This is a genomic window from Arthrobacter sp. SPG23, assembly GCF_000876655.1.
Taxonomy (GTDB): domain Bacteria; phylum Actinomycetota; class Actinomycetes; order Actinomycetales; family Micrococcaceae; genus Arthrobacter.
The window spans coordinates 112,010-213,106 of record NZ_JYCN01000014.1 but is presented as its reverse complement, the minus strand read 5'-3'; the positions used below and the strand labels follow the sequence as shown (position 1 = coordinate 213,106).

At 66.5% G+C, this 101,097-nt stretch carries 96 protein-coding genes, 1 rRNA gene and 1 pseudogene (1 of these 98 running past the window's edge); 22 read left to right on the top strand and 76 right to left on the bottom strand.

From position 1 onward, the window contains the following. The 5 genes from TV39_RS07740 to TV39_RS07720 form a co-directional block, all read right to left on the bottom strand. A 16S ribosomal RNA gene (locus TV39_RS07740) occupies nucleotides 1-247 on the bottom strand; the annotation flags it as partial. 511 nt (nucleotides 248-758) lie between these two features. Next, complete coding sequence (gene tyrS / locus TV39_RS07735; RefSeq protein ID WP_043480242.1) at nucleotides 759-2,072, bottom strand: tyrosine--tRNA ligase; 1,314 nt, start codon at nucleotides 2,070-2,072, stop codon at nucleotides 759-761. A 100-nt stretch (nucleotides 2,073-2,172) separates the two neighbouring features. Further along, nucleotides 2,173-4,401, bottom strand: coding sequence for a HelD family protein (locus TV39_RS07730; protein ID WP_043480240.1), 2,229 nt, complete (start codon nucleotides 4,399-4,401; stop codon nucleotides 2,173-2,175). Between the two features lie 162 nt (nucleotides 4,402-4,563). After that, entirely contained in the window at nucleotides 4,564-5,121 is a 558-nt protein-coding gene (locus TV39_RS07725) for an adenine phosphoribosyltransferase (protein ID WP_043480238.1), read from the bottom strand. Nucleotides 5,122-5,201: 80 nt separating this feature from the next. Then, on the bottom strand, nucleotides 5,202-5,855 hold the full coding sequence (locus tag TV39_RS07720; protein WP_043480236.1) for a DNA-3-methyladenine glycosylase: 654 nt from the start codon (nucleotides 5,853-5,855) through the stop codon (nucleotides 5,202-5,204). A gap of 94 nt (nucleotides 5,856-5,949) precedes the next feature. Here TV39_RS07720 and TV39_RS07715 point away from each other — a divergent pair, with 94 nt between their 5' ends. Then, a complete protein-coding gene (locus TV39_RS07715; RefSeq protein WP_043480235.1) occupies nucleotides 5,950-7,464 on the top strand; it encodes an AlkA N-terminal domain-containing protein in 1,515 nt (504 codons plus the stop codon). A 45-nt stretch (nucleotides 7,465-7,509) separates the two neighbouring features. Next, nucleotides 7,510-8,004, top strand: coding sequence for a methylated-DNA--[protein]-cysteine S-methyltransferase (locus TV39_RS07710; RefSeq protein ID WP_043480232.1), 495 nt, complete (start codon nucleotides 7,510-7,512; stop codon nucleotides 8,002-8,004). Between the two features lie 15 nt (nucleotides 8,005-8,019). On the opposite strand, the gene TV39_RS07705 is transcribed toward TV39_RS07710, so the two are convergent. The 10 genes from TV39_RS07705 to argC form a co-directional block, all read right to left on the bottom strand. Then, a complete protein-coding gene (locus tag TV39_RS07705) occupies nucleotides 8,020-8,757 on the bottom strand; it encodes a maleylpyruvate isomerase family mycothiol-dependent enzyme (protein ID WP_043480230.1) in 738 nt (245 codons plus the stop codon). Nucleotides 8,758-8,794: 37 nt separating this feature from the next. Continuing rightward, complete coding sequence (locus TV39_RS07700; RefSeq protein ID WP_043480228.1) at nucleotides 8,795-9,328, bottom strand: pyridoxine/pyridoxamine 5'-phosphate oxidase; 534 nt, start codon at nucleotides 9,326-9,328, stop codon at nucleotides 8,795-8,797. Nucleotides 9,329-9,456: 128 nt separating this feature from the next. Next, nucleotides 9,457-10,884, bottom strand: a complete 1,428-nt coding sequence (argH, locus tag TV39_RS07695) for an argininosuccinate lyase (RefSeq protein ID WP_043480226.1) — start codon at nucleotides 10,882-10,884, stop codon at nucleotides 9,457-9,459. Nucleotides 10,885-10,889: 5 nt separating this feature from the next. Then, nucleotides 10,890-12,095: an argininosuccinate synthase gene (locus tag TV39_RS07690; protein ID WP_043480224.1), complete on the bottom strand. Its 1,206-nt coding sequence runs from the start codon at nucleotides 12,093-12,095 to the stop codon at nucleotides 10,890-10,892. A 12-nt stretch (nucleotides 12,096-12,107) separates the two neighbouring features. Continuing rightward, nucleotides 12,108-12,671 carry an arginine repressor gene (locus tag TV39_RS07685; protein WP_043480222.1) on the bottom strand — a complete coding sequence of 188 codons (564 nt, stop codon included), beginning with the start codon at nucleotides 12,669-12,671 and terminating at the stop codon, nucleotides 12,108-12,110. Beyond that, nucleotides 12,671-13,678 (bottom strand): ornithine carbamoyltransferase, encoded by a 1,008-nt coding sequence (argF, locus tag TV39_RS07680; RefSeq protein WP_043480220.1) that lies wholly within the window; start codon nucleotides 13,676-13,678, stop codon nucleotides 12,671-12,673. Before argF ends, TV39_RS07685 begins: the two co-directional genes overlap by 1 nt. Next, on the bottom strand, nucleotides 13,675-15,012 hold the full coding sequence (locus TV39_RS07675) for an acetylornithine transaminase (RefSeq protein ID WP_200890975.1): 1,338 nt from the start codon (nucleotides 15,010-15,012) through the stop codon (nucleotides 13,675-13,677). Before TV39_RS07675 ends, argF begins: the two co-directional genes overlap by 4 nt. Then, nucleotides 15,009-15,956 carry an acetylglutamate kinase gene (gene argB, locus TV39_RS07670; protein ID WP_043480218.1) on the bottom strand — a complete coding sequence of 316 codons (948 nt, stop codon included), beginning with the start codon at nucleotides 15,954-15,956 and terminating at the stop codon, nucleotides 15,009-15,011. The genes TV39_RS07675 and argB overlap by 4 nt, the downstream gene beginning before the upstream one ends. A 32-nt stretch (nucleotides 15,957-15,988) precedes the next feature. Next, complete coding sequence (gene argJ, locus TV39_RS07665) at nucleotides 15,989-17,155, bottom strand: bifunctional glutamate N-acetyltransferase/amino-acid acetyltransferase ArgJ (protein ID WP_043480216.1); 1,167 nt, start codon at nucleotides 17,153-17,155, stop codon at nucleotides 15,989-15,991. Beyond that, nucleotides 17,152-18,183 (bottom strand): N-acetyl-gamma-glutamyl-phosphate reductase, encoded by a 1,032-nt coding sequence (argC, locus tag TV39_RS07660; protein WP_043480214.1) that lies wholly within the window; start codon nucleotides 18,181-18,183, stop codon nucleotides 17,152-17,154. The genes argJ and argC overlap by 4 nt, the downstream gene beginning before the upstream one ends. Nucleotides 18,184-18,350: 167 nt before the next feature. Here argC and TV39_RS07655 point away from each other — a divergent pair, with 167 nt between their 5' ends. From TV39_RS07655 to TV39_RS07640, 4 genes are all read left to right on the top strand, one after another. After that, nucleotides 18,351-19,439, top strand: a complete 1,089-nt coding sequence (locus TV39_RS07655; RefSeq protein ID WP_043480212.1) for a fatty acid desaturase family protein — start codon at nucleotides 18,351-18,353, stop codon at nucleotides 19,437-19,439. 132 nt (nucleotides 19,440-19,571) lie between these two features. Then, nucleotides 19,572-20,537: a quinone oxidoreductase family protein gene (locus tag TV39_RS07650; RefSeq protein ID WP_043480210.1), complete on the top strand. Its 966-nt coding sequence runs from the start codon at nucleotides 19,572-19,574 to the stop codon at nucleotides 20,535-20,537. 220 nt (nucleotides 20,538-20,757) lie between these two features. Beyond that, complete coding sequence (locus tag TV39_RS07645) at nucleotides 20,758-24,702, top strand: Pls/PosA family non-ribosomal peptide synthetase (RefSeq protein ID WP_235347305.1); 3,945 nt, start codon at nucleotides 20,758-20,760, stop codon at nucleotides 24,700-24,702. 51 nt (nucleotides 24,703-24,753) lie between these two features. Continuing rightward, nucleotides 24,754-26,121, top strand: a complete 1,368-nt coding sequence (locus TV39_RS07640; RefSeq protein ID WP_043480208.1) for a M1 family metallopeptidase — start codon at nucleotides 24,754-24,756, stop codon at nucleotides 26,119-26,121. A gap of 44 nt (nucleotides 26,122-26,165) precedes the next feature. Here TV39_RS07640 and TV39_RS07635 read toward each other — a convergent pair whose 3' ends face one another. The 3 genes from TV39_RS07635 to pheS are packed head-to-tail and all read right to left on the bottom strand — an operon-like array spanning nucleotide 26,166 to nucleotide 30,502. Then, a complete protein-coding gene (locus TV39_RS07635) occupies nucleotides 26,166-26,846 on the bottom strand; it encodes a 4'-phosphopantetheinyl transferase family protein (protein ID WP_043480206.1) in 681 nt (226 codons plus the stop codon). Nucleotides 26,847-26,894: 48 nt separating this feature from the next. After that, nucleotides 26,895-29,438 (bottom strand): phenylalanine--tRNA ligase subunit beta, encoded by a 2,544-nt coding sequence (gene pheT / locus TV39_RS07630; protein ID WP_043480204.1) that lies wholly within the window; start codon nucleotides 29,436-29,438, stop codon nucleotides 26,895-26,897. 2 nt (nucleotides 29,439-29,440) lie between these two features. Beyond that, nucleotides 29,441-30,502 carry a phenylalanine--tRNA ligase subunit alpha gene (gene pheS / locus TV39_RS07625; RefSeq protein WP_043480202.1) on the bottom strand — a complete coding sequence of 354 codons (1,062 nt, stop codon included), beginning with the start codon at nucleotides 30,500-30,502 and terminating at the stop codon, nucleotides 29,441-29,443. Between the two features lie 284 nt (nucleotides 30,503-30,786). Between pheS and TV39_RS07620 the strand changes: the two genes are divergently transcribed. After that, a complete protein-coding gene (locus tag TV39_RS07620) occupies nucleotides 30,787-31,275 on the top strand; it encodes an eCIS core domain-containing protein (protein WP_052500521.1) in 489 nt (162 codons plus the stop codon). A gap of 1 nt (nucleotide 31,276) precedes the next feature. Beyond that, nucleotides 31,277-31,912 carry an SIMPL domain-containing protein gene (locus TV39_RS07615; RefSeq protein ID WP_082049557.1) on the top strand — a complete coding sequence of 212 codons (636 nt, stop codon included), beginning with the start codon at nucleotides 31,277-31,279 and terminating at the stop codon, nucleotides 31,910-31,912. 4 nt (nucleotides 31,913-31,916) lie between these two features. Here the strand turns inward: TV39_RS07615 and pcp are convergent, their stop codons facing one another. After that, on the bottom strand, nucleotides 31,917-32,591 hold the full coding sequence (gene pcp / locus TV39_RS07610) for a pyroglutamyl-peptidase I (RefSeq protein WP_043480200.1): 675 nt from the start codon (nucleotides 32,589-32,591) through the stop codon (nucleotides 31,917-31,919). An 84-nt stretch (nucleotides 32,592-32,675) separates the two neighbouring features. Here pcp and TV39_RS07605 point away from each other — a divergent pair, with 84 nt between their 5' ends. Beyond that, entirely contained in the window at nucleotides 32,676-33,791 is a 1,116-nt protein-coding gene (locus TV39_RS07605; RefSeq protein WP_043480289.1) for an Rv2578c family radical SAM protein, read from the top strand. A 19-nt stretch (nucleotides 33,792-33,810) separates the two neighbouring features. On the opposite strand, the gene TV39_RS07600 is transcribed toward TV39_RS07605, so the two are convergent. Beyond that, on the bottom strand, nucleotides 33,811-34,251 hold the full coding sequence (locus TV39_RS07600) for a (deoxy)nucleoside triphosphate pyrophosphohydrolase (RefSeq protein WP_043480198.1): 441 nt from the start codon (nucleotides 34,249-34,251) through the stop codon (nucleotides 33,811-33,813). A gap of 176 nt (nucleotides 34,252-34,427) precedes the next feature. Here TV39_RS07600 and TV39_RS07595 point away from each other — a divergent pair, with 176 nt between their 5' ends. Further along, nucleotides 34,428-35,639: an MFS transporter gene (locus TV39_RS07595; protein WP_043480197.1), complete on the top strand. Its 1,212-nt coding sequence runs from the start codon at nucleotides 34,428-34,430 to the stop codon at nucleotides 35,637-35,639. Between the two features lie 63 nt (nucleotides 35,640-35,702). Here the strand turns inward: TV39_RS07595 and TV39_RS07590 are convergent, their stop codons facing one another. Continuing rightward, nucleotides 35,703-36,620, bottom strand: coding sequence for a cation diffusion facilitator family transporter (locus TV39_RS07590; protein WP_043480195.1), 918 nt, complete (start codon nucleotides 36,618-36,620; stop codon nucleotides 35,703-35,705). Between the two features lie 242 nt (nucleotides 36,621-36,862). On the opposite strand from TV39_RS07590, the gene TV39_RS07585 reads away from it, so the two are divergent. Next, the gene (locus TV39_RS07585) at nucleotides 36,863-37,129 is read left to right on the top strand and encodes a GlsB/YeaQ/YmgE family stress response membrane protein (RefSeq protein ID WP_043480193.1); all 267 of its coding nucleotides are present in this window, start codon (nucleotides 36,863-36,865) and stop codon (nucleotides 37,127-37,129) included. A 94-nt stretch (nucleotides 37,130-37,223) separates the two neighbouring features. Here the strand turns inward: TV39_RS07585 and TV39_RS07580 are convergent, their stop codons facing one another. From TV39_RS07580 to infC, 4 genes are all read right to left on the bottom strand, one after another. Then, nucleotides 37,224-38,120, bottom strand: a complete 897-nt coding sequence (locus TV39_RS07580) for a TrmH family RNA methyltransferase (protein WP_043480191.1) — start codon at nucleotides 38,118-38,120, stop codon at nucleotides 37,224-37,226. 53 nt (nucleotides 38,121-38,173) lie between these two features. Next, entirely contained in the window at nucleotides 38,174-38,647 is a 474-nt protein-coding gene (gene rplT / locus TV39_RS07575) for a 50S ribosomal protein L20 (RefSeq protein ID WP_043480189.1), read from the bottom strand. A 119-nt stretch (nucleotides 38,648-38,766) separates the two neighbouring features. After that, the gene (gene rpmI / locus TV39_RS07570; protein ID WP_009358635.1) at nucleotides 38,767-38,961 is read right to left on the bottom strand and encodes a 50S ribosomal protein L35; all 195 of its coding nucleotides are present in this window, start codon (nucleotides 38,959-38,961) and stop codon (nucleotides 38,767-38,769) included. A gap of 116 nt (nucleotides 38,962-39,077) precedes the next feature. Then, a complete protein-coding gene (gene infC, locus TV39_RS07565) occupies nucleotides 39,078-40,232 on the bottom strand; it encodes a translation initiation factor IF-3 (protein WP_268747742.1) in 1,155 nt (384 codons plus the stop codon). Between the two features lie 287 nt (nucleotides 40,233-40,519). On the opposite strand from infC, the gene TV39_RS07560 reads away from it, so the two are divergent. Continuing rightward, nucleotides 40,520-40,918 carry a DUF1844 domain-containing protein gene (locus TV39_RS07560; protein ID WP_043480185.1) on the top strand — a complete coding sequence of 133 codons (399 nt, stop codon included), beginning with the start codon at nucleotides 40,520-40,522 and terminating at the stop codon, nucleotides 40,916-40,918. A 79-nt stretch (nucleotides 40,919-40,997) separates the two neighbouring features. Here the strand turns inward: TV39_RS07560 and TV39_RS07555 are convergent, their stop codons facing one another. The 8 genes from TV39_RS07555 to TV39_RS22350 form a co-directional block, all read right to left on the bottom strand. Then, on the bottom strand, nucleotides 40,998-42,308 hold the full coding sequence (locus TV39_RS07555) for an MFS transporter (protein WP_043480183.1): 1,311 nt from the start codon (nucleotides 42,306-42,308) through the stop codon (nucleotides 40,998-41,000). A gap of 58 nt (nucleotides 42,309-42,366) precedes the next feature. Then, on the bottom strand, nucleotides 42,367-43,266 hold the full coding sequence (locus TV39_RS07550; RefSeq protein WP_043480180.1) for an SseB family protein: 900 nt from the start codon (nucleotides 43,264-43,266) through the stop codon (nucleotides 42,367-42,369). Between the two features lie 13 nt (nucleotides 43,267-43,279). After that, nucleotides 43,280-44,026: a bifunctional 1-(5-phosphoribosyl)-5-((5-phosphoribosylamino)methylideneamino)imidazole-4-carboxamide isomerase/phosphoribosylanthranilate isomerase PriA gene (priA, locus tag TV39_RS07545; RefSeq protein WP_043480179.1), complete on the bottom strand. Its 747-nt coding sequence runs from the start codon at nucleotides 44,024-44,026 to the stop codon at nucleotides 43,280-43,282. A gap of 54 nt (nucleotides 44,027-44,080) precedes the next feature. After that, complete coding sequence (locus TV39_RS22355; RefSeq protein WP_200890974.1) at nucleotides 44,081-44,239, bottom strand: hypothetical protein; 159 nt, start codon at nucleotides 44,237-44,239, stop codon at nucleotides 44,081-44,083. After that, nucleotides 44,240-45,001, bottom strand: a complete 762-nt coding sequence (hisH, locus tag TV39_RS07540) for an imidazole glycerol phosphate synthase subunit HisH (protein WP_043480177.1) — start codon at nucleotides 44,999-45,001, stop codon at nucleotides 44,240-44,242. Further along, the gene (gene hisB / locus TV39_RS07535) at nucleotides 44,998-45,624 is read right to left on the bottom strand and encodes an imidazoleglycerol-phosphate dehydratase HisB (RefSeq protein ID WP_028271935.1); all 627 of its coding nucleotides are present in this window, start codon (nucleotides 45,622-45,624) and stop codon (nucleotides 44,998-45,000) included. Before hisB ends, hisH begins: the two co-directional genes overlap by 4 nt. Before the next feature lie 91 nt (nucleotides 45,625-45,715). Continuing rightward, the gene (locus TV39_RS07530; protein ID WP_043480175.1) at nucleotides 45,716-46,834 is read right to left on the bottom strand and encodes a histidinol-phosphate transaminase; all 1,119 of its coding nucleotides are present in this window, start codon (nucleotides 46,832-46,834) and stop codon (nucleotides 45,716-45,718) included. A 77-nt stretch (nucleotides 46,835-46,911) separates the two neighbouring features. After that, nucleotides 46,912-47,262, bottom strand: coding sequence for a LysM peptidoglycan-binding domain-containing protein (locus tag TV39_RS22350; RefSeq protein WP_043480287.1), 351 nt, complete (start codon nucleotides 47,260-47,262; stop codon nucleotides 46,912-46,914). Between the two features lie 475 nt (nucleotides 47,263-47,737). Between TV39_RS22350 and lexA the strand changes: the two genes are divergently transcribed. Continuing rightward, nucleotides 47,738-48,487 carry a transcriptional repressor LexA gene (lexA, locus tag TV39_RS07520; RefSeq protein ID WP_043480173.1) on the top strand — a complete coding sequence of 250 codons (750 nt, stop codon included), beginning with the start codon at nucleotides 47,738-47,740 and terminating at the stop codon, nucleotides 48,485-48,487. A 72-nt stretch (nucleotides 48,488-48,559) separates the two neighbouring features. Here lexA and TV39_RS07515 read toward each other — a convergent pair whose 3' ends face one another. Beyond that, nucleotides 48,560-50,632, bottom strand: coding sequence for an ATP-dependent DNA helicase (locus tag TV39_RS07515; RefSeq protein ID WP_043480171.1), 2,073 nt, complete (start codon nucleotides 50,630-50,632; stop codon nucleotides 48,560-48,562). Further along, nucleotides 50,625-52,193 carry a GTPase HflX gene (gene hflX / locus TV39_RS07510; RefSeq protein WP_043480169.1) on the bottom strand — a complete coding sequence of 523 codons (1,569 nt, stop codon included), beginning with the start codon at nucleotides 52,191-52,193 and terminating at the stop codon, nucleotides 50,625-50,627. The genes TV39_RS07515 and hflX overlap by 8 nt, the downstream gene beginning before the upstream one ends. Nucleotides 52,194-52,640: 447 nt before the next feature. On the opposite strand from hflX, the gene TV39_RS07505 reads away from it, so the two are divergent. Next, nucleotides 52,641-53,255: a class I SAM-dependent methyltransferase gene (locus TV39_RS07505; protein WP_043480167.1), complete on the top strand. Its 615-nt coding sequence runs from the start codon at nucleotides 52,641-52,643 to the stop codon at nucleotides 53,253-53,255. Here TV39_RS07505 and dapF read toward each other — a convergent pair. The 6 genes from dapF to TV39_RS07475 form a co-directional block, all read right to left on the bottom strand. Next, the gene (gene dapF, locus TV39_RS07500; protein WP_043480165.1) at nucleotides 53,236-54,180 is read right to left on the bottom strand and encodes a diaminopimelate epimerase; all 945 of its coding nucleotides are present in this window, start codon (nucleotides 54,178-54,180) and stop codon (nucleotides 53,236-53,238) included. The genes TV39_RS07505 and dapF overlap by 20 nt on opposite strands. A 100-nt stretch (nucleotides 54,181-54,280) precedes the next feature. Beyond that, on the bottom strand, nucleotides 54,281-55,237 hold the full coding sequence (gene miaA, locus TV39_RS07495) for a tRNA (adenosine(37)-N6)-dimethylallyltransferase MiaA (RefSeq protein WP_043480163.1): 957 nt from the start codon (nucleotides 55,235-55,237) through the stop codon (nucleotides 54,281-54,283). A gap of 3 nt (nucleotides 55,238-55,240) precedes the next feature. Next, complete coding sequence (gene miaB / locus TV39_RS07490) at nucleotides 55,241-56,809, bottom strand: tRNA (N6-isopentenyl adenosine(37)-C2)-methylthiotransferase MiaB (protein WP_082049551.1); 1,569 nt, start codon at nucleotides 56,807-56,809, stop codon at nucleotides 55,241-55,243. 17 nt (nucleotides 56,810-56,826) lie between these two features. Further along, nucleotides 56,827-57,372 (bottom strand): regulatory protein RecX, encoded by a 546-nt coding sequence (locus TV39_RS07485; protein ID WP_043480161.1) that lies wholly within the window; start codon nucleotides 57,370-57,372, stop codon nucleotides 56,827-56,829. 28 nt (nucleotides 57,373-57,400) lie between these two features. Next, nucleotides 57,401-58,456 (bottom strand): recombinase RecA, encoded by a 1,056-nt coding sequence (recA, locus tag TV39_RS07480; RefSeq protein ID WP_043480159.1) that lies wholly within the window; start codon nucleotides 58,454-58,456, stop codon nucleotides 57,401-57,403. 190 nt (nucleotides 58,457-58,646) lie between these two features. Then, nucleotides 58,647-58,871: a DUF3046 domain-containing protein gene (locus tag TV39_RS07475; protein WP_043480156.1), complete on the bottom strand. Its 225-nt coding sequence runs from the start codon at nucleotides 58,869-58,871 to the stop codon at nucleotides 58,647-58,649. Nucleotides 58,872-58,912: 41 nt separating this feature from the next. Here TV39_RS07475 and TV39_RS07470 point away from each other — a divergent pair, with 41 nt between their 5' ends. Beyond that, the gene (locus TV39_RS07470) at nucleotides 58,913-59,422 is read left to right on the top strand and encodes a MarR family winged helix-turn-helix transcriptional regulator (protein ID WP_043480282.1); all 510 of its coding nucleotides are present in this window, start codon (nucleotides 58,913-58,915) and stop codon (nucleotides 59,420-59,422) included. Nucleotides 59,423-59,553: 131 nt separating this feature from the next. Here TV39_RS07470 and TV39_RS07465 read toward each other — a convergent pair whose 3' ends face one another. From TV39_RS07465 to TV39_RS07435, 7 genes are all read right to left on the bottom strand, one after another. Beyond that, a complete protein-coding gene (locus TV39_RS07465; protein ID WP_043429615.1) occupies nucleotides 59,554-59,997 on the bottom strand; it encodes a helix-turn-helix domain-containing protein in 444 nt (147 codons plus the stop codon). A 140-nt stretch (nucleotides 59,998-60,137) separates the two neighbouring features. Beyond that, nucleotides 60,138-60,632 carry a CinA family protein gene (locus tag TV39_RS07460; RefSeq protein WP_043480154.1) on the bottom strand — a complete coding sequence of 165 codons (495 nt, stop codon included), beginning with the start codon at nucleotides 60,630-60,632 and terminating at the stop codon, nucleotides 60,138-60,140. Continuing rightward, nucleotides 60,629-61,270, bottom strand: a complete 642-nt coding sequence (pgsA, locus tag TV39_RS07455; RefSeq protein WP_043480152.1) for a CDP-diacylglycerol--glycerol-3-phosphate 3-phosphatidyltransferase — start codon at nucleotides 61,268-61,270, stop codon at nucleotides 60,629-60,631. The genes TV39_RS07460 and pgsA overlap by 4 nt, the downstream gene beginning before the upstream one ends. A gap of 9 nt (nucleotides 61,271-61,279) precedes the next feature. Then, nucleotides 61,280-64,219 carry an FtsK/SpoIIIE family DNA translocase gene (locus TV39_RS07450; RefSeq protein ID WP_043480280.1) on the bottom strand — a complete coding sequence of 980 codons (2,940 nt, stop codon included), beginning with the start codon at nucleotides 64,217-64,219 and terminating at the stop codon, nucleotides 61,280-61,282. A gap of 196 nt (nucleotides 64,220-64,415) precedes the next feature. Then, entirely contained in the window at nucleotides 64,416-66,107 is a 1,692-nt protein-coding gene (locus TV39_RS07445; RefSeq protein ID WP_011691314.1) for a ribonuclease J, read from the bottom strand. Nucleotides 66,108-66,149: 42 nt separating this feature from the next. Continuing rightward, nucleotides 66,150-67,058 carry a 4-hydroxy-tetrahydrodipicolinate synthase gene (gene dapA / locus TV39_RS07440; RefSeq protein WP_043480150.1) on the bottom strand — a complete coding sequence of 303 codons (909 nt, stop codon included), beginning with the start codon at nucleotides 67,056-67,058 and terminating at the stop codon, nucleotides 66,150-66,152. Between the two features lie 78 nt (nucleotides 67,059-67,136). Beyond that, nucleotides 67,137-67,553: a hypothetical protein gene (locus TV39_RS07435; RefSeq protein ID WP_235347303.1), complete on the bottom strand. Its 417-nt coding sequence runs from the start codon at nucleotides 67,551-67,553 to the stop codon at nucleotides 67,137-67,139. Between the two features lie 68 nt (nucleotides 67,554-67,621). Between TV39_RS07435 and TV39_RS07430 the strand changes: the two genes are divergently transcribed. Next, entirely contained in the window at nucleotides 67,622-68,857 is a 1,236-nt protein-coding gene (locus TV39_RS07430) for a heparan-alpha-glucosaminide N-acetyltransferase domain-containing protein (protein WP_043480146.1), read from the top strand. Here the strand turns inward: TV39_RS07430 and TV39_RS07425 are convergent. The 9 genes from TV39_RS07425 to TV39_RS07385 form a co-directional block, all read right to left on the bottom strand. Continuing rightward, nucleotides 68,854-69,336 (bottom strand): hypothetical protein, encoded by a 483-nt coding sequence (locus TV39_RS07425; RefSeq protein ID WP_043480144.1) that lies wholly within the window; start codon nucleotides 69,334-69,336, stop codon nucleotides 68,854-68,856. The two genes, TV39_RS07430 and TV39_RS07425, sit on opposite strands and share 4 nt — an antisense overlap. A gap of 5 nt (nucleotides 69,337-69,341) precedes the next feature. Continuing rightward, nucleotides 69,342-70,100 (bottom strand): 4-hydroxy-tetrahydrodipicolinate reductase, encoded by a 759-nt coding sequence (gene dapB, locus TV39_RS07420; RefSeq protein ID WP_043480142.1) that lies wholly within the window; start codon nucleotides 70,098-70,100, stop codon nucleotides 69,342-69,344. Nucleotides 70,101-70,194: 94 nt separating this feature from the next. Beyond that, nucleotides 70,195-70,662, bottom strand: a complete 468-nt coding sequence (locus TV39_RS07415; protein WP_043480140.1) for a molybdenum cofactor biosynthesis protein MoaE — start codon at nucleotides 70,660-70,662, stop codon at nucleotides 70,195-70,197. Further along, nucleotides 70,652-71,176 carry a MogA/MoaB family molybdenum cofactor biosynthesis protein gene (locus TV39_RS07410; RefSeq protein ID WP_043480138.1) on the bottom strand — a complete coding sequence of 175 codons (525 nt, stop codon included), beginning with the start codon at nucleotides 71,174-71,176 and terminating at the stop codon, nucleotides 70,652-70,654. The genes TV39_RS07415 and TV39_RS07410 overlap by 11 nt, the downstream gene beginning before the upstream one ends. Beyond that, entirely contained in the window at nucleotides 71,173-71,667 is a 495-nt protein-coding gene (moaC, locus tag TV39_RS07405) for a cyclic pyranopterin monophosphate synthase MoaC (RefSeq protein WP_043480137.1), read from the bottom strand. The genes TV39_RS07410 and moaC overlap by 4 nt, the downstream gene beginning before the upstream one ends. After that, a complete protein-coding gene (locus TV39_RS07400) occupies nucleotides 71,655-72,884 on the bottom strand; it encodes a molybdopterin molybdotransferase MoeA (RefSeq protein ID WP_043480136.1) in 1,230 nt (409 codons plus the stop codon). The genes moaC and TV39_RS07400 overlap by 13 nt, the downstream gene beginning before the upstream one ends. 103 nt (nucleotides 72,885-72,987) lie before the next feature. After that, entirely contained in the window at nucleotides 72,988-74,418 is a 1,431-nt protein-coding gene (locus TV39_RS07395; RefSeq protein ID WP_082049562.1) for a molybdopterin-dependent oxidoreductase, read from the bottom strand. Nucleotides 74,419-74,605: 187 nt separating this feature from the next. After that, a complete protein-coding gene (locus TV39_RS07390; protein ID WP_043480135.1) occupies nucleotides 74,606-75,850 on the bottom strand; it encodes a sensor histidine kinase in 1,245 nt (414 codons plus the stop codon). Next, nucleotides 75,837-76,580, bottom strand: coding sequence for a response regulator transcription factor (locus tag TV39_RS07385; protein WP_043480134.1), 744 nt, complete (start codon nucleotides 76,578-76,580; stop codon nucleotides 75,837-75,839). Before TV39_RS07385 ends, TV39_RS07390 begins: the two co-directional genes overlap by 14 nt. 132 nt (nucleotides 76,581-76,712) lie before the next feature. Between TV39_RS07385 and moaA the strand changes: the two genes are divergently transcribed. Both moaA and TV39_RS07375 read left to right on the top strand, forming a co-directional pair. Then, nucleotides 76,713-77,843: a GTP 3',8-cyclase MoaA gene (gene moaA, locus TV39_RS07380; RefSeq protein WP_200890973.1), complete on the top strand. Its 1,131-nt coding sequence runs from the start codon at nucleotides 76,713-76,715 to the stop codon at nucleotides 77,841-77,843. Nucleotides 77,844-77,847: 4 nt separating this feature from the next. Beyond that, nucleotides 77,848-78,114: a MoaD/ThiS family protein gene (locus tag TV39_RS07375; protein WP_043480132.1), complete on the top strand. Its 267-nt coding sequence runs from the start codon at nucleotides 77,848-77,850 to the stop codon at nucleotides 78,112-78,114. A 258-nt stretch (nucleotides 78,115-78,372) separates the two neighbouring features. Here the strand turns inward: TV39_RS07375 and TV39_RS07370 are convergent, their stop codons facing one another. From TV39_RS07370 to TV39_RS07340, 7 genes are all read right to left on the bottom strand, one after another. Further along, nucleotides 78,373-78,834, bottom strand: coding sequence for a DUF1579 family protein (locus tag TV39_RS07370; protein WP_043480130.1), 462 nt, complete (start codon nucleotides 78,832-78,834; stop codon nucleotides 78,373-78,375). An 85-nt stretch (nucleotides 78,835-78,919) separates the two neighbouring features. Next, nucleotides 78,920-80,263, bottom strand: coding sequence for a M16 family metallopeptidase (locus TV39_RS07365; RefSeq protein ID WP_043480128.1), 1,344 nt, complete (start codon nucleotides 80,261-80,263; stop codon nucleotides 78,920-78,922). Nucleotides 80,264-80,431: 168 nt separating this feature from the next. Further along, nucleotides 80,432-82,672, bottom strand: coding sequence for a polyribonucleotide nucleotidyltransferase (locus tag TV39_RS07360; RefSeq protein WP_043480126.1), 2,241 nt, complete (start codon nucleotides 82,670-82,672; stop codon nucleotides 80,432-80,434). A 246-nt stretch (nucleotides 82,673-82,918) separates the two neighbouring features. After that, complete coding sequence (gene rpsO, locus TV39_RS07355) at nucleotides 82,919-83,188, bottom strand: 30S ribosomal protein S15 (protein ID WP_011691294.1); 270 nt, start codon at nucleotides 83,186-83,188, stop codon at nucleotides 82,919-82,921. A gap of 208 nt (nucleotides 83,189-83,396) precedes the next feature. Then, a complete protein-coding gene (kynU, locus tag TV39_RS07350) occupies nucleotides 83,397-84,641 on the bottom strand; it encodes a kynureninase (RefSeq protein WP_043480124.1) in 1,245 nt (414 codons plus the stop codon). Next, entirely contained in the window at nucleotides 84,638-85,492 is an 855-nt protein-coding gene (gene kynA / locus TV39_RS07345; protein WP_043480115.1) for a tryptophan 2,3-dioxygenase, read from the bottom strand. Before kynA ends, kynU begins: the two co-directional genes overlap by 4 nt. 29 nt (nucleotides 85,493-85,521) lie before the next feature. Then, nucleotides 85,522-86,505, bottom strand: coding sequence for a bifunctional riboflavin kinase/FAD synthetase (locus TV39_RS07340; protein ID WP_043480113.1), 984 nt, complete (start codon nucleotides 86,503-86,505; stop codon nucleotides 85,522-85,524). Nucleotides 86,506-86,737: 232 nt separating this feature from the next. Between TV39_RS07340 and TV39_RS22715 the strand changes: the two genes are divergently transcribed. Then, a complete protein-coding gene (locus TV39_RS22715) occupies nucleotides 86,738-87,559 on the top strand; it encodes a DUF937 domain-containing protein (RefSeq protein WP_043480111.1) in 822 nt (273 codons plus the stop codon). 18 nt (nucleotides 87,560-87,577) lie between these two features. On the opposite strand, the gene TV39_RS07330 is transcribed toward TV39_RS22715, so the two are convergent. From TV39_RS07330 to truB, 5 genes and pseudogenes are all read right to left on the bottom strand, one after another. Continuing rightward, nucleotides 87,578-88,171: an adenylate kinase gene (locus TV39_RS07330; RefSeq protein ID WP_043480109.1), complete on the bottom strand. Its 594-nt coding sequence runs from the start codon at nucleotides 88,169-88,171 to the stop codon at nucleotides 87,578-87,580. A gap of 261 nt (nucleotides 88,172-88,432) precedes the next feature. Beyond that, nucleotides 88,433-90,228: pseudogene (locus TV39_RS22830) on the bottom strand (DUF222 domain-containing protein). Between the two features lie 53 nt (nucleotides 90,229-90,281). After that, on the bottom strand, nucleotides 90,282-90,737 hold the full coding sequence (locus TV39_RS07320; RefSeq protein ID WP_144406347.1) for a hypothetical protein: 456 nt from the start codon (nucleotides 90,735-90,737) through the stop codon (nucleotides 90,282-90,284). 18 nt (nucleotides 90,738-90,755) lie between these two features. After that, on the bottom strand, nucleotides 90,756-91,109 hold the full coding sequence (locus TV39_RS07315) for a hypothetical protein (protein ID WP_043480105.1): 354 nt from the start codon (nucleotides 91,107-91,109) through the stop codon (nucleotides 90,756-90,758). Between the two features lies 1 nt (nucleotide 91,110). Then, on the bottom strand, nucleotides 91,111-92,031 hold the full coding sequence (truB, locus tag TV39_RS07310; protein WP_082049549.1) for a tRNA pseudouridine(55) synthase TruB: 921 nt from the start codon (nucleotides 92,029-92,031) through the stop codon (nucleotides 91,111-91,113). A 157-nt stretch (nucleotides 92,032-92,188) separates the two neighbouring features. Between truB and TV39_RS07305 the strand changes: the two genes are divergently transcribed. Then, nucleotides 92,189-93,364, top strand: coding sequence for a pyridoxal phosphate-dependent aminotransferase (locus TV39_RS07305; RefSeq protein ID WP_200890972.1), 1,176 nt, complete (start codon nucleotides 92,189-92,191; stop codon nucleotides 93,362-93,364). Nucleotides 93,365-93,515: 151 nt separating this feature from the next. Further along, the gene (locus TV39_RS07300; protein WP_043480100.1) at nucleotides 93,516-93,725 is read left to right on the top strand and encodes a hypothetical protein; all 210 of its coding nucleotides are present in this window, start codon (nucleotides 93,516-93,518) and stop codon (nucleotides 93,723-93,725) included. A 32-nt stretch (nucleotides 93,726-93,757) separates the two neighbouring features. Here TV39_RS07300 and TV39_RS07295 read toward each other — a convergent pair whose 3' ends face one another. The 3 genes from TV39_RS07295 to TV39_RS07285 all read right to left on the bottom strand — a co-directional run bounded on the left by TV39_RS07295 (nucleotide 93,758) and on the right by TV39_RS07285 (nucleotide 95,206). Next, nucleotides 93,758-94,096, bottom strand: coding sequence for a CU044_2847 family protein (locus TV39_RS07295; protein WP_043480098.1), 339 nt, complete (start codon nucleotides 94,094-94,096; stop codon nucleotides 93,758-93,760). A 65-nt stretch (nucleotides 94,097-94,161) separates the two neighbouring features. Next, nucleotides 94,162-94,635: a thioredoxin gene (trxA, locus tag TV39_RS07290; protein WP_043480095.1), complete on the bottom strand. Its 474-nt coding sequence runs from the start codon at nucleotides 94,633-94,635 to the stop codon at nucleotides 94,162-94,164. Nucleotides 94,636-94,720: 85 nt separating this feature from the next. After that, nucleotides 94,721-95,206: a nucleoside deaminase gene (locus TV39_RS07285; protein WP_043480093.1), complete on the bottom strand. Its 486-nt coding sequence runs from the start codon at nucleotides 95,204-95,206 to the stop codon at nucleotides 94,721-94,723. Nucleotides 95,207-95,391: 185 nt separating this feature from the next. Here TV39_RS07285 and TV39_RS07280 point away from each other — a divergent pair, with 185 nt between their 5' ends. After that, nucleotides 95,392-96,504, top strand: a complete 1,113-nt coding sequence (locus TV39_RS07280; RefSeq protein ID WP_043480275.1) for a ScyD/ScyE family protein — start codon at nucleotides 95,392-95,394, stop codon at nucleotides 96,502-96,504. A gap of 67 nt (nucleotides 96,505-96,571) precedes the next feature. Here TV39_RS07280 and rbfA read toward each other — a convergent pair whose 3' ends face one another. The 4 genes from rbfA to nusA form a co-directional block, all read right to left on the bottom strand. Further along, a complete protein-coding gene (gene rbfA / locus TV39_RS07275; RefSeq protein ID WP_011691278.1) occupies nucleotides 96,572-97,081 on the bottom strand; it encodes a 30S ribosome-binding factor RbfA in 510 nt (169 codons plus the stop codon). 243 nt (nucleotides 97,082-97,324) lie between these two features. Next, a complete protein-coding gene (gene infB, locus TV39_RS07270; RefSeq protein ID WP_043480091.1) occupies nucleotides 97,325-100,231 on the bottom strand; it encodes a translation initiation factor IF-2 in 2,907 nt (968 codons plus the stop codon). 152 nt (nucleotides 100,232-100,383) lie between these two features. After that, nucleotides 100,384-100,776: a YlxR family protein gene (locus tag TV39_RS07265; RefSeq protein ID WP_043480089.1), complete on the bottom strand. Its 393-nt coding sequence runs from the start codon at nucleotides 100,774-100,776 to the stop codon at nucleotides 100,384-100,386. Nucleotides 100,777-100,953: 177 nt separating this feature from the next. Continuing rightward, on the bottom strand, nucleotides 100,954-101,097 hold the end of the coding sequence (gene nusA, locus TV39_RS07260; RefSeq protein WP_043480087.1) for a transcription termination factor NusA. It continues 837 nt past the right edge of the window; the window shows 144 of its 981 coding nt (coding positions 838-981); its start codon lies off the right edge, out of view — the gene reads right to left on this strand; the stop codon is at nucleotides 100,954-100,956.

Genomic DNA, 101,097 nt, shown 5'->3' with positions numbered 1-101,097 from the left:
ACAAGCTGATAGGCCGCGAGTCCATCCAAAACCACAAAAAGCTTTCCACCCCCCACCATGCGATGAGGAGTCATATCCGGTATTAGACCCAGTTTCCCAGGCTTATCCCAGAGTTAAGGGCAGGTTACTCACGTGTTACTCACCCGTTCGCCACTAATCCCCCAGCAAGCTGGGATCATCGTTCGACTTGCATGTGTTAAGCACGCCGCCAGCGTTCATCCTGAGCCAGGATCAAACTCTCCGTTGAAGTAAAACAAAAACAGACACACCATGCGCCCCCGGGAAAACGGGAAACACACAATGCACAAAATTTGAAACCAGCTGTAAAAACCAGACCACACCACGGGGTGGCGGATCCAGTCAATTCAACCAATCCATAAAATAAATTGGTATCAACAAACTTGGCACACTATTGAGTTCTCAAACAACAGACACATTCGAATACTTTTCAAACAAATTTGAATTCTTTCGAATTCTTTGTTATCATTTCCTCGCTGCGATGTTTCCATCTTATTTCATTCATTTCCACTTTGCAAATCCGGTTATTCTTCCGAAGTTCACTTGGTGGAGTGAATCCGCCCAGCAAAATATGAAGCAACTTTTCATTTTTGCGACTTGCGCATGAAGAATTGCTTCTCATTTGTAGGGGGTCTGTCACCACTCAGCGGCGGCGACTCAGAAAACATTACACGCTCCTCCCCGGCCGCGCAAATCGGCCGGAAAGGAGCGTGCACATGAGTTCCTGGAAGCGCCCGACCCTAGGAAGCAGCCACTTCCACCGTTGCCAGGTTCTTCTTCCCGCGGCGCAGAAGCAGGTAGCGCCCGTGCAGCAGTTCGCTGCCAGGAATAACTGCATCCGGATCGGTGACCTTCGTGTTGTTCACATAGGCGCCGCCTTCACCGACTGTCCGGCGGGCGGCCGATTTGCTGTCCGAGAGCCCTGAGGCCACCAGCAGGTCCACGATGCCCATTCCGTCCGGGTCAACACGCGCCGAGGGCAGTTCGGCGGTCGCGGCCGACAAGGTCCGCTCGTCCAGCGCCGCGAGATCACCGCCGCCGAAGAGCGCCGCGGAGGCGGCGATGACCTTCTCCGTAGCTTCCACGCCGTGGACCAGCGAGGTCACTTCGAACGCAAGCTTGCGCTGGCCTTCGCGGGCAAAGGGACGCTCGGCAATCGAAACTTCCAGGGCTTCGATCTCGGCGCGGGTCAGGAAGGTGAACACCTTCAGCCGCGCGGCAACGTCGGCATCAGCGGTGTTGAGCCAGAACTGGTAGAAGGCGTAGGGGCTGCACATCTCCGGATCAAGCCAAATGGCGTTACCTTCGCTCTTTCCGAACTTGGTGCCGTCCGAATTGGTGATGAGCGGCGTGCCCAGCGCGTGCACGTGCTTGCCTTCAACCTTGCGGATGAGTTCGGTGCCGCTGGTGAGGTTGCCCCACTGGTCCGACCCCCCGGTCTCCAGGACACAGCCGTAGTCACGGAAGAGCTGAAGGTAGTCCATGCCCTGCAGGATCTGGTAGCTGAACTCCGTGTAGCTGATGCCCTCATCCGAACTGAGCCGGGAGGCAACGGCATCCTTGCGGAGCATGGTGCCGACCCGGAAGTGCTTGCCGATTTCGCGAAGGAAGTCGATGGCGCTGAGCGGGGCGGTCCAGTCGAGGTTGTTGACCATTCTGGCGGCGTTTTCGCCGTCAAAGCTCAGGAAGCGCCGGACCTGGGCCTGGAGGTACCCAACCCATTCGGAAACGGTGTCCTTGGTGTTCAAGGTGCGTTCCGCCGTCGGCCTCGGATCACCGATCAGGCCGGTGGATCCGCCAACCAGGCCCAACGGCCTGTGGCCGGCGAGCTGAAGGCGGCGCATCAGGAGCAACTGCACAAGGTTGCCGAGGTGCAAGCTGGGTGCGGTGGGATCGAAACCGCAGTAATAGGTGATCGGGTCCCCGGCGAGCAGCTTCTCCAGTTCCACTTCATCAGTGGAAACGTGGACCAGGCCGCGCCAGTTGAGCTCTTGCCAGATGTTGGCAAAGGTCGGATCGTTCTGCTGGGACTCGAGATCATTTAGTTGGGACACGTGATCTAAGTTAGCAGGATTGCCCGGCTCCGAGCGCTGCGTGACAGCGCTCGGGCCGCGGGCGGGAGGCCGCGATAATCCGGCCCTCCCGCCACCGGGATTATCTTTCGATGCCTGCAGGCACCGGTGCAGCTGCGATCAGCCGCAGCCGCTGGGTGGGCCGGGTCATGGCCACGTAGAGGTCCCCGACGCGTCCGTGCTCCTGATTGAGCATCATGGAGGGCTCCAGCACCACAACGCCGTCGAACTCCAGGCCCTTGGCTTCCCGCGGGCTGATAACGACGATGTCCTGCTCGTAGCTGCCGGCGCCGGAACCTACACGGCGGCCGTAGGCAGCGCGCAGTGCCGAAGCGGCCTGCGGCAGCAGGTCGCCGTCGGCAATCACGGCGAGCAGGCCGCCGTCGAGCGCGTCCAGCTCGTCCGGAAGCACCTCAACGAGCCTGCTGACGACTGCCCCGTCGTCGACGCGGTCGATGATCGGCGACCAGCGGCCTTCCCGGACGGCCTTTGGGGCAGAGATCACCAGGCCGGCGGCGGTTGCCATCCGGGCTGCCGCCTCCGCGATCTGGGAGGGCGTGCGGTAGTTGACCGTGAGTTCCTCGAGCTGCCAGCGGTCGCCGAACATCGGCTCCAGCGCGCTTTGCCAGGACTTGGCGCCGGCCACGGAACTCGTCTGGGCGATGTCGCCCACGATCGTGAACGACTTGAGCGGGCAACGCCGCACCAACAGCCGCCACTGCATCGGAGACAGTTCCTGCGCCTCGTCGACAACGATGTGCCCGAAGGCCCACGTGCGGTCGCTGGTGGCCCGTTCCGCGGCGGTGAGCCGTGCCTCGCGTTCCTGGTTCTGGTCGACAAGTTCCTCGGCCGTCATCAGCACATCGACCCCGGCGGTTTCCATGTTAACCAGGGTCTGCTTGGCGTTGGCGATGTCCCGGGCACGGTCGTGCTCCTGCTGGGCCAGTCCGCGGCCGGCTGCGGGATCAAGCTCGCCCAGCAGTTCGGCGGCTTCATCCAGCAGCGGCACGTCGGCTTCGGTCCAGGGACTGTCTGCCGGACGGCTGAGGAGGGCGCGTTCAGCGTCAGTCAGGTGGGGCGTGCAGGCTGCCAGGATGGCCGGCTTGCTGAACAGCTCGGAGATGAGCTTTTCCGGGGTCATCGGCATCCAGCACAGATTCAGTGCGATCCGGACATCGCGGGCAGTCCGGACGTCCTCGGCGAGATACGAACGGTCGGCATTGTTGCCGATGCTGCCGGCCTCGACGAGCTCGGTCATCTGCTCGGTGAGCTCGCGGAGCAGGATCTTCACGAACGTCAGGCGCGCCTCGTTATGCGGCTTGTGGCTGGCGCGGGCCTTTTCCCGGGCCCGGCGCACCTGGCGGGGAGTCAGGACCAGCTTGCGGCCGTCCACCTCAAGGATCCGGTTCTCAGCCGGTATGCGCTGCCGGTTGGTCACGGCGTTGGCAACCACCTCGGCCATATCCAGCCTGCCCTTGACGGCAGCGACGTCCGCTTCCTGTTCGGGTACGGCATTGATGCCGGGCATCAGCCGGCCGACGCTCGCCATGACCACGCCCGTCTCGCCGAGTGACGGCAGCACGCGCTCAATGTATTTCATGAACGACGACGACGGACCCACCAGCAGTACGCCGGCGGTCTTCAGCCGGTCACGGTGGGTGTAGAGGAGGTACGCGGCGCGGTGCAGCGCAACGGCGGTCTTGCCCGTTCCGGGCCCGCCCTGGACGACGACGGCTCCGGAGATGGAGGAGCGGATGATCCGGTCCTGCTCCGACTGGATGGTGCCGACAATGTCGGACATGCGTCCGGTGCGCTTGGAGTTCAGGGCGGCCAGCAGCGCTCCCTCCCCCTGGAGCGATTCGTTGTCGGCCAGCATGTCGGCGTCGAGGACGTCGTCTTCAATGGCCTTGACTTCGCGGCCCTGCAGAATCAGGTGGCGGCGGCGGCGCACGCCCTGGCGGTCGAAAGCAGTGGCCTGGTAGAAATGCCCGGCCTCGGGCGCGCGCCAGTCCACCATGAGCCGCTGGAGGTCGTCAGTGGTCAGCCCGATACGGCCGATGTACTGGGCCTCCCCCGAATCCAGGTCGAGGCGGCCAAAAACCAGCCGGTCGTCCACAGCGTCCAGCTGGGCAAGGCGGTCCTCATAAAGGGCCGCAAAGGCGTCCCTTTCGGAAACATTTTGCATGGTTCCCACGGCACCGGCACGGCGGACCTGGGCAAGCTGAGTGCGCTTTTCCTCGCGCAACTCATCAAGGCGGGCATACAGTCCGGCAACATAGTCCCGTTCATGGGCCAAATCAGCGTCGAGCATCGAGACTTTCCCCTATCGCAAAAGACAGACCGTCCATTCTACAACCATTTTGATGAACGCGCCTGAAACATTTCAGTGGCCCGGTTTCCCACACCCCGCTCCCCCGCTGCGCCGGGTGCGGAGCCGGCAGTGGCGCGGGCGGCTCCCGGCCGGCGGTACCCCTCAGAGCCGGATGAGCGAGCGGACCCGGTGGCCGCTGAGTGCCGAACGGCCGCGCAGTTCTCCAAGTTCCATGACCACGCCCACGCCGGCAACATGGACCCCGCAGCGTTCAAACAGCCGTGTGGCGGCGCCGAGAGTTCCGCCGGTGGCAAGGACGTCGTCGAGAATCAACACCCGGCTCCCGGCCGGAAGATCAGTGGTGTGCAGTTCGAGCGTCGCAGTGCCGTATTCCAGCGCGTAGTCCTCCGCGACCACCTTGCGAGGGAGTTTTCCGGCTTTCCGCACCGTGATTACACCGGTGTCGGTGGCGTAGGCAGCAGCGGCCGCCAGCAGGAAGCCGCGGGCCTCCACCCCGGCCACGGCATCGAACTGTCCTTTGAACGGCTCGACGAGTGCTTCCACCACGGCCCTGAACGCCGAGCCGTTGGCAAAGACGGGGGTCAGGTCCTTGAAGATGATTCCGGGTTTGGGATAGTCCGGCACCGTGGCGCAGAGGCTGTTGATCAGCTGGTCCACGGGAACGCTTCTTCTGGCTTGGCCAGGCTCGCTTTGATTCACCCATCCACCCTATGCCGGTGGCGGCCAATCTTCACGATCCGGCCCCTAAGCCATGATCCGGGCGCCTCAAGCGCCCGGACCTAGGCCGGACGGGCTTTCGCGGCCTTGTAGCGCGAGACCGTGGGATCCCCGGTCAGCCAGTACCGCCACGGATATGCGTGGCTGCCGCCCGCACCCGAAACCCCCACGCGGGGACCCGTGCTGATGTCGCGTGCCCGTGTCACCGGCAGCTCCAGCCTGAACGGTTCGCCGAGCGCATCCCGGCCGCTGTCCGCCGTGGTAAGCCCCAGTGCCGTCGCCAGCCGTGCGGGTCCGCTGGCCAGGTCCTTGGCGGATTTCGACGTCGGGCGCCTGGTACGTGCCAGATCCTCGCCGTCGACGATTTCTCCGCCCCGCAGGAGCAGTGCCGACGCCGTTCCGGGCGGACCGCAGACAATATTGGCGCAATAGTGCATCCCGTAGGTGAAGTAGACATAGAGGTGCCCGGCCGGTCCGAACATGGGCTTGTTGCGTCCGGTCTGTCCGCGGAAGGTGTGGGAGCCGGGATCCGGGTGCAGGGAGTCGTGCGGGCCAAGGTACGCCTCCACTTCGGTGATCCGCACGGAAACCGTACCTTCGGGGCTGTCATAGGTGAGGACGGCGCCGAGCACCAGCGGCGCCACGTGACGGGCGTCCCCGGAAAGCAACTGCCGCACGGCATGTTCGTGTCCGGGGCGCGGCTGGCTGGAGCTCATGCATCGACTTTAACAAAGACCGCTTTCAGCTGGACCCCACGGCCGTGTCCGATTTCCGCTAGCACCGGGTTCCCGGAGCTGACAGGATGGAGCCATGGACTTCTGGCAGCGGTACCGGGCAATCGATGCCCGCGACACCCGTTTCGACGGGCAGTTCTACACCGCTGTCCGGACCACGGGCATCTATTGCCGGCCTTCATGCCCGACCCGGACGCCGAAAGCGGAGAACGTCACGTTCTATGAAACCTCCGCGGCGGCCCATGACGCAGGGTACCGGGCCTGCAAGCGATGCCTGCCGGAAGCCGTCCCGGGCACGCCGGCATGGAACCTCCGTTCGGACATCGCGGGGCGGGCCATGCGCCTCATCAACGACGGCGTGATCAACCGCGACGGCGTGGAGGGGCTGGCCTCTCGGCTCGGCTACTCATCCCGGCAGCTCAACCGGATCCTCAGCCACGAACTGGGCGCCGGCCCGTTGTCCCTGGCGCGGGCCAGCAGGGCGCAAACCGCACGGACGCTCCTGGTGTCCACGCAGATGAAGCTCGCCGACGTGGCCTTCGCGGCCGGATTCAGCAGCGTCCGCCAGTTCAACGAAACAATCGGCGAGGTCTTCGACATGACGCCGACGGCTCTCCGGGGCACTGCGCGCCACCACCGGACGCCGGCCGCAACGACGGCCCTGACGCTGAACCTGCCCTACCGTGAACCGTTCGATCCGGGCGTCTTCGATTTCCTCGCCGTCCGGTCCATCCCCGGGATCGAGGCCGGCACCGCAACCTCCTACGCGAGGACTTTGCGACTCCCCCATGCTGATGCCCGCTTCAGTGTGAAGTACGACGCCGGCGCCCCGGGGCGGCCCCTGATCCTCACCATCGGGGCGGTGGACCTCAGGGACCTGCCGTCACTGCTTAGCCGGGTCCGGCGGCTCCTGGACCTCGACGCCGATCCGGTGGCCATCGACAGTGCGCTGGAAACCGATCCGCGGCTGGCGCCAGCCGTCAAGACCTTCCCGGGCATGCGCATGCCCGGTGCTCTGGATCCGCAGGAGTTGCTGGTCCGGGCCATGATCGGCCAGCAAATCACGATCGCGGCCGCCCGGACCGCCCTCACCCAGTTGTCCGCCTGCGGAAGCGGGAGCCTGGTGCCGGCGGACGGCCTGCACCGGCTCTTCCCTACCGCGGCCCAGATCGCGGACGCGGGATTCAGCCTGCTGCGTGGTCCGCAGCGGCGGATCGACTCCGTCCGTGCGGCCGCCGCCGCCATGGCCGCCGGGGACCTGGACTTCGGTTACGGCGACGACCTCGCAAGCCTGCAGTCCAAGCTCCTGCCACTGCCGGGGGTGGGACCGTGGACCCTGGGATACGTTGCCATGCGGGTGCTCGGGGCACCGGATGTGTTCCTGGCCAACGACGCCGCCGTGCGCAACGGCATCCTCGCCCTCGATGGCGACCGACAGGCGGCTGGGCGGCAACCTCGCCAACTCACACCGGACTTCACCGAAGTAGGCCCCTGGCGCTCCTATGCCACCATGCATCTCTGGCGTGCTGCCGCCATGCATTCCAGGCGCACACCGAAGCGGCAGGCTTTGCCGGCCATTGCGGCAAGTTAACCCTGAAGAGTTAATCCCGAAGATTTAACCCACGAAAGCGAAGAAATGAAAGCCCAACTGCTGACCCTGTCCACCCCGGACGGTCCGTTCACCATCATTGCCCGCGACGGCGCCGTCCTGGCGTCCGGCTGGACCGGGGAGGCTGCGGAGCTGACCGGGCAGATCCATCCCGAATTGCTACCGGATGAGTTCGTCCCGGTCATGGAACTTGGCGACATCTCGGACGCCGTCAATGCCTTTTACGCCGGCGACCCGGAGCCTGCCATGCGTGTGCCGGTCCTGCAGAAATCGGGACCGTTCCGCAGCCATGCCTGGGATGTCCTCCGGACCGTGAGCCCGGGCCGGCCCGTGACCTACACCGAGTATGCGACGCTGTCCGGGAACCCGAAAGCTGTCCGGGCCGCCGCAAGCGCCTGCGCCTTTAACGCGGCAGCCCTGTTCGTGCCGTGCCACCGTGTGGTGCGGACGGACGGCACGCTGGGCGGATTCAGGTGGGGGCTTGCGGTCAAGGAAAGCCTGCTGGGACGCGAACAACGCTGACTGCGGCCGGCAACCCTACTTGCTGGCCGGAACGCCGGAGGGCCAGGGCAGGAGCTCCGGAAGATCCACACCGTCGGCAGCGGCAGATGCGCGCAGGCTGCCCAGCGAGGGCTCGCGCCCCGCTAGCCACGCCGCAATGTCCGTGAGCATGCCGTTGATGACGGTGGACCGTAGTCCCGTGCCGATGGTCAGCGGCGGCAGGCCGAGGGACTGCAGCACGAACCGCTGGCCCTCCGGCACGCGGGCTGCCAGGAAATCGAACAGGTGCTCGCAGAATGGCCGGCTCCAGGTTTCCGGGCCACGTCCTGTGTTCAGGTCCGAGGCGTGGATCGTGAGTTCCCGCCAGAGGGCCAAGCCACCGTCCAGCACCACTCCGCCGCGATAGGAAATCGGCACCTGCCAGCCGCCGGCATCCAGCGAATCGAAGGCCCGGAGGGCGCGTCCCAGCGCAGAATCCAGATCGGCACGGTGCTGCGAAAGGGTGTGGCCTGCGGCCATGTCGATGGCCTTGGTGCGGCCTTCAAACCCGCCGTCATAAAGGTCCACCGTCTCTCCGCGGGCGGCAAATTCAAGTTGCCGGGCCATGGCGTTCGAAATACCGGCGAGGTGCGCGAGGACATGGCCCCGGGTCCAGCCGGGCAATAACGAGGGAGCCGTGACGTCTTCTTCGGCGAGTTTGCCGGCCTGGGAGGCAACGACGTCGGCAGCTTTATGGAGTTCGGCGAGCAGCGCGTCCGGTGTGATTGCGGTCATACCCGCCATCGTAGCGGACAGTTAATCGCTCTTAACGCTAGCCGCGCTCCGGACCGGGACCATAGCGGTGGCGGACATGGCGGCGGTCGTGGCGGGCCTGCCAGAACTCAATCTCGTGCGGCTGGACGGCGTAAAGCCGCCAGTCCGGATTGTCGCTGCCGTCGGCGCCCGGCCGTGCGTGCCAGTCCGCTGCCGAGGCCTCCGCGGACAGCTCCACGACGCCCCCGGCCACGCGGACCTGCCGGCCCTGCAGGGGCCAGTAGAAGTTCAGCGCCGCCTTCGGAGTGGCCGCGAGTTCCTTCCCCTTACGCGAGGTGCGGGAGGTTGCGATGTGCCAGCCGTCGTCGTCAATGTCCTTGAGGATCAGCATCCGGGACGAAGGCTGGGCGTTGGCCCCCACAGTAGCCAGGCTGCACGCATGCGGCTGGGGCTCCCCGGCGGCAAGCGCCTCTGCCAGCCATTGCCGGAACAGCTCGGCCGGGTCTGCCGGGGCTGCCGAGGGATCGAAATCCGGCAGGGCCTCAGGGAAATCCGGCAGGGCACGCAGGTACCGGCGGAAGGATTCGCTCATGCACCCACCATAAACGCAGAACGCTTTCTCAGTTGTTGCATGAACATCGGCAACGCTCTCTCACTTTCTTGAGGAAAGTGAGAGAGCGCCGGCCAAATAGTCGCAACAAGTGAGAGAACGTCTGGCTGTTAGCCCGCGTACTCCCGAACGCCGGCAAGCTCGGCTTCCAGCGCGACGAGCTGGCGTTCGACGGCGGCGGGTGCCGTCCCGCCTTGGGAGTTGCGGCTGTTGAGCGATCCCTCGGTGGACAGGACCGTGCGGACCTCAGGCGTCAGGTGCTCCGAGATAGCCGCGTATTCCTGGTCCGTCAGGTCCCAGAGCTCGACCCCGCGGCTTTCGGCCTGCTTCACTGCAGCACCGGAGAGCTCGTGGGCTTCACGGAACGGAACGCCCTGCCGGACGAGCCATTCGGCAATGTCCGTGGCCAGCGCGAAGCCCTGGGGAGCCAGCGACTCCATCCGTTCGGTGTTGAACTTCAGCGTCGCAATCATGCCGGAGACGGCCGGAAGCAGGACTTCCAGCGTGTCGGCGGCGTCGAAGACCGGCTCCTTGTCCTCCTGCAGGTCGCGGTTGTACGCCAGCGGCAGGCCCTTGAGCGTGGCCAGCAGCCCGGTCAGGTTGCCGATCAGGCGTCCCGCCTTGCCGCGGGCCAGCTCGGCGACGTCGGGGTTCTTCTTCTGCGGCATGATCGAGGAACCGGTGGAGTACGAATCGTGCAGGGTCACGAAGGAGAACTCCTTGGTGGCCCACAGGATCACTTCCTCCGACACCCGGGACAGGTCCACGCCGATCATGGCCGTGATCCAGGCGAACTCGGCAAAGACGTCGCGCGCGGCGGTGCCGTCGATCGAGTTGTGCGTCGCGGAGAAGAAGCCCAGTTCCGCCGCCACCGCCTCCGGGTCCAGGCCCAGCGAGGAGCCCGCAAGCGCACCGGAACCGTAGGGCGAAACCCCCGCACGCTTGTCCCAGTCCTGCAGCCGCTGCACATCGCGCAGCAGCGCCCAGGCGTGGGCCAGCAGGTGGTGGCTGAGCAGCACCGGCTGCGCATGCTGGAGGTGCGTGCGTCCGGGCATGGCCACGCCCTGGTGCGCCCTGGCCTGCTCCACCAGGGCATCGATCGTGGCGAGCACGCCGCGCGCGATGATCCGGGCGTGGTCGCGCAGGAACATGCGCCCCAGCGTGGCCACCTGGTCGTTGCGGGACCGGCCCGCGCGGAGCTTCCCGCCGAGCTGGGTGCCGGCGCGCTCGATCAGTCCGCGTTCCAGCGAGCCGTGCACGTCCTCATCGGACTCCGCCGGAAGGTAGGCGCCGGAGGCGACGTCCGCATCCAGCCTGCTGAGGGCGTCGAGCATGCCCTCGAGCTCGGCGTCGTCCAGCAGGCCGGCCTTGTGCAGCACGCGGGCGTGCGCCTTGGACCCGGCGATGTCGTAACGGGCAAGCCGCCAGTCAAAGTGCGTGGACTTGCTCAACGCCGCCAGGGCGTCGGCGGGGCCGCCGGCAAAGCGGCCGCCCCACAGTGCGCCGGTGTTCGTGGCTTCGGACTTTTGCTCAGCCACGCGGGCTACTTTCCGGCGACGCGGATGTCGCGGCCGGAGGCAACCTTGGCGGACATGCCCCACAGCTCGATGAACCCGCGCGCCATCGACTGGTCGAAGGTGTCGCCGGTGTCGTAGGTGGCGAGGTCGAAGTCGTAGAGCGAGGTCTCGGAGCGGCGTCCGTTGACCACTGCCTGGCCGCCGTGCAGCGTCATGCGGATGTCACCGGAAACGTACTTCTGGGTGTCCTCGATAAAGGCGTCCAGGGAGCGCTTGAGCGGGGAGAACCACTGGCCGTCGTAGACCAGCTCGGACCAGCGCTGGCCCACGGTGGCCTTGAAGCGGGCCTGTTCGCGTTCGACGGTGATGTCCTCGAGGTGCTTGTGCGCGGTGATCAGCGCCATGGCACCGGGGGCCTCGTAGATTTCGCGGGACTTGATGCCGACGAGGCGGTCCTCGACGACGTCGATCCGGCCCACGCCCTGGGCACCGGCGCGGCGGTTGAGTTCCTTGATGGCCTGCAGCGGGGTGACCTTGACGCCGTCGATCGCTACCGGAACGCCGGCTTCGAAGGTGATGGTGACTTCATCCGGTGCCGGCGGGAATTCCGGGGTGGCGGTGTAGTCGTAGATGTCCTTGGTGGGGGCGTTCCAGATGTCCTCGAGGTAGCCGGTTTCGACGGCGCGGCCCCAGACGTTCTGGTCGATCGAGTACGGGTTCTTCTTGGTGGTCTCGATCGGGAGTCCCTTTTCCTCGGCGAAGGCGATGGCCTTGTCGCGGGTCAGGGCGAGGTCGCGGACCGGGGCGATGCACTTCAGGTCCGGCCCGAGGGTCTGGATGCCCACTTCGAAGCGGACCTGGTCGTTGCCCTTGCCGGTGCAGCCGTGCGCCACTGTGGTGGCGCCGAATTCGCGGGCGGCCTTGACCAGGTGCTTGACGATCACCGGGCGTGAGATCGCCGAGACCAGCGGGTAGTGGCCCTGGTAGAGGGCGTTGGCCTTCAGCGTGGGCATGCAGTATTCGTTGGCGAACTCATCGGACGCGTCGGCCACGTAGGCTTCGACGGCGCCGCAGCCCAGTGCACGCTGGCGGATGGTCTCCAGCGACTCGCCGCCCTGTCCGACGTCGACGGCCACGGCGATGACCTCGGCACCGGTGGCTTCACCGATCCAGCCGATCGCTACGGAAGTATCCAGGCCACCGGAGTAGGCCAGCACAATACGCTCAGTCACTTCAAATGCTCCTTAGTTGTTTGGTTCTTGGTTGTCTTCAAGCTTATGGCCGGCTTCTTCGGCGAACTGCAGGAAGCGGGCGGCCACGTCCGCGCCGCCCTGCGGGTCCCGCGTGACCAGCAGCACGGTGTCGTCCCCGGCGATGGACCCCAGGATGGATGGCATGACCGAGTGGTCGATGGCCAGGGCCAGGAAGTTCGCTGCCCCCGGAGGGGTCCGGAGCACCACGATGTTCGCCGATGCTTCGGCAGTCACGAGCAGTTCCCCGCACAGCCGGGCAAGCCGGGCGTCGAGGATTTCCTGGGTAACCCCGGCCTTGGCTGCGCGCTCCCCGCCCTCACCCGGGACGGCGTACACCAGCACGCCGTCCTTGCCGCGGACCCGGACGGCGCCGAGTTCCACGAGGTCGCGGGACAGCGTGGCCTGGGTGACCTGGACGCCGTCGTCCGCCAGCAGCGCGGCAAGTTCTGCCTGCGAGCGGACGGATTCGCCGGTCAGGATCGCGGTAATCCGCGCCAGCCTGGCGGTTTTGGTGGCGGGGCTTGCGCCCTGAGCCGCCGGAGGGTTGGTGGACACTAGAACGTGCTCTCCCCGGTGCCTTCAACGGGGGAAAGACCGTCCACGAAGGCCAGGCCGGACCGGTGCATAAGCCACGCCATCAGCGCCTTCTGGGCGTGGAGGCGGTTTTCGGCTTCGTCCCAGACAATCGACTGCGGACCGTCGATGACCCCGGCAGAAATCTCATAGCCCCGGTACGCCGGCAGGCAGTGAAGCACGACGGCGTCCGGCGCCGCGAGTTCCATCGCCGCTTCGTCGACGGAATAGTCGCGGAACAGCTGCAGCCGGGCTTCCTTTTCGGCTTCCTGGCCCATGGACACCCAGGTGTCGGTGGCGACGACGTCGGCCCCCTTGAGCGCTTCGGCGGCGTCCGTGGTGATCAGCACCGAGCCGCCCGTTTCCGCGGCCCGTTCCTCCGCGGCAGCAACGATCTCCGCAGCCGGAAGATAGCCGTCCGGTCCAGCAATGCGCACGTGCATCCCGGCGGTCACCCCGGCCAGCAGATAGGAGTTCGCCATGTTGTTGGCGGAGTCGCCGAGGTAGCTCATGGTGAGGCCCTTGAGCTCGCCCTTGTGTTCCTTGACGGCCAGCAGGTCGGCCAGCAGCTGGCAGGGGTGGTAATCGTCGCACAAAGCGTTGATGACCGGGACCTTGGAGTTTTCGGCCATGGCCACCAGTCCGGAGTGTGCACCGGTGCGCCAGACGATGGTGGAAACCATGCGCTCCAGGACCTTGGCGGTGTCCTCCACGGATTCCTTGTGGCCGATCTGCGCCTCACCCGGGTTGATGATCAGGGCGTTTCCGCCCATGTCCGCCACGCCGGTGGCGAAGGAGACCCGGGTCCGGGTGGACGTCTTGTCGAAGATGACCGCAACGGTCTTGCGTCCGCTGCCCTGGGCGGCGAACGGCTGGACGCTGTAGGGTGCGGCTTTCATCCGGACGGCAAGGTCCAGGACCTCGGCCTGTTCTGCAGGAGTGAGGTCGGTGTCCTTGAGGAAGTGACGGGTTGTTGCGGAGCTGGTCACTGGGCATCCTTTGCGGTCTGGAGGAGCGTGGGCAGGGCCTGGATGAAGCTGTCGGCCTGTTCCGCCGTCAGGATCAGCGGCGGGGCGAGGCGGATGGTCCGCGGACCGGGGCTGTTGACGATGAAGCCGGCGTCCAGTCCTGCGGCCACGACGGCGGGCGCGATGTCCGCGTCCAGGTCAAAGCCGATCAAGAGGCCTTCGCCGCGAACTTCCGTGACGCCGTCGACTGCCGCCAGCTTCGAGCGGAGGTGCTCCCCCACCGCACGGACGTTGTCCAGGACGCGCTGGCTCTCGATCGCGTGCAGCGTGGCCAGCGCGGCGGCCGTGGCCACCGGGTTCCCGCCGAAGGTGGTGCCGTGCTGGCCTGCCGTGAGGAGCGAGGACGTTTCCGGGCCGAAGGTAATCAGTGCCCCGATCGGGAAACCGCCGCCCAGGCCCTTGGCGAGCGTCACTGCGTCCGGGACGATCCCCGCGTCTTCGCTGGCCAGCCACTTGCCGGTGCGGCCGATGCCGGTCTGGACCTCATCGAGGATCAGCAGCGCGCCTGCCTTCGTGGTCGCTTCGCGGGCAGCCTTCAGGTAACCGGCGGGCAGCGGCCGGACGCCGGCTTCGCCCTGGATCGGCTCGAGGAAGACAGCTGCAGTGGTTTCATCGATTTCCTCGATGAGTGCGTCGATGTCCCCGAACGGGATGTGGACAACGCCGCCGGGCAGGGGTTCGAACGGCGCCCGGTAGGCGGCCTTGGCGGTCAACGCCAGGGCGCCCATGGTGCGGCCGTGGAAGGCACCCTCGAGCGCGATGATCTTGGTCCGCCGTTTGACTGTTTCGCCGGGGCCGGCTGACACCTCGGCTCCGGAGTTGCGGCGCGCCAGCTTGAAGGCGGCCTCCACGGCTTCGGTGCCGGAGTTCGCGAAGAACACTTTGGAACCGGCCGGAGCCTTGGCCAGTTCCAGGAGCTTTTCGGCCAGCGCAATCTGCGTGGGGCTGGTGAAGAAGTTGGACACGTGGCCCAGGGTGGCCAGCTGACTGGAGATGACCGACGTCACGAACGGATGGGCGTGGCCCATGGCGTTCACGGCGATGCCGCCGAGCAGGTCGAGGTACTCCTTGCCGTCGGCGTCCCAGACCAGGCACCCGGCGCCGCGGACCAGGACCCGCTGCGGCGTGCCGAAGACTCCCATGAGGGAGGAGGAGTAGCGGGCCAGCCATTCGGCTCCGGTGGTGTGGCCTTTGGTTTCGACGATCCCCAGCAGCTCCCCCTCCTCGCGCGCCCGGACGGGGGCCCCTGCTGCCGTGGGCCCATCAACCACCGGGGACTTTTCTATCTGGCTCATACGTTCGTTTCCTCGTCCGGGACCACCTGCGTGCCGATTCCGGCGGTGGTGAATGTTTCCAGCAGCATGGAGTGCGGCAGGCGGCCGTCCACAATGTGTGCGCGCTCCACTCCGTCGTCAACCGCCTGCAGGCAGGCGGCCATTTTGGGGATCATGCCCGATTCGAGCCGCGGCAGCATTTCCCGCAGCTCCGAGGCCGTCAGGGACGAGATCAGCGACGACTTGTCCGGCCAGTTCGCGTAGAGGCCCTCGACGTCGGTCAGGATGACCAGCTTGGAGGCACCCAGCGCCGATGCAACGGCGGCCGCCGCGGTGTCCGCGTTGACGTTGAGCACCTGCCCGGTGGTGGATCCGTCGTCGGATATTTCCGGGGCAACGGTGGAAATCACCGGTATCCTGCCGGCGGCGAGGATGTCCACGATGCCCTCGGGGTTGACGCCCACGACTTCCCCGACGAGGCCCAGGTCAACTTCCTCGCCGTCCACGACGGTTCCGGTGCGGACGGCGCGCAGCAGGCCGCCGTCTTCACCGGACATGCCGACGGCGTAGGGGCCGTGGGAGTTGATAAGGCCCACAAGTTCGCGGCCCACCTGGCCGGTCAGCACCATGCGGACCACGTCCATGGCCTCGGGTGTGGTGACGCGCAACCCGCCCTTGAACTCGGACTCAATGCCGAGGCGGCTGAGCATGGCGTTGATCTGCGGCCCTCCGCCGTGCACCACCACCGGGTGGATGCCCACGTGGTGCAGGAAGACGACGTCCTCGGCGAACGCCCGGCGCAGGTCGTCGTTGACCATGGCGTTGCCGCCGTACTTGATCACCATGGTGGATCCGGCGAAGCGCTGGATCCACGGCAGGGCTTCGATCAGGGTTCCCGCCTTGTCCTGGGCGGCCTTGGTTGTATCGGGACCGATAGGGGTTGTCTCGCGTGTCTGGGTGTTCATGCTGCTGTCTCCCCGGAAGGTGGGTGCGCCACCTAGCTTGAGTAGGCGCTGTTTTCGTGGACGTAGTCGTGCGTGAGGTCATTGGTCCAGATCGTGGCTTCGGCTTCGCCGGCCTGCAGGTCGATCCCGACGTGGACCTCGCGCGGCTCCAGGTCCACCAGACTGCGGTCCTCGCCGATGCTTCCGTTGCGGCAGATCTGCACGCCGTTCATGGAAACGTTCAGCTGGTCCGCCTCGAACACGGCGTCGGTGGTGCCGACGGCGGAAAGTACCCGGCCCCAGTTCGGGTCCTTGCCAAAGATGGCCGCCTTGAACAGGTTGGAACGGGCCACAGCCCTGCTGACGATCTCGGCGTCCTTCTCGCTGGCGGCATTGAAGGTGCGGATGGCGATGTCATGGCTGGCGCCCTCGGCGTCGCCGATCAGCTTGCGGGCCAGTTCGGCGCAGACCTGCGTCAGTCCCGCCCCGAATTCCGTTGCGGAGGGCACGACGCCGGATGCGCCCGATGCCAGCAGCACCACGGTGTCGTTGGTGGACATGCAGCCGTCCGAGTCCGCCCGGTCAAAAGTGACCCGGGTGGCGTCGCGGAGCACGACGTCGAGCATTTCCGGCTGGACGTCCGCGTCGGTGGTGATGACCACCAGCATGGTGGCCAGCCCGGGAGCAAGCATGCCTGCGCCCTTGGCCATGCCGCCGATGGTGTATTCGTTGCCTTCGGCGTCCTTGCCGGTGAAAACTGCTTCTTTGGACACGGAATCGGTGGTCATGATCGCAGTGGCCGCAGCCGGGCCGCCGTCGGCGCTGAGGGCCGCCGTGGCCGCGCTGATCCCCGGGATGACTTTGTCCATGGGCAGCTGCTCGCCGATCAAGCCGGTGGAGCAAACAAAGATGTCGGTGGCCGAGACGCCCAGGGCTTCCGCAGTCTTTTCTGCGGTGGTGTGGGTGTTCTGGAAACCCTGCGGGCCGGTGCAGGCGTTGGCGCCGCCGGAGTTGAGGATCACGGCGTCGACACGGCCGTCCTTCACCACTTCGCGCGACCAGTGGACGGGCGCCGCGGCAACGCGGTTCGAGGTGAACACCGCGGCCGCCGCTTTCGACGGGCCGTCGTTGACCACCAGGGCAAGATCGGGATTCCCGGACGCCTTCAGGCCGGCTTTGACGCCGGCGGCGCGGAATCCTTTGGAGGCGGTGACGCTCACGGGGCTACTCCCTGCAGGTTGAGGCCGGCGGTTTCCGCCAGGCCAAGGGCGATATTCATGGACTGCACGGCGCCGCCGGCCGTCCCCTTGGTCAGGTTGTCGATGGCGCAGGTGACAACGACGCGGCCGGTGTGCGCGTCGAACGCCAGCTGCATCACGGCGTGGTTGGAGCCCTGCACGGATTTGGTGGCGGGCCACTGGCCCTCGGGAAGCAGGTGCACGAACGGCTCGTCGTCGTACGCCTCTTCCCAGGCGCTCCGCAGCTCTGCTGCCGTCACGCCCGGCTTCACGCGGGCGGTTGCCGTGGTGAGGATGCCCCGGCTCATCGGAGCGAGGGTGGGAGTGAAGGACACTGTGACGGGCTCGCCCGCGGCGTTGCCCAGCCCCTGCTCGATCTCGGGCGTGTGCCGGTGGCCGCCGCCCACGCCGTAGGGGCTCATCGAGCCCATGACTTCAGAGCCGATCAGGTTCACCTTCGCGGCTTTCCCGGCACCCGAGGTGCCCGAGGCCGAAACGATCACGACGTCGTCGGGCTGGAGGAGGCTGCCGGCGAACCCGGGAGTCAGGGCCAGCAGGGCCGACGTCGGGTAGCAACCCGGGACGGCGATCCGTGTGGCTCCTTTCAGCTTTTCCCGTTGCCCCGGCAGTTCGGGGAGTCCATACGGCCAGGTTCCGGCGTGCGCGGAGCCGTAAAACTTTTCCCAGGCGGCGGCATCTTCCAGGCGGTGGTCCGCGCCGGCGTCGATCACTACCGTTCCTTCGGGAAGCTGCGCCGCGATTTCAGCGGAGGCTCCGTGCGGAAGCGCCAGGAACACCACGTCGTGGCCCGAGAGGTTCTCCACGGTGGTGTCCTCAAGGATGCGGCTGGCCAGACCATGGAGATGCGGCTGCAATTCGCCTAGTCTGGAACCGGCGTTGCTGTGTGCTGTGATGGCGCCGATGGTGACGTCGGGGTGTCCGGCCAGCAGGCGAAGCACCTCACCGCCGGCGTAACCGCTGGCACCGGAAACGGCAACAGAAATAGTCATGGAAACGACTATACAGCAAGACTATGCATAGAACCCGATATTTATGCATATACTCCTGCCTGCCCGGGTTAGGCCGCCCAGCGTATGCTTGAAGAAGGGTGAACCTGACCGCGCGGTCCGAATGTCGGCTGCAGCGTTGCCCGTAACAGTTACGAGGCCCCGAGTCCATGACCCCCACCACTACTTCGGAGCGCCCGCAGTCGCGTGTCCGGCAACCCAACCAGGTTGTCCTGAGCTATTCCGAGCTCCTCAAAACCGTCAAGGCTGCAGGCCTGCTCGAACGGCGCGTCGGCTTCTACATCACGGTCTTCTCCGTCCTGGTGCTCCTGATGACAGCCGCCTGGTTCGGCTTCGCGCTCATCGGTGACAGTTGGTTCCAGCTCCTCATCGCCGCCGCCATCGGCATCCTTTGCACCCAGCTGAGCTTCCTGGCCCACGAGGCCGGCCACCGCCAGATCTTCGCCTCCCGCCGTGCCAACGACTGGGCCGCCAGGCTGCTGGCGACGTCCGTCGCCGGCATGAGCTACTCCTGGTGGGAGCAGAAGCACGGCGCCCACCACAACCACCCGAACGTCATTACCAAGGACCCCGACATCGCGCCCGGGCCCATCGCCTTCCACACCGAAGCGGTTGCCGACCGGCAGGGACGGTTCGCATTCCTTACCCGGAAGCAGGGCTGGTTCTTTTTCCCGCTGCTGTTCCTGGTGGGCCTCGGCCTGCAGATCGATTCGGTCAAGTTCGTCTTCCGCCGCGCGAAAGTCACGCACCGCTGGGTTGAACTCCCGATCCTCCTGGCCCGCCTGAGCCTGCTGCCGGTCCTCACGTTCACGTTCCTGCCGTGGGGCATGGCGCTGGCGTTCATCGGCGTCCAGCTCGCCGTCTTCGGGTTCTACATGGGCGCTTCCTTCGCCCCGAACCACAAGGGCATGCCGGTCCTGCCGGCGGACAGCCGCGTGGACTTCTTCAGCCGCCAGGTCCTGACCTCCCGGAACATTTCCGGCGGCCGCTTCATGGACATCCTGATGGGCGGGCTCAACCGCCAGGCCGAACACCACCTCTTCCCGGACATGGCCCGCCCGCAGCTGGACAAGGCCGCGGTGATCGTCCGGGAGTTCTGCGCCAAGCACCAGGTCCCCTACACGGAGACCACGCTGCTGCAGTCCTACGGCATCATCGTCCGCTACCTCAACGAGGTGGGCCTGTCCGCCGGGCGCCACTTCGAATGCCCCATGGCCACTGTTACCCGCCGCTACTAGGCACACGCCCCCGATTAACCCTTGAGACGAAGTGACGGCCGGTTACCGGCCGTCACTTCGTCGTTGGCGGTGGTGTCCCTAGGATGGTTCCTGTATCCGGGCCTGGAAATCCCAGCCCAGGGAAGGAGACACATGATGCACGCAATTGTTGCCCGCCAGGCGGGCGGGCCCGAGGTCCTGCAGCTCGCGGAAGTGGAGCGTCCTGTACCTGGACGCGGCCAACTGCTGGTGAAAGTCTCCGCCACCGGGGTGAACTTCATCGACACCTACAAGCGCAGCGGCACGTACAAAGTCGCGTATCCGTTTACCCCGGGTTCAGAGGCATCCGGCACCGTTGAGGAAATCGGCGAAGGCGTCACGGTCTTCTCCGCGGGCGACCGCGTAGCTACGGCCGAAGGCACTAACTGCTACGCGGGCTACATCCTGGTGGACGAGGACAAGGCGCTGCCTGTCCCCCGCGGCGTGGACGATTTCACGGCGGCGGCCCTCCCCCTCCAGGGCATCACTGCCCACTACCTCATCAATTCCTCTTTCCGCGTGGAGCCGGGCCACACCATTCTGCTTCACGCCGGGGCCGGCGGCGTGGGGCTGCTGGCGATCCAGCTGCTCAAGGCCAAGGGCGCCCGCGTCATCACCACTGTCTCCACCGACGACAAGGCGAAGCTGGCCCGCGAAGCCGGCGCCGACCACGTCATCCCCTATGACGGCTTCTCCGCCAAAGTCCGGGAACTGACCGACGGAACCGGCGCGGATGCCGTATACGACGGCGTCGGCAAGGACACTTTCGACGGCTCCCTCTCCGCCCTGCGTGTCCGCGGCACGCTGGTTCTGTTCGGCGCCGCATCCGGCCCGGTTCCCCCGTTCGATCCGCAGCGCCTGAATGCCGGCGGCTCCCTGTACCTGACCCGGCCGACCATAAACCACTTCCTCCGCAACGCCCAGGAACGCCGCTGGCGCTCCGACGAGATCTTCGCGGCGGCCGCAGACGGGAACCTCAAGGTCCGGATCGGCGGCCGCTACGACCTTGCTCACGCAGCGCAGGCGCACGACGACCTTGAACAGCGCCGCACCACCGGCAAGATCATCCTGGTTCCCTGATCCGGCGCACGGGCCCGGGTCCTAGGGGCAGTGTCATAGGGCCCGGTAACACGCGCCCAGGTCACAGCGGCCGCTAACACGGGCCCGTAAACGGGACGCGAACCCCTGGCGAACGTCCGGCGAACTGCGACACCTTCTGTTCATCTTCAGCGGAAAGAATCACCCCGTGACTGAACAACCGCTTGCGCCCGGATCCTCCCCCGTGCCGGAGACCGGCCCCCTGGCAGGACGCACGGCACTTCCGGCCGTGCGGAACGTGCACCCGCCGCAACTGCCGGGCGCCGCCGCTGCGCCGCCGGAGCGCACGCTGATCGACATCCTCGAAGACACGGCCCGGAACTTTCCCGAGGCTTCTGCCCTGGACGACGGCCACCGGCGCCTGAGCTACGCGCAGCTGATGGCCGACGTCCGGGCCACGGCACGGGAGCTTCACCTGGCGGGCCTCGGTGCCGGCGACAAGATCGGCGTCCGCATCCCGTCCGGCACCAACCGGCTCTACGTTTCGATCCTGGCCATCATGCTGATCGGCGCGGCCTACGTGCCGGTGGACGCCGATGACCCCGACGAACGCGCCAAGCTGGTATTCAGCGAAGCCCGCGTCGCCGCCATCCTCCGGGCCGACGGCCGGATCGTCACGGACAGCAAGCGTCCCCGGCCGTTCCCGCACCCCCGGATGCCGGAGCCCGACGACGACTCCTGGGTGATCTTTACCTCAGGCTCCACAGGCACGCCCAAAGGTGTGGCCGTCCAGCACCGCTCGTCAGCGGCGTTCGTGGATGCCGAGGCCCGTCTTTTCCTGCAGGACGAACCGATCGGCCCCCAGGACCGGGTATTGGGCGGACTCTCCGTGGCCTTTGACGCGTCCTGCGAGGAAATGTGGCTGGCCTGGCGCTACGGAGCCTGCCTTGTTCCTGCCCCGCGGTCCCTGGTCCGGACGGGCATGGACCTCGGCCCGTGGCTGATCAGCCACGGGATTACGGTGGTTTCGACGGTGCCCACCCTTGCTGCGCTGTGGCCGGCCGAAGCGCTGGAGAACGTGAGGCTGCTTATTTTCGGCGGCGAAGCCTGCCCCCCGGAGCTCGCGGAGCGCCTCGCCGTCGACGGCCGGGAAGTCTGGAACACCTACGGCCCCACGGAAGCTACCGTGGTTGCCTGCGCGGCGCCGCTGGGCGTGCCGGGCCCCCTGCGGATCGGCCTGCCGCTGGACGGCTGGGACCTTGCCGTGGTGGATGCCAACGGCGTTCCGGTGGGCGAAGGAGAGGTGGGCGAGCTCATCATCGGCGGCGTGGGGCTGGCCCGGTACCTCGACCCCACCAAGGATGCGGAAAAGTACGCGCCCATGCCGTCCCTCGGCTGGAACCGGGCCTACCGGTCCGGAGACCTGGTCCGCTACGAGGCGGCGGGCCTCATCTTTATGGGACGCGCCGACGAGCAGGTGAAGCTGGGGGGCCGGCGGATTGAACTCGGCGAGATTGACGCCGCACTGCAGGCCCTGCCGGATGTCGCCGGAGCTGCGGCAGCGGTGCGCACGACGGCGGCGGGGAACCAGATCCTCGTCGGTTACCTCGCCGCTGCGGGCACCGCGGAACTCGACCTCGCCGCGGCCCGGGAACTACTGGGACACAGCCTCCCGGCACCGCTCATCCCGCTCCTGGCCGTGGTGGAATCGCTGCCCACCAAGACCAGCGGAAAAGTGGACCGGCACTCCCTGCCGTGGCCGTTGGCCGGAGCGGGAGCCGCTGATGCGGACAAAGCCCCGCTGAACCTTCCCGACGACGCGCGCTGGATCGTGGAGCAGTGGGGCAGCGTGCTGGGTACACCGGCGTCGAGCCTGGATGCGGACTTCTTCGCGCACGGCGGCGGATCACTTGCTGCTGCCCAGTTGGTATCGGCATTGCGGGTCCGCTATCCCACGATTACGGTGGCCGACATTTACGCCACTCCCCGGGTCGGGGCGCTCATCGACGCCGCCCGGCAATCCCTGCCCGAGGGAATTGCCGGGCCGGCGCCTGAGCGGGAGGTCCGGCCCACGGCACGGAAATCGCAGGTTTTCCAGACACTGATGGGCGTCCCCCTGCACATTCTGGTGGGCATGCGCTGGCTGACCTACGTGATGGTTGCCAACAACCTTCTTGCATCCCTTGCCGGCTTTACGGCTGCTCCGGTTGTCTCCTGGTGGTGGGTGGCTGCGTCATGGCTGGTCTTCGTGAGCCCGGCCGGACGGATGGCCCTTTCGGTCCTGGCAGCCCGGACGCTCCTCCGCAGCGTGGTTCCCGGTACCTACCCCCGGTCGGGCAAGGTGCACCTGCGGCTGTGGCTGGCGGAACAGATCCAGGACCTGTCGGGCGCCATCAGCCTGGCAAGTGCTCCCTGGGTTCCCTACTATGCGAAGGCGCTCGGGTCAAAGATCGGCAATGACGTGCAGCTGCATTCACTGCCGCCGGTTACGGGAATGCTGTCCCTGGGGCGCGGCTGCAACATCGAGCCGGAAGTGGACCTCTCCGGCTGGTGGATCGACGGCGACTCCGTCCACATCGGCCGGGTGCATGTCGGGGCCGGCGCAACGGTGGGGGCACGCAGCACGCTCATGCCCGGCACCAGTATCGGAGCCGGCGCCCAAGTGGAGCCGGGGTCGGCGGTCCTCGGAAAGGTCAAGGCCGGGCAGCTGGTCTCAGGTTCCCCCGCCGAGCGGATCGGCAAGGCCAAGCAGGCGTGGCCGGACGTGCCGCCACCGGCGCATCCGCTGATCGGGCGGCTCTGGTTCGCGGCCTTTGCTGCAGCATCAGCGGTGCTGGCCACCATCCCCTACCTTTCCGCCGCCGCCGCGGCGATCGTGGTGTTCATGTTCATCCGCGGCAGCGGGTCCCTATCTGCCGCCGCGCCCCAGGTCCTTGCCTCGCTGCCCCTGGCAGCGCTCACCTGGTTCGTCACCAACCTCCTGCTGATCCTTGCCACCACCCGGTTGCTGGGAGTCGGACTCAAGGAAGGGTATTTCAGGGTGCGGAGCCGGATCGGCTGGCAGGTCTGGGCCACGGAACGTGTCCTCGACCTGGCCCGGGATGTCCTGTTTCCGATCTACGCCAGCCTGTTCACGCCGGTCTGGCTCCGCCTGCTGGGAGCCAAGGTGGGCAAGAACGTGGAGGCCTCCACCGTCCTCCTGCTGCCCAAAATGACAACCGTCGGCGAAGGCGCCTTCCTCGCGGACGACACCATGGTGGCCTCCTATGAACTGGGCGGCGGTTGGATGAGGATTGCCCCCGCCAAGATCGGCAAACGCTCCTTCCTCGGTAACTCCGGAATGACGGGGGCGGGACGAAGCGTGCCCAAGAACTCGCTGGTGGCCGTCCTCTCGGCCACCCCGGCCAAGGCCAAAGCGGGCACCTCCTGGCTGGGCAGTCCTCCGGTCCGGCTGCGGCGTACTGCCATCGCCACGGACAACACCCTGACCTTCCAGCCGCCGCGGCGGCTGAAGGTGGCGCGCGCCCTGTGGGAGCTTTGCCGGTTCATTCCGGTAGTGCTCACCGTCGGCCTGGCCGCCGGCGTCATGCTCGCCTTCGACTGGCTCGCCTCCGCGTGGGGCTACGGCACCGCAGCGCTCCTGGGCGGCATCGTGATCCTCGGCGCAGGTGCCGCTGCCGCCGCCAGCGCCGTGGCGGCCAAATGGCTGCTGGTGGGAAGGATCAAGCCCGGCGAGCACGCCTTGTGGAGTTCCTTCATCTGGCGGAACGAGGTAGTGGATACTTTCATCGAAATGGTGAGCGCACCGTGGTTCGCGCGTTCAGCGTCAGGCACTCCGGCCTTGGTGTGGTGGCTGCGCGGGCTGGGTGCGAAGATCGGACGCGGCACCTGGTGCGAGAGTTACTGGCTGCCGGAAGCGGACCTTGTGACGCTGGGCGAAAGCTCGACGGTCAACCGGGGCTGCGTGGTCCAGACCCACCTTTTCCACGACCGGATCATGAGCATTGACACTGTTACGCTCGAAGATGGAGCCACCATGGGACCACACGGCGTCATCCTCCCGCGGGCCCGCATCGCGAAGGGTGGGACGGTGGGTCCGGCATCCTTGGTCATGCGCGGGGAAACCGTTCCCGCCGCGACGTACTGGATGGGCAATCCGGTGAGCCCGTGGGCCGGACCGGCAGTGCCGGCTCCGCGGCTCAAGTAGCTCCAGCACGGTCAACCCCGGCGTCCACTTCCGCGAGATGAAGGCCAGTTTATGAGTTTTGCAGCACCATCCAGCCCTGGCGGCACGCGCCGGCCGGACGAGACGTCAGGCTCGCCGGATCCCTACGTCCCCGGGCACGGCACGAACGCCTACCGGGTCACACGGTACGAACTGGACCTGGACTACAAACTGGCCAGCAACAGGCTGAGCGGCCGGGCCGTCCTGCATGCGGAAGCGGAGCGGCCGACGTCGGCCGTTGTCCTGGATCTCGCGGGACTGCGCGCCGTCAAGGTGTCCCTGAACGGCAAGAGGGTGCGCAGGTTCAGCCAGCGGGCGGAGCAGCTGGTGGTTTTCCCCGACGCGGCCCTGCTGCCGGGCGATCGCTTCACGCTGGACATCCGGTATGAGGGAAACCCTGCTCCCCGCCGCGGCCTCTGGGGCGAGGTGGGCTGGGAGGAACTTACCGACGGCGTGCTGGTGGCGGGCCAGCCCAACGGCGCCGCCTCCTGGTTCCCCTGCAACGACCACCCCCAGCACAAGGCCAGCTACCGGATCGCCGTCACCACGGAGGCCAACTACCGGGCCGTCTGCAACGGCCTGCTGGTCTCCCGAAAGACAGGCTCCAGCCGTGAGACCTGGACGTACGAGCAGGCCGAACCGATGGCGACGTACCTCGCCACGGTCCAGATCGGCCGCTATGACGTACTGACCCTCGACACCACCGCGGTTCCCGGCAGCGTGGCTCAGCATGTCGCCGTCCCTGCCGCCCTGGCGGATGCTGCACGCCGCGGCCTGGCCCGACAGCCGGAGATGATGCGGGCCTTCGTCAACAGCTTCGGCCCCTATCCATTCCAGGAGTACACCGTGGTGGTGGCGGAGGACGAGCTCGAAATTCCCTTGGAAGCCCAGACGCTCGCCATCCTTGGCCCCAACCACCTGACGACGGGGTGGGAGTCGCAGCGGCTGATCGCCCACGAACTGTCCCACCAGTGGTTCGGCAATTCCCTGACGGTTGCGGCCTGGAGCGACATCTGGCTCCACGAGGGATTCGCGTGCTACGCGGAGTGGATCTGGTCCGAGGCGGCCGGGGTCATGAGCGTTGCGGACCGCGCTGCGGCCGCCTGGCGGAAGCTCGACGGCGGGCGCCAGGATCTCATGGTCGGTGACCCCGGGCCGGAGCTGATGTTCGACGACCGGGTGTACAAGCGCGGCGCCCTGGCTCTGCATGCGCTGCGGATCCGGTGCGGCGACCTCGCCTTTTTTGCGCTGCTGCACGAGTGGGCGGCCAGCAACCGCCACGGATCAGTGTCCACTGCCGGGTTCATCCAGACAGCGGACCGCGTGGCCGGAATCGATTCCGAAGCTTTGCTCCATCCCTGGCTGTTCGAAGAGGCACTGCCGGCCCTGCCCGTGCGGTAGCGGCCTGCGCTTCATCCCGGCGGGCGTTTCACGGTGCCGGCGCTTCAGCCGAGGGCGACGGCGGCAACCAGATCGTCCGGCAGCCCCGATTCGGCGGAGGCCAGATCCCGGATGCCGGGCCGGTCAAGCACGTCAAGCGCCTCAGGCGCCCGTCTGAGGCCCTCCCCTGTCATCTTCAGGAAGGCCTCCTTCCGCGCCCACAGGCGGGCACGCCCACGCAGCAGGGCAGTCCCGTGCAACGGCGCCACGGCCCGTCGCTCAGCCGGGGTCAGCGCCACCGTGTCGAAGCCCTCAAACTCCAACCGCTGCGGATCCTCGGCGTCGACGCCCAGCCGCTGCCCCGCAGCGGGCGCCGTCACAGCCGCCAGCAGGGTCCAGCCGGCAGCCCGGGACAGGCTCAGCAGCAGGGGCACCGGCACTCCGTCCAGGGTGTAACCCGGCCGCCCGTGGGAAACGCCCGGTCCGGTGCCGCACTGCGGACAGCTGTAACTGGCGGCAAGATCCCGGGCGCGCACACCGAGAAGCTCCGCGGCCAACAGGTGCTGGGCCAGACGGGCGGCGAGGAAATCCGCGCGTGCCCGGGGCACCATGGCACGGGCACGCTCGAGTTCAGGGCGGTCCAGGAGTTCACCGGTCCTGCGTTCCAGCCCGGCGACCGCCTCGGCGGCGTCCGGCCCGGACATGCCAAAGGGCGGGCAGGCACGCACAACAAGTTGTGATGCCATGGCCCGCCCTTCCACGTGCAGGCGCCGAAGGAACCGGCGCTGAACGGCTTAACGCTGAACGGCTCCGAACCGTTCGGCAGCCACAGCCACGGCGCTTTCGCGTGCGGCAGAGGCTTCATCGGCCGTCAGCGTCCGGTCGGCGGCACGGAAGCGGAGGCCGAAGGCCAGCGATTTCTTGCCGTCTTCGATGCCCTTTCCTGCGTACACGTCAAACAGCGCCACGTCCTCCAGCAGTTCGCCGGCTCCTTCGCGGAGGGCGGCCAGGACCTCGTCAGCAGGGATGTCCTTGGGAACCACCAGGGCAACGTCCTGGGTGGCCACCGGGAAGCCGGAAATGTGCTTGGCCACGATGACGTCCGCGGCGGCTTCGAAGAGGGCATCGGCGTTGAGCTCAAGCGCCACCGAGCGGGCCGGCATGTCGTGCGCGGCCAGCAGTTTGGGGTGCAGTTCACCGGCATAGCCGATGACTTCGCCCGAGCGCAGCGACAGCCGGGCGGCGCGTCCCGGGTGGTAGGCCTGGTGGTGGCCCTGGCTGACGACAATTTCGACACCCAAGATGTCGCCGGCAAGCCGGGCGATATCCAGCGCGTCGGCCCAGTCCCAGGCACGCGGAGTGTGCGACGCGGCAGCAGGCGAATCGTGGCCCGTCAGGACCGCGGCGACGTGCAGCGGCTGGTCCGGAACGCCGTCGTACAGGGCATCCAGCACCTTGTCAGCGGGCTTGACGCCGAGCGGCGGAATCGAGGCGGTACCCACCGTGTCCCCCGGCAGGAAGACCAGTCCCGCTTCGAAGACCGCCAGGTCGCGGAAGCCGCGCGAGTGGTTGCGCTTGGCCACCTCGATCAGCCCGGGCAGGATGGACGTCCGCAGGTAGCCCTGTTCCTCGCTGATCGGGTTTGCCAGCTTGACGGCCTTGCGCTCCGCCCCCTGCTCAGCCACGCCGAAGGTGTCGTTGGACGCCTTGGAAACAAACGGGTAGGCCAGGACCTCGGTGAGCCCCGCGTCGGCCAGAGCCTGGACCAGGCGGCGGCGCTGCTGCTGGACGCGGGTCAGCCCGCGGCCGGGAGGCGCTACGGGGAGCGTCGCCGGGATCTGGTCGTAGCCCACCAGCCGGGCGATTTCCTCGGAAAGGTCTTCCTTGGTTTCCAAGTCGTTCCGCCAGCTCGGGGCAGTGACCGTCCAGCCGGCGTCATTCTTCACCACGGCAGCGCCGAGGTCCTCAAGCGACGTGACGATCTGTTCCTCGGTGAAGTCGATGCCGATCCGGGCCGCGGCGAATGCCGCAGGCAACTCGATGCTTACGGCGTCAGGTGCCGTGCCGACGTCGGTCCCGGCCTCATCGGCCGTACCGCCGGCCAGCTCCACCAGGAGGTCAACCACCCGCTGCGCGGCGATGCCGGCAACCTGCCAGTCCACGCCGCGTTCGAAGCGCTTGGACGCTTCGGAGGGCAGCTTGTGCCGGCGCCGTGACCGGGCGATCGACACCTCGTCGAAGTGCGCTGCTTCAACCAGGACGTTCGACGTCGAATCGCTCACCTCGGTGGCGGCGCCGCCCATGACACCGGCAATGCCGATCGCGCCGGAGCCGTCGGTGATGAGGAGGTCCTCGACGTCGAGCTTCCGCTCCTTGTCGTCCAGGGTGGTGATCTTCTCCCCCGCCACGGCGCGCCGGACCACAATGTCGCCGGACAGCTTATCCAGGTCATAGCAGTGCGTGGGCTGGCCGAGTTCCAGCATCACGTAGTTCGAGATGTCCACCGGCAGCGAGATGGAGCGGATGCCGGCCAGCCGCAGGCGCGAGACCATCCACGGCGGCGTCGGCCTGGTGGCGTCGACGCCGCGGACGGTACGGGCCACGAAACGGTCGCATCCCGGCTTGCCGTAGATGGGAGCGTCGTCGTTGAGCTTGACGCCGTAGCCGCCAGCCAGTTCGGCCGGTGCCTGCACCTTCGACGCCGGGTCCGTGAAGGCTGTCCCGGTGGCGTGGGCGTATTCGCGGGCAACGCCGCGGATGGAGAACGCGTAGCCGCGGTCCGGGGTGACGTTGATTTCGGCGGCCTGGTCGTAGAGGCCCAGCAGCTCCATGGCGTCGGTGCCGATTTCGGGATCCAGCCCGATCCGGGAGAGCACCAGGATGCCGTCGTGGTCCTCGCCGATGCCCAGTTCACGGACCGAGGCGATCATGCCGGCGGACAGGTGGCCGTAGGTCTTCCGGGCGGAAATGTGGAAGTCGCCGGGCAGCACGGCACCGGGAAGGGTGACGACGACCTTGTCACCTTCCACGAAGTTGTGGGCGCCGCAGATGATGCCCTGGACGCCGGACGGGTCGATGCCCTCACCGGTGAGGGTCTGTTCCTGGCCCTCGGGGACCACGCGGACCTGGCACCAGTTGATGGTCTTGCCGTTGGTCTGCGGTTCCTTGACCAGGCTCAGTACCTGGCCCACCACCACGGGACCGCGGAGTGCGTCCGTGGGGCGGTGGACTGCTTCTTCTTCAAAACCGACCTTGACCAGTTCTGCCATGACGTCTTCGGCCGTTGCTCCGGCCGGTACCTGCGCGAATTCACGCAGCCAGGAAAGTGGGATACGCACTGTTAGATCTCCATCCCGAAGTGCTCGCTGAAACGTACATCGCCTTCGATCATGTCGCGCATGTCGCCCACCTCATTGCGGAACATAAGAGTGCGCTCGATGCCCATGCCGAAGGCAAAACCTGAATAGACGTCCGGATCAATGCCGGCGGCGCGGAGGACGTTGGGGTTGACCATGCCGCAGCCGCCCCACTCGATCCAGCGCGGACCGCCCTTGGCGCCCGGGTGCCAGATGTCCAGTTCCGCGGACGGCTCGGTGAACGGGAAGTAGTTGGGGCGCAGGCGGATCTGGGCTTCGTCGCCGAACATCTGCCGGGCGAAGTGCTCCAGCGTGCCGCGGAGGTCCGCCATGCTGAGCTTCTTGTCGATGGCCAGGCCCTCGAACTGGTGGAACACCGGGGTGTGCGTGGCATCGAGTTCGTCGGTGCGGAACACCTTGCCCGGGCAGAGCACGTAGATGGGCACGTCGCGTTCCAGCATGGAGCGGACCTGCACCGGGGAGGTGTGCGTGCGCATCAGCAGGTGGGCTTCGGGGGGCTCCACGAAGAAGGTGTCCTGCATTTCCCGGGCCGGGTGGTCCGGCTTGAAGTTCAGGGCGTCGAAATTGAACCACTCGGATTCAACCTCGGGTCCCTCGGCAATTTCCCAGCCCATGCCTACGAAGATGTCCGCCACACGGTCCTGCAGGGTGGAGAGCGGGTGGCGCGCACCGGCGCGGCGGCGTCGCGGAGCTGCCGTGACATCCACGGTCTCCTCGACGAGGATCCGTGCGTCGTTTTCAGCTTCGAGCTCGGCGGTACGGTCCGCGAGCGCCTTGTTGACGCGTCCGCGGGAGGCGCCCATGAGCTTTCCGGCAGCGGCCCTCTGGTCCTTCGCCAGTCCGCCGATTTCGCGGTTGGCGAGGCTCAGCGGCGACTTCTCGCCGGTGTGTGCCAGCCTCACGGCCTTGAGCTCGTCAAGGGTGGAGGCAGCGGCAATGGCGGCAACGGCGTGGTCTACGGCGGCAGTAATGGCGGCTTCATCCAGAGGGTTCGGGATGGCAGCGCCCGGCAAAGTTTCAGTCATCTACTGTTCTTAGCTACGAGTCGGGTCTCGCCAGCGAGCTGTCCAGCTGCATTCGGGTCCACCGGCAGCGTGTCCGTCACTGGCTTGTCTTTCCGCCCGGCCCTGTTCAGGGACCGCGTGAAGTGACAAAGGGCAGGGCTCGCCGGAATTCGTCCGGCGGGCACTCTCCCCCAAGTCTAGTTGACGGCACCCGGCTGAGCGCGCCACAGGGCCCAACGTGACAGTCTGCAGGCCCGAGCAGCAGGGCTGGGGCGGTCATGACCGGCTCCCGCTACCATGGCCTCATGACCGGCCCCATTACCCCAGGACAGCGGCTGCGGCAGAGCGCCAACCTGCTGAATGGAACGACGCTTCTAGGCCTGCTGCTGGCGAAGTGCGCCCGCACCTCCGTGTGCACCGGACCCCGCGGCCTGCTGATCGCCACGGACTACCGCTGGCGGCTCCCCTTCGCCCGGGCGTTCACCGTGGGGAACGTGGTGCTTTTCCGGGCCCACGCGCCTGAGGCACTCTCCAGCCCGGAGCTGCTGGGCCATGAGGAACGGCACAGCAGCCAGTATGCGTGGTGCCTGGGCCTGCCGTTCCTTCCGCTGTACTTCATCGCTGCCGGGTGGTCGCTGCTGCGGACGGGAAACCCGGGCTCCGCCAACGTTTTTGAACGTATGGCGGGGTTGGAGGCCGGCGGCTACGTTGATAGACGCCACCCCGGAACGGGTCGCCGCGGAACGGACAGTCGCCGCACGGGCAGCGCTGCAAACAATGGAATTGAGGCATGACATGACCGAAATCACCAGGACCGTCACGGTCACCGGGTCCGGCACTGCCGAAGCGGTACCGGACCTGCTGACAGTTTCCATCGGGGTGGAATGCCGCCGGGAGGACGTCGGTGCCGCCTATGCGGCAGCGGGGAGGGCCGCGGCGGCGATATCGGCGGTACTGCGGGAGCACGGTGTATCCGACCCGGACATCAGCACCTCGGGCTTGAACGTCCGCGCCGACGTAGTGTGGAAGGAGGGGCAGGGCCAGACTGTCGCGGGCTACATCGCATCAAGCATCCTGGCCGTCCGGCTGCGGGACGTTGCCGGTTCCTCCGAGGTTATCGCGGGGGCGGTGGCCGCCGGCGGCAACGACGTCCGGCTGAACGGGCTGGAGCTCGGATTCGCCGATCCGGCGGCCGTGACGTCGCAGGCGCGGGAGGCCGCCTGGCAGGATGCCCTGGCCACGGCCGGGCAGTTCGCCTCGCTGGCGGGCGCCGAGCTCGGCCCGGTGGTATCCGTCACCCAGCGGCCCGGACCGTCGGGGCCGATTCCGGTTGCGAAGATGCAGCGTGCCATGGCCACGGACTCCGTAGGGATCGAAGCCGGGCAGTCCGGCGTCTCCGCCACGGTGGACGTCGTCTGGGAGCTCCGGTGACGAGCTAGTGGACGCTGCCCGCGGGCAGCTTGATGTCCGCGGTGGTCGCCAGCGCGGTCCGGACGACGACGGCGAGCGCCTCCGCCATCATGGCGGCGGGCAGCGACGGAGTGCCGCTGCCCCGGGGCACCTGCTGCGTCTCATACGGGACATGGATGAATCCGCCGCGGGTTGCGGGCGAACCGTTGCTGGGGGAACCACCGCTTGCGCGGCCACTGTTGAGTGTGTGCATGAGTGCGTAGAAGACGTGGTTGCAGACGTAGGTGCCGGCACTTTGTGAAACCTCGGCCGGTATTCCCGCGGCACGCAGGGCCTCAAGGCCCGCCTTCACAGGCAGTGAACTGAAGTAGGCTGCCGGCCCGTCGGGAACCACTGCCTCGTCCACGGGACGGTTTCCCGCGTTGTCCGGGATACGGGCGTCGTCGCAGTTGATCGCGACCCGTTCCAGGGAGATCCGCGGCCGGCCGCCGGCCTGGCCGACGCAGACCACCAGGTCCGGGCGGTAACGCTGCAATGCATCCTCCAACACTGTGATGGATTGTCCGAACACGCACGGCAGTTGTACCGCGGCGACGGCATGGCCCTCAGCCTGCAGGATTCCAGAGGCTGCTTCCGCAGCGGTCCAGGACGGATTGATGGCTTCGCCGCCAAAGGGTTCGAACCCGGTGAGGAGGATCATTGCCCCAGCCTAGCAACCGCCCACGCACCGACAGTGGCTTCCGGGCCCTTGACATTCATTAGAACATACCTTCGAATGGTAGCCATGAGATGGGACGCACAAGCACTCCGGCCGGCGTTGACGGACACCACCGCCGGCAACGCACCGGCCCCGGCCGCCGACGCCTTGCTGCCCCTGGCCGGCCTGGTGCGTTCCGTATCAACCCCCGAATTTGCCGGCGTCACTTTCCATGAGGTCACAGCCAAATCAGTGCTCAACAAAGTGGCGGCCGGTTCGCGCATGCCGTTCGAATGGACCGTCAATCCCTATCGCGGCTGCAGCCACGCCTGCGTGTACTGTTTCGCCCGTAAAAGCCACACGTACCTGGACTTTGATGCCGGCCTGGATTTTGACAGCCAGGTGGTGGTCAAGATCAACGCCGCCGAGGTCCTGCGGAAGGAACTGGCCAAGCCTTCGTGGGGTCATCACCATGTAGCACTGGGAACCAACACGGATCCGTATCAGCGGGCCGAGGGCCGGTATCAACTGATGCCCGGCATCATCCGCGCCCTCGCCGACTCAGGGACGCCCCTGTCCATCCTCACCAAGGGAACGCTGCTGGCCCGGGATATTCCGCTGCTCAAGCACGCCGCCACGCAGGTACCCGTGGGGATCGGAATCTCGCTGGCCATGACCGACGAGCAATTGTCCGAGGCCGTCGAGCCGGGCACTCCGGGCCCCAGGGCGCGGCTCAAGCTCGTCTCGAGGCTTCGGGACGCCGGCCTGCCGTGCGGTGTGATGGCCATGCCCATCCTGCCGTGGCTGTCCGACAGCGACGACGCGCTGGACTCGTTGTTTGGCTCGCTGGCTGCAGCCGGCGCCACGGGCGTCACGGCCGGCGCCCTGTACCTGAAGCCGGGCACGCGTGAGTGGTTTATGCAATGGATCGCTGCCCGTCACCCCGAACTGGCGGGCCGCTACCGCCGGCTGTACGGCACGGGTTCCTACGCGTCCAAGGAGTACCGCGAGTGGCTCGCGGGACGGATCCGCTACTTCAAGTCCAGGCACGGCTTTTACGGTTCGCACGGGTTCAGCCACCGTGACCTGGCCGGCGACCCGAGGGAAGAGGACGCGCAGTACCCCGCCGGCAGCATCCCCGCAGCAAGAACAGGCCCGGGAACCAGCGCGGGTGCGGAGCCTGCTCAGCCCACGCTGTTCTGACCGTCCGTTACGATTCCGGCTAATGCCGCCCTGGACCTTCAACCGCTGCCAGCAGGGCCCGGACAATCGGGAAATCTGCGGGTATCCACGGCAGGGTGAGAGCTTCATCACTTCCGGCGAGTGCAATCCAGCGCAGCTCATCGTGATCTTCCAAAGGGCGGGGTTCGCCGTCTGCGATCTCGGCAAACCACACGCGCATCGAGGCCTTGGCATTGAGGGGCCAGCCGGCTGCGGTTTCGGCCGGCAGTTCAGCGCCGAGCCGCACCCCGATTCCCAGCTCCTCACGGAGTTCCCGGTGCAGCGCGTCCTCCGCCGACTCGCGGGGTTCCACCTTCCCGCCCGGGAATTCCCACATGCCGGCAAACTGGGGCGGCGCAGTCCTCCTGGCCACCAGGAGCCGGGCAGGGAAGCTCAGGGAATCCACCACAGCTCCGCCAACAACATTGATGAGTCCAGTCACCGCACCAGTCTATGGGGGACAATAGGGGTGGCTGGTTCCGCCGGCGCCCCGGAACGGCACTCCGGACAAGCGACCGCTGCGGAATACGGCCCCCTCCCCCTACGTTGAAGTAATCAGACTTTATGCTGCGCTCTGACCAAACCTCCGATGAACCAGAACTTTCGAGAAGCAGGCCCATGACCTCCACGCCCACCCTCAGCACTGCCAAGCCGAAGGCCGGAACCAGCCACCTCGCCTTGGCCATCGTGTCCCTCGCGATGGGCGGATTCGGTATCGGTGTCACCGAATTCACCATGATGGGACTGCTCAAGGAGGTGGAACAGGGGCTGAACATCGGCACCCCGGAAGCCGGCCACCTCATCTCGGCCTACGCGCTCGGCGTTGTCATCGGCGCACCACTCCTGGCAGCCGTAGGCGCCAAGCTCCCCCGCAAGCACCTCGCCCTGGGCCTCATGCTGTTTTTCAGCCTGGCCAACCTCACGTCCTTCATTGCTCCGGATTACGGCACCATGCTGGTGTCCCGGTTCGCGGCAGGTTTGCCTCACGGAGCCTTCTTCGGCGTTGCAGCCGTAATTGCCGCTTCGCTGGTCGCTCCGACCAAGCGGGGCTGGGCGATTTCCATGGTGATGGCCGGACTGACCATCTCGAACGTGATCGGGGTTCCGTTCGCCACGTGGCTGGGCCAGGCGTTCGGGTGGCGCCTGCTCTTCGTGCTCGTCGGCGTGATCGGGCTGGTGACGCTCGCCATGCTCTGGAAGTTCGTCCCGTTCCAGGAAGCGCATCCGGACGCCAGCATCCGCCGCGAACTTGGCGCCCTGAAACGGCTGCAGGTCTGGCTAGCCATCCTGATCGGAATAGTCGGCTTCGGCGGATTCTTTGCCACCTACACGTACATTGCGCACACCATGACTTCCGTGGCGGGCATTCCCCCGGCGTTCCTCCCCTTGGTGGTGGCCCTCTACGGGCTGGGCATGGTGGCCGGAAACATCGTGGGCGGCCGCATTGCGGACAAATCGGTCATGGGCACCATCTACTGGGTCCTGCCGGGCATCGCCGTCGCGCTGGTCGTCTACGCGGTGGCCGTCCACTGGCCGTGGTCCGCTTTCGTCATGGTGTTTGTGGTGGGCGGTGCCGGCTCGTTGCTGGTGCCCGCCCTGCAGACGCGCCTGCTGGACGCCTCCCCCGATGCCCCGTCCCTGGCGTCCTCGCTCAACCACGCGGCCCTGAATGTGGCGAACGCCCTCGGCGCCTTCCTCGGCGGCCTGGTGATCGCCTGGGGCTGGGGGTACGTCGCGCCAGCCCTTGTCGGTGCAGTGCTGGCAATCCTGGGCCTCGCGGTGGCGGTCATCAGCGGCCTGCTGGAACGCAAAAGGCCGCTGGTTTCCTAGCCTGCCTCTACAGGCGGGGAAACCAGCGGCCTTCCGCAGGTGGAGTAGGTCCCGCCGTCCGGGTCAGACGTGCGCGCGCTCCACGTCCGGTTCCAAGTAGATGACCCGCGCAATGGGCACCGCCTCGCGGATGCGGCTTTCGGCGTCGTCAATTGCCTTGGCAATCTCTGCACCGGTGGCAGCGGAGCCGACGCTGATCTTGGCAGCTACCAGCAGTTCCTCGGGTCCGAGGTGGAGGGTCTTCAGGTGGATGATTTTGGTCCCGTCGGCCTCAAGCGCGCCGCTGATCCTGACGACATCCGCCTTGGTAGCGGACTCGCCGAGCAGCAGCGACTTGGTCTCCATCGCAAGAACGATGGCGATGGCCACCAGCAGGAAGCCGATCATCGCGGTTCCCAGGGCGTCCCAGATGCCGTTTCCGGTAATGAGCGTCAGGCTCACGCCGAACAGCGCAAACACCAGGCCCACCAACGCGCCCAGGTCCTCCAGCAGGATGACCGGGAGCTCAGGCTGCTTGGCGTTACGGACAAAGCGCACCCAGCTCTGCTTGCCACGCGAGTGGTTTGACTCGACGATTGCTGTCCGGAACGAGAAGGATTCGGCGATGATAGCCCCGATCAGCACGGCCAGCGGAACCCACCAGAAGTCGCCTTCGATGGCGTGGGGGTGCTGAATCTTTCCCCATGCCTCGTACAGCGCAAAGAGGCCGCCCACGCTGAAGAGCACGATCGAGACGATGAACGCGTAGATGTAGCGCTCACGTCCGTAGCCAAAGGGGTGTTCGGGGCTCGCGGCACGCTTGGCGCGCTTTCCGCCCACCAGCAGGAGGATCTGGTTGCCCGAATCGGCAAGGGAGTGGATTGCCTCGGCCAGCATTGACGACGACAGCGTCAGGATGAAAGCGACGAACTTCAGTACAGCGATGGTCAGGTTTGCAGCCAGAGCCGCGACGATCGCCTTGGTACCGCCATTTGCAGCCAAGTGAGCTTCTCCTCTTCAGGGATTGCCGGAAATTTGCAGGTGCGATCACCGCGCAATGCTGATGCCCGCAAGGAATACCGTACCCGCCTGCCGCTGCCCGACGCGCAAGGGGCCAATGCGGGGCACTGCGGGCGACACCAAAAACATTGAAACTAAGCCTGCTGACAAGCAATCACACCTGTGTTAGCTTGAATCCATAATCGGGACCCGTAGAGAGTTCCGACGAATATGTAGGAGGAGACATGGGCTTTCTTGGCTGGATCATTCTCGGACTCATTGTAGGAGCAATCGTCAAGGCAATCATGCCTGGCAAGGTCGGCGGCGGCTGGGTCACCAGCCTCGTTCTTGGTGTTGTCGGCGCCATCGTCGGCGGCTGGATCGGCGACCTGTTGTTCGGCGGCGGCAAAATGGAATTCTGGAACCTCGGTTCCTGGCTTCTCGCCATCGTCGGCGGCCTGGTTGTCGCCGGAATCTACGGCTTCATCACCGGCAGGAGCAAGACCACATAACGACACTCACCACCGCTTAAGGCACCCAAGGTGCCGGATGGTGGAAATTACGACGGCGGGGGCCCACCGGAAGGTGGGCCCCCGCCTTTTGCGTTCAGGCCCGCTTCTGCGAACGCGCACTTGCGTAGAGGCACACCGTGGCCGCTGTGCCCACGTTCAGGCTTTCCGCGGAGCCGTAGACAGGAACGGCCACCCGGTGGTCGGCAAGCGACAGTTCGGCGTCCGACAAACCCTGGGCCTCGTTGCCGAACAACCACGCGGTGGGCTGCCCAAGATCATAGGCCGAGCCAGCGCCGGAAGCGCCCAGCCTCCGGGCGGCGTTTTCGTCCTGGAGCTGGTCAAGGTCCAGCTGGCCGTATCCGTCTGCGGCCAGGATGCCGATACCGTGTTCGCGGCAGGCGCTGGCCAGCTCTTCCAGGTCGGCGCCGAGGACCACGGGGAGGTGGAACAATGAGCCGGCGGTGGAGCGGACGGCCTTGGGGTTGTAGATATCCACGCTGGAGGCGGTCAGTACGACGGCGTCGGCCCCGGCAGCGTCGGCCGCCCGCAGGACGGTTCCCGCGTTGCCGGGATCCCGTACCTGGCACAGGACGGCGATCAGACCGGGCCCGGCGTCGAGCACTGCGTCAAGGGCCACGTCCACGAAGGCGCAAACGGCGATGATGCCTTGGGGATTGACGGTGTCCGCCATGGCGGCGAGCACCTCGTCCGTGGCGAGCCGGGCGTTGACACCGTCGGCCAGCTCCTCGAATTCGGGGTACCGGTCCAGGCAGGCTTCGCTGGCGAATACTTCGTGGACCACCCCGGGCTCCCCCGCCGCAATTCTTTTCTGATGCAGCACCAGGGCCTCCCGGACAGCCTGCGGCCCCTCAGCCAGGAACTGCCCGCGCTTTAAACGGGCCGGGCGCCCGGCAAGCTTTGCCACATCCCTCACCCGATCAGCTCGGGGGTTGGAGAGTGGAAAATCTTGCGGGCGCCCGGTTTCGTTCATATAAGAACTTTAGTGGCTGTTGCCACCAGTCCTTGAACTACCCAGAACGGGTGCTACTTGGCGGCCTCTTCGGCGGCAGGCTTCTTCGCAGCGGCCTTCTTGGCGGCAGGCTTCTTGGCAGCCTTGGCCTTCGGGGCGGCTTCAGCCGAGACGGCCGGCGCGGAAGTGTCAGCAGGCAGCGAGTCCTTGGCAACCTGCACCAGGGCGGCGAAAGCGTTGGCGTCGGAAACAGCCAGCTCGGCCAGCATACGGCGGTCAACCTCGACCTCAGCGGCCTTCAGGCCCTGGATCAGACGGTTGTAGGTCAGGCCGTTGGCGCGGGATGCAGCGTTGATGCGCTGGATCCACAGGCGGCGGAAGTCGCCCTTCTTCTTCTTGCGGTCACCGTAGCTGTACACAAACGAGTGCAGCAGCTGCTCTTTGGCCTTGCGGTACAGGCGTGAACGCTGTCCACGGTAGCCCTTTGCGCGTTCAAGGATAACCCGGCGCTTCTTGTGGGCGTTGACCGCCCTCTTCACACGTGCCACGTGCGTACTCCTTCAGAATTCTGATCCCAAGCGACTACTGCCGGAACAACCGGCTGGCCTGAGAAGCCTTTTTGGTAGTTGACCGCTGCCAGGTGGCGAGCTGTCAGAGAACTTGGAACTTAGATGCCGAGCATCTTCCGGATGACCTTGGCGTCGCCCTTGAAGACGATCTTGTCGCCGGCGAGGCGACGGGTCAGCCTGGAGGACTTGTGCTCGAGGTAGTGGCGGCGGTTTGCCTGCTGGCGGCGCAGCTTGCCGCTGCCGGTCAGCTTGAAGCGCTTCTTAGCACCACTGTGGGTCTTCATCTTCGGCATGGGAACCGATCTCCTTACGTATCCGCAGACATGTCTGCAGTCTTTCGTGCAGCCACCCCTGCGGGCGGCGTGCTGGTTGCTTGCTGCGCGCGGGCGATGCTGCGCGCAGCTTTGAACTAGTTGGTCTTCTTGGTGCCCGGCTTGGGAGCGGCCGGCCGTGCTGCAGGCTTGGGCGCAGCGGGCCGTGCTACCGGCTTGGGCGGCGAGGGCACTCCGGCCGGCTTCGGCGCCACGGGGGCGGCCGCTGCAGGCCTGGGCGCCTCAGGTGCCTTGGCCGCTGCAGGCTTGCTGACCGCAGGACGCGGCGCTGCCTTGGGGGCCTCGCGTTTCGGCGCTGCCTGCTTCGGAGCTTCCTGCTTCGGAGCTTCCTTGACCGGTGCCGCCTTGGGAGCTTCCTCGGCAGGGGCCTCCTGCTTCGGGGCTTCCTGCTTGGGAGCTTCCGTGGCCGGGGCCTCGGCTTCCGGTGCCGCAACCGCTTCGGCAGGTGCCTCGGCGCTGGCCGAGACCGGAGCGGCCTCAGTGCTGGCCTCGGGCGCTGCTTCTTCGGTGTTTACCGCGAAACCCTCAGGAAGCAGGTCCGCAAGGGACTGCGTCATAGCGGGCTGGTCGCGGCTGACGTCAACACGGCCGCTGGCCTTGGCTTCGTTCTGCGCCTTGGCTTCAGCGCGCTGCGTCGCACGGCGAGCTTCGGCCTTGGCCTCAGCCTTGTTCTTCAGCGGACCCACAACCATGACCATGTTGCGGCCGTCGATACGGGGGCTGGACTCGACAACGCCCACTTCGGCGACGTCGTCGGCGAAGCGCTGGAGCAGGCGGATGCCCATTTCCGGACGCTGCTGTTCGCGGCCGCGGAACTGGATCATGGCCTTGACCTTGTCCCCGGCGCCGAGGAAGCGGAGGGCGTGGCCGCGCTTGGTCTCGTAGTCGTGGGTGTCGATCTTCAGCCGGAAACGGATTTCCTTGAGAACCGTGTTGGTCTGGTTCTTCCGGGCCTCGCGTGCCTTGACAGCGGCTTCGTACTTGTACTTGCCGAAGTCCATCAGCTTGCACACCGGAGGCTTGGCCTGCGGTGCAACTTCAACGAGATCAAGGTCGGACTCGGCAGCCAAACGCAGGGCGTCCTCAATACGGACGATTCCTACCTGTTCACCTGCAGGGCCGACCAGCCGCACCTCGGGGACGCGGATACGCTCATTGATTCTTGGCTCGCTAATGTTAGAACTCCTGTGGTTGAGATGAGTATTCCACCGGCAAATAGAGAAGGCCCCCAATTGCCGGAGCAATCGAAGGCCTCGAAGATCGGATGTACGCCGCCTCCGGAGAGGCTGTACGCGTTCCTGGCAACTGACGCTGCCGTGGACCGCCCGACCAAGTACCCGGCAACCTTGGCTTCCGCGGAAATGACTTCCGGGAAAACGGCTGACGCGGGTGGGAGAGAACTCCGCTTGCAAACTGAAGTCGATTCTACAGACTGAAGCCCGGATACTGCACATTCGCAGTAGCTGGTTCCACATAGAAAAATAACGACATTCAGTCGGTCTGTGACAAGCTTACCAGTATGAGCACTTCAGACAGTAATTCACACGTTTTCGAGCCCGCCGCCGGTCAGCGGGACGGCCAGGAGCAGGTGTCGCAGCAGATCCGCGACATCTCCGAGGTCCCTGCCATCGAGGTCATCACCACCGCCGCTGTGCACCTCATGAGCGCGTCGGCCGTCAAGCTCGGCCTTGCCGCCGAGGAAAATGCCGAGGAGCTCAAGGACCTGGATGAGGCCCGTAAGCTGATCACCGCCCTGGCCGGACTCGTGACCGCCGCAGCGCCGGAGATTGGTTCCCAGCACGCCGGCCCGTTGCGCGACGGGCTGCGTTCCCTGCAGTTGGCGTTCCGCGAGGAGTCGATCATTCCGGACGCCCCCGGCAAGGGTCCGGGGGAAAAGTACACCGGGCCGGTTAACTAGGCACTTCAACGGGTCGCACGACGGCGGCGGGCGGACCAATCCGGTCCGCCCGCCGCCGTCGTCGTGTCTGTCCGGGAATTTAGCCGGCCTCGGCAACCACGCCGCGCCGGCGCCTCCGGTGCTGCAGCGCCAGGCCGAACAGGCAGAGCACAACCCCGGCAGCGCCCACCGAAACAAATCCGGCGGACGGCCCGATTCCGTCGATGAACACCCCCGCCAGGGGAGCGCCGAGGGCCACGCCGGCGGTGAGCGCGGACCCGTACCAGCCCATGGCCTCGCCGCGGCGGGCCTCCTCCACAAGGTCCGCCACCTTTTCCGACGCAGCGGACAGGACCGGAGCACACAGCAACCCGGGCAGCAACGACAGCAGGCACAGCGTCAGCGTGTCCCGGGCGAACCCCATCGGGATGGTGAGGGCGGCCATGCCGAGCAGGAGGAGAATCGGCGAAACCGGCCGGTGCATCGCGCCGTAGAGGAGGCCGCCGACCACGGAAGCCGCGCACCAGAAGAGAAAGACCAGCCCGATCTCCGCCTGATGCCCCCCGGTCTCCAATGCGGCAACGATCCCCACGTCCGTGCCGCTGAGCACCATGCCTGCCCCGGCGGCCACGGCGAAGACCGCCGCCACGGCTGCGGTAAACCAGGCGAAGTTGTGTGCCACCGTGTGCCGCAAGCCTGAGCGACGGAGCTCACCGGCCGCTACGGGAGCGAGTTCCGCCGCTGCTTCCTGCAGGTGCGCCGGAGACGCCGCGACGACCGCAACTTCCGCGCCTTCCTGCTGGTCCGTTTCGTATTCTTCATCCGGCGCCGCACTGCGGGTGGGCGGGTTGAACCGCATCAGGAAGAGTCCGGCCACGGACGTGCAGACGCCCACCACGGTCAGCCCGACAACCGAGTACCCGGCGGTGGCCACAATGGCGCCGGCGGCCGGGCCGAGCATAAAGACCAGTTCCGTGGAGATCGCATCCAGCGCGAATGCCGTCCGCCGCTGCTCGCCGCTTGCCAGCACGCCCAGGGACTGTCGCACCACGCTGAAGATGGGCAGCGTGAGGAGTCCCCCGACGAACACGAGCGCCAGCAGCCACTGGTAGGAAACATGCGGCACCACGGACCAGATGACAGTCTCCGAGACCACGGAAGGAATCAATGCCTTGCGAAGGCCTACGGTGTCCACCCGCCGCCCCCGCCACGGTGCACCGAGGGCGATGCCAATGGTCATCACCGCTGCCGCGGCCCCGGCGGCGGCATAACCCTCGCCCAGGGTCAGGACGATGTGCAGCGTCAGCAGCACTCCGGCCGCGGAGTGCGGAATGCGGGCTATCATTCCGACAGTCAGCAGACGCCTGATGGGCCTGACTGCCAAGAGCTCCTTGTAAAGAGCGAAATTCACGGGCTACGTCCTTCATCCTGTCGGAGGGAGGACCGGGGTGTGCCCCGCCTGCCGCCGGCTACTCTGCTACGCGCTGCAACTTTACCTCGATCGAGTCAACCCGCTCGGCGAAGACTGCATTCCGGGACCACTCGGCGTTAAGTCCTGCCACTAGCGCCTGGACGCCGGCCGCATCCAGGCCGTCTGCCAGGTACAACACCACCCGGAGCTCCGGGCCCGGACCGCCGCCCGGCACAATAGCGCCGCCGGCTGTTGCCGAGGCGACACCGCCTCCCGGCGCGAGTTCGACACGCCGCACGGGCGGGTAGCCGGCTGTTGCCTCCGCCATGGCGCGGGCAAGCTCGGGATCTGCGTAGGACGGCAGCCATTCCTGCTGCTGGGCGAGGGCCCAGACGGCCGGCCGGCGGACGACGAACGTGTACTCGGAGCCGGGGTCCAGGACCAGGAGTTCGGCACCTTCGGACACCGCGGACAGTGCCGCCCGGGCGGCATACACCGCCACCGGCCGGGCCTGCGGGTGCCACGCTTCCAGCGCCGCGGCCGACGTGAAGACGGGCATCGCCGTCCGCCCGTCCGGCGCCTTCAGCGTTACGAGCGCCATATCCGCTTGCTTATCCCCGTGGAGCTTGTCCCCGTGCTGCTGACCTTCCGGACCGGCCGGGTGTTCGCTCTCTTCGGCCAGCTGGGCAACGATCGGAACGAAAACCCGGGCGTTGGCCAGGGACGCCACCACGGCAGCTTCGTCGCCCGCGGCCGAGCGGAGAGCCGTGACGGCGGCGAGGAAACCGGCGTCGGCCGTGCCGTCGTCGTCCTCGAAGTTATGGATCTTCGCATCCTCGCCGGCGAGGCTGCGGCCCGCCCAGGGCTGCCCGGCGGAATCCGTGGCGCCGCCGGAGCCGGCCAGGGCGGCCGCGATGTGGCCGGGCAGTTCCCGGGAAGCTGGAGGTCGCTGTTCCATGATGGCTGCCTGCCTAGCGGCGGCCGGCTACATCCAGCGCTTCCGGCAGCGTGAACGCACCGGCGTAGAGCGCCTTGCCAACGATGGCGCCTTCAACGCCCAGGGGAACAAGGGAGCGCAGGACCTTGAGGTCTTCCAGGCTGGAGATGCCGCCCGAGGCCACCACCGGCTTACCCGTCTTTTCCACCATCTGGCGGAGCAGCTCAACGTTGGGGCCCTGCAGGGTGCCGTCCTTGGTGACGTCGGTGACCACATAGCGGGCGCAGCCGGCCTCTTCAAGGCGTGCCAGCACGTCCCAGAGGTCGCCGCCTTCCTTGGTCCAGCCACGGCCTGCCAGCGTGGTTCCGCGAACGTCGAGGCCGACGGCGATCTTGTCGCCAAAGCGGTCGATGGCGCGCGCCGTCCACTCCGGGTTTTCGAGGGCAGCGGTGCCAAGGTTCACGCGGGCAACGCCCAGGTCCAGGGCCTTTTCGAGCGACTCATCATCGCGCAGGCCGCCGGAAAGTTCCACCTTGATGTCCAGCCGGCCCACCACTTCGCGGAGCAGTTCCGCGTTCGAGCCGCGGCCGAAGGCGGCATCCAAGTCCACAAGGTGGACCCACTCGGCGCCCTGTTCCTGCCAGTTGAGCGCAGCTTCCAGCGGCGTGCCGTAGCTCGTCTCGCTGCCGGCTTCGCCCTGGACCAGGCGGACCGCCTGGCCGTTCACGACGTCGACGGCGGGCAGCAGTTCCAGTACGGGCAGCGGCGTTTCGGTGGTCATCTTCAGGTCCTCAGGTTGTAGTGAAGCTGCGTTGATCGGGAGGTTCGGGCCCGGCTAGCTGGCCGGCAGGGTAAGCAGGTAGGCGGCCAGCAGCGCCATTCCGGCCAGAATGTAGAAAACGATCTGGGTCCAGAGGGGCTTGTGCTGCTGCCTGAAGGACAACGCCCCGCCGACGAGCAGGCCGGCGAGGCCCATCAGGACGATCGACCACATCTAGGCGGCCGGTCCGGTACCGGCAGGGGCGGCTGCGGGGGCGGCACCCTGGCCGCGCCGCAGGCTGTTGACCCAGTTGCGGAGCAGCCGGGCGCCGGCGTCGCCGGACTTTTCCGGGTGGAACTGGGTGGCGCACAGCGGCCCGTTCTCCACGGCGGCGACGAACGGTGCGCCGTGCTCGGACCACGTGACGAGCGGGGCCGCCATGCGGGGCTGGATGACGTCAAAGTCCCAGTGCTGCACACCGTAGGAGTGGACAAAGTAGAAGCGTTCGTTTTCGACGCCCTCGAAGAGCCTGGATCCTTCCGGAACCTTCACGGTGTTCCAGCCCATGTGGGGCACCACTTCGGCAGGCAGCAGTTCAACTTTGCCGGGCCATTCCCCCATGCCCTCCGCTTCGGTGCCGTGCTCCACTCCGGCTTCGAAAAGCACTTGGAGGCCTACGCAGATGCCCAGGACGGGACGGCCGCCTGCGACGCGCCGGCCGATCATCCGGATGGCGTCCACTGCCTTGAGTTCGCGCATGACGGTTTCGAAGGCGCCGACCCCCGGCACCAGCAGTCCGTCGGCATTCAGTACGTCTTCCGGCTTGGCGCTGAGGATCACCTCGGCGCCTGCACGCTCCAGAGCCCGCACGGCTGAGCGGACGTTCCCGGAGCCGTAGTCCAGGACGGTGACAGTGGGCTTGCCCTCGGGAGACGCCGGCTTCGCATTCGCGGCAGGATCAAAAATAGCTCCGTCGCGAAGGACCGGGCCGGTCACAGTGCACCCTTGGTGGAGGGGATGCCCTCCACGCGGGGATCAGGTTCCACGGCTGCGCGCAACGCCCGCGCAAAAGCCTTGAACTGGGCCTCCACGATGTGGTGCGGATCCCGGCCCGCGATGACGTTCATGTGCAGGCAGATGCCGGCGTGCAGGGTGATGGCTTCGAACACGTGACGGGTCAGCGAACCCGTGAAGTGCCCGCCGATCAGGTGGTATTCCTGGCCCGCAGGCTCCCCGCCGTGCACCAGGTAGGGGCGTCCGGAGACGTCAACCACGGCGTGGGCCAGGGCTTCGTCCAGGGGCACCGTGGCTTCGCCGAAGCGGCGGATGCCGGCCTTGTTGCCCAGGGCTGTGCGAAGTACCTCGCCAAAGGTGATGGCTACGTCCTCCACGGTGTGGTGGACGTCGATGTGGATGTCGCCGGTAGCTTTGACCGTCATGTCGATGAGCGAGTGCTTGCACAACGCCGTCAGCATGTGGTCGTAGAACGGAACCGAGGTGCTGATGTCCGAGATGCCCGTGCCGTCAAGATTGATTTCGACGAGCACGGACGATTCGCTCGTGGAACGCTCCATGCGTGCGGTCCGGGCCTCGGCAGCAATGGATCCGGTGGTGCTCATGTGTTGTGTCCTTTGGATGTAAGGAGGAATTCCGTGTGGGTTCAGCGTCGTGGCAACCGGCTCCCAGGGGAACCGGGGGTCTGAGTCCAGTTTAGGCCGGGACGCTGGGCTGCCCGGTCAGGATCAGTTCCAGCGCCTCCAGGAAGGCTGTGGTTTCCGTCTCAGTGCCTGCGGTGACGCGTAGGTGCCCGGGGATGCCGACGTCCCGGATCAGGACCCCGCGGTCGAGCAGGCCCTGCCAGACCCCGTGCGGGTCCTCGAGCCCGCCGAAGAAGACGTAGTTGGAGTCGGACGCGGCGGGTTTGAGGCCCATCCTGGTGAGTTCCGTGACGATCCGGTCGCGCTGCCGCTTGATGTCTTCGACGTCGGCCATGAGCGCCTCGCGGTGCGTCAGGGCGGCCAGGGCAGTGGCCTGGGTGATGGCGGAGAGGTGGTAGGGCAGCCGCACCAACCGCAGCGCGTCAGCCACCTCAGGCGCGGCCGCCATGTACCCCAGACGCGCTCCGGCCAGGGCAAACGCCTTGCTCATGGTGCGGGACACGATCAGCCGCTCACGGCCCGGAAGAAGGGTCAGGGCGCTGGGCGTACCGTCGTGGGCAAATTCGTGGTAGGCCTCATCGACGATCACAACGGTCCGGCTTGCCTCGCCTGCGGCGTACACGGCCTCCACCACATCCAGTCCCAGCCCGGTGCCGGTGGGATTGTTGGGCGAGCACAGGAAGACGATGTTTGGCTGAAGTTCCCGGACCTGCCGCGCCGCCGACTCGGCACTGAGGCCATAGTCCTCTGCACGCTGGCCGACGATGTATTCAGTGTCGGTCCCGCTCGCCAGGAGGGGGTACATGGAGTACGTGGGCGGGAACCCGAGCGCGGTGCGCCCGGGCCCGCCGAACGCCTGCAGAATCTGCTGCAGCACTTCGTTGGACCCGTTGGCCGCCCAGATGTTTTCAGCCCCCAGGCCGTGGCCGAGGTACTCCGCCAGGCGTTCCCGGAGTTCGGTGAACTCACGGTCCGGGTAGCGGTTTAGTCCGGCGGCGGCTGCGGTGACGGCTTCGGAGATGGCCACGAGGACATCGGCAGGAACGCCATGGGTATTCTCGTTGACGTTGAGCAGGATGGGAACGTCCAGCTGCGGCGCACCGTACGGGGTAAGGCCACGCAGGTTGGTCCGGAGGGGAAGTCGGTTCAGGCGCTCTAGCTGGTCAGTCACTTCAACAGTTTAAGTGAGGGTGGCCGGGCCACTGAAACTGTGACGCCGCGGCCCCAGCCGACGGCCATCTCCCGGGCCTAGTTCGAGGGCACGAAGATCTGCTGGCCCGGCATGACCTTGCCGCCATCAAGGTTGTTCAGCTGGACGATGTCGGCCACAACATCGCGGGTGTCGCGTTCCGGCGCTACGGAGCCTGCGATCTCCCACAGGGACTGCCCCGGCTGAACCGTGACCGACACGGTGGGGGTCACTGAGAGCTCGGACGCGGAATCCGCCGCCTTCGCAGGCGAGTTCAAGAACCCGGCCAGCGAGATCAACAGCACCGTCAACAGGATCAGCGGCACGCCCACCAGGACGATGCGCCCCCTGCGCGTCAGGCGGAGTGGCGGCTGCGCAGACCTGACCTTCGCCGCTCTGGCGGCTTTCACCGCCGGACGCTCTTCCCAGTTGAAGCCCTGGATTCCCGACACGCCTGCTCCCTGCTCTGCGGACCGCGGGGACTCCGAAGTGTGATGGCCCCGGCCCTGATTGGCCGAACCCTTGTGACGCGAACCCTGAATAGCGCTTGTTGCTGACATGAACTGAGCCCTCCTGGACCTGACTGTGCCGCCCGGCATGTTCCTGAAGCTGCCACCCGCCCACCCGGTCTTCGAACATAGAACCGAATGGAGCTTGCGACTAGAACACATATTCGAACTTTGCTGGTTCCGTTCTAGCACTTATTAACGAACATTGTCGAGACTCACTAGAACAAATGTTTGAAAAAGCTGTGGGGCTGGCCTACGTTTGAGCTACAGAACAACCACTTCTGCAGTTGATCAGCAGGGTCTGACATTTTCAGGCCGGAAGTTCCCGGCAGCTGCAGCCACGGAGGCCGGGTGGAACGGAAAGGCGTTGGCGAACATGGCAGCACAAGCCACCGGCGGCAGGGCTACGCAGCGGAGCCAGCAGTCACCAGCGAAGCCGAAGGGCCTCACGGTGCGGCAGAAGAAGATTCTGGAAACGATCCAGCGGTCCGTCAATGACAACGGCTATCCGCCGTCGATGCGTGAAATCGGCGACACCGTGGGCCTGGCCAGCCTCTCCAGCGTCACCCACCAGCTTTCGCAGCTCGAGAAGCTGGGCTACCTCCGCCGCGACCCGAAGCGTCCGCGTGCCATGGAAGTCCTGATGCCGCTGACCCTGGACGAAGGAACCGCCAAAATCTCCGGTGTGGAGAAGCCTGCACGGCTGCGCACCGTTGGTGGACTGGCCGTCTCCGAGCTGGCCACCGCAACGGACACGGCCATGGTCCCGCTGGTCGGGCGGATCGCAGCAGGCGGCCCGATTCTGGCTGACCAGATGGTGGAGGACGTGATGCCGCTGCCAAGGCAACTGGTTGGCCACGGTGAGCTCTTTATGCTGAAAGTGACCGGCGACTCGATGATCGACGCGGCAATTTGCGACGGCGACTGGGTTGTGGTCCGCCGGCAGAGTGACGCGGTCAACGGCGACATCGTGGCCGCCCTGCTGGACGATGAAGCCACAGTCAAAACGTTCCGCCAACGGGACGGCCACACCTGGCTGCTGCCACAGAACACGCAGTACGAGCCCATCCTCGGCGACCACGCCAACATCATGGGCAAGGTTGTGTCGGTTCTCCGCTCGCTGTAGCCGCTGCCCGCCCGCGGCCGGGCAGCCGTCGTGACCGGATGACCGGGCGGCGCGCCCTGACAACTGTCGGCGTCAGCCGGCGGCAACCTCTGACGGAGCCTTTGCCAACCTCGACAGGGCGGCAACCGCAATCGCAGGATCGGTGGTGGGCCAGAACGGCGGCAGGGCAGCCCGCAGGAAGCCCCCGTAGCGTTCCGTGGACAGCCGGGAGTCAAGGACAGCCACAACGCCCTTGTCGCCCGTAGAGCGGATCAGCCGGCCGGCCCCCTGGGCGAGCCGGATCGCCGCGTGGGTGGCCGACACCGACATAAAGCCGTTGCCGCCCGCCTGGGCCACCGCCCGGGAACGCGCCGTCATCAGGGGATCGTCCGGCCGCGGGAACGGAATCCGGTCGATGACCACTAGCCGGCACGACCCGCCGGGAACGTCGACTCCCTGCCAGAGCGACATGGTGCCGAAAAGGCAGGTGTCCGGTTCGTCCGCAAACTGCCGCACCAGTGCTGTCATGGTGGATTCGCCCTGGCACAGGATGCTGACGTCCAGGCGCGGGCGCATGGCCTCTGCCGCCTCCTCCGCGGCCCGCCGCGACGAAAAGAGGCACAGTGCCCCGCCGCCGGACGCCCGGATCAGTTTCTCCAGCTCGTCCAGCGCTTCGGGTGACGTTCCGCGGCCGGGCTTCGGCAGGTGGCTGGCTACGTAGAGAATCCCCTGCTTGGGGTAGTCGAAGGGCGAGCCGACGTCCACACCGGTCCAGCTGGGTGCGCCCGGACCCACCAGCCCGAGCCCTCCTGCAGCCGGCTCGAAGGCGGATCCGATTGCGAGGGTGGCGGAGGTGAGGACGACTGTATGGCCGGCAAAGAGCCCGTCGCGCAGCTTCCCCGCCACGCTCAGCGGGGCGATGTTAATCAGCGCGGGGGCGGCGTCGTCCGGCTGGGAGTAGCCCTGTTGCGGATCAAACGTGCTGTTCCGCGAGAACCAGACCACCTCGCGGTTCTCCCGGGCGGCGATCAGGCGTTCACAGAGCTCGAGGATGACCATGAGGCGGGAGCGCGCAAGCTGGCGGCCGCCGTCGGCCGTGTTGGCGCTGTCCCCCTTCGAGTCGGAAAGGGCGGCCCGGCAGGCTTCCCGCAGCTGGTCCACGCAGTCAAGCTGTTCGTCGTTGAGGCCATTGGGCAGGAGCCCGCTGGGGACGCCGGCAATGGCCAGCTCAAGGTTGGCGGCTGCGTTATTGAGCGCGTCCACCGTGATTCCGGTATTCTTCCGGGCACCCGAAGCGGCGGCGTGGACCATCGCCACGGACAGCTGCCCGGAGACTGCTCCAGTTACCCGATCCTGCAGCTCGTGCGCCTCGTCCACCACCACGACGTCGTACTCGGGAAGCACCGCAAGGCCCTCGAAGGCGCTGACGGCCAGCATGGCATGGTTGGTGACCACGACATCTGCCTCAGCGGCGTCCTGACGGGCCAGTTCGCTGAAGCATTCGGCGGCCATGGGACATTTCTGCGCCCCCAGGCATTCCATCGACGTGACGGACACCTGCCGCCACGCACGGTCCGTCACACCCGGCATCAGTTCGTCCCGATCCCCCGTTGCGGTCTTCTCCGCCCACTCGCGGAGCCGGACCACTTCCTTGCCCAGCTGCGACGCCGGGCCGCCCAGGGAGGCGGCGAAGTGCGGGACGCTGGTGTCCTCGCCCAGCGAGAAGAGCTGCCCTTCGGACGGCTCCTCGGAGGGGAACCCGCCGTCGAGCTTGTGCCGGCAGACATAGTTTGCCCGGCCCTTGACGAGGGCCACCTTGACGGGCCGCTCCAACGCGGGAGTGATGGTTTCCAGCAGCCGCGGCAGGTCCCTGCCCACGATCTGGGTCTGCAGGGCCAGGGTTGCCGTGGACACCAGGGTGGGCTTGTCGCTGACCTGTGAATGGGCGATCAGCGGAATCAGGTACGCGAGTGACTTTCCGGTGCCGGTGCCGGCCTGCACCAGCAGGTGGTCGCCGCTGTCGATAGCGCGCGACACCTGCCGGGCCATCTCGTGCTGGCCGCTGCGGCTCTGTCCCCCCATGCCGGACACCGCCCGGTCGAGCAGTTCGATGACGAACTGCTCGCCGGCGGAACCGCTGGTTTCTCCGGCCCCGGGATCAGACATTGCTGATGAAGGATTCCAGTTCAGCGGCGAGCCCCTCGCGCACCATGACGAGGGCGCGTGTGCCCTCCTCTTCATGGTCCAGGCGAAGGATTTCAGCGTCCGTTTCGTGGAGTTTGCTGAGCAGGTCCCCGCGGTTGTAGGGAATCAGCAGTTCCATCTTGACGCTTGGCCTCGGGATGGATTCACTGATCGCCTTCAGGAGCTCGGCGATGCCCTGCCCGGTGCGGGCGGAAACCACCACATGGCGGGGTTCGCGCCGCTTGAGGCGTTCCACCACGAAGGGATCCGCGGCGTCGGCCTTGTTCAGCACAATGATTTCCGGAACCTTGCGGGCATCCACTTCGCTGAACACGGCCCGGACCGCTGCGATCTGGCCCTCCGGATCGGGATGCGAAACGTCCACCACGTGCAGGATGAGGTCCGAATCGGCCACTTCCTCGAGGGTGGAGCGGAATGCTTCCACCAGCTGCGTGGGAAGCGACCGGACGAAGCCCACGGTGTCAGCCAGGGTGTAGCCCAGGCCGTCCGCCGTCTCGGCCTTTCGGACCGTGGGATCCAACGTGGCGAACAGTGCGTTCTCCACCAGGACTCCGGCGTCGGTCAGCCGGTTCAGCAATGAGGACTTACCCGCGTTCGTGTAGCCCGCGATGGCCACTGAAGGCACGGAATTACGACGGCGGTTGGCCCGCTTGGTTTCCCGGGCCGGCTTCATCGCGGCGATTTCGCGCCGCAGCTTGGCCATCCTGGTACGGATCCGGCGCCGGTCCAGTTCGATCTTGGTTTCACCGGGACCGCGGGAGCCCATGCCGGCGCCTGCGCCGCCCACCTGGCCGCCGGCCTGGCGGGACATGGATTCGCCCCAGCCGCGCAGGCGCGGGAGCAGGTATTCAAGCTGCGCCAACTCTACTTGGGCCTTGCCTTCGCGGCTCTTGGCGTGCTGGGCGAAGATGTCCAGGATCAGGGCCGTGCGGTCAATGACCTTGACCTTCACGATGTCTTCAAGTCCGCGACGCTGTGAAGGTGCCAGCTCGGCATCCACCACCACGGTGTCGGCGCCGGTGGACATCACGATGTCCTTGAGCTCCTGGGCCTTGCCGGAGCCGAGGAAGGTACCGGGGTCGGGCTTGGCGCGGCGCTGGACGATGCCGTCGAGGACTTCCGAGCCGGCGGTTTCGGCCAACGCGGCAAGTTCGCGCAGCGAATTTTCCGCGTCGGCGAGGGTGCCCTCGGTCCAGAGGCCGGCCAGGACCACCCGCTCGAGGCGCAGCTGCCGGTACTCAACCTCGGTGACGTCTTCGAGTTCCGTGGAAAGGCCGGCCGTACGGCGCAGGGCCCGTCGTTCCTCGAGGTCCTGCTGGTCCCCGTCGAAGATGCTGTGTTCGCTGTCCTGGCGGGAAATCGCCTGGGCCGAGCCCAGAACTCCGCGCGGATTCTCAGGGGCGGATCCGGCGGCTCGGGCAGGGACATCCTTGGACAGAATCCGGTCGATGACAGCCTGGATTTCCTCAGGACTCATGTCCTGGGAGGCTGAATCTGATCCGGTATTGGGCTGGTTGGTCATGTTCTCCTTTGAAGATTCGACACTTTCAGAATAATGCTGATTGTTTGTCTGCGGGGCGGTATTCGCGCTGGGCTGACGACTATGGGTCATTCGGGCTCCTGGAGTGCCGGCGGCTGATGTGCAGCGGGCGGCGGTACGGGCGGTAAGTGAGGTGCCTGGGAGGCAGGCGGCCTTGCGGAGGGTGCGCCGGTCCCGAAGGGATGCGCAGGGTCAGATGATCAGCATTGCTGGACTCCAAGTAGGACGGGCGGGACGTCGTGCCGGAGAATCACGGCAGGACGGCGCACTGAGCGGAAGGTGTATACCTGCGTCGCTGCGGGACGGGCGGTGGCCCGTGCCGGCTACTCAAAGATCAAGAACATGGATTAAACACTAGCAGACCGGTCACCGTGCCCCGTTCGCGTCCTCGTTTCCCATCGGCGCGCGCGGCAACTAATCTGGCGAGTTATGGAGTCTGCACATTATTTCAGCGCCCAACCTGCCGGGCCGTTCACCCGCAAACCGCTCACCGTGGAACTTGCCGGTGAAACGCGCAGGCTGCAGACGTCCAGCGGCATCTTCAGCCCGGACGGTATCGACAAGGGAACTGCCGTACTTTTGGCCGACGTGCCGGCGCCTTCGCCCCAGGGCAACCTGCTGGACATCGGTTGCGGCTGGGGTCCGATTGCCCTGAGCATGGCCCTGCGGGCACCCCATTCGCAGGTCTACGCCGTGGACGTGAACGAGCGCTGTGTCGCATTGACGAACGAAAATGCCGGCCTGCTGGGCCTGAACAACGTGACGGCCAGCCTGCCGGACGACGTTGATCCCGGCCTCCGCTTCGACACGATCTGGTCGAATCCGCCCATCCGGATCGGCAAGGACGAGCTTCACTCCCTGCTGCTGCTGTGGCTCCCCCGGCTGGCTCCCGGCGGATCCGCCTGGCTGGTGGTCCAGAAGAACCTGGGGTCGGATTCGCTGCAACGCTGGTTGGGCGCCGAATTGGACAGCAGCTTCACCGTCACCCGGGAAAGCACGTCAAAGTCCTTCAGGATCCTCCGGGTCAGGAAAGCGTCCCGCTAGCGACGATCACTGCCGGGCCGCTGAGTTCCACGTGTTCGTGGCCTTCCGGCCCGGCAAAGAACTTAACGCCGACGACGCCGCCGGGCACCTTGACGTTCCAGGCGTCCGGAGCGCCCTGCCCGGCCCAGTGGCGGATGGCAACGGCGGCGGCGCAGGCGCCGGTGCCGCAGGACTGTGTCTCCCCCACACCGCGCTCGTGGACGCGCATGGTGATGGTCCCGACGCCGTCGTGGACCAGCGGCTCGGACGGGACGACAAACTCGACGTTGGTGCCGTTGGCCGGCTTCGGGTCCACGTGCGGTGCTTTGAACAGCTGGGTTGCCTCGAGCTCGCTGAGTTCCGCCAGGGCCACCACGGTGTGCGGGTTCCCCATGCTGACGGACAGGGCCGGTCGCGGCACTTCCAGGCCGTCGGCTGTGACGAGCGAGTCCATGGCCCGTGCCGTGGCCTCCCCCGGGAAAATGAATTCCCACGGGCCCATGTCCACGGCGTAGCCGTCGTCGGTCCGCACCACTGTCTTGGCGCCCGCGCGTGTTCCGATTGTCAGGGCATCGCCGGCGTCGAGGCGGACAAGGCCTTGGGCGACGAGGAAGTGCACGAACACCCGCACGCCGTTTCCGCACATTTCCGACAGGGATCCGTCGCCGTTGCGGTAGTCCATGAACCACTCGGCATCCGGGTGGACCGCCTGCAGCTCACGCCCTTCGGGGAGGAAACGCGAGGGCACGGCACGGATCAGCCCGTCGCCGCCGATGCCGCGGTGGCGGTCGCAGAGTTCCGCGACCTGCTCGGGGGCAATGGGCCAGGTGGCCTCGGGGTCGGCGACGAGCACGAAATCGTTGCCGGTGCCGTGGCCCTTGGAGAAGGCCAGGCCGCTCAGCCCCTGGAGTGTACGGTCAGGGGCGGGTGCAAGGGTTTCGTCCATGGTCCAAGGTTACCGTCACGGCGGGACGGGCCGGAAAAGAGTGCGGCGAATCACAGCGGACCCGGTGTCGCAGTACCCGGCATCCCTGCGGAGCTGGTGTTCAGCGGCAGACGCCCAGTGCCTTGGCCACCAGGTCCGGGTCCTGCCAGTCGAACCAGTGGATGCGGGGGTCCGCCCGGAACCAGGTCAGTTGCCTGCGGGCGAATTTCCGCGTGGCCATGATGGTGTCCTCCGCGGCCTGGCCGGCATCCCATTCGCCGTCGAGCACCTTCAGGAACTGGGAATAGCCCAGTGCGCGGGACGCGGTTTTGCCGTTCCTCAGCCCGGCGGCGTCCAGCCGCTCGACCTCGGCCTGGAGTCCGTTGGCGACCATGCCGTGAACGCGCTGCGCCAGCCTGTCTTTCAGTAGCTCGCGGTCAACCTGGAGCCCGATCTGGACCGCGGGCTGGTAGTACTCCCGGACGGGCATGAACGAGCTGAAAGGGCGCCCGGTCAGCTCGAAGACCTCCAGTGCGCGGACAACCCTGCGGGCGTCGCCCAGGCGGGCGGCAGAGACTGGATCTACTGCTTCGAGCCTGGTGCGCAGCGGCGCCAGGCCGGCGGTGTCGAGCTCGGTTTCAAGCCGGCGCCGGACGTCCGGATCCGTGCCGGGAAACTCGAGGACGTCCAGGGCGGCCCGGACGTACAGGCCCGACCCGCCGGCCAGGATGGCCCGTTTGCCCCGGGCGTGGATCTCCGTGATGGCAGCACGCGCGTCCCGCTGGAAATCGGAAACGCTGGCTTCTTCGGTGACGTCCAGCGTGTCCAGCAGGTGGTGCGGGACTCCCCGCTGCTCCTCCGCCGTGATCTTGGCTGTGCCGATGTCCATTCCGCGGTAGAACTGCATGGCGTCCGCATTGATGACTTCGCCGTCGAGTTCCAGCGCCAGCGCCACGGCGAGGTCCGACTTGCCGGATCCGGTGGGGCCAACCACCGCGATGACGGCGGGGACGTCCCGGGCGGGCGTCTGGGATCTGGCGGGCGTTTGCGGGTTGGCGTGCTCTCGCGGGTTGGCCATTGCCTAGCTGCGGCGGACGGGGAGGGCCGGCATGCCGAGGGACACGCCGCTTCTGCCGCCGTTCGCGCCGGTACCGCTGCCGGCTGCCGGAGCTCCGCAGGAGTCCGCCTGGGACCTGTCCCAGGCGTCACCGGCACGCGAGCGGCGCAGGGAATAGTCGTCCGCCGAGGCGGGATCGGCAACCAGGTGGAATGCGGCGGCCTCGGTGATGGTCACCGTGACGAGGTCGCCGGGGCGGGGCTTCTCCGCACCTTCCGGAACAGAGAAATGCACCAGGCGCTGATCCTGCGACCTGCCCGACAGGCGGTGTGTTTCCTCCGCCTTGCGGCCTGATTGTGCCGTGACCATGACTTCCACCCGGCGGCCCAGCTGGCGGGCGTTCTCCTCAGCGGCGATCCTGTCCTGCAGGGCCGTCAGGCGCTCGAAGCGCTCCTGGACCACGGCCTTGGGGAGCTGGTCCGGCAGGTCGGCTGCGGGCGTGCCGGGGCGCTTGGAGTACTGGAAAGTGAACGCCGTAGCAAAGCGCGATTTTTCGACGACATCCAGAGTGGCCTGGAAGTCCTCTTCAGTTTCGCCGGGGAAGCCCACGATGATGTCCGTGGAGATGGCCGCATGCGGAATCCGATCCCGGACCTTGTCCAGGATGCCGAGGAACTTGGTGGAGCGGTAGGAGCGCTTCATGTCCTTGAGGACCTTGTCCGAGCCCGATTGCAGCGGCATGTGGAGCTGCGGCATGACGTTCGGCGTTTCGGCCATGGCGTCGATGACATCGTCAGTGAACGCGGCGGGGTGCGGACTGGTGAACCGGACGCGCTCCAGTCCTTCGATTTCGCCGCAGGCACGGAGCAGTTTGGAGAAGGCCTGCCGGTCGCCGAATTCCACACCGTAGGAGTTCACGTTCTGGCCCAGGAGCGTGACTTCGATGGCGCCGTCATCCACCAGAGCCTGGATCTCGGCGAGGATGTCGCCCGGGCGGCGGTCCTTTTCCTTGCCGCGCAGGGCGGGAACGATGCAGAACGTGCACGTGTTGTTGCAACCCACTGAAATCGAGACCCAGCCCGAGTACACCGAGTCCCGTTTGGTGGGAAGGGTGGACGGGAAGACGTCCAGCGATTCCAGGATCTCCAGCTGGGCTTCGTTGTTGTGCCGGGCGCGGTCCAGGAGCGCGGGCAGGGCTCCGACGTTGTGGGTGCCGAACACGGCGTCCACCCACGGAGCCTTCTTCAGGATTGTTTCGCGGTCCTTCTGGGCCAGGCAGCCGCCCACAGCGATCTGCATGCCGGGGTTGGCCGCCTTGACCGGCGCGAGCATCCCCAGGTTGCCGTAGAGCTTGTTGTCAGCGTTTTCCCGGACAGCGCAGGTGTTGAACACCACCACATCGGCGTGATCCCCGGACGCCGGGACGTAGCCGGCATCTTCCAGCATGCCGGCCATACGTTCGGAGTCGTGCACGTTCATCTGGCAGCCGAAAGTACGCACCTGGTAGGTTCGCTGCCGGGCAGCTGCGGGTGCCGTGTCGGTGCTGGCTGAAGTGCTGGTGCCGGACGCTGGGGAGGGAATGGTCAAACTCACCTGTTAAGGGTACCGGTTCACAGGAATTCCGTTGCCGCCGGTTCGCCGGCGGCGTCGAGGACTTCCCCCACAATCCGGAAGGCCTGTGAGGGCTGGTACCCCTTACGCGCCAGCATGGAAGCCAGCCGACGGGTGACTTTGTCCCGCTCAGCCCGGTCCGTGAGGTCCGCTGAGGCCTTCAGCTTGCGTTCGACGAGTTGGCGCGCAGCCGACTCCTCCGCTTCGTCGCTGAGCTGCTCCAGGGCACGGGCAGCAATGTCCGGCTCGATGCCCTTGTCCGCCAGCTCGCGGCGCAGTGCTCCCTTGGCAAGCTTGCGGGTCTGGGACCTGCTCCGGACCCACATGTCAGCAAACTCCGAGTCATCGACCAGCCGGACCTCCTCAAACCGGTCCAGCACGGCCTCGGCCACGTCCTCCGGAACATTGCGTTCGGCGAGCTTGCGGGAAAGCTGCAGCCTGCTTTTGGGCGAATTGGTGAGTTGCCGCAGCACGATGGCCCGCGCCACCGAGGCCGGATCCGGCTCCGCGTCCTGTTCCGCCTGCGGCGCCGCACCCTGCTCCACGGAGAACCCGGCCCCGGACCGGCGTCTCCTAGAAGCCGTCAACGGCCTTGAGCTTCGGAGACTCTTCAGTTTCAGCGGCGGCGGGCTTCACGCCGACACCCAGCTTCTCCTTGATGAGGCGCTCCAGTTCTGCGGCAAGTTCCGGGTTGTCCCGGAGGAAGCGTCGGGAGTTCTCCATGCCCTGGCCCAGCTGGTCGCCGTCGTAGGTGAACCAGGAACCCGATTTCTTGATCAGGCCGTGCTCCACACCCATGTCGATAATGCCGCCCTCACGGGAGATGCCCTGACCGTAGATGATGTCGAATTCGGCGATCTTGAAGGGCGGAGCCATCTTGTTTTTGACGATTTTCGCCTTGGTGCGGTTGCCCACCGAGTCGGCACCTTCCTTCAGCGTCTGGATGCGGCGGACGTCGATACGGATGGAGGCGTAGAACTTCAGTGCCTTACCACCAGTGGTGGTCTCGGGTGATCCGAAGAAAACGCCGATCTTCTCGCGCAGCTGGTTGATGAAGATGGCAGTCGTCTTGGTCTGGCTCAACCGTCCGGTGATTTTACGCAGGGCCTGGCTCATCAGGCGGGCCTGGAGGCCGACGTGGCTGTCGCCCATGTCGCCTTCGATTTCCGCGCGGGGCACGAGGGCGGCCACGGAGTCGATGACGATGACATCGAGGGAACCCGAGCCGATCAGCATGTCCATGATTTCGAGGGCCTGTTCACCCGTATCCGGCTGCGAAACCAGCAGGGCGTCGGTATCGACACCCAGCTTGGCAGCGTATTCCGGATCCAGCGCGTGCTCGGCGTCGATGAAGGCGGCGATGCCACCCTGGCGCTGGGCATTTGCAACGGCATGCAGGGCAACGGTGGTCTTACCCGACGATTCCGGGCCGTAGATTTCCACGACGCGGCCGCGCGGCAGGCCGCCAATTCCTAGCGCAACGTCCAGGGCAATGGAGCCGGTGGGGATGACTTCGATGGGAGCACGTACTTCATCGCCCAGCCGCATGACGGAGCCTTTGCCGAACTGCTTGTCGATCTGGGCCAGCGCTGCATCGAGCGCCTTCTGACGATCCGGGGCTGCCGCCATGGTTCACACCTCTAGTTTTCTCGCTGTGGAGTGGCCTGAGCGGCCCTTTGTCTGTCATCACCGACGCTAACGGTACCCACCGACATTCTTGCCGGATGACATTGCGTATGTGGAAAAACGGTCTGAAAAAAGCATAGCCCGACCCGAACAGATATTCGAACAACCCGTCGGCGTGTCAGGCTGCGGACACTTAGTTTCGGGACGGCTTAATGTCCCTGCCGAGACGTCGATCAGCCGGGACATCCTGCACGTCGCACATCGCGAGCCATACCTGCCGCGGGGGAACACCCGCCGCCAGCGCCTGGTCCGCGGTCCGCCCGCCAACACCTGCCAGCACCAGCGAACTGCTGAGGACACGGGAGTACCCCGCACCGAACTCGTCGTCCATGAGCCGCCAAAAGTCGCTGATTCGCACGGATAAAGTCTCTCACGCCTGAGGCCAATAGAATGGTTGCCATGAGCAACCCAGCTGTGGAACCCGATGCCCCCGGCGCCACGGAAAACAGCGTCGACGCCGCCCTGCGAAACGTTGAGAACCAGATGAGCCTCTTCTGGCGCCGTGGACGATCCATCTCCCAGCAGTTGTCCCGGCAGGTCCACCCGGACATGGAACCGGCGGCCTATGGCCTTCTCACCGTCATCCGCGGGGAGGGCCCCATCAGGCTTACAGAACTCGCCTCCTGCATCGGAGTCGGCAAACCCTCGGTCAGCCGGCAGATCGCATTCCTTGAGAGCATCGGCCTCGTGTCGAAGGAAGCGGACCCGCTGGACGGCCGGGCCCAGACCATCCGGCTGACGCCCAAGGGCGAGGAGAAGATGCACCAGGTGCAGGATGCCCGGCGCGAGGTCTTCCGTGAGCGGCTCGGGGAATGGCCGGTAGAGGAATTGCAGACACTCGCCACCTACATGGCCAAGCTCAACGCGACCTATGAACGGGACGGATTCCCAAGGGACGAGACGAAATAAAGGCCTGACGGCCGGTGTGCGCACCCCGCGCCATACCGCCCACAAGCTCCGATACGCACGCCGAGGGGCCTCCGGCTTAGCCGAAGGCCCCTCGCGTCAACTGGAAAAACGAAAACCCTGACTTATGCGGGTCAGCGGGCGCCCGAGAGCAGCCCCTTGGCCAGTTCGTCAGACAGCTCAGTGTTAAGTTCGCGGTCAAGGTAACGCTGCGAGAATTCCTGCGGAACGGTGTCCGGAACAGCAACGCCCTCGGCGACGGCAACGCGGTCGCTGACTTCGCGGAGCATGCTGGACAACGGTACGTCCAGGGCCGAGCAGATCGAAGACAGCAGCTCCGAAGAGGCTTCCTTCTGGCCGCGCTCCACTTCACTCAGGTAACCCAGGGAGACCCGGGCACTGTGTGACACTTCGCGGAGGGTCCGGCCCTGACGCTGGCGAACGTCGCGCAGCACATCACCGATTTCGTGACGAAGAACTACCATCTTGCGCTCCTTCTGTTCGCTCTTGGCCTGATCGGCGAGGCCCACATCCTTCCAGCGGACAACGCCGTTTACGGATACGGGCTGCTTTACCATCTGTATCGCCTTGCTCCCTCGTACGTCAGGTCCGCCCTCATCAGGCGAACCGTAATTATTTATTCATCCTAGGCGCCTCACTGATTCGGAAGCGACACAATGTAACAACTATTAGGAATCAAATTTTGTTCCCGGCAACTTTACGCCGGGTAAGCCTCGGAAGATAGGGCCTCCAGCAGCCGCTCCAAAGCAGCAGCACACGCCTGGCCGCGGATGTCCGCGCGGTTTCCCTCGAAAACGTAACCGAACGACGTCGTGCCCTCCGCGGTGGCGACACCCACAAAAACCGTCCCCACGGATTTGCCGCCGTGCGGTTCCGGGCCCGCGACGCCCGTCGTGGACACGCCGATGTCTGCCCCGCAGACGCGTCGCGCCCCCTCGGCCATCGCCTTAGCGACGTCACCGTCCACGGATCCGACGGCGTCGAGCAGTTCGGCGGGAACGCCCAGGACGTCCGCCTTGACGGAATTCTGGTACGAAACCACGCCGCCCTGGAGCATGCCCGAGGCGCCGGGGGTGTCAGCGAGGACCGCCGCCACCATGCCCGCGGTCAGGGACTCGGCGGTGGCCACAGTCAGTCCCCGCGAGATGGCGCCGGTGACGGCCTGTTCAGCGATACGGTGCAAATTGCTCATGGCAGCTCTCCTTGGACGCGCTTGCTGGCTGCGCGCCGTCCGTTCGCCCGCAGCTTCAGCGCTTCGACGACATATTGGCCGCCGGTCCAGACGGTAATTGCCACGGCCGCCAGCATCACCAGGAAGGCCACCACGCCCAGCCACGGCGCCAGTGAGGCGAGCGGGACCACATACAGCAGGATCGCGACGGTCTGCACCACGGTCTTTAGCTTGCCGCCGCGTGACGCCGGGATGACGCCGTAGCGGATCACGAAGAACCGCAGTGCCGTGATCCCCCATTCGCGGGCCAGGATCAGGATGGTGATCCACCACGGCAGTTCGCCCAGCAGCGAGAGCATCACGAGGGCGGAACCGGTGAGGAGCTTGTCCGCGATCGGATCGGCAATCTTGCCGAAGTCGGTGATCAGTCCCCGGCTCCGGGCGATGTCGCCGTCGAGCTTGTCCGTGTAGATGGCAACCGCAAACGTCAAGGCAGCGGCCCAGCGCCAGAGGCCGTTCTGGCTGTGGAGCCCCGGCGCGTCCGCGATGAGGAACCAGACGAAGAACGGCACCAGGACAATCCGCAGCATCGTCAGGATGTTCGGAAGGTTCCAGATCCCGGAGGCGGAGCCTGAGCTGTTGGCTTCAGTGCTAGTCACTCTCCTAGGCTACCGTCCGGTGAGCGACCAGGCGTCTTCGGAGCCGTCTTCGTCGTCACCGTAGCCTCCCGTGCTGGCGTCGGCGCCGTCGTAGTACTCAACTTTCTGGGTTCGGTTGTCCAGGTCTGCGGCCACGAGATCCTCTGCGTAACCGCCCTGGGCGATGTTCGCGTTCGCGTTGTCGCTCAGCGCAGCGGTCTGGGAGTCCGGCGCGGCCGGGGCATCCTGGCCCTTCATGGCGGCGAGGACGGCGGCAAGGTCATCCGGCTTCACCAGCACGTCGCGGGCCTTGGAGCCTTCCGAGGGCCCCACCACTCCCCTGGATTCGAGCAGGTCCATCAGCCGGCCAGCCTTGGCGAAGCCGACACGCAGCTTGCGCTGGAGCATGGACGTCGAACCGAACTGGGTGGTGACTACAAGCTCGGTGGCCTGCAGCAGCACTTCGAGGTCGTCCCCGATGTCGTCGTCGATCTGCTTCTTCTGCGCCTCGGGGGCAACGTCGTCACGGTACACAGCTTTGAGCTGGCCCTTGACGTGCTCAACCACTTTGTGGATTTCCGATTCGGTGACCCAGGCGCCCTGCACACGCATTGCCTTGGAGGCGCCCATGGGCAGGAAGAGCGCGTCGCCCTGGCCGATGAGCTTTTCCGCGCCGGGCTGGTCCAGGACCACGCGGGAGTCGGTCACGGACGACGTGGCGAACGCCATGCGGGAGGGGACGTTGGCCTTGATCAGGCCGGTCACGACGTCGACGGAGGGCCGCTGAGTTGCCAGGACCAGGTGGATGCCGGCGGCACGGGCGAGCTGGGTGATGCGGACGATGGAATCTTCAACGTCGCGCGGGGCGACCATCATGAGGTCGGCGAGTTCGTCCACAATCACCAGCAGGTACGGGTACGGGCGGATGACGCGTTTGGAATCGACCGGCGGGTGGACTTTGCCGGCCCTGACGGCCTTGTTGAAGTCGTCGATGTGCTTGAAGCCGTAGTTGGCGAGGTCGTCGTAGCGGGCGTCCATCTCCCGGACCACCCACTGCAGGGCCTCGGCGGCCTTTTTGGGGTTGGTGATGATGGGCGTGATCAGGTGCGGGACGCCCTCGTACGCGGTGAGTTCCACGCGCTTGGGGTCCACCATGACCATCCGGACCTCGTCCGGCGTGGCGCGCATCAGGATCGAGGTGATCATGGAGTTCACAAAGGACGACTTACCGGCGCCGGTGGCACCAGCCACGAGCAGGTGGGGCATCTTGGCCAGGTTGGCGACGACGTAGCCGCCCTCCACGTCCTTGCCGACGCCCATGACCATCGGGTGGTCCGTGCGCCGGGCGTTCTGGCTGCGGAGCACATCGCCGAGGGAGACGGTCTCGCGGTCAGTGTTGGGGATCTCGATGCCGATGGCGGACTTGCCGGGGATGGGGCTGAGGATGCGGACGTCGCTGGAGGCGACGGCGTAGGAGATGTTCTTGGACAGCGCCGTGACGCGCTCCACCTTGGTGCCCGGGGAGAGTTCGATTTCATAGCGGGTGACGGTGGGGCCGCGGCTGAAGCCGGTGACCTGGGCGTCCACGTTGAACTGGTTGAGCGTTTCGGTGAGTGACGCCACGATGGCATCGTTCGCCTCCGTACGCTCCTTCGGGATGGAACCGGGGGTCAGTACGTCCGACGACGGCAGCGTGTAGGTGACGTCTCCGGCGAGGGAGAGCTGCTCCGTGCGCTGCGGGATCGGCGTGGGCGGCGGCGCGGGGGCAACGGGGCGTGAGGGCACTTGCGCAGCTGAAGCAACGGCGGCCGCACCTGCAGCGGGATTGAGTGACCCGGCTGCCACCATCCCCGGGGTCACCAGCGGGATGGCTTCGGTGGCGTTTTCGCCGGGCGCATCCTGCCCCTTGGTGCCCAGCCCCTGGGCTGCCTTGATCTTCTCGACGGCGATTTCGGCCTGGGTGGGCCGGCGCACGCCGGGCGCAGGGCGGGGCCCCTTGGCACCAGCCTTGGTGCCGTTGGCGCTGTCGGCTGCCTCGTCGTCGTCGATGACGGCATGTTCGAAGGCTTCGTCACCCACATACCCTTCGAGGCGGGGATCATTCTCCTGGTCCTTGCCGAACAGCCGGCCGCGCTTCTTCTTCTTGGGCGCGGCCTGGCCGGAGTTTTCGTAGAGGTAGCTGCGGTCGTGGACGTCGCCGGGTTCCTGCAGGTCGATGCCCATGAGGTGCTCATAGGCATCCTTGATCCGGCGGGGAATCGCGCCGAACGGCGTCGCGGTCACAATCAGGAGGGACGTGAAGGCCAGCAATCCGTACACCGCCACGGGCACCGCCGTGTGCAGGGCTGCCAGTGGAGAGGCGGCCAGGAAGCCGAGCATTCCGCCGGCCTGCCGCAGGCCGTCGAAACCGTCCGTTACGGTGGGCTGGCCACCGATGATGTGTGCCAGGCCGCAGCCGGCGAAGGTCATGATGAGGAAGCCGATGCCGATCCTGTTGTTGCCCCGCCCGTCCGACGGCTGGCGGAACAGCCGGAAGGCGCAGACGAAAAGCATCAGCGGCAGCAGCAGCGACATCCAGCCGAAAGTACCGTTGACGATCGCGAACACGGTGTCGGGGAACCATCCCTTGAAACCCCACCACGCGAAGGTGGCAACAAACACGCCCAGGGCGAGGTTGAAGAGGGCGGCCCCGTCCCGGCGGTCCTCGGGAGCAACGTCGCTGACGTCGTGGCCGATCCGGCGGACACCGCCGCCGACGACGTGACCGATTCCCAGCCACGCGCCTGCGGCCACCCGCACGAGCCACGGCTGACGGGGTTCGACGGCGGCCATCTGGCGGGTGCGTGCCGTGCCCGACGATCCTCCGGCCCGGCTGGTTTTGGACGCAGCGGAGCCGGAGCCCCTGCCCGCTGAGCTGCCTGGTTTGCCGCTTGAGTTGCCTCTAGGCGCGGAGGAGGTACGTGTCGCCATACCCGCCACGGTACCGGAAGCCGGGCCAAAAACCCCGGATTTCCGGGGCGGTCCGGGATGGGTGTTGCGGATGAAACGGCGGGAGCAAGGCGTTTCCGGAGGCTTCGGCCGGCTTAACGAGCGGGGCCCTCCCCGCAGGCAGCGGCCCGAAGGGCGTGCTTTCCTGCGGGGAGGGCCCCGTCTAACAATTCCGGGCTTACGCCTCGAGCACCACCGGAATGATCATGGGCTTGCGGCGAAGCTTGCGGTTGACCCAGGTGCCGACAACGCGGCGGACAACCTGCTGGAGCTGGTGCGTTGTGTGGTCCGTGTGGTTGAGCACGGCCTCTTCCAGCGCAGCATTGATCTTGGGAATGATTTCGTCGAAAACGGAATCATCTTCAGCCACCCCGCGGGCGTGGATTTCCGGTCCGGAGACCACCTTGCCGGTGGCGCGGTGGATCACGGTGATGATGGAGATGAAGCCTTCGTCGCCGAGGGTCTGGCGGTCCTTCAGGTCAGCTTCCGTCACTTCACCGACGCTGGAGCCGTCAACGTAGACGTAGCCCACCTCGACCTGGCCCACGACGTCGGCCTGGTGGTCGCGGAGGTCGATCACGGTGCCGTTGTCGGCCAGCAGGATGCTTTCGTCCGGCACGCCGGACTCCAGGGCGATCTTGCCGTTGGCGATCAGGTGCCGCGTCTCGCCGTGCACCGGCATGGCGTTCAGCGGTTCGAGGATGTTGTAGCAGTAGAGCAGTTCCCCGGCCGCGGCGTGGCCGGAGACGTGGACCTTGGCGTTGCCCTTGTGGATGACGTCGGCGCCGAGCTTGAGCAGGCCGTTGATGATGCGGAACACCGCGTTCTCGTTGCCCGGGATCAGGCTGGAGGCGAGGATCACAGTGTCGCCCTGGCCGACGACGACGCGGTGGTCACCGTTGGCCATGCGGGACAGGGCTGCCATCGGCTCGCCCTGGGAACCGGTGGACATCAGCACTACGCGGTTGTCCGGCAGGTTGTCGATGTTCTTGATGTCGACCAGGATGCCCGGGGGCACGTCGAGGTACCCGAGCTTCTCGGCGATGGCCATGTTGCGCACCATCGAGCGGCCCACGAAGGCCACCTTGCGGTTGTGGTTGGCGGCGGCGTCGAGGACCTGCTGGACACGGTGCACGTGCGAGGAGAAGGACGCAACGATCAGGCGCTTGGAGGCCTGGCCGAAGAGGCGGTCCAGGGTGGGGCCGATTTCTTTCTCGGCCGTGGTGAAGCCCGGCACGTCCGCGTTCGTGGAGTCCGACATGAACAGGTCCACGCCTTCTTCGCCCAGCTTGGCGAAATGGCGGAGGTCGGTGATGCGGCCGTCCAGCGGCAGCTGGTCCATCTTGAAGTCGCCGGTGTGCAGCACGGTGCCGCCGGAGGTGCGGAGGAACACGGCGAGGGCGTCAGGGATGGAGTGGTTGACGGCCACGAATTCGCATTCGAAGGGGCCGAACTTCTGGACCTGCCCCTCGGTGACGGTCTGCGTGATCGGCTTGATCCGGTGTTCCTGCAGCTTCGCCTCGATGAGGGCCAGCGTCAGCTGGGAGCCCACCAGGGGAATGTCGGCCCGCAGGCGCAGCAGGTACGGAACGGCGCCGATGTGGTCTTCGTGGCCGTGCGTGAGGACGACGGCGACGATGTCATCGAGGCGCTTCTCGATGTAGGAGAAATCGGGCAGGATCAGGTCGACGCCGGGCTGGGTCTCCTCAGGGAAGAGGACGCCGCAGTCGACGATGAGCAGCTTGCCGTCGATTTCGAAGACGGTCATGTTGCGGCCGATCTCCCCCAGGCCGCCAAGCGGAACGATCCGCAGGGTGTCCTTGAGCAGTTTCGGCGGCGTAACAAGGCCGGGAAGGGCGGTTTGGGTCATAGTGCACTACTTTCCGGGCGGAACAGGAATGGTCTTTGCCGATCAGGAAAAGACCATGCCTGCTTCCGCCAAATCCTCGCGGATGATTGCGATCTCAGCTTCGTCCGGCTCCACGAGGGGCAAACGGACAACCGAGTTGGGCAGGACTCCCTGCCATTTAAGAATCTGCTTGGCCGCAACGGCGCCCTGCACGCGGGTCATGGTGGCCCGGATGACAGGTTCAAGTTCAAAGTTAATCTTCCGGGCGGTGCCGAGATCGTTCGCGTTGACGGCGTCGATCAGCTCGCGGAACCGGCGCGTGGCGACGTGGGTGGTGACGCCCACGAGCCCGACGGCGCCCAGCGCCATCCACTGCAGGGTCAGTCCGTCGTCACCGGAGTAGAACAGGAGGTCAGTGTGGGCCATGACGCGCGTGGCGGCAGCGAAATCGGCCTTGGCGTCCTTGACTGCCACGATGTTCGGGTGCTCGGCGAGACGGATCATGGTCTCCGGAGCGATCTGGATCGAGGAACGGCCGGGGATGTCGTACAGCATCACGGGAACGTCGGTGGAGGAGGCGATGGTCTCAAAATGGGCGCGCACGCCGGCCTGGCTGGGCTTGTTGTAGTAGGGCGTGACGATCAACAGTCCGTCGACGCCAACCTCGGCTGCCTGCTTCGAAAGATGCACGGAGTGTGCGGTGTCGTTCGTTCCGGTGCCGGCGATGATCGCGGCGCGGCCGCCGACAGCGTCCTTCACGGCCCGGAACATGCCCACATTCTCCTCGTCGGTGAGGGTGGACGTTTCTCCCGTGGTTCCGGTGACAACGAGGCCGTCACAGCCGTCGTCGACGAGCTTTACGGCCAGTTCCGCCGCCTGCTGGTAGTCCACTTTGCCGTCCTCAGTGAACGGCGTGACCATGGCGGTCAGGAGGGTGCCAAAAGCAGGGATATTCGCGGAAGTTTCAGCCATAGGAAAAACGTTACCCTGTCCCCGCCTTGTTAGGACAATGGGGGCGGCGTGACGATCGTCAAATTCACAGCGCCGGCGTCACTTTTCGGTGCCACGGACCGGCGCCGGCTGCGCATGCTCCTGAGGCGACGCTTCCTGGCGGGGCGGCCCGCAATAGCGGCCCACGGCGTCTTCCCGGAGTGCCTCGGCCCAGGAGGCCAGCCGCTGGGCGGCCCGGACGTAGTGGAAGAGCTCTGTGGGCGTCAGCGCGTCGAGATCGCACTCGGAGAGCCTGCGTGCCAACTCGGCGCCGGGCGGCTGGGCGGACAGGGCCACGCCCTCGCTCCCCCACTGGACATCCTCGGCAGGGCTTCCGGCCACCAGCTGCCGAAAGAGATAATCCACCACTCCCGGGCTCATCGCCTTGAGCGGGCCCGAAGCAGTTCCGTGGTCCGGCGCGGTTCGGCGTTCTGGTGCCCGGCGTTCTGGGGCCCCGCGTTCTGGTGCGTTGTTCATGCAACGATGGTATTCGAACATATATTCGAATACAAGAGCCCGCAGGCCGGATATGAGACGATCGGCTCATGACCTCCCGTGGCACTGCTTCCCCCTCGCGGACTGCCAAAGGCACCAGCACAACAACGAGGCTTACCGGAATAGACGCGGCCCGGGGGCTGGCGCTTCTTGGCATGATGGCCACCCACCTGCTTCCCACGTTCGAAGCCGACGCGCAGCTGACGCCCACATGGATCGGCCTGACATTCTCGGGGCGGGCGGCCGCACTGTTCGCCGTCCTGGCGGGGGTCGGGCTTGCCCTGTCCACCGGAAAGCAGCGTCCGCCACAAGGCCGGGAACTGAGCGGCGCACGCCGCGGCATAGCGCTCCGGGCATTGGTGATTGCCGTCGTCGGACTCTTCCTGGGCGGGCTGGATGTCAACGTCGCGGTGATCCTGGTCCACTACTCAGTGTTGTTCCTGTGCGTCCTGCCGTTCATCGGCCTCGGCATCAGGCCGCTTTGCGCGTGGGCCGCCGGCTGGGTGTTGCTTTCCCCTGTCCTGGCCTACCTGCTGCGTCCGTGGCTCCTGGCGCCTTCACCGCCGCTGCAGCTGCACCACAACCCCGGCTGGGAAGACCTCGTCACGCCGGGCCGCCTGCTGGGCGACATCTTCCTGACCGGGTACTATCCCGTCCTGCAGTGGTTAAGCTACCTGCTGATCGGGCTGGTGATCGGCCGGCTGGCACTGACGAAGGCGGCTGTCCAGGTGACGTTGCTGGCCGGCGGCGCAGTGGTGGCCGTGCTGGCCAAATGGCTGGGCGGGCTGGCGATGAATGAGTGGGGCGGCAAGGAAGCGCTGCAGGCCCGGCTGGCGGACCCCCGCTACCCGCTGGACAGCCTCCTGCAGGTCAACCTTGCCGGGGTGGAGCAATCGGGCTCATGGTGGTGGCTGGCAACCAGCGCACCGCACTCGGGCACAACACTGGATCTGCTCCACACTTCCGCCGTGGCCGCCGCCGTGGTGGGCGCCTGCCTGCTGCTGGGGAGGCTGGGCGAATGGCTCAGCCTGGACCTGCTGCTGCCACTGCGGGGCGCCGGTGCCATGACCCTCAGCCTCTACACGGCGCACGTGTGCCTGGTGGCCGCACTGTACCTGCAGCCGTTGCCCGCCGGGTGGACCCCGGAAGGCGTGTATGCGGCCCAGGCGCTGACCGCCGTCCTCATCGGAGGGTCCTTCGCGGCACTCAACTGGCGGGGACCGCTGGAGTGGGTGGCCCACGCCGCCAGCGAGGTGGGCCGGTACCAGCGGGCAGGGATCCGCTAGGCGGGCTTGTTACCCTCGCGGAACAGCTTCAGGGCATCGCGCATGGAGGCCCTGGCGCGCTTGCGGTCCCCCGCGGCGTCATAGGCGCAGCTGAGCCGGAACCATGAGCGCCAGTCGTCCGGCGCTTCCTCGGCCTCGGTCCGGTACTTCTCAAACTCGGCATCTGCCGACTCCCGCACAATCCGCCCGGCAGGTGTGCGCTGCAGGTTGTCAACCGGCAACCCGCCTTCGGCCTCGAGGACCTTGGCCATCTGTTCCGTCCGGGCGCCGAACAGCAGTTCACGCACCAGGGCCCAGGCTCCGATGACCGGCAGGACCAGGTAGGCGGCACCAATGGCCTTGGCCACGGGGTTGGGGTCGGCGAGGAGCAGGACGGACCGCTGGAAGGACACCACCAGGTAGAAAACCAGCAGCAGCGTCACCGCGCCGACCCAGATCTTGGTGCGGTTCTTCTTCAGGCCGGCGAGGACGTTGCCCATGGCCGTCAGACTCCGAGGTCCAGGTAGCCGTCCAGGCCCACGGTCAGTCCCGGGTGGCCGGCGACGTTCCGCACTCCCAGCAGCACCCCCGGCATGAAGGACGCCCGGTCGAAGGAGTCGTGGCGCAGGGTCAGCTGCTCCCCCGGTCCGCCGAGCAGTACTTCCTGGTGGGCCACCAGACCGCGGAGGCGCACGCTGTGCACGCGGATACCGTCCACATCGCAGCCTCGGGCGCCGGCAAGTTCGGAGGTGGTGGCGTCCGGACTGGCACCGACGCCGGCGGCGGCGCGTTCAGCGGCTATCAACTGCGCGGTGCGGACAGCGGTGCCGGAGGGCGCGTCAACCTTGTCCGGGTGGTGCAGCTCGATGACCTCCACGGACTCGAAGTACTTGGCCGCCTTGGCGGCGAAAGCGGACGCCAGGACGGAGCCGAGCGCGAAGTTGGGGGCAATGAGGACGCCAACCCGGGCGTTGCGGCCCAATAGTTCCTCAAGCCCGCCAAGCCTGGCTGCGTCCCAGCCGGTGGTGCCGACGACGGCGTGCATGCCGTTTTCGACTGCGAAGCGGACGTTCGCCTCGGTGCTTTCGGGGACGGTCAGGTCCACCACAATCCGGGCGCCGACGTTGACCAGCTCGTCGAGGGAATCACCGCGTCCGAGGGCCGCTACAAGCTTCATGTCGGGGGCCGCTTCAACGGCTTTCACGGCCTCGGCGCCCATGCGCCCGTTCGCGCCCAGGACGGCGACGGCAAGTTGTTCGGTCATGGCCTTAACCCTACCGTCGGGCCGCCCGCGCCGATGAACCGGGACGGGACGTTAACCGCCGCCCCGCGGTCCTCAAGCTCCGGCAACGATGGTCCTAGGCTCCGGCCCCGACCCATTCGACGGTCCCGTCGCTGAAGAACTGTTCCTTCCAGATGGGCACCTGGGCCTTGACACGGTCCACGAGCTCCGAGCACACCTCGAACGCCTGGCCGCGGTGTGACGCGGAGACGGCGCACACCAGGGCGGGGTCTCCGATTTCCAGCATGCCCACGCGGTGCGCGGCCCAGATCCGTACCGTTTCGCCGCCGTCGCCGGCATGTTCGGCGACGAGTTGCGCAACGACGTCGGCCATCACCTGGTGGGCGGTGGGATGCGCACTGTAGCTGAGCCGCTCAACCGGCTTGCCGCCGTCGTGGTTCCTGACCACGCCGCTGAAGCTGACCACGGCACCGGCGGTGTCCGATTCCACCGCGGCAAATGCCTGGGCCACGGAGATGGGCTCGGCGCTCAGCACCGCGTTGACGATCTCGAATCCGGATTCAGTGGCCTTGTCAGTGCTCATGGCTGCCTTCCAACTGGTCGCAAAGGTGGCTGATGACCGGATCCAGCACACTCAGGCCGTCCATGACGCCTTTGGGTGATCCGGGAAGATTGACAATGAAAGTGCGTCCGGCCACGCCCGCGTGTCCGCGGCTCAACATGGCCATGGGTGTCTTGGCCAGTCCCGCCTGCCTGATGCCCTCCATGATCCCCGGAATTACGCGGTCCAGCAGGGGAACCGTCATCTCCGGGGTCAGGTCATCGGGGCTCAGCCCGGTACCGCCGCTGGTGATGATCACGGCGGGCTGCTGCGTCAGGAGGGCGCGCAGCGCGGCGCCCACGGGCTCGCCGTCGGGCACCACCATGGCCGGGAACGTCTCGAAGCCGTGCTCCGTCAGCCAATCGGTGATCACCGGCCCGGTTTCGTCGCGGTAGATGCCCGCCGCCGCCCGGTTGGAGGCAATCACGACGCCGGCCTTCCGGCCGGTGGCCTCTCCATGGCGGTGTGGTTCGGGCTGCTGTCCAAAGGTGCTCATGCTGTCCAGTCCCCGCTCTTGCCGCCGCTTTTGGCCAGCACCCTGATGTCGGTCAATACGGCATGCTTGTCGACTGCCTTGATCATGTCGTACACGCTGAGGGCCGCCACCGACGCTGCGGTGAGCGCTTCCATTTCGACGCCGGTCACGCCGCGGGTCTTGACCGTTGCCAGTACCGAGACGGCATCCCGGCCCAGTTCGAAGTCAACAGTGACCTTGGAGATGGGCAGCGGGTGGCACAGCGGGATGAGCTCGGGGGTCTTCTTCGCCGCCATGATCCCGGCAACGCGGGCCACAGCCAGGGCGTCGCCCTTCGGCAGGTCCCCCGCGCCCAGGAGGGCGAGAACCTCCTCGGTGGTGCGGACCGTGGCGGTGGCCGTGGCCTCCCGCGTGGTCTCGGCTTTGCCGGAAACATCAACCATCTGCGCTGTTCCGTCCCGGCGCAGATGCGTCAGCCCGGCAGCGTTGTCTTCATTGTTCACAGCGTCCATACTTCCACTTCTGCGCCCGCGGCGAGCGCGGAAGTCCCCACCGGGACGTGGATCAGGGCGTTGGAATTGGCCAGGGCATGAACCAGGTGCGAGCCTGCGCCGCCTTCAAGCCGTACCTTACCGTCCGGAAAGAGGGTGCCGCGCCGGAGCTGGTGCTTCCCCGCGGGTGATTCCAGCGGCTCCGCCAGCCTGGCCAGCACGGCCGGCCGCGGCGCCGGTGACCCGAACAACTCGCCGAGGACCGGGCGCAGGAACATTTCGAAGGAGACCAGGCAGCTGACCGGGTTGCCCGGGAAACCCACAAACGGGACGCCGTCGAACCGGCCGATCCCCTGGGGTCCCCCGGGCTGCATGGCCACGTGCAGGAATTCCACGTCCTGTCCCGCAGCCGCCTGCCTGACCACTTCGTAGGCGCCCTTGCTGACACCGCCCGTGGTGACGATCAGGTCCACTTGCGGGGCGTGCTCCCGGAGCATGGCCGTGAGCTCATCCGGACTGTCCGTGGAGATCGCTGCCCGCAGGACATCCAGCCCGGCCTGGCGCATGGCTGCTTCCAGGAGCGTGCCGTTGGCGTCATAGATCTTGCCGGGTTCCAGCGGACTGCCGGGCTCCACCACTTCATCCCCCGTGGTGGCGAGGAGCACTGTCAGTTTCCGGTGCACCGTGACCCGTGTGATGCCCAGGGCCGCCAGGAGCCCCAGCTGGCCCGGGCCCAGGAACGTTCCGGCGGCGAGCGCCAGCTCCCCGGCCCGGATATCGCTGCCCGCGTACCGGACGTAGGTTCCTGACGCTGTTGCCGGAAGCCGGACCGTGGCCGCCGTTCCGGGCTCCGGGAAAGAGTCCGGAACCGCCCTCTCAACAGGTACGACGGCGTCGGCTCCGGGAGGAATCATGGCTCCGGTCATGATCGGGGCGGCCGTGCCCGGTTCCAGCGCCGCTGCGGGAGCACCGGCCGGGATGGGCGCCACCACTGTCAGGTCCGTCCCGCCGTCGGGAATGTCCGAGCTGCGGACCGCGAAGCCGTCCATTTGGGAGTTCGCAAACGGCGGCAGGTCCACGGGAGCCGGGATGTCCGCCGTGAGCCCGCGTCCCAGGGCCGCCTGGAGCGGCAACTCTTCGGTACGGCCGGGGCCGCTGAGGTCCGCGAGGAGCTCCCGTACTGCTTCGCGGTGGACTTCCACAGAGCGGGCCTGATGGCCGTTGTCGGTGCGGTGCATGCGTTCCTTACCTCGGGTCCGGGCGTGCTGTGTCGGGGTGCTGCTGTGCCTGCATTCGCGGCGCCGGGCTTACTGCGGTCCAGCCCTGAGGGGCACCGGCCCGCTACGGCGTCACGTCAACTCTAATGGTGTGGAATCCGGTAGCGCCGTCCGGGGCAACCCGGGACGCCTTTTCGATCTGCGGCACGCCATTGAGGTCCGTGGCCCGGACCTGGACCTCATACTGCCCGGGCGTCAGGGGCAGTGACAACTGCCACTGGTACCAGGTGTCCCGGGAGATGCCGGGAGCAAGCTCCGCCGTCTGCCATGCGCCGCGGTTGACGCGGAGTTCCACCGTGCCGATTCCGGTGTGCTGGGCCCAGGCGACGCCGCCGAAGGCCACCGTTCCGGCGCGCATCGGGCGCCCGGAGCGCGGAACGTCGATGCGGGACGACGTCTTGATGGGCCCGCGTTCACTCCAGCCGCGGGGAGTCCAGTACCCGACGTCGTCTGCGAACCGGGTCACTTTCAGTTCAGTGAGCCATTTGGTGGCGGAGACGTAGCCGTACAGGCCGGGAACGACGAGCCGCACCGGGAAGCCATGCTCCAGCGGCAACGGTTCGCCGTTCATGCCGACGGCGATGAGCGCGTCCCGTGTGTCCGTCAATGCTTCGAGAGGTGTGCCGGCCGTCCAGCCGTCCTTGCTGCGGGACAGCACCATGTCCGCCCCGTTCTGCGGCCCTGCCAGGGCCAGCAGCTCCCGGACCGGCCAGCCCAGCCACAGCGCGTTGCCGATGAGGTCCCCTCCCACTTCGTTGGAGACGCAGGCGATGGTCACATGGCGTTCAGTCATGGGCTTCGAGAGCAGCGTGGCGAAATCGAGCTCGATGTCCCGTTCCACCATGCCCGTGACCCTGAGGACCCAGGAGTCCGGATCCACCGCCGGAACAGTGAGGGCAGTGTCGATCCGGTAGAAGTCACGGTTGGGCGTCACCAGCGGACTGATGCCGTCCAGCCCCAGCCCGGCTCCCGCCGGAACCGGCGGAGCCGGGGAAACCGCGGCGGGCAGCGCGAGCTTGCTCCGGAATTCGCTGACTCCGGCCGCGGCGCCACGCAGGGCGACAGCAAGCGCGCCGCCAACGGCCGCGAAGACAGCGCTTCCGCCAAGTGCCTGCAGGAACCGGCGCCGGCCCGGTCCCGGCTGCGTTTCTGGGGCTTGCCCTGCCGTACTCCATTCCCGGAGGCGTGACATCAGCCAGCGCAGCGCCAGGATTCCTATGCCGGCCGCCAGCAGGGGAAGCACAACGGCATTGCCGGTTGCCTGGGCCCGGCCAAGGACCGCCGCCAGGCCGGCCGCGCCGAATACGGCGATGACCGCGAACCCGGCAAAGCGGCGGCGCCATTCCAGCAGGCCGGCGAGCGCCGCGAGCCCGGCCATCGCCAGTCCCATACCCACGAGAAGCGCCAGCTTGTCCGCAGTGCCAAACACTGAGACGGCCCAGTCCTTGACAGCCGGCGGGACAGCATCGATCACGGCACCGCCAACGCCCGTCATCGGCGAAAGCGCCGGGCTCACGAGGGCAGCGGCGAGTTCGCCGGCCACCACCCCGGCGGCCACGGCCACAACGCCGGCGGCGGCTGCCCACCGGCCGGATGCGTGGAGGCGGTTGCCAGCGGGGACCTCGGTTGGGACGTCGGTTGGGACGTCGGCTGGCAATTTCCCGGACACCCTTCCGGGTTCGTTAGTGTCCACGGGGCACCTTCGCTTCCGGATCGTTGTGGCTTGCCGGCCCGCGAGGGCGCGGGGCCTCCGCCAGGTGCTCCGGATCCTCGGCGGGCAGGCGAAGGGAAAAACGGCAGCCGCCGTCGACATTTTCCACCGTCACGCTGCCGTCATGGGCCCGGACGATTCCGGCCACCATGCTGAGCCCGATCCCGGCGCCGCTGTAACCCGGCGCCTCCGGCTCGGCTCCGGACACGCCCATGCCGCCGGAGCGGCCGCGCGCGGGGTTCTTCTTCTGCCATCCGGTGTCGAAGAGGTGCCGGATGTCCTCCGGTGCAATGCCGCCGCAGCCGTCCGTCACTGAAATCACAGAGTCCTGCCCTTCCCGGCCGACTTCCACGGTCACGCCGGAGCCGGGCTTGCTGTACAGGATGGCGTTCAGCACGACGTTGCGGACCGCGCGTCCCAGCGACGGACCGTCCGCGAGGGCCAGGCACTCACGGACACCGCCGCCGTCGAGCGTTATCTGCCTGCGGGCAGCAAGCGGAGCAAGGTCCGCGATTGCGTCGCTGGCGAGGTCGTAGAGATCCAGGGGCTCGGCTGTGAGCCGCAGGGTGCCTGCCTGGATTTTGGACAGCTCCAGGAGGTCGTTGACCATGACGGCCATCTGGTCCGTCTGGCTGATGATCTTGCGGTAGTAGCCGTTGACGTCGGCGGCCATTCCGTCTTCAAGCGCCTCGGCCATGGCGCGCATGCTGGCCAGCGGCGTGCGGAGGTCGTGCGAAATCCAGCTGACGAGTTCCCGGCGTGAATTTTCGACGGCGGCCTCCCGCTCGCGGGATTCGGCCAGCATGCGGCTGCTGCGTTCCAGTTCATCCGCCAGTTCCGAGAGCTCGGAGCTCATGAGCGGTGCCGGCAGGCCCGGGTTTTCGCCGCGCCCGATGCTCCGTGCGGCCGCTGCGAGCAGCCTGGCGTTGCGGGAAACCCGCGCCCCGAGGACCAGGGAGATGGCCAGCGCCACCGCCGAGGCGATGGCCAGGACGTACCACATGACCTCCAGGTCCCGGGCGGAAATCACCATCGCATTGAACGCGCTCACCATGCCGGCGGTCAGGACCGCGACGGTGGACAGCACCACCACGCAGATCTGGACGGCCAGGGACGTCCGGCGAAGCGGTCTGAGCAGCAGCAGCGACCCTGCCCCGATGACGACGGCCCAGAGCAGCGCCCACGCCACGATCGCGAGAAGCTCAGCTGTTTGCACCGGTAGCCCCGTCCGGAGTGTCCAGCCGGTAGCCCACGCCCCACACTGTCTTCAGGAGCCCCGGCCGGGTGGGGTCAGCCTCGATCTTCTCGCGCAGCCGCCGGACGTGGACGGTGACCGTGGACAGGTCCCCGAAGTCCCAGCCCCACACGGCTTTGATCAGTTCCTCACGGCTGAACACCTGGTTGGGGCGGCGCAGCAGGAACGCCAGCAGGTCGAACTCCCGGATGGTCAGCGCGAGGGGTGTTCCGTGGTGCGACACAGTCCGGGCTGCCGGGTTGAGCTCGAACCCGGCGACCTCCACCGCAGGTTCAGGGCTGAACTCCTGGACGCTGCGGCGCAGCACCGATCGCACCCGGAGCACCAGTTCGCGGGGCGAGAAAGGCTTGGTGATGTAATCGTCCGCGCCGACCTCCAGCCCCAGGATCCTGTCATCCTCCGTCCCGAGGGCGGTCAGCATAATGACGGGCACGCTCGTCGTCTGGCGGAGCCTGCGGCACACTTCCACGCCGTCCAGCCCGGGCAGCATGCGGTCCAGCAGAACGAGGTCAGGGTTCCGCTCGGCGGCGAGGCGCAGGGCGGTGAACCCGTCCGCTGCCAGGTCCACCTGGAAGCCGGCCTGCACGAGGTAGTCACGGACCACGCCGGCGATGGTTTGTTCGTCTTCGACGAGGAGTATCCGCCGGTTTCCGACTGCGGCCTGGACCGGCGCCGGCTGGGACTTGTTCACTCCTCCAGCATAGGTTCGGGGCAGGGGCCCGGCACGGCTTTGCCGCCGCCCGGGGCGATCCGTAGGGATTCCGTAAGATCCGCGGATGTCACAGGCGTGATGGTTGGCCCCAACGTGGCGTAGCCTGAATTTATGACTGTTCAGCTTGGTATGCCGCAACCCCGGGAGGGGGCCGGTTCCGCCCCGGCAGCAGCACCGCCGCCATCGCGTCCGGCGGGCCTGCCCGCGGGCCTGATGGACCGTTACGGGCGCCGGGCCACGGACATGAGGCTGTCGCTGACGGACAAGTGCAACCTGCGCTGCACGTACTGCATGCCGGCCGAAGGCCTTGAATGGCTGGCCAAGCAGGCCGTGATGTCCGCCGAGGAAATCGTCAGGATCGTGCGGATCGGCGTCGACATGCTGGGCGTGCGCGAACTGCGCCTCACCGGCGGCGAACCGCTGGTCCGGGCCGACCTGCTCGACATCATTTCCGCCCTGCGGCAGGCACACCCGGAGCTGCCGATTTCCATGACCACCAACGCCGTCGGGTTGGACAAGAAGGCGGCCGGCCTCAAGGCTGCCGGGCTGTCGCGGATCAACGTTTCGCTCGATTCGCTGCACGAGGAAACGTTTACCAAGCTGACCCGGCGGCCCTTCCTGGACAAGGTCCTGGCCGGCGTGGACGCCGCCTGGGCTGCTGGACTCGGCCCCGTAAAGCTCAACGCGGTCCTGATGCGGGGAATTAACGACGCCGAGTCCCCGTCGCTGCTGGCGTGGGCACTGGACCGCGGCTACGAGCTCCGCTTCATCGAGCAGATGCCGCTCGACGCGGACCACGGCTGGACCCGCCGGAACATGATTACCGCGGCCGAGATCCGCGAGCTGCTGTCCGTCGACTACGTGCTCAGTACGGATCCGAGGGACCGCGACGGCGCGCCGGCCGAACGCTTCGAAGTACGACGTCGGGTCCCGGGTTCCGACGAGGCCACCGGCCCCGTGCTGGGAACAGTGGGGATCATTGCCTCCGTCACCGAACCCTTCTGCTCGGATTGCCGCCGCACCCGGATCACGGCCGAGGGCAAGATCATGAGCTGCCTTTTCTCGCGTGAGGAAGTCGATCTCCTGGGGCTGCTGCGCGAAGGCGCCACGGATGAGCAGCTCGCCGAACGCTGGCAGGACGCCATGTGGATCAAGCCGAAAGCCCACGGCATGGACCATGTCGGTTTGGACGCTCCGGACTTCGTCCAGCCGGACCGCAGCATGAGCGCCATCGGAGGCTAAAGCATTGAACGTACGTTATTTCGCTGCCGCGCGCGCCGCGGCAGGCGTGGAAGAAGAACGCTTTGAGCTTCCCGCCGGCTCCACCATGGAGGCACTGTTGAGCGCCGTGCTCGACGTCGACCGCCCGGTTCCGCCCGCAGGCACCCCGCCGCTCGCGCGGCTGCTTTCGCGAAGCAGTTTCCTGCTCAACGAAGTGGCCGTGCGCGACCGGTCCGTGGTCTTGGAGCCGGACGACGTGGTGGACGTGCTGCCGCCTTTCGCCGGCGGCTAGGCAGCCTGGAAGTTCTTACGACGGCGGGTTCTCACGAGGGCGGGCCGCCCCGCGCCGTGCCGAGGGCCAAAGCCATCAAGGAATTCCTGCTCCGCACCCCGCAGGCAGCAAAAACCAGCTTGAACTGGTCCTGCACCGTGTAAGCGCTGATCCCGAGGGCCGCCGCCAGCGCTCCGGTGTCCAGTCCGCCCGCGGCGGCGGGGGCCGCTCATGTCCGTTCGCGCTCAACACCGGGACCGTAAGTGTCCGTTCGGGCTGTCAGGTGCGGCGGCAAACGGAGGTCATGAACGGAGCGAAGCCTGAATCGCCGGCCAGGCGGACCTCTGACGTGTGCGTCAGCACGCCGTCGTCCACCCGGAAGGTATGCCGGGACGTGTCCCTGCCGTTCTGGCGTTCCACGGTGAGTACTCCGCCGTGCCAGCTACACCGGATCGGCGCTTCCCGCGGCAGTCCCACGCTGTCCACGTGGTACCAGACCGTGTCCGCGTGGTCTGCGTCCATGGTGAACATGCCATGCCGCTCAAAGCGGATTCCGTCGGTTTCGGTGTGCCGGTAGCTTTGCAGCACCGCGTAGCCGCCGGCGGCCTTGGTGAACGTCACTTCGGCCGCTGCCGTCCTGGCGGGCCTGCGGGACGTGGCCTCTATGCGCGTAGTCCCTGTCCAGTGCCCGAGGAAGGCTCCCAGCTCTTCCTGCGCACTGCCCGGGTGCGGACGGTCCATTGCTCCTCCAGTGTGTCCCCGGGTTCATCATCACGCCGCTGCGTTGGGATGTCCAGCACGGAGTCGCCCGGCTCAGGGGTCCGGTTTAGAGGCCGAAGGTTTCGCCTTCCTCGAACGGACCCACCACCGTCACCGTTCGCGGTGCCGCCGCAAGCTCCTGCGCCAGGTCCCGAACCTGCTCTACCGTGACGCTCTTGATCTGCCGGAGCGTCTCCTCGATGTCCTGGTATTCGCCGGACACCAGCTCGGCCCGGCCCAGCCTCGACATCCGCGATCCGGTGTCTTCGAGCGCCAGCACAATCCCGCCGCAGAGCTGGCCCACGGCCTTCCTGAGTTCGTCCTCGGAAATGCCGTGACCCGCCAGCTTGTCCAGTTCGACACCCAGCAGCTCGATGACCTGGCGGACCTTCGACGGGGTGCAGCCCGCGTACATCCCGAAATAGCCCGCGTCGGCATAGGACGAGGCGAAGGAATACGTGGAGTACACCAGGCCCCGTTTCTCCCGGACTTCCTGGAACAGGCGTGAGGACATGCCTCCGCCCAGCACGGCGTTGAGCACGCTCATGACATAGCGGCGTCCGTCCGTTGCGACGATCGTGGGGCAGCCCATGATGATGTTTGCCTGCTCGACGGGCCGCTTGACCACGTGGAGTCCGGCGGTGCCGGTGATGTCGGCCCGTTCGGTGGAGCGCCGCTCCACCGGTGCCGCCCCGGGCTCCAGTGCCCAGCCCGCCTGGTGAAGGGCATCCACCACGAGTCCGCAGACGACGTCGTGGTCCAGTCCGCCGGCGGCAGTGATGACCAGCTCGTCCGGACGGTAGTACCGGCGGTAATGGTCCCAGACGGAATCGCGGGCAACGGCCCGGATGGCTTCCGGGGTCCCGCCGATCGGGCGGCCCAGCGGATGCGTTCCCAGCACCGCGGCGACAAAGTGCTCGTGCGCGACGTCCGTGGGGTCGTCGCTGTCCATCGCGATTTCCTCCAGGATGACGTCGCGTTCCTGCTCCATCTCCTGCGGGTCCAGGACTGCGCCGGTGATCATGTCCGCGATGACGTCGATGGCCATCGGGAGGTCGGTATCCAGGACCCGGGCAAAGTAGCAGGTGCTTTCCTTGGCAGTAGCGGCGTTGGACTCCCCGCCCACCTCATCGAAGGCGGACGCGATTTCCAGTGCGGTGCGCCGCTTGGTGCCTTTGAACAGCAGGTGCTCCAGGAAATGGGTGGACCCGTGTTGCCCGTGGGCTTCGTCCCGTGAACCCACGCCGACCCAGAAGCCGATGGTCGCGGACCGCTGGCCCGGCATGGCCTCCGTCAGTACACGTACGCCTCCCGGAAGCACGGACCGGCGGACAACGGACCCGCCGTCGGCTCCGTGGATCAGGGTGTCTCCAGGGTGGTTCTGCTCGAGCGGCAGGGGTACGACAGTCATCAAGGCCTTTCAGGAAAACGGTGCCAAATCTGCCTGCAATCGTACCAGCGGACCACTACCGCCATGCCCGTGGAAATGGCAATTCAATCGGGCGGCTTAACAGCGGCGGGGCCGGTGGAAGTTCCACCGGCCCCGCCGTCGTGCTGGTACTACAAAGTGCGCTGCAGGCTACTCTGCGGCCGCCTCGGCGACCTCGGCGCTTTCAGCGCCTTCTTCCTCGGCGATGACCGGGGAGAGGGACAGCTTTCCGCGGTCGTCGATCTTGGTGATCTCCACCTGGATCTTCTGGCCCACGGAGACGACGTCCTCGACGTTGTCAACGCGCTTGCCGCCGGCGATCTTGCGCAGCTCGGAGATGTGCAACAGGCCGTCCTTGCCCGGGGTGAGGGAAATGAAGGCACCGAAGGTGGTGGTCTTGACGACCGTACCCAGGTAGCGCTCTCCGATTTCCGGAACCTGCGGGTTGGCGATGGCGTTGATCGCGGAGCGTGCGGCGTCGGCGGACGGGCCGTTGGTGGCGCCGATGTAAACGGTGCCGTCGTCCTCAATGGAGATGTCCGCGCCGGTGTCTTCCTGGATCTGGTTGATCATCTTGCCCTTGGGCCCAATGACCTCGCCGATCTTGTCCACGGGAATCTTGACCGCGATGACGCGCGGAGCGAACTCGGAGAGTTCGTCCGGGGTGTCGATCGCGGAGTTGATGACCTCGAGGATGTGCAGGCGTGCTTCGCGGGCCTGCTTCAGGGCGGCAGCCAGGACGGAGGCCGGGATGCCGTCGAGCTTCGTGTCCAGCTGGATGGCCGTGACGAACTCGGAGGTACCGGCGACCTTGAAGTCCATGTCACCGAAGGCATCTTCGGCGCCGAGGATATCGGTCAGTGCTGCGTAGCGGGTCTGGCCGTCAACCTGGTCGGAAACCAGGCCCATGGCGATACCTGCAACGGCCGCCTTCAGCGGCACACCTGCATTGAGCATCGACAGCGTGGAGGCGCAGACGGAACCCATCGACGTCGAACCGTTGGAGCTGAGTGCCTCAGATACCTGACGGATGGCGTAGGGGAATTCCTCGCGGGACGGCAGGACGGGCACGAGTGCCCGCTCGGCCAGGGCACCGTGGCCGATTTCGCGGCGCTTGGGCGAACCCACGCGGCCGGTTTCACCGGTGGAGTACGGCGGGAAGTTGTAGTTGTGCATGTAGCGCTTGCGCGTTACCGGGGACAGCGAGTCGATCTGCTGTTCCATCTTCAGCATGTTCAGCGTGGTGACACCCATGATCTGGGTCTCGCCGCGTTCGAAGATGGCCGAACCGTGAACGCGGGGCAGAACCTCGACCTCGGCGGTGAGCTGGCGGATGTCCGTCAGGCCGCGGCCGTCGATGCGGATCTGGTCCTTCAGGATGCGCTGGCGCACAACGTGCTTGGTCACCGAGCGGAAAGCTGCGGACAGTTCCTTCTCGCGTCCCTCGAACTGGCCGGCGAGCGACGAAGTGACGTCGTCCTTGAGCTGGTCCGAAGCGGTGTCGCGCTCCTGCTTGTCAGCAATCTGGAAGACAGCAGCCAGCTTCTCGGCGGCAGCGGCTTCAACAGCGGCGTAGGCGTCGTCTTCGTAGTCGAGGAAGACCGGGAATTCGACGGTCGGCTTGGCGGCGCGGGCGGCGAGGTCTGCCTGGGCGTCGCACAGTGCCTTGATGAACGGCTTGGCAGCTTCGAGGCCTTCGGAAACAACCTCTTCGGTGGGAGCGGTGGCGCCCTGTTCCTTGATGAGGTTCCAGGAGTTGTCCGTGGCTTCGGCTTCAACCATCATGATGGCGACGTCGTCACCGGCAACACGGCCGGCAACGACCATGTTGAACACGGAGTTCTCGAGCTGGGAGTGCTTCGGGAAAGCAACCCACTGCGAGCCGTTCTCGTCAGAAACGAGGGCAACGCGGACGCCGCCGATCGGGCCGGAGAAGGGCAGGCCGGAGAGCTGGGTGGACATCGACGAGGCGTTGATGGCCACGACGTCGTAAAGCTCGTCCGGGTTGATCGCCAGGACGGTGACGACGATCTGGACCTCATTGCGCAGGCCCTTGATGAAGGCCGGACGCAGCGGGCGGTCCATGAGGCGGCAAGCCAGGATGGCTTCGGTGGACGGGCGGCCTTCGCGGCGGAAGAACGAGCCCGGGATGCGGCCGGCGGCGTACATGCGCTCTTCGACGTCAACGGTCAGCGGGAAGAAGTCGAAGCCTTCACGCGGGTGCTTGCCTGCGGTGGTAGCGGACAGCAGCGCGGTGTCTTCGTCGATGTACACCATGGCTGCGCCGGCTGCCTGCTTGGCAAGGCGGCCGGTTTCGAAGCGGATTACACGCTTGCCGAAGCGGCCATTGTCAATAACGGCTTCTGAGAACTGGATTTCGGGACCCTCCAAGAGAGTCACCTCCGTTTCTTGGTTAACGGAAGTCCAGCCGCATCAACCCAGTCCAGCATCTGTCTACTGGCCTGCACTGCACCCGGTCATCGATCGAGACCCACGGGCCGGGCTTCATTCTTCGAAGCCGTTCCCGGGAATCACTACCGAGGACCGCGAATGCGTGATGCGGTTGATCCTCCTGTTTAGTTTTGTTTGAAGAAGGCGGCCCTTTCCGTCACGGAAGGGGCCGCCCCTCGGGTCTGACTAGCGGCGCAGGCCGAGGCGCTCGATGAGCGCACGGTAGCGGTTGATGTCAGTGTTCTTCAGGTAGGTGAGCATGCGCTTGCGACGACCAACCATGGCCAGCAGACCGCGCTGGGTGTGGAAGTCGTGCTTGTGCTCCTTCATGTGCTCAGTGAGATCCTTGATCCGCTGAGTGAGGACTGCAACCTGGACCTCCGGTGAACCGGTGTCGCCTTCGGACGTTGCGAAATCCTTGATGATGGACTGCTTTACAGCGGCGTCAAGTGCCACAATAACTCCTAGAGATGTGCCGTGAGGCCCGAATCAGTAACTCACTGCCGGGTGTGCCTGCGCCTGAGATCCCCGCTAATTCGGGAATTCCTGCACATAACAAGAGCCAGCCGCCACGGACTGCAGCCGGATCCAACGTTTAGTTTACCGGCCCGGCTACAATCTTGTCGAAACACGCCGTGCAACCTGGCTGCTGTGGGCCGGCCGGCTAGTGGCGTGCCAGCAGATCACGGACGGCGGCGACGCCGCGGTAGACCTCCATGAAAGAGGTGCTGAGCGGCGAGAGCCCGATCCGGATCCCGTGCGGGGCCCTGAAATCCGGGATGACATCCTGCGCCCAGAGCTGGGCCGTCATCTCCCGGAAGTCCGGATGGTCCACGGTGATGTGGCTCCCCCGGCGCTCCGGATCCCGCGGCGTTGCCAGCAGGACGCCCGCCGGGGCAAGCCAGGCATCATGGAGCTCGAGCGCGAATGCCGTGAGCTTCCGTGATTTTTCCCGGAGTGCGGACATGCCGGCTTCTTCGATCAGGTCCAGCGTGCCCTGCATGGCGATCATCCCGAAAATTGCCGGCGTTCCGCTGAGGAAGCCGCGGATCCCGGGAGCCGGTTCATAGCCGGCCGCCATTTCGAACGCGTCCTTGCGGCCCATCCAGCCCCAGATCGGCTGGCTCAGCCCCGGGAGGTGCCGGGAGTTGATGTAGGCGAAGGCCGGCGAGCCCGGCCCCCCGTTGAGGTATTTGTAGGTGCAGCCCGCGGCGAAGTCAACGCCGGCGGCATCCAGTGCGATTTCCACCGAGCCGGCGGAATGGCACAGGTCCCACACCACCAGCGCACCGGCGTCGTGCACTGCCTCAGTGATCGCCGGCAGGTCGGCGAGATAGCCGGAGCGGTAGGCGATCTGGCTGAGGACCACGACGGCGGTGGCCGGTCCAACCGCCTCGCGCACCTGCTCGACGGTCACCCCGGCGTTGGGATCGGCCTCGATCCAGCGCAGTGTCAGCCCTTCTTCCCGGGCGATGCCTTCGAGGAGGTAACGGTCCGTGGGGAAGTTGTCCGTGTCCAGCACGATTTCGGTCCTGGCGGGGTCCTTGACCGCGGCGAGTGCGGCGCGGATCAGTTTGTAGAGGACAACCGTGGTGGAGTCGGCGATGATCGTCTGCCCTGGCGCGGCACCGAGCACCGCCCTGCCCAGCTGGTCGCCGATGGTTTCCGGCAGCCGGAGCCATTCCTCATCCCAGCCGCGGATCAGCCGGCCTCCCCAGCTGTGGTGAATGAAGCTGTTGATGTCCGTGGCGGTCCGCTTGAGCGGACGGCCCAGGGAGTTCCCGTCGAGGTAGCACAGATCGGTGTCCGTTCCGATGAACTGGTCGCGGTAGCCCGCCAGCGGGTCTGCGGCGTCAAGTCCGACGGCGCGCTGCCGCAGGGCGTCTTGAGTCTCTTGAACCGTGGTCACTGGCCAATCTCCGTTCGGACGGCGAAAAGTTCGGGGAAGAACGTCAGTTCCAGGGCCTTCTGCAGGAACGCGGCGCCGCTGGATCCTCCGGTGCCGGCCTTCATGCCGATGGTCCGCTGCACCGTCCGCAGGTGCCGGAACCGCCACAGCTGGAAGTTGTCTTCCAGGTCCACCAGTTCCTCGCACGCCTCGTAGGCACCCCAGTTGTCGGACGCGTTTTCGTAGATGTGCTTGAACACCGGCACCAGTTCGGGGCAGAACTGGTGCGCCTTGGTGACGTCGCGTTCCAGCAGGGACGCCGGGATGTCGAAGCCCTGCCGGTCGAGGTAGGCGAGGAACTCGTCGTAAATGCTTGGCGCTTCGAGGACGGTGCTCAGTTGCTGGTACGCCTCAGGATCGGATTCGAACACCGGAAGCATCTTGCGGTTCTTGTTGCCGAGGACGAATTCCACCGCCCGGTACTGGCTGGACTGGAACCCGGACGAGTTGCCCAGGAAGCCGCGGAACTGGGAATACTCGGTGGGTGTCAGGGTGGCCAGCACCGACCACTGCTCGGTCAGGGTCTTCTGGATGTGTTTGACGCGCGCAATTGCTTTCAGGGCAGAGCCAAGATCGTCGCTGCGGAGCCAGGCCGCGGCGCTGCGCAGCTCGTGGAGGACCAGCTTCAGCCACAGCTCGGTGGTCTGGTGCTGGATGATGAAGAGCAGTTCGTCGTGGTGTTCAGGATCACTGACGGGTTGCTGCGCGCTGAGCAGCGTGGGTAGTTGCAGGTACGACGCGTAGCTCATCCGTGAACTGAAATCCCGGACGATGTCCTTTTCCAGTTTCCTCGTGTTCTTCTCAACGGACACAGCGGCGCCTTCCTTGCCAGTGGCTGGGGTCAGCGCCGGAACAGGATGTCGTGGGCCTGGACGACGTCCAGGCGCATCTGTTCAACGAGCGCCTCCGGCCCACGGTACGCCACCATGCCCCGCAGCCGGGCCACGAACTCCACAACTACTGTCTGGCCGTACAGATCGAAGTTTTCAACCGGTTCTTCCGGGCGGTCAATAACGTGCGCCTCAACCTGCCTGCTGACCCCGTCGAACGTGGGGTTGGAGCCCACGGAGATGGCCGCCGGCCATCTGGTGCCGGCCTGGTCCACGAGCCAGCCGGCGTAGATGCCGTCAGCCGGGATGTAGCCGCTGGCTTCGGAGGCCAGGTTGGCGGTGGGGAATCCGAGTGCGCGGCCGCGGGCGGCGCCGTGGACAACCTCACCGCGCATCCGGTGCGGTCTGCCCAGCACGGCAGCGGCCGTGCTGACGTCGCCGTCCCGCAAGGACTCCCGAACCCAGGTGGACGAACACCGGCGGTCAGTGCCGCCGTCGTCGTGGATGGGGAAGCCTTCGGAACCGAACTCGCTGATGACCTGCACGGCAAAGCCGAACTTCTCCCCCAGCTCCTGCATGGTGGACAGGTCGCCGGAGTTGCCGCGGCCAAAGCGTGCGTCATGGCCGATCACCACGTGGCCGGCTTTGAGGCTGCCGACGAGGATCCCGGCCACGAATTCTTCCGGCGTCAGACTGGCAAGCTCAAGGGAGTACTTCATCACCAGGACGGCATCCAGGCCCAGCTCCCCGAGGGCGACGAGCTTGTCCTCGAGGCCCATGATGAGCTCGGGGGCGGACTCAGGCCGGTGTACCTGCGCCGGGTGGGGATCGAACGTCACCGCTACAGCACGCGCACCATTGAGTCGCGCTGTGCGGATGAGCTGGGAAAGCACCTGCTGGTGCCCGCGGTGTACGCCGTCGAAATTGCCAAACGTGACAACGGTAGGGCCGAAGTCCGCGGGGACCTCGGACGGATCGTTCCAGATGTGGACCATCAACCTCGCCTTTTACTGCCTGCCATTGACTCGTCCGGAGAGCCGCCGGCCCCCGGAACTCTCTAAGATTACCCGCAATTGCCCGCCGCAACCGACGCCGCGGCCGGCCCCGACCCCCGCCCTTCCGCGGGTCTGTGTCCCCGACTAGGATGCAAGGGCAGCACCCGGCGGCGCAGCTGCGCGCCGAAGCCAACGATGCCCGCGGCCCCGCGCCGGGCTGAAGGAGAGCGCCATGACAGACATCCGCGAGATCTTGGACCAGGTACCCGTTGACCAGATTGCCGGTCTTCTGGGCACGGACAGGGAGACCGCCCGGGCCGCCGTCGAAGCTGCGGTGCCCACCCTCCTCGCCGGCATGCAGAGCAACGTGCAGGCGCCCGAGGGAGCAGCGTCCCTTGAATCAGCGCTGGCCCAACACCAGAACGGGCTCGTGGACGGCGGCGTGGACGCCGCACAGGTGGATACAGCCGACGGCGAGAAGATTGTCAGCCATGTTTTCGGCGGGCAACAGGACCAGGTGGCAAACCAGCTCGCGGGCACTGCCAACCTGGGCGGCGTGGGCGGCGACCTCGTCCGGAAGCTTCTCCCAATTCTGGCGCCCATCGTGATGTCCTACCTCGCCAACAAAATTCTCGGCGGACGGAATGCACAGGCGGGAGGCGGAGCAGCGGGCGACGCGGCCGGCGGCCCCGGCGGCATCGACCTCGGCAGCATCCTGGGTGGCATTCTTGGCGGCGCTTCACAAGGCGGTGCGGGCGCCCAGGGAGGTCTGGGAGACATCCTCGGCGGCATTTTGGGAGGGGGCCCGCAGGGGGGCCAGCAGTCCCGCGATGCGGTCGTCCCGGAGCCCAGGACCGAAAGGGCGCCGCAACCCCCCACCGGACCACTCGGTCAGCCGATTCCGCAGGGCGGTGCGCCCGTACCAGGCGAGGTGGTCGACGTCGATCTTCCCGGCGACGGTGCCGGTAACGGCTCCCAGGACCGCCCAGACGAGAAAAAGAACGACGGCGGCGGCCTCGGCGGGCTGTTGGGCGGACTCTTCGGCAAAAAGTAGCTGTCCTGACTCGAACTTCTAGCGGTGCGGGCGGCCGGAACCTTCGGCAGCATCCCCGGGACCTGAAGCGGCTGTTGCGACCCCCGCCAGCCAGTCGTCGAGGTCCCGGGGCCTGCGAAACGCCATCACCGGCGGCATGTCCGGGCTGGCCTGCCATTCCTTGAAAACACGTTTCTTCCTGGCAAATGAGTTGAAGTGCCAGTAGAAGATCGAGTCCCTCGCACATAGCCTCGCGAGCGTTTCGACGTTTCCATTGCAGACGGGCTGCCTGGTAATCACTCGTCGCAGCGATCGGCGCACGAGCCTGGCCAGGGACAGCCACCGGGGATAATCCAACGCGACAACCAGTTCCGCCCGGGGTACAACGATGTCGCGCCAGACACCATAGGCGCTGTCCAGCACCCAGCGCTCGCGTGCCGCAACTTCGCCCGCGAGCTGCCGTTGCTGCTCGACGCTGCGCTGTTGCCAGCCGGGAAGCCAGCCAATGTCGTCGTCTGCTGAAAACTCGGGCAGCCCCGACGCTGCCGCGTACGCGCGGGCCGCCGAGGACTTGCCGCTGCCCGTGACACCGTAAAAGAGGACACGGGACGGGTTTACCGGGATGGGTTTCATGATCTGCTCCCCTGCCTATTCGCCGGTCCGGCCTCCCCGAACTCTGGCGCACCGCGATTTGAAACGATAGCACTCAGCCGAATCAGCCCGTTCGGAGTGAATTCCAGCGGGCGTGGCGCACTGCGGGTTCGGACTTCAAGCCGGACCCGCTCAGGATGTTCGCTCTCTTCCGCCAGCCGTGAGGCTGCCGGACCGGCTGCCGGAATTCAGTCTGATGGGACCATGTTTCACGAGGGCACGCCGGTTAGACCTGCTGCAGCGTCACTCGAGTCTGAAGTAGCGGTTTCGTTGGGGTTGTTGGCGTGGGTCGATGTGGGGTGGCGGGATGAACCAGGGGATCCCGGTTTTGACCTGGATCTGCCACTGTTCCTTGTGAATCAGGTGGTGGTGATGGGAGCAGAGCAGGGTGCCGTTCTCGGTGCTGGTGGTGCCGCCGTGTGACCAGTAGGTGATGTGGTGGGCTTCGCACCAGGGTGCGGGGATGGTGCAGTTCGGGAAGGCGCAGCCCTGGTCCCGTGCGGTGATGGCCTTGCGGATGTGGGGCGGGAAGATCCGTGTGGTCCGGCCGATATCGAGGACGCGTCCCTCGCTGCCGAGCAGGACGGGGATGATGTCCGCGTCGCACGCGATCTTCCGGACGGTGGCGGCGGTGACGGGGCAGGTGAAGGTGAACGAGCCCGTGCCCGGGATGCCGGGGGTGCGTAAGGTGCCGGTGCCGGGGGCGCCGCCTGGTCCATCACTGGCGCGGTCGCTGGCGTGTTCGAGTCGTTCGAGGAGGTCGCGGTAGTCGATGGTGACCATGACCTGGGGCCGCAGACCGCCCGCAGCGGGGAGGTTTCCGGTGGCGAGGGCGACTTTGGCGGCGCCGACCAGGCCGTCCAGGAGTTGCTGGGGCCGGGTGCGCAGGTCCAGACGTTGATCCGTCGGGCAGTTCTCTTGACCTTCCGTGCCTCCGTCGCCGGCCACTGTAGCGCGAGTGCGGGGATTGGTGGCGATGTTCATCACGGTCAGGAGGGGCTCGTACTGGTCCTGGGTGGCGAAGATTTCCAGGTGGTACAAACCCCGCCGGGGCTTCCGGATGAAGGCGCCCTGCCGGTGCCGGAGTTCTTCCTCGGAGGGTTCTGTGCCGTCCTGGTCGATCGCGTCAACCAGTTGCCGGGCAATCCTGGCGACGAAATCGGTGTCGTTCTCCGCCGCTGTGCGGGTCAGGGTGTGTTCCACCCTGGCCATGGTCTCTTCGGGGGCGTGGTGCCGGACCCGGTCCAGGGCGAGGGTGATGAGGGTCGCGGTGCGGGAGCCCACCGACCCGGACGCACCGCGGCGGCCAGCACGGGACGGGCCGGAGGTTGGGGGTGGCCGGTGATCCCGGTGCGGGGCAACACCGCCTCGGCCAGCGCGAGGCGGCGGCGTGCTTCCGCGGCGCTGATCCGCAGCCGGGCGCGGAGGAACTCGGTGGTGTTCCGGCACCCGTCATCCGCCGGATCCGGTTCCCCGGCGTTGAGCACCCCGGGGCTCGTCCCGGGACCCGCGGCGGCCTCTATGCCTCGACCGGTGCCGCCCGGGCCGCCATCGGCCCGATCACTCTCGCCCATGCCGCTATCCGCTTGATGGGGAGCGCCGGTAGCCCAGCCGATAGGACCGTGGACAGCACTTTCGTTGCCCCACCCGGTCGTCCAGCCCGCCCCAGAGCCCGAGCCAGCCCGCGCAGCAGCAGAGGCCTCCCGCCGCGTCCGGTCCACGGTCCCGGCAGCAACCACCTGCAGATATTCAGCGGCCCGGGAGATGTCCTCAACCTTGGCGGCGAAGTCAGCAGCCTCCCGGAAGCGCATCACCGCCGCGTCCGCCACCGCCGTCGAACAAGCACGCTTCAACCCCTCAAGGCACCCGGCCAGATCACCGGAACCCCCGCCGTCGGACGCTAAGGACTCGGGGCGTTGGCTTACTTCGGGGACGCTCCGCAGGCCGCGGCTGCGCACGGCCGCAGAAGCGGCAGCAGCGGCGGGCAACTTGGCCCACCGCAACGCCCCTCCTGCTGCAAGTTCCCCCATGACTTCCATGGGATAACTCTGCCGTAGGGGTCCGACAATTTAGGCCCGCCGAGTCAGAACGACTATGCCCTTGGTGCGGGGCGCCGCCTGTACAGCCAGACGAGTCCGAGGATGGGAAGCAGAAGCGGGATGAAAGCATAGCCGCGGCCGAAGAGGGACCAGACGGTCTCATGCGGGAAGCTGACGGAGTCGACGATACTCAGGGCCCCGACCACCACCACGCCTACGAGTTCCACCAGGACGGCAGCCACGGACACCTTGAACCAGGTCCTGCCGGGCTTCGCCAGGGAGATCGTGGCTACGACGTAAACCAAAGCCGCGAACGCTGAGAGCAGGTACGCAAGCGGCGCTTCGGAGAACTTGGTGAGAATCTGGTAGCCGGCCCGGGCAGTGGCGGAGATCGCGAAAACTGCGTATACCGCGATCAGCAGCCGTCCGGGCCCGGTATTCCGGGTGTCCGTGGAACGGGCGTTTGCGGTCGCATTGTCGGTCTTGTTGACGGGGGTTTGCGGAGTCACGTCGTGTGCTTCTTCCACTCAGTACCAGATCTGGTTCATGCGTGCGGCCATCACCAGGGCGGTGACGCCCACGGCAGCCAGGACAAAGTTGCTCCACCGGGTGCGCTCCAGGATGGACCAGTAAACGGCGCCAACCGGCAGGATCAGGGCAGTGATCAGGTAGCCCCAGAACTCCCACGGTTCCCCGGCTATCTGTTCTCCCGAGGAAACGCGGACGATCGAGCCCACCAGGTAAACCAGGAGCGCCAGTTCGACGGCGGCCACTGACAGGATAGTGGCGTCGTTCGGGGCTTTCTTCATGATCCCGGCCACGGCGCAGATGATCGTGGAAAGCAGCCCGACGGCCAGAATGATGTAGAAGTACGCGTCCACGCTATGTGGCCGGCTGTTCGTTGCTCGGGGCAAAGACCAGCACGGGTTTCGCGTAGCCGCCGGCATCCGCCAGCAGGGCCACCAGCGAGCCGTCAGGCGCAAAGGCCGCGGCAGGATTGTCTGCGGTGGCAGCTTCCGGTGTTCCGGCGCCCGCGCCTGCGGCTATGCGCCGGCCGAAGGAGATTTCAGTGGCTTCATCCTCGCTGAGCTCACGGTTCGGCATGAGCGCCCGCGCCGCCTGGGACATCTCCAGCACTTCCAGTTCCTCGGCCAGCTGCTCCAGCGTCCGGGCCTGGTCAAGGGTGTAGGGCCCAACCTGGGTCCTTCTAAGCGCCGTGAGATGGCCCCCGGTCCCCAGGGCCTCACCAAGGTCGCGCGCCAGGGCACGGATATACGTGCCGGAGGAGCATTCCACGGTGACATCCACGTCCAGGACTGCCCCGTCACGCTCAGGGCGGACCGCGTGGACATCGAAACGGTGGATGGTGACCGGCCGCGCGGCAAGCTTCACGTCTTCGCCGGACCGGACGCGGGCATAAGCCCGTTCGCCATTGACCTTGATGGCGCTAACGCTGCTGGGGACCTGCTGGATGTCGCCGGTGAGTGCTGCGACGCCGGCCCTGATGGCTTCCTCGGTGACTGCAGCGGCAGACTGGCTGCTGACCACCTCGCCCTCGGCGTCGTCCGTCACGGTCGATTCACCGAGGCGGATGGTGGCGGTGTACGTCTTGGATGTTCCGACGATGTACGTCAGCAGGCGGGTGGCCTTGTTAATGCCGAGCACGAGGACACCGGTGGCCATGGGATCCAGCGTGCCGGCATGCCCCACTTTCCGGGTGCCGGCCAGCCGCCGCATCCGTCCAACCACATCGTGGCTGGTCCATCCCTGCGGCTTGTCCACTATTACCAGTCCAGAAAGCACGCCTCCCAGTATATCCGCGCCTGCGGCTCTACTTTTTCGTCCGACGGCGGGCAGCGCCACCGCGGCCAGTCCGACGGCGGGCGGCGCCACCGCGGCCAGTCCGACGCCGCACGGTGCCACCGCGGGGGTCCGACGGCGGGCGGTTAGGATGGCAGACATGCCCGAGCTTGCCGCACACATCCACGACTTTCCCGTCAACCAGATCCGTGAGATCACCGAAGCCGCGTGGGGCACCCCCGGTGCCATTGTGTTGAGCATCGGCGAACCAGGCTTTGAGCTCCCCCGCCATGTCCTCGAAGCCGGCATGGCATGCCTGGACCGCGACGAAACCAACTACACGCCGAATGCCGGGATCCCCGCCCTTCGCGAAGCCTTCGCAGCCAGGTTCCGCGAGCACAATGGCGTTGACGTCGGTGCCGAGCGGGTCTATGTTGTGGACGGCGCCCAGCAGGGCCTGCATTTCGCCATGAGCCTCCTGCTCTCCCCCGGCGACGAAATCCTGATTCCCAACCCGGGCTACCCCACGTTTGGGATGACCAGCCAGCTGCTGCACGCAGTTCCCGTAAGGTACCCGCTGTACCCGGAGCATGATTTCCAGCCAAGGATCGAGGACATTGAGGCCCTCATCACGCCGCGGACCAGGGTGCTGATCCTGAATTCACCATCCAATCCGCTGGGTGCGGTACTGGGCGGCGACGTAACCCGCGGCCTCGTGGACCTGGCGCGGCGCCATGACCTCTGGATCATCTCCGACGAGTGCTACGAGGCCTTCACGTACGACGTGCCGCATGTCAGCCCGGCCCGGTTCGACAGCGATATCCCCGGGGAAGCCAGGGTCTTCACTTCGCTGACCCTGTCCAAGACGTACGGACTGACGGGGCTCCGGATCGGGGCATTGATCTGCCCGCCCGGACTGGAGCGGAAGATGAACAACGTGATGGAGTCGATCGTTTCCTGCGTCGCTTCGCCGTCCCAGTACGCTGCGATCGCCGCGCTGACAGGACCGCAGGATTACGTCAGCCACGCGCACGCCCATTACCGGGCCAACCGGGACGCGGCGTCGGCCGTGCTGGCGTCCAAAGGCATTCCGTTCCTGTCGGCGCAGGGGGCGTTCTACCTCTGGGCGGATGTTTCCCACGTCAGCGGCGGCGATGTGCGGTCCTGGGTCCGTACGTTCCTGGCGGACGCCGGGGTTTCCTTCGCGCCAGGCACGGCTTTCGGGTCCATCGGCGAAGGCTGGATCCGGATTGCGCTCTGCGGCGCCCAGTCTGAACTCGTGGAGGGCCTGGGCCGCCTGCCCTCCCGGGCCTGCCGCCTGCCCTCCCGGGCCTGACGCCGCACATCGCCGGCTGGACGCCGCAACTCCCGCGGCCGAAGCCCACCTGGACTCAATGGCACAACGTTCAAGTGGGGCACAGAGTCCCTAGTGCAGAAGCCTGCCGGGCCCTAACCTGTCCACAGGGGCGGCACCGGAAAGGAACATCATGTGGTGGCAGGACCTGCTGTGGGGCTTCTGGAACGGCATTACGGCGTGGATCGTGCTCATCGCGCACGTGTTCGGCGCTTGGGCTGAGTTCCCCTTCTACAACAATGCACGGGCCGGTAACTGGTACGACTTCGGTTTCCTGCTGGGCATGGGATCACCGCTTCTCGGCGGCCTGGGCGTGCGCGGCGGCCGGCGGGCCCGAAGCTAGCGCCGGTCCCGACGCTAGCAAAGGCGGTGCCGCTAGGGCACGATCTCTTCCTCCGGTGGCGGCTGCTCGGGCGACCATGACATCTTGACGATGAAGTGGGCCTCAGTAACGTTCCGGGCGATGATGGCCCCTGCCGCGCCGGCCAATTTCACGCCGAACTGAAGTTCCAGGTGTTCCGGCGCAAGATCCCCCAGGACTTCCGCTGCTGCCTTGGCGGCCGGACGCACGGCAGCGAGTGCATCTTCGAGCCTGCGCCCGGTGTCCTGGATTCCCCGGTCGTCACGCGAGGGGTGTTCCACGCCGAAGCTGCTCTCCTCTGCTTCCACCAGGACCACGCCGGATCCGACTTCGTAGCGCAGTATTTCTGTCATCTCTTCCTCCGAATGCCGAACGGTGCCTGTGTGCCGGACACTCCTCCGGACGCAGCCTGGGTTGGTTAGCTCATGGTGGAGGAAAGCGCATGTTCCAGCCACGTCCGCAGCGTCGCCGCCGGGGCGGCCCCCGCCTGCCGGGCAATCACCATTCCGCCGACGATCACCATCAGCGTGGGGATCGCCTGAACCGCAAACCTCGCTGATAGCCCTGGAGCATGGTCCACGTCCACCTTGACCAGTTTGATCCGTCCCGCTTTTTCGGTCGCCAGCTGGTCCAGGACCGGGCTGACCATGCGGCAGGGTCCGCACCATTCCGCCCAGAAGTCGATCAGGGCAGGCACGGTTGATTCTTCTGCGATGCGTTTGAAGTCCGAGTCTCCGGCGTCGACGATCCATGGCAGGTCGTGGCTGCAGTTTCCGCAGCGGGGACGGCCGGGAGCAGCTGCTGGAATCCTGTTTGTCTTCCCGCAGCCGGGGCACCTGATGAGTCTTGGCCCCACTGCCCCGCGCTGCTTTCCAGTCGCACCTGAAGTCATGGGTTAATCGGACGCCTGCGGGCCGGAGCCGGATAGAGTCGAAGGTCCCGCCGGCCCCGGCCGGCCCGGCTTTCCGGAGCGAAGGTCAGTATTCGGTGCGGTCCGGGTTGTCGCGCCATGCTTCGAACGGGACGTTCGACGTCGTGACATCGGTTTGGCTGACCGGCATCAGTTCCGGCCGGGTGCCATCAAAATATTCGTAGAACAGGGCGTCGTCGAACCCGGCGGCCGCAGCGCCGTGCCTGTCCGCGGCAAAGTACACGCGGTCGATCCGCGCCCACAAGGCGGCGGCCAGGCACAACGGACACGGCTCACAGCTTGCATAGAGCACGGAACCGCTGAGATCGAAATTGGCTGATCCCGCCGCCGCCGTCCGAATGGCCACAACCTCTGCATGCGCGGTGGGGTCGTTGTCCCGCGTTACCCTGTTGACGCCAAAGTGGCGGGTCCCGTCCGCGGTGACCACCAGCGCCCCGAAGGGGCCACCGCCGTCGGCCACATTCTGAACGGCAAGGTTGATGGCCTGACCCAGGAACTCCTGGATATCAGCGGCTGAGGGTGCGGCGTCCATGCTCCGATCATAGCCAGTACGCCCGGCTTTCCCGGGAACCGGGACGCCCCGGTTTGCCGCTGCCATCGACGTGGCCGGAGGCGAAGAAATAGAATATGCGCAGTGGGGGCCGCGGTGTCTTCCGCCAGCCGAATCCGTGGTCTCAATGAATCCTGGTAATCGTCATTGTCCATTTGGAGACCACCATGAGAAAGCACGTTTCGCTTGCCGCGGCTGCTGTCACCGCCGCGGTCTTCCTGTCATCCGGCCCTGCGGTCGCCGCCCCGCCACCGAAGACCGAGCCTGTCACCGTTGCCGGCGGGCTCGTGGGTCCCCTGCACGTCAGTACGGGCCGGGACGGCTCGGTGATTGTGAGCGAGGAATTCGCCAGCCGCCTGACCCGGGTGGCTTCGGACGGCACCAAGACAGTCCTGTATTCCGATGCGGAATGGGACGTCGCCGGCAGCGCCCAGCGCCGGGCCACCATCTACTTCGTCGAGAGCCAGGGGGCCGGCCCCATGGATCCCCGCCAGCTGGCGGGTCATGTCAGGACCATCGCTGCCGACGGAACGCAGAAGACTTTTGGCGACTTGGCAGCGTTGGAGAGCGAAGAAAATGCTGACGCCGGCGTGACGTACGGCTTCGAGGACCTGCCGGAGGGGTGCGCGGCGCAGCTACCGCCTGACGTGCCGGCCACGTACACCGGGACTGTTGACTCCCACCCGTACGGCATCGCCCTCTCCGGTGACACCGTCTATGTGGCCGATGCCGGAGCCAACAGCATCGTAACTGTCGACGCCGACTCCGGAGACACTGAAACACTGGCTGTCCTGCCGCCGCGCCCCTTCGTCATCACTGCCGACGTGGCCTCGACGCTGCATCTCCCCGGCTGCGTTGTGGGCCTCACCTATAACTTTGAACCCGTTCCTACGGACGTCGCCGTCGGACCGGACGGCTGGCTGTACGTGTCTGTGCTCCCGGGCGGACCGGAGAACCCCGCGCTGGGTGCCCGCGGCGCCGTATACCGGGTCAACCCGGACAACGGCCGGGTCAGGCTTTTCGCTGATGAGGTCATGTCCCCCACCGGACTGGCGCTGGACGACGACGGTGACGTTTACGTCGCGTCCCTGTTCGGTGAGGGCGTGCTCAGGATAGACGGCAAGGACAGTCAGCGGACGGTCCTTGCCGGCAAGCTGACAGCGGACGTTGCCCTGAGGGGTTCAACGCTGTACGCCACAACCGATGCCCTCCCGGCAGAAAACCAGGCCCCGGACGGCAAACTGGTGTCCGTGGACCTTAAGGGGCACTCCCGCCGCTGAGGCAGCGCCTTAAACACCAGTGTGGCCGGACCCTTGGCGGGTCCGGCCACACTGGGAGTACGTCGTTTTACTTGTTGCCGTCTTCGTCAAGTTCTTCGTCGTCGATGAGGTCTTCATCCTCTTCGTCGAAGTCGTCCTCGTCGATTTCCACGTCCTCGGGAATGTCGCTCTTGTACGGATCGGCGTCGCCGGCGTGCTTGGCGCCGGCAGCCAGGGCGGCCACCTCAGCGTCGCGCTTCTTGGCGGCGCGGAGCAGTTCTTCGAGGTTGGAGGCGTTGACCGGAATCTGGTCGGCCACAAACTCGAGGGTGGGAGTCAGCCGGACGGTGATGTTGCGGCCGACTTCCTGCCGGAGAACGCCCTTGGCCTTCTCCAGGCCCTTGGCAGCATCGGCCTGGACCACCTGGTCCCCGAACACGGTGTAGTAGATCGTGGCGTGCTGCAGATCATTGGTCACCCGGGCATCGGTAACAGTGATGCCTTCAAGCCGCGGATCCTTGACCTTCCGGCCCAAAGCCTCTGCAACAACAACTTTAATCCGCTGCGCCAACTTGGCAGCGCGTGCCGGATCAGCCATTTCCACTCCTAAATATTGGATGTACGACGGCGCCGGAACGGCAATCGCACAAGTTTGGGTTTTGATGCCACGCACCTAAGGCGACTCTACGACGGACGCCGTTGGGATTTTTTCCGGCGGCCTGGGAGTGGCATCGGGCCTGCCGGAGCTGGGCGGCACAGGATCGCAGATCCAGTGCCGCCCAGCGTAGGGGCGGGGCCGCCGGAAAAATCCCAGCGGCCCCACCAGCGAAAACAGCGAAACTTAGACGCGCGGCTTCTCGCGCATCTCGAAGGTCTCGATGATGTCGCCCTCGTTGATGTCGTTGTACGAGCCAAGACCGATACCACACTCGAAGTCCGTGCGGACCTCGGTGGCGTCGTCCTTGAAGCGCTTGAGCGTCTCAACGGTGAGGTTGTCGCCGATGATCTTGCCGTCGCGGCTGATGCGGGCCTTCGTGTTGCGTCGGATAACACCCGAGCGAACGATGGAACCGGCGATGTTGCCGAACTTGGAGGAACGGAACACTTCGCGGACCTCGGCGGTGCCAAGCTGGACTTCTTCGTACTCCGGCTTGAGCATGCCCTTGAGGGCCATCTCAATGTCATCGATTGCTGCGTAGATGACGGAGTAGAAGCGCATGTCCACGCCTTCGCGGTCTGCCAGTTCGGCAACACGTTCGGCGGGCTTGACGTTGAAGCCGATGATAACGGCGCTGTCGACCGTTGCCAGGTTGACGTCGTTCTGCGTGATCGCACCGACACCGCGGTGGATAACGCGGAGCTGGACACCTTCGCCGACGTCGATCTTGAGCAGCGCGTCTTCGAGGGCTTCGACGGCACCGGACACGTCACCCTTGAGGATGAGGTTGAGGGTGTCGATCTTGCCTTCGGCGACGGCCTGGTCGAAGTCTTCCAGGCTGATGCGCTTGCGGCGCTTGGCCAGGGCGGCGTTGCGGTCTGCTGCTTCACGCTTCTCGGCGATCTGGCGGGCGGTGCGCTCGTCAGCGGTCACGAAGAAGGTGTCGCCGGCGCGCGGGACGTTGGACAGACCCAGCACCTGCACGGGGCGGGACGGGCCGGCCTCGGTCAGGACGCTGCCGTCGTCGTCGAACATCGCACGGACGCGGCCATGGGCCGTGCCTGCCACGATGGTGTCGCCGACATGCAAGGTACCGGACTGGACCAGGACGGTGGCAACCGCACCGCGGCCCTTGTCCAGGTTGGCTTCGATCGCAATACCGCGGGCGTCCTTGTTCGGGTTGGCGCGCATGTCCAGGGCGGCGTCTGCGGTGAGCAGGACGGCCTCGAGCAGCTCGTCGATGTTGAGGTTCTGGCGGGCAGAGACCTCCACGAACATGGTGTCGCCACCGTATTCTTCCGGAACCAGTCCGTACTCGGTCAGCTGGCCGCGGACCTTGTCCGGGTTGGCGCCTTCCTTGTCGATCTTGTTCACAGCCACGACGATCGGCACGTTGGCCGCCTGTGCGTGGTTGAGGGCCTCAACGGTCTGCGGCATCACGCCGTCGTCCGCTGCGACCACCAGGATGGCGATGTCGGTGACCTTCGCACCACGGGCACGCATGGCGGTGAACGCCTCGTGGCCCGGAGTATCGATGAAGGTGATCTTGCGGTCGACGCCTTCGTGCGCGGTGGTGATCTGGTAAGCACCGATGTGCTGCGTGATGCCGCCGTGTTCGCCCGCGACAACGTCGGAGTTACGGATGGCATCCAGCAGGCGGGTCTTACCGTGGTCAACGTGACCCATAACGGTGACAACAGGAGGACGTGCCTCGAGTTCCTCGTCGCCTTCAGCTTCCAGCTCTGCGTCGAAGTCGATGTCGAAACCGGAGAGCAGCTCGCGCTCCTCGTCCTCCGGGGACACAACCTGGAGCTTGTAGCCAAGCTCCTCGCCGAGCAGGGCGAAGGTCTCTTCATCCAGCGACTGCGTGGCCGTGGCCATTTCGCCGAGGTGGAAGAGCACGGTCACCAGTGCAGCGGGGTTCGCCTCGATCTTGTCGGCAAAGTCCGTGATGGACGAGCCGCGACGGAGCCGCACAACGGTGTTGCCGTCGCCGCGGGGCACGCTTACGCCACCCAGCGACGGAGCACTCATCTGCTCGAGTTCCTGACGCTTGGCACGCTTCGACTTGCGCTGCTTGCCGCGGCCTGCGCCGCCCTTGCCGAAGGCACCCTGGGTACCACCGCGACCGCGGCCACCCTTGCCGAAGCCACCGCCGGCCGGAGCACCGCCACCGGCGCCGGGAGCGCCACCGGTACCCGGTGCGCCACCGGGGCGTCCGGGACCGCGGCCTCCGCCGCCGGGACGGCCTGCACCAGCGGGTGCGGGACGTTCGGTGCGGTTGGGCATCATGCCCGGAGTGGGACGGTTTCCGCCGCCTGCACCCGGGCGTGCGCCGGGAGCGCCGGCCGGACGCGGAGCGCCGGGACGTGCACCCTGGGTGCCGCCGGGACGCGGAGCGCCCGGACGGGGACCGCCGGCGCCGGCCGCGGGACGCGGACCGCCGGGGCGTTCGCCTTCGGTGCGGCTTCCGCCCGGACGGGGCATGCCCTGTGAAGGCGCGAACGGGTTATTGCCCGGACGCGGGGGACGTTCGTTGTCGCCGCCGCGGCCCCGGGGCATGCCCTGGGACGTGGCGAAGGGGTTGTTGCCGGGGCGGGGGCCGCCCGGGCGGGGTGCCGAACCCTGTCCGCCGGAGCGGGACGGGGCAGCCGGAGCTTCAGCCTTCGGTGCCGGGCGTGCGCCGGGCTTTGCACCGGTGGACGGTGCGGCCGGAGCCGGGGCCGACGGCGCAGCTGCCGCAGCGGGGGCCGCGGGAGCAGGTGCTGCTGCCGGAGCGGGCGCCGACGGAGCGGGTGCCGCAGCGGGAGCTTCAGCCTTGGGTTCCGGAGCCTTGGGGGCTGCCGGGCCCGGCGCGGGAGCCGGACGGGAAGCTGAAGGGCTGGCGGGCGCCTTGGGCGCTGCTGCGGGAGCTTCGGACTTCGAAGCGCCGGCGGCGGGGTAGGCGTTGCGGAGTTTCCTCACAACGGGGGCCTCAATGGTGGAAGAGGCAGAGCGAACGAATTCGCCCAGTTCCTGCAGTTTGGTTACTGCATCTTTGGAAGTAATACCGAGCTCTTTAGCGAGCTCATGTACGCGGACCTTGGCCACATTTCTCCTGTCTCGGTCCGCACCGAGCCAGGCACGAACCGTCTACTTCTTACTGCGGACCTTCGCCGCGATAGCAGCTGAAAGGCCCATTGCAGAGCGCAACAAAGTTGTCATCGTTGCGCACTCATCGCTGGGAACTCATCGGGTTTCCATCAGTTTTCTGACCCGCTTTCAGGTTGGACGGTTGTTGCTGCGGCCACCGGAGTGTCCACGGCTTGCGTGCCTGCCGTTATCCGGCGTTCGACGGCGGCAGTTCCGGTGGTACCCGGAAGGGCACGTCCGAACGCACGCCGCTTGATTGCCAGCGCCAGGCACGTTTCGCTGGGGTGCAGCCATGCACCCCGGCCAGCCATCCGGCGTCGTTCGTCCACCACGACAACGGTGGAACCGTTGCCTTCGGCGACGAGCCGGAGTAACTCAGACCGCGGGCCCTTCTTCCGGCATCCGATGCAGGTGCGTTGCGGCTGATCCTCAAGGTGTTGCACTAGCGCCACGGTGAGTATCTTCCTGCCCCTACAAATCTGCTGCCCCGAACCCGCCTGCATGTTCCGGGTCCGTAACGAACGCAGATTCTGCGGGCACGCTCAAGGCGCACGAATGCCGGCCATGAGGCGCGGTCAATGTCTATTCTAGCCCCTCAGGTGCCCCGGCCCCGAAACGACGGGTGGAAACCGGGCCGGACCAGCCAGGGGGCTGCCCGAGGGGCCGTCCGCCAAGGCGGTTTAGTTTTCGCGCGGAACTGCGGCGTCCGAGACGATGTCGATCCGCCAGCCCGTGAGCTTGGCGGCCAGGCGGGCGTTCTGGCCCTCCTTGCCGATGGCAAGCGACAGCTGGTAGTCCGGCACAACAACACGTGCGGAGCGGGT

Coding starts and splice junctions, on each gene's coding strand:
- moaC (WP_043480137.1), bottom strand. CDS start 71,667: ATGGACGCTGTGAACAATGAAGACAACGCTGCCGGGCTGACGCATCTG.
- dapF (WP_043480165.1), bottom strand. CDS start 54,180: ATGGACGAAACCCTTGCACCCGCCCCTGACCGTACACTCCAGGGGCTG.
- TV39_RS07730 (WP_043480240.1), bottom strand. CDS start 4,401: ATGCTCGACGCTGATTTGGCCCATGAACGGGACTATGTTGCCGGACTG.
- hflX (WP_043480169.1), bottom strand. CDS start 52,193: ATGACCAACCAGCCCAATACCGGATCAGATTCAGCCTCCCAGGACATG.
- TV39_RS07700 (WP_043480228.1), bottom strand. CDS start 9,328: ATGAGCGAATCCTTCCGCCGGTACCTGCGTGCCCTGCCGGATTTCCCT.
- pheS (WP_043480202.1), bottom strand. CDS start 30,502: ATGACTGAAACTTTGCCGGGCGCTGCCATCCCGAACCCTCTGGATGAA.
- TV39_RS07705 (WP_043480230.1), bottom strand. CDS start 8,757: ATGACCGCAATCACACCGGACGCGCTGCTCGCCGAACTCCATAAAGCT.
- TV39_RS22355 (WP_200890974.1), bottom strand. CDS start 44,239: ATGTGGTCGATCGTCCTGATGGGCCTCGCCGGCCTGCTCGTCGGCGGG.
- TV39_RS07430 (WP_043480146.1), top strand. CDS start 67,622: ATGACCTCCCGTGGCACTGCTTCCCCCTCGCGGACTGCCAAAGGCACC.
- TV39_RS07425 (WP_043480144.1), bottom strand. CDS start 69,336: ATGGGCAACGTCCTCGCCGGCCTGAAGAAGAACCGCACCAAGATCTGG.
- TV39_RS07300 (WP_043480100.1), top strand. CDS start 93,516: ATGTGGTGGCAGGACCTGCTGTGGGGCTTCTGGAACGGCATTACGGCG.
- TV39_RS07635 (WP_043480206.1), bottom strand. CDS start 26,846: ATGGCATCACAACTTGTTGTGCGTGCCTGCCCGCCCTTTGGCATGTCC.
- lexA (WP_043480173.1), top strand. CDS start 47,738: ATGGCAGCACAAGCCACCGGCGGCAGGGCTACGCAGCGGAGCCAGCAG.
- TV39_RS07305 (WP_200890972.1), top strand. CDS start 92,189: ATGCCCGAGCTTGCCGCACACATCCACGACTTTCCCGTCAACCAGATC.
- argC (WP_043480214.1), bottom strand. CDS start 18,183: ATGACTATTTCTGTTGCCGTTTCCGGTGCCAGCGGTTACGCCGGCGGT.
- TV39_RS07470 (WP_043480282.1), top strand. CDS start 58,913: ATGAGCAACCCAGCTGTGGAACCCGATGCCCCCGGCGCCACGGAAAAC.
- dapB (WP_043480142.1), bottom strand. CDS start 70,100: ATGACCGAACAACTTGCCGTCGCCGTCCTGGGCGCGAACGGGCGCATG.
- TV39_RS07410 (WP_043480138.1), bottom strand. CDS start 71,176: ATGAGCACCTTTGGACAGCAGCCCGAACCACACCGCCATGGAGAGGCC.
- TV39_RS07585 (WP_043480193.1), top strand. CDS start 36,863: ATGGGCTTTCTTGGCTGGATCATTCTCGGACTCATTGTAGGAGCAATC.
- TV39_RS07340 (WP_043480113.1), bottom strand. CDS start 86,505: ATGGTCCACATCTGGAACGATCCGTCCGAGGTCCCCGCGGACTTCGGC.
- TV39_RS07615 (WP_082049557.1), top strand. CDS start 31,277: ATGACCGAAATCACCAGGACCGTCACGGTCACCGGGTCCGGCACTGCC.
- TV39_RS07650 (WP_043480210.1), top strand. CDS start 19,572: ATGATGCACGCAATTGTTGCCCGCCAGGCGGGCGGGCCCGAGGTCCTG.
- TV39_RS07620 (WP_052500521.1), top strand. CDS start 30,787: ATGACCGGCCCCATTACCCCAGGACAGCGGCTGCGGCAGAGCGCCAAC.
- TV39_RS07365 (WP_043480128.1), bottom strand. CDS start 80,263: ATGACTGTCGTACCCCTGCCGCTCGAGCAGAACCACCCTGGAGACACC.
- TV39_RS07415 (WP_043480140.1), bottom strand. CDS start 70,662: ATGAGCACTGACAAGGCCACTGAATCCGGATTCGAGATCGTCAACGCG.
- TV39_RS07550 (WP_043480180.1), bottom strand. CDS start 43,266: ATGGAACAGCGACCTCCAGCTTCCCGGGAACTGCCCGGCCACATCGCG.
- TV39_RS22715 (WP_043480111.1), top strand. CDS start 86,738: ATGACAGACATCCGCGAGATCTTGGACCAGGTACCCGTTGACCAGATT.
- TV39_RS07655 (WP_043480212.1), top strand. CDS start 18,351: ATGACCCCCACCACTACTTCGGAGCGCCCGCAGTCGCGTGTCCGGCAA.
- argB (WP_043480218.1), bottom strand. CDS start 15,956: ATGAACACCCAGACACGCGAGACAACCCCTATCGGTCCCGATACAACC.
- TV39_RS07460 (WP_043480154.1), bottom strand. CDS start 60,632: ATGAGCAATTTGCACCGTATCGCTGAACAGGCCGTCACCGGCGCCATC.
- TV39_RS07400 (WP_043480136.1), bottom strand. CDS start 72,884: ATGCACCGCACCGACAACGGCCATCAGGCCCGCTCTGTGGAAGTCCAC.
- TV39_RS07330 (WP_043480109.1), bottom strand. CDS start 88,171: ATGAAACCCATCCCGGTAAACCCGTCCCGTGTCCTCTTTTACGGTGTC.
- TV39_RS07465 (WP_043429615.1), bottom strand. CDS start 59,997: ATGGTAAAGCAGCCCGTATCCGTAAACGGCGTTGTCCGCTGGAAGGAT.
- recA (WP_043480159.1), bottom strand. CDS start 58,456: ATGGCGGCAGCCCCGGATCGTCAGAAGGCGCTCGATGCAGCGCTGGCC.
- TV39_RS07580 (WP_043480191.1), bottom strand. CDS start 38,120: ATGAACGAAACCGGGCGCCCGCAAGATTTTCCACTCTCCAACCCCCGA.
- TV39_RS07715 (WP_043480235.1), top strand. CDS start 5,950: ATGGACTTCTGGCAGCGGTACCGGGCAATCGATGCCCGCGACACCCGT.
- TV39_RS07640 (WP_043480208.1), top strand. CDS start 24,754: ATGAGTTTTGCAGCACCATCCAGCCCTGGCGGCACGCGCCGGCCGGAC.
- pcp (WP_043480200.1), bottom strand. CDS start 32,591: ATGATCCTCCTCACCGGGTTCGAACCCTTTGGCGGCGAAGCCATCAAT.
- hisB (WP_028271935.1), bottom strand. CDS start 45,624: ATGAGCACCACCGGATCCATTGCTGCCGAGGCCCGGACCGCACGCATG.
- priA (WP_043480179.1), bottom strand. CDS start 44,026: ATGACCACCGAAACGCCGCTGCCCGTACTGGAACTGCTGCCCGCCGTC.
- rpmI (WP_009358635.1), bottom strand. CDS start 38,961: ATGCCGAAGATGAAGACCCACAGTGGTGCTAAGAAGCGCTTCAAGCTG.
- TV39_RS07295 (WP_043480098.1), bottom strand. CDS start 94,096: ATGACAGAAATACTGCGCTACGAAGTCGGATCCGGCGTGGTCCTGGTG.
- TV39_RS07710 (WP_043480232.1), top strand. CDS start 7,510: ATGAAAGCCCAACTGCTGACCCTGTCCACCCCGGACGGTCCGTTCACC.
- rbfA (WP_011691278.1), bottom strand. CDS start 97,081: ATGGCTGATCCGGCACGCGCTGCCAAGTTGGCGCAGCGGATTAAAGTT.
- TV39_RS07435 (WP_235347303.1), bottom strand. CDS start 67,553: ATGAACAACGCACCAGAACGCGGGGCCCCAGAACGCCGGGCACCAGAA.
- moaA (WP_200890973.1), top strand. CDS start 76,713: ATGACTGTTCAGCTTGGTATGCCGCAACCCCGGGAGGGGGCCGGTTCC.
- TV39_RS07450 (WP_043480280.1), bottom strand. CDS start 64,219: ATGGCGACACGTACCTCCTCCGCGCCTAGAGGCAACTCAAGCGGCAAA.
- TV39_RS07280 (WP_043480275.1), top strand. CDS start 95,392: ATGAGAAAGCACGTTTCGCTTGCCGCGGCTGCTGTCACCGCCGCGGTC.
- TV39_RS07395 (WP_082049562.1), bottom strand. CDS start 74,418: ATGACGGGCGTTGGCGGTGCCGTGATCGATGCTGTCCCGCCGGCTGTC.
- TV39_RS07720 (WP_043480236.1), bottom strand. CDS start 5,855: ATGAGCTCCAGCCAGCCGCGCCCCGGACACGAACATGCCGTGCGGCAG.
- miaA (WP_043480163.1), bottom strand. CDS start 55,237: ATGGCCAACCCGCGAGAGCACGCCAACCCGCAAACGCCCGCCAGATCC.
- TV39_RS07285 (WP_043480093.1), bottom strand. CDS start 95,206: ATGGACGCCGCACCCTCAGCCGCTGATATCCAGGAGTTCCTGGGTCAG.
- TV39_RS07595 (WP_043480197.1), top strand. CDS start 34,428: ATGACCTCCACGCCCACCCTCAGCACTGCCAAGCCGAAGGCCGGAACC.
- TV39_RS07370 (WP_043480130.1), bottom strand. CDS start 78,834: ATGGACCGTCCGCACCCGGGCAGTGCGCAGGAAGAGCTGGGAGCCTTC.
- TV39_RS07445 (WP_011691314.1), bottom strand. CDS start 66,107: ATGACCCAAACCGCCCTTCCCGGCCTTGTTACGCCGCCGAAACTGCTC.
- TV39_RS07505 (WP_043480167.1), top strand. CDS start 52,641: ATGGAGTCTGCACATTATTTCAGCGCCCAACCTGCCGGGCCGTTCACC.
- TV39_RS07560 (WP_043480185.1), top strand. CDS start 40,520: ATGAGCACTTCAGACAGTAATTCACACGTTTTCGAGCCCGCCGCCGGT.
- TV39_RS07515 (WP_043480171.1), bottom strand. CDS start 50,632: ATGTCTGATCCCGGGGCCGGAGAAACCAGCGGTTCCGCCGGCGAGCAG.
- TV39_RS07265 (WP_043480089.1), bottom strand. CDS start 100,776: ATGCAGGCGGGTTCGGGGCAGCAGATTTGTAGGGGCAGGAAGATACTC.
- TV39_RS07605 (WP_043480289.1), top strand. CDS start 32,676: ATGAGATGGGACGCACAAGCACTCCGGCCGGCGTTGACGGACACCACC.
- TV39_RS07675 (WP_200890975.1), bottom strand. CDS start 15,012: ATGAGCCAGATAGAAAAGTCCCCGGTGGTTGATGGGCCCACGGCAGCA.
- dapA (WP_043480150.1), bottom strand. CDS start 67,058: ATGGCTGAAACTTCCGCGAATATCCCTGCTTTTGGCACCCTCCTGACC.
- trxA (WP_043480095.1), bottom strand. CDS start 94,635: ATGACTTCAGGTGCGACTGGAAAGCAGCGCGGGGCAGTGGGGCCAAGA.